Raw genomic sequence first — 115343 nt, 5'->3', positions numbered from 1 at the left:
CTGCTTTTATCTATGGCTGTATCGGGCTGGTAGTGGCTGCCTTGATGGTTAATTATATTATGATTGAAGACTGGCCACAAGATATTGGAGGTAAGCCAAGTTTCAGTTTTCTGGAGAATTTACCTTCGTTTGTTCCAGTGATGTTCGAATTAACGGTATTTTTTGCAGCTCACTTGATGGTTATTACCTTTTATTTACGCAGTAAGCTATGGCCTTTTAAAGTGGCTGAAAATCCCGATGTGCGTACCACCGACGACCATTTTTTGATGGAAATTCCAGTAATTGGTAATAATATTGTTGAAATAACAACGCTTTTGAAAGAAACAGGAGCTGTTGAAATAAAAATCGCAGAAAAATAGAAGATATGAAAAGTATAGTTAAAATAGCTTTATTTAGCGGTGTATCTTTGGTTTTGGCATCTTGTTTTAACAAACGTGAACCTAACTATCAGTTTATGCCCAATATGTATGAGAGTGTAGGTTATGAAACCTATCAGGAGTCTCCTGCTTTTAAGGGTGATATGCAAGCGCAGTTACCTGCCGAAGGGAGTGTACGCAGAGGGTGGTTGCCTTACGAATATCCTGATACTACTGAGGGATATGAAAAGGCAAAAAGCCAGTTGAACAATCCGTTGGCTTCCGATGTGGCTTCTCTTGAAAAAAATATCCAAGAAGGAAAAGCTTTGTATGATATTTATTGTGCTGTATGTCACGGTGCTAAAGGCAATGGGCAAGGTATTTTGGCAGAACGTGAAAAATTTGCTGGGGTGCCTAATTACAAAGACAGAGAAATTACACAAGGAAGTATCTATCACGTAATGTATTACGGACTAAACAGTATGGGATCGTACGCTTCTCAAATCAATGAAAAGGAACGTTGGCAAGTGGCGTTGTATGTTGAGCAACTCCGTAACGATTTAATGAAATAATTTCCATAAAGAAAGATATTTAAGATTATGTACACATTTTCAAATAAATTAAAATTAACGGCAATTGTTCTTATCATTGTAGGAATATTGGGGGTTGCTTACGGTTTTTTTACCGCTCCTAAAACCGTTGAAGACGTAAAAACGATGCTTGTTGATGCACATCACGCCCATAATCAAGCGGTTGATGTACATCACGATGATGCTCATTACGAGCACGTATTGCATCAGTTACAAAACAAACCTTGGGCGGCATTGTACGTGGCGGCATTGTTTTTTCTGTTTATTTCTTTGGGAGTTTTAGCTTTTTATGCTATCAACAGAGCTTCACAAGCAGGGTGGTCACCCGTATTATTCCGTGTAATGGAAGCCATAACAGCCTACTTGCTACCTGGTGCAGTAGTGGTTTTTGTTATTTTAGTGCTTTCGGGCTTACATTTTAATCATCTTTTTATATGGATGGATGAAACGGTGGTGGCTCACGATGCTCTATTACAAGGCAAACAAGGATACCTAAATGTTCCTTTCTTTTTGATTCGTGCGGCTATCTATATTTTGGGTTGGGTGGCATATCGTCATTTTTCAAGAAAATTCTCAATTGCTCAAGATACAGCCTCTGATAATCGTAATTTTGTAAAAAACTTCAAGATTTCTGCTGCGTTTTTGGTGTTTTTCTTGGTTTCCGAGTCTATGATGTCTTGGGATTGGATTATGAGTGTTGACCCGCACTGGTTTAGTACTCTTTTTGGTTGGTATGTATTTGCCAGTATGTTCGTTTCAGGTATTACCGTGATTGCTCTTATCACCATCTACTTAAAAAGTAGAGGATATTTACAATTTGTAAACAGTAGCCATATGCACGACTTGGCTAAATTTATGTTCGGGATTTCTATTTTCTGGACGTACTTGTGGTTTTCACAATTCCTTTTGATTTGGTACTCTAACATTCCTGAGGAGGTAACGTATTATGTTACGCGTATCAACGATTACAAATTGGTGTTTTTTGGTATGGCTGCGATGAATTTTATATTCCCACTTTTGGTGCTTATGAATGCCGATTTTAAACGTATCAATTGGTTGGTGGTAATGGTAGGAATTGTGATTTTGATTGGTCATTACTTTGATTTTTATGTGATGATTATGCCTGCTACTGTAGGTGATCAGTGGTCTGTGGGGGTTTCTGAAATCTTTAGTTTGCTATTATTCTTAGGATTATTTATATTTGTCGCGTTCACTGCTTTGAGTAAGGCTCCTTTGTTGGCAAAACGAAATCCTTTTATTGAAGAAAGTAAACATCATCACTATTAAAATTTGATAAAGAAATCACTAACTAAAAAACACTTTTAAATGACTGCTTTGTTAACCATAGCCATTCTGGTTGTAGTGGGTATAGCCATTTGGCAAGTAACTAAAATTTTTGAGCTTACTCAACCCCTCTCAAAAGAAGATACTGCCATTGCTAATGATAAAGACAATAAGATAAATGGCTATCTTATGTTTGCCTTTTTGGTTTTCCTCTATGGATTGATGTTATTCTCCATTTGGAACTATGGGCATTTCGTACTCCGTACCCCTGCTTCTGAACACGGAACGGATTATGATAACCTAATGTGGATTTCACTGGTTATTATTTTTATCGTTCAGTTTGTAACTCAGGCATTGCTTCATTACTTTGCCTTTAAGTATCGTGGGCAGCAAGGCAGAAAGGCCTTATTCTTCGCGGATAATGATAAGCTTGAGATGATATGGACGATTATTCCAGTAATCACTCTGGCGGGACTCATTCTTTATGGGCTGTACACTTGGAACACCATTATGAATGTTGATGAAGAAGAGGAGGCTTTGGTCGTAGAAATATACGCACAACAGTTCAGCTGGACAGCCCGATATGCTGGTACTGATAATGTTTTAGGTGATGCCAACGTACGTCTTATTGACATTGACCGAGCTAATGTTTTAGGAGTAGATGAGGCTGACCCTAACGCACAAGATGATATCATTACAAAAGAGCTTCATTTACCTGTGAATAAAAGGGTGATTTTTAAAATACGTTCTCAAGATGTGCTTCACTCGGCTTATATGCCTCATTTCAGAGCACAAATGAACTGTGTGCCAGGTATGGTTACTCAATTTTCGTTTATTCCTACAGTAACTACTTCCGAAATGCGTAACAAACCTCAAATCGTGCAACAGGTTAAAGACGTGAACCTAATTCGTGATGAAAAACGAGCTAAAGGCATTGATGCTGACCCTTGGGAGTTTGATTATGTGTTACTTTGCAATAAAATTTGCGGAAAATCACACTACAATATGCAAATGAAAATTGTAGTAGAAACCCAAGAAGAATTCGAGGCTTGGCTTAAAGAGCAAAAGACTTTTGCTCAGTCGCTTACAGCAAATTAAAAGAGTCTTTTTCACTAACTAAAACCTAATATATTTAAGTATGTCGGCAAACGCTCACACACACCATAAGGAAACGTTTTTTTCTAAATACGTTTTCAGCTACGATCATAAAATGATTTCAAAACAATATCTCATTACAGGTATTGTTATGGGGATTATTGGAATTGTTATGTCATTACTTTTCCGTATGCAGATTGCTTGGCCTGGCGAGTCTTTCAAGATTTTTGATATTCTTTTAGGGAGGTTTTCTCACGAGGGTGTTATGGATGCTGATGCTTATTTGGCATTGGTAACCATTCACGGAACGATAATGGTATTTTTCGTGCTAACAGCAGGATTGAGTGGTACTTTTAGTAACCTTTTGATTCCCCTGCAAATAGGAGCGAGAGATATGGCTTCTGGATTTATGAATATGCTGTCATATTGGTTGTTTTTCCTCTCGTCAGTGATTATGATATTATCGCTTTTTGTTGAGGCAGGACCAGCTGCAGCTGGGTGGACGATTTATCCGCCATTGAGTGCCTTGCCCGCCGCTCAACCTGGTTCTGGTTTAGGAATGACTCTTTGGCTTATTTCAATGGCTATTTTTATTGCTTCATCGCTTTTAGGTTCTTTGAATTATATCGTAACGGTAATCAATATGCGAACCAAAGGGTTGAGTATGATGCGGTTGCCTTTGACCGTTTGGGCATTATTTACCACTGCGGTTATCGGTGTGGTTTCTTTCCCTGTTTTGCTTTCGGCAGCTTTGCTTTTGATTATGGATAGAAGTTTCGGTACTTCGTTTTTCCTTTCTGATATTTTCATACAAGGGGAGGTGTTGCATTACCAAGGTGGTTCACCTGTACTTTACGAGCATTTGTTTTGGTTTTTGGGGCATCCTGAGGTGTATATCGTTCTGTTACCTTCTTTAGGAATTACTTCCGAAATCATTGCAACCAATGCACGTAAGCCTATCTTTGGGTACAGGGCTATGGTTACTTCCATTTTGGCAATTGCTTTCTTATCTACCATTGTTTGGGGGCATCATATGTTCGTTTCGGGTATGGATCCGTTTTTGGGCTCGGTCTTTACCTTTACCACACTTTTGATTGCCATTCCATCAGCGGTTAAAGCCTTTAACTATATTACCACACTTTGGAAAGGAAACCTACAGATGAATCCTGCGATGCTCTTTTCTATTGGATTGGTTTCAACCTTTATCACTGGTGGACTTACAGGGATTATCTTAGGAGATAGTACCCTTGATATTAACGTACACGATACCTATTTTGTGGTAGCTCACTTTCACTTGGTGATGGGTATTTCTGCAATTTATGGGTTACTTGCTGGTGTTTATCATTGGTTTCCGAAAATGTACGGACGTATGATGAACAAAAATTTAGGATACATTCATTTCTGGCTTACGGCTATTGCCTCTTACGGAGTTTTCTTCCCGATGCACTTTATAGGTATGGCAGGGTTGCCACGGAGATATTATGAAAATACGGCTTTTCCGATGTTTGACCAATTGCAAGATACTAACGTTTTGATTACAATGTTTGCTTTTTTGGCGGCTTTTGCTCAACTTATTTTCTTGTTTAATTTCTTCTATAGTATGTTTTATGGTAAGAAAGCTACGCAAAACCCCTGGAAATCCACTACTTTGGAATGGACTACCCCTGTGGAACATATTCACGGAAATTGGCCAGGAGAAGTTCCGCAGGTGCATCGTTGGGCTTATGATTATAGCAAAACTCGTGAAGATGGGCAGTATGTAATACCAGAACAAGATTTTGTACCACAAACTGTTCCGCTTCAAAAAGGAGAAGAACCTTCCATACATTAAGTAAATGATATGAAAAATAATATCTAGCTGTATAATGGATATGTAAAAAAGTCAGCAAAAACATCGTTTTTGCTGACTTTTTTGTCTTTGAGGGACACGTGAGTATCAAGAGCAAGATGACGTATTATACCTTTTAAAAAATAGTCATCGGAATCTAATTTTTAGTTTCTTGAACCTAAAAATTAATTATCGAAACCTAAATTTTAGTTTTTTGAATCTAAAAAATAGTCATTGGAACCTAAATTTTAGGTTTTTGAACCTCAAAAATAGTCATCGGAATCTAAATTTTAGGTTTTTGAACCTAAAAAAAGTAATCATTTTAAAAGACTAAAAATGTATGGGAATATCATCAGCTTGTATAAGTGCACCCAAATATTCCGAAACAAAACCATACGTTTTTCCGTGTTCTTTCCGAGTTATCTACTTAAAGCGATTTACCAAAAAGCTATTTTTTTGATTCATTTGTTAATTAGGTAAAACGTATTAAATTTTATAATTTTGTGTTTTAGCAAAACTAAAAACAATGCATCAAGTAACAACCATTTGGAAAGGCGATATGCTCTTTTCATCAAATAATCCTTCGGGAAAAGAAATACAAATCGATGCCGGAAAAGAAAACGGAGGAAAAGGAGAAGGATTACGCCCCAAAGCCCTAATGCTTTCTGCATTGGCAGGATGCTCGGGATTGGATATAGCTTCACTTATCCGTAAAATGAAATTGGAAGTAGAAGAATTCAAAATTGAAACTTTTGGAGAACTTACAGAAGAACACCCACAAGTATATCACACCGTACGAGTAGAATATCATTTCTCAGGAAAAAATCTCAACGAAGAAAAACTACAAAGAGCCGTAGATTTATCTGCCGAGAAATATTGTGGCGTTATGAAAATGTTCCAGCAGTTTGCCAAAGTAGAAACCAAAGCCTTTTTCCATAAAAAATAAACAAAAAGACTATCAAATCCTTAGCAATATGATGCATCATTGGACATTTAAGCCCAAACCTAATCCTCAAATCGTAGAAAAGCTCCAAAAAGAGTTGAACCTCAGCGAAATTCCCGCTACTTTGTTGGCTCAGCGAGGTATTTTCGATTTTGAACAGGCAAAAAGCTTCTTTCGTCCGTCACTTTCCGACTTGCATAATCCATTTTTGATGAAAGATATGGAAAAAGCAGTCCAAAGAGTACTAAAAGCCATTGAAAAGGAAGAAAAAATACTCATTTATGGCGATTATGATGTAGATGGAACGACCTCTGTGTCGCTAATGTATTTGTACTTGAAGCGATTTACTCGCCAACTTGCCACCTATATCCCCGACCGATATACCGAAGGCTATGGAGTTTCTTTCCAAGGGGTTGATTACGCCGCTACCAACGGATTTTCACTCATCATCGCTTTGGATTGTGGCATCAAAGACGTAGAAAAAGTACAATACGCCAATGAAAAAGGCATTGATTTTATCATTTGCGACCATCATCGTCCTTCACAAGTAATTCCCAAAGCGGTAGCCGTCTTAAATCCAAAGCAAACCGACTGCAATTATCCATATAAGGAACTTTGTGGCTGTGGCGTAGGCTTCAAGCTAATACAAGCTCTTAACAAGCAGATGAAAAATCCGTTTGAGCAAATACAACCGCTGTTGGATTTAGTAGCTGTTGCCATTGGGGCTGACATTGTACCCATTACAGGGGAAAATCGGGTGATGATGTACTATGGATTGCAGATTCTGAACGAAAATCCGTCTGTAGGGCTTACTGCATTATTAGGACTGGAAAACAAACCCGTACAGATGGTGGATATTGTATTTCGGTTGGCTCCACGAATCAATTCAGCAGGAAGAATCGAACACGGAATGTTCGCCGTCAAACTTCTTACGGAAAGTTCTTACAGCCAAGCCTTTGCCAAAGCCAAGCAAATTGAAACTTTTAATAATGAACGTAAAGACCTTGATGGAAGTATTGTACAAGAGGCTTTACATCAGATACAAGTCAATCAGGAAGAAGAAAAATCAGCCACCGTTGTTTATGCTCCGCACTGGCATAAGGGTGTAATTGGCATTGTAGCCTCACGATTGATTGAAACTTACTATCGCCCGACAGTAGTTTTCACAAAAAGTGGCGAAAAATACGCAGCTTCGGTGCGTTCTGTGCAAGGTTTTGATGTATATGAAGCTCTGGAGCAATGTGCTGAACATATCGAACAATTTGGAGGACATAAATACGCCGCTGGACTAACAATTCTTCCCGAAAAATATCTTCTTTTTAAAGATAAATTCGAAAAAGTAGTTGCAAAAACACTTCCGAAAGAATTAAAATCACCTCAAATAACTATTGATACTGAACTTCCGTTAGAAAAAATCAATCCGAAGATGTTTCAGATTTTAAAACAATTTGAACCTTTTGGTCCGCAGAATATGGCTCCTATATTTTACGCTAAAAACGTGATTGATACAGGCTTTGCCAAGCAAATTGGTAAGGAAAATAATCATCTTCGGCTCACAATAAAAGATTTTAAAGGAGAAAAATTCTTTACCGCAATAGGATTTAATTTAGGCAATAAACTGGAATTGATAAAATCGGGCAAACCTTTTGAAATTGTGTATTCCATCGAAGAAAATCACTGGAACGGAAACACTTCTTTACAGCTAAAAGTGAGAGATATAAGATAAAAAAGATGCTTAAAAAATGAAATAGTCAAAAATTCCAAATAAATTTGCGACTTTTATTGCAGTAAATTATTTTTCAGCTTATGAAATGGATTTTATTGATTATAGGTTTTTTGCTTTTTCGTTTTCCGAAGATTATTATTCGAGTTTTACGGATGATTTTCGAAAATATGAATCAGCCCACATCTTTTCAAGGACAAAATAGTAGGGTTTCTCCTGCTGATTTTGAGCTCAATTTACTTTCGCTTTGTACATTAGTGATAAAGGCTAATGGGCAGATCAACCAGCAAGAGCTGGATTTTGTTCGTATGCGTTTCGTTGAAATGTATGGTAAAGAACGTGCCAATGCTATTTTTCGAACGTTTAATGAATTGCTAAAAGGGCGTGAGATTTCTACCCAAAGAGTAAGTCTTTACTTGTATTCGCGTACTTCTTATGAGGTGCGTTTACAAATCTTACATTTTCTGTTTGCTATAGCCCAAGCCGATGGTATAATTAAAGAAAGTCAATACTATAAGATACACGAAATTAGTCGTTTTTTTAGAATATCGGAGAGGGATTTTGCGAGTATTAAAGCGATGTTCGGGCAGCGAGACTCTCAGATTTTAGATGCCTATACCGTTTTAGAGATTGACAAGTCGGCAACCGATGCCGAGGTGAAAAAAGCGTATCGTGAGATGGCAAAAAAATACCACCCCGATAAGGTGATTTCACAAGATGAAGCTATCCGAAAAGGAGCGGAGGAAAAATTTAAGCAGGTACAACGTGCTTATGAACAAATTATGAAGGAACGCGGTAATTAGTTGGAAAGATTCAAAGAGAAAATACTTAAAATTTGGTCTGTGTCATAAAAAGTATGACGATTCTTAGCACCAAGCTAAACAAAGTCGGAGCTTAATTCATAAGATTTTGTCTTTTCAACGACTTTTATGAGTAAAATCTAAAATATGAGTAAAATAGTTAATTTAGCACTATTCTTAATTATAGGGATAAATGTCGCTTTGGCACAAAAAACAGATGTTGAACGAATGAAGCTTAAAGGCAAACCGAAAATTGTAAAACAAATTGATACTAACAGAACTCATTACGAATATCATTTTGATAAAAAAGGCATCGTAACACAGATTATTTATACCAAAGAAGGTGTAACCAATTCGAAAACGTTCAATAAGTACAAATATGATACAAAAGGTAATCCAATAAAAGAATATGTTTACTACAAACAGGAATTGAGAAGTTATTTTGTAAATGTATTTGATGAAAAAGGCAACAAAATTAGTACGGAAGAATATACCTCTGACGGAAAATTGCTCAGTACTACCAGCTATAAATACGATAAAGAAAATAATGTTGTAGAAATAGAAACAACATTTGTTAAAGATTTACCTACAACCAAACATAGGTTGGAATACAATGCTCAAAATCACTTGTCGGCAATTTATACCGAGCAAAAAGTAGAACCTATTTCAACTTTTGTGTATCAATATGATGAATCAGGAAATTGGTATCAGAAGAAAGAATTCAGTTATGATGGAGAACTAAGAAATACAACAGCACAGATAATAGAATATTATGATTGAAAAACAATTACTTAAGTTGTAAAATCCTATAAATAGACATTTTTAATTACTTTTGTATCTTAATCAGATTATTAACCATTTAATAAAAATTCCCTTTCTTTTGGAGAGGGTTGCGGAGAGAAATGAACTACAACCATGAAAAAATCGAAGCCAAATGGCAAGAAAAATGGTCAGAAAACCAAACTTTTAAAACAGAAAAACATTCAGAAAAACCGAAATTTTATGTGTTAGATATGTTTCCGTATCCATCGGGAGCGGGGTTGCACGTGGGGCATCCGCTTGGGTATATTGCTTCGGATATTTTCGCACGATACAAACGCCACAAAGGTTTTAATGTGTTGCATCCGCAAGGGTACGATTCGTTCGGATTACCTGCTGAGCAATATGCCATACAAACAGGTCAACACCCCGAAAAAACCACTCGTGAAAACATTGCTCGTTATCGCGAACAGCTCGACAAAATTGGCTTTTCGTTCGATTGGAGTAGAGAAGTAAGGACTTCAAATGCTGATTATTACAAATGGACACAATGGATTTTTATTCAATTGTTTCATTCGTGGTATAACAACACTGCCAATAAAGCGGAAGATATTCAAACACTTGTTCAGCATTTCGAGAAATTCGGAACCGAAGACCTAAATGCGGCTCAGACCGAAGAGCTTCATTTTACCGCCGAACAATGGAAAAATTACAGCGAAGAAGAAAAACAAAACATTCTACTGAATTATCGTTTGGCGTTTCGTGCCGAAACTACCGTTAATTGGTGTCCGGCTTTGGGAACGGTTTTGGCGAACGACGAGGTAGTAAATGGCGTTTCGGAACGAGGCGGATATCCTGTTTTTCAAAAGAAAATGATGCAATGGAGTATGCGTATTACCGCTTATTCCGAGCGATTGTTGCAAGGCTTAGAAACGGTGGATTGGAGTGAATCTGTAAAAGAAAGCCAACGCAATTGGATAGGAAAATCAAAAGGGGCGTCAATCAAGTTTAAAGTTCTAAGTTCAAAGTCCCAAGACCTTGAACCTGAAACTTCAAACGTTGAACATATTACCGTTTTTACAACAAGACCCGACACCATTTTCGGCGTAACTTATCTTACTTTAGCTCCTGAACACGAATTGGTTTTACAAATTACAACTGAAGCACAAAAACAAGCCGTTTTGGATTATATTGAAGCAACTTCTAAGCGTTCGGAGAGAGATAGAATGGCGGATACCAAAACTATTTCAGGCGTATTTACGGGAGCTTATGCTGTCTGCCCAGCAACAGGTTATTACTTGCCAATTTGGATAGGCGACTATGTGTTAGCAGGTTACGGAACGGGAGCTGTAATGGCGGTTCCTGCGGGAGATGAGCGTGATTATGCCTTTGCAAAACATTTTGCGGGTGCGGAAGGAATGCCTGAAATCATTAATATTTTTGACAAGGATATTTCAGAAAACGCATTTACTGAAAAAGGCGGTTTCAAATTGCAAAATTCGGATTTTCTCAACGGAATGGATTACGAAGAAGCTACCGAAAAAATCCTTGAAGAATTGGAAAAAACGGGAGTAGGGAAGGCTAAAATCAACTACCGACAAAGAGATGCTATTTTCTCTCGCCAAAGATATTGGGGCGAACCTGTGCCTGTTTATTATAAAAACGGAATGCCTTACACGTTGCCGCTTTCAGCCTTGCCGTTGGAACTTCCTGAAGTAGAAAAATACCTCCCAACCGAAGATGGCGACCCACCATTAGGGAACGCAAAAGAATACGCTTGGAATGAAGCCGAAGAGAAAATCGTAAGTACCGATTTGATTGACAATCAAACGGTTTTCCCTTTGGAACTTTCTACGATGCCGGGTTGGGCGGGGTCGTCTTGGTATTGGCTTCGCTATATGGACGCACACAACAAAAAGGAATTTGCCTCACAAGATAGCCTAAATTATTGGCAGAATGTAGATTTGTACATCGGTGGAAGCGAACACGCCACAGGGCATTTGTTGTATTCCCGTTTTTGGAATAAATTCCTTAAAGACAGAGGATTTATACAAGCCGAAGAGCCTTTCCAAAAAATGATAAATCAAGGAATGATTTTAGGAACGAGTGCGTTTGTGTACCGATTGGAAGGAACAAATACTTTCGTTTCCAAAGGGCAAATTGGCGACAAAAAAGTACAAGCCATTCACGCCGATGTTTCACTTGTAAATGCTTCATCAGAACTTGATATTGAAGGATTTAAACAATGGCGACCTGATTTTGCCGATGCGGAATTTATTTTGGACGAAAACGGAAAATACATCGTTGGTCACGAGGTCGAAAAAATGTCAAAATCCAAATACAATGTGGTAAATCCTGATGATATTTGTGAGCAATACGGAGCAGATACATTGCGTTTGTATGAAATGTTTTTAGGTCCGTTGGAACAGGCAAAACCTTGGAATACTGCAGGAATTACGGGCGTTTCGGGCTTTTTGAAAAAATTCTACAATCTTTATTTTGATGGCGATGCGGTTTCTATTTCTGACGAAGAACCGACCAAAGAAGAATACAAAATCTTGCATACGCTCATCAAAAAAGTGGAGTACGACATTGAGAATTTCTCGTTCAATACTTCGGTGTCGGCATTTATGATTGCGGTAAACGAATTGCAAAAAATCAAATGCAACAAACGAGCGATTTTAGAACCAATGGCAGTGCTGATTTCGCCGTATGCACCGCACATTGCCGAAGAACTTTGGGAAGTTTTAGGTCATAATGAAAGCATTAGCCGAGTGCCGTTCCCTACTTTTGAAGAGCAATATTTGGTAGAAAGCACGAAAGAATATCCGGTGTCGTTCAACGGAAAAGTGCGTTTCAAAATCGAATTGCCTTTGGATATGCCCAACGAAGAAGTGGAAAAAATCATCTTGGCAGACGAACGCACTCAAGCCCAACTTGGTGGCAACCCTCCGAAGAAAATCATCGTGGTAAAAGGGAAAATCGTGAATGTGGTGGTGTAAAATTTTAGAAATATGAAGATACAACTCAAAGAAATTACAATAAGGGAACTTACAGAAGGCTATCAAGATAATGAAGAGGCTGGAGTTATAGGTTATGGAGGAAAATTAGATATTCGCCCATCTTATCAAAGAGAATTTATCTATAAAGATAAACAGCGTGATGCTGTTATTACAACTATTACCAAAGATTTTCCGCTTAATGTAATGTATTGGGCAGTACGCGAAGACGGAAACTATGAAGTAATAGATGGGCAACAACGAACCATTTCTATATGTCAGTTTGTTAACGGAGATTTTGCTTATTTCTTTCGGTATTTTCACAATCTGAAAGAAGATGAAAAAGAGCAAATACTCAATTATAAACTAATGGTTTATCTCTGTGAGGGAACAGATAGCGAAAAGTTAGAATGGTTCAAAACTATCAATATCGCTGGGGAGAAATTGACTGAACAAGAGCTCCGTAATGCTGTATATGCAGGAAGTTGGGTGAGTGATGCTAAAAGGTATTTCAGTAAAAATAATTGCCCCGCCTATGGTTTAGGGAAAGACTATTTATCAGGTTCGCCTATTCGTCAAGATTATTTAGAAACTGTAATAAAGTGGATTGCTCATAATGATAGTATTGAGGGATATATGGCAAAACATCAGCAGGACCCCAATGCTAATGAATTGTGGTTATACTATCAATCGGTTATTAATTGGGTAAAGGCTACATTTCCCAAATATCGTAAAGAGATGAAAGGTATCTCTTGGGGTGAGCTTTATAATAAGTTTGGCAAAAATCCGTATGACCATCAAAAATTAGAAAAAGAAATCATTCGTCTAATGCAAGATGACGATGTAACTAATAAAAAAGGTATCTATTGGTATTTACTTACAGGAGAAGAAAAGCACTTAAATATCCGTGCCTTTACCGACAACCAAAAAAGAGAAGCCTACGAAAGACAAAAAGGAATTTGTGTGAAGTGTCAGCAACATTTTGAATTTCACGAAATGGAAGCCGACCATGTTACACCTTGGCACGAAGGCGGAAAAACTTCTGCCGATAATTGCCAAATGCTTTGTAAGTTTGATAACAGAAGTAAATCAGGAAAATAACCAATGGCAAAATCATTAAATAATAATTTGCATAAAGCAAAAAAAGGTAAAAATGACGAGTTTTATACTCAGCTTTCCGATATTGAAAACGAATTAAAGCACTATATGCACCACTTTAAAGATAAGGTGGTGTATTGTAATTGTGATGACCCTCGCATTAGTAATTTCTTTCATTATTTCTCTTATAATTTTGAAAAGTTAGGACTGAAAAAACTCATCGCTACTTGTTATAAAAATCAAGAAAGAGATTTGTTTAGTCAAAATGATAGTGAACAAGCCATTTATTTGGAATACAACGGCGACAAAAACGGCGATAACATACCCAACCCCGAAGAAATAGGCATACACCCACTCAAAGGCGATGGCGATTTCCGAAGTAAAGAAAGCATAGAACTGCTCAAACAAGCTGATATTGTAGTTACTAATCCGCCGTTTTCTCTGTTCCGTGAATATGTAGCCCAGCTTATTGAATATGATAAAAAGTTTTTGATTATTGGAAGCCAAAATGCTATTACTTATAAAGAAATATTTCCTTTAATTGCTCGAAATAAAATGTGGTTGGGGTATAGAAGTGGTGATATGAAATTTAAAGTGCCTGAATATTATGAAGAAAGAGCTACGCGTTTTTGGATTGATGAAGAGGGGCAAAAATGGAGAAGTTTAGGTAATACTTGTTGGTTTACTAACCTTGACCATAACAAACGCCACGAAGAGTTAATCCTTTATAAAACCTATACAGGGAATGAAGAAGATTATCCTAAATATGATAATTACGATGCTATCAATGTAAATAAAGTAGCTGATATTCCAATGGACTATGATGGCGTAATGGGCGTACCTATTACTTTTTTAGATAAATACAATCCAGATCAGTTTGAGATTGTAGCCATTCGAGAAGATGAAAGAGGAGAACAATATATTTATTCATTTAGAACTGGTTTGATAGAATCAATAGCTGAGGGAGCCTTAATAGACAGAGAAGAGAAGAGAAGAGAAGAGAAGAGAAGAGAAGAGAAGAGAAGAGAAGAGAAGAGAGCCGCGACGATGTCATCAGACCGATTATCAATGGCAAGAATATCTACAGAAGAGTACTCATCAGGCTACTTCTATAGAAGGGGTGATGAACAATGCGAAGGAGACCTTAGTCAGTGGCAAAAATGTTTACAAAAGGATACTTATTCGCAAGGTGCGTACTATTGTTTGAGCCAAGAAAAATTAGAACAGAAAACTGTCTCTACAACAGCGATAGAGGGTATGATAAAGAATGCCGAAGGTAAAATTAATGGAAAAATTACCTATGCAAGAATTACTATTCGAAGAAAAAAGTAAAAACTTAAAAAGTTTTACTCCAGAAAACTTTTACTATAATGAAAAGTAAGAAGGGAAGTCTGCAGAGGTATTTCACCGTAGTGAAAATCTTCACCGAAGAACAAAACGAACTTTTCATCAAAGTGAAAAGAAAGAAATTGATAGAAAATAAGCAATTCATCGTAGTAAAAGGAAAGAATGTGAATGTAGTGGTGTAGGAAATAACTTCCCTAATCTCCGAAAGATGGGAGTGAATGAAGAAATTGGAAAATAATAAATAGTAATAGATAGCCAATTAACTTTGAGTGATTTTATTGAAAAGGTTCAGGCAACAGAAAAAAACTATTCGAAAATATCTGAATCATTTTATTTAATAAAACCTATGTTTCTATGCGGTTCAAGCAAATTTTAAGAGGAACGGATATTACAAGTTTATAAAAAAATAAATGAATGAAAATCTACCATAAAATCAAAAATAGTTTATCCGATTTAAAGGAAATTCCCTTTAAGTTGGAACGCGATATACAGCGATTATTGGAGCAGAATTTGGAGCAAGTTACAGGTTTGGAGCTGGTGAAATCCGAGTTTAAAGTTCAGGAGCAACGCATAGATACTTTGGCTTTTGATGCCGAAAGTAAATCGTTTGTCATTATAGAATACAAGCGTTCCCACAATTACAGCGTGTTTGACCAAGGCGTGGGCTATCTGCGTACGCTCTTGCAATATAAAGCCGATTTCGTACTGGAATACAACGAAAATTTAGGAAAATTACTCAAAAAAGACGAAGTAGATTGGTCTCAAAGTAAAGTTGTTTTTGTTTCACCAGCCTTTAATTCACATCAGAAAAAAGCGGTCGATTTCAAAGATTTGAATATCGAACTTTGGGAAATTAAGCAGTTTGAGGGCGATATTATCACTATCAATGGACTCAAAAAATCTGCCTCTGCCCCGAGCGTAAAATTGTCGGCTCAAAAAGAAAATGCTCAGCTTCAAGAAATCACCAAAGAGCTAAAAACTTACACCGAAGAAGATTTACTTAAAGGAAAATCTGATGAAACGCTGGAACTTTACGAAGAAGTGAAACAAGCCATTCTCAATCTTTCTCCTGAAATTGAAGTGATTCCGCAAAAACACTATGTGGCGTTTAGGATTGGAAAAAGAAATATTTCAGATATAGAAATCCAAAAAAGCGGACTGAAACTTTATATTAACAAAAAAATGGGAGAACTTGATGACCCAAAAAAGCTAATGACTGATGTTTCTAAAAAAGGACATTTGGGCAATGGCGATTATCAAGTCAAAATCACCGACCTCAAAAATATAGAATATTTGATGAGTTTGGTAAAACAGGTCTTGTAGGAACGGAACTATCCGTTCTTTTTTTAGACTTCTATGGTAATAGGTCTTTCTGAAGTTATCTAAAAAAAATGTAAAAACCATAAACCAGTTTGCTGGTGCTTTAATAACTTAAGTGTTGTTGTTATAGTTTTTTCTTATACATTTGCTTTTTTAAACAGATGCTTCAAGTTAATAATATATCATATACTTATGGCGATACCGATTCTGGTTTTCGCAATATTTCTTTTCAGTTACAGCAAGGGGAACATTTGTCTATAATGGGAGAGAGTGGTAGTGGTAAAAGTACCCTCCTTAAAGCCATTTACGGACTTTTAGATGTGCAACAAGGTACAATTTCTTTCAATGAAAGGAATGTTTTAGGTCCTTCTCAGCAACTTGTTCCAGGTGATTCTCAAATGAAATATTTAGCACAAGATTTCGGACTTATGCCTTATCATACGGTGGCAGAAAATGTGGGTAGATTTTTGTCTAATATCGATTTAGAGTATAAAAAACAACGTATAGATGCGCTATTGTCTTTGGTAGATATGTCCGATTTCGCTCAGAAAAAAGCATTGCTTTTGAGTGGAGGAGAGAAGCAACGTATCGGCTTGGTGGTTGCTTTGGCTAAAGAGCCTCGCTTACTGTTACTTGATGAGCCTTTTAGTCAAGTAGATCAATTCAAGAAGAATCATTTACAGCGTAACTTGTTTGCCTATTTGAAAAAACGTCAAATTAGCTGTATTGTAGCAACTCACGATAGCCGTGAAGCTTTAGCTTTTTCCGATAAAGTGTTGATTCTTAAAGGAGGAAAAATGGTTAATGAAGGGCTTACTTCGCAAATTTTTAATCAACAAACCGACTTTTACACGGCTTCCTTATTCGGAGAGGTGAGTCGCTTTCCGTTACCCAATGGTGAATTTCGGCTTTTGAAGCCCCATCAAATACAAATGGTGGCTTTTTCGCATTGTTTGGCAGAAATCGAAAATTCCTATTTTCAAGGTGACCGATACCTGATAGAAACACGAGCCTTGTCAGGTAGAATCTATTTTTTTTCGGAGAAATGGTTAGAAAACGGACAAAAAATTTATTTGTCTGAAAGAAAATAAATACATTTGCACCATTACTTGATATAAAAACAATTTTCTATGAAATCATTTTTTGAAGCTATTGAATTTCTTTTTGATAAAATTTTATTTATTCCGCTCGATTTTTTAAGAAGTTTGGAGTTGGAAAATTGGTGGACAGCTAACTTACTGAATTGGATTTTTATCATCATTGGTTTTGTGTTCTTCATTTATTGGTTGGGGCAACTCAATAAATTCAATAAAAACAAAGAAGATAGAACCGATGTGGTTTCACACTCGTTTTTTAAATAAGATTACATTCTTCATTACGATATTTTAGAATGAATAAAAGTATGATATAGAGAAATAAATAGTTTCTATCAATTTGATACAAATTGATTATCATACTTTTATAACGAAACCCATATTTCTTGCAGTATAACTGTAAAGTCTTATAAAATAAACATTCGGTCAAGAGCAAATTATAAAATCAGCCACTGACCGAATGTTTTTTATTTGATAGTTTTTAGGTTTTGTAGCCCCGCCAAGAATCGAACTTGGATCAAAAGTTTAGGAAACTTCTATTCTATCCGTTGAACTACGAGGCCTAAACACAACGCGAAGATACAATATTTTCGCTGTAAAAGTTGATGTTTTTTGGTTTAATTTTCAACTAATCTCAGAGAAAGTCGCTTGTTTATCGCGTCGAATACTTTTTGGTTTTCTGACAAAATCACCAAATTGTCATTAGCTTGAATAATGGTTGAACCATTGGGAGTAACGTATTTGTCATCTCGCTTAATCATTGCGATAATAGCATCTTTGGGGAAGTCCAATTCAAAAATCTTTTTGTTAATGAGGTGACTGCCTTCTGCGATTAAAAATTCGTTCATTACCGCTTTCGGATGCTCTGAAATGAGGGCGTCGGCAGGGTTATCAATGTTTTCACAGGTTTCTTCAGTGGCTACCCCCAACCATTTTGCCACTACAGAAAGCGTAGTGCCTTGTATGAGCACCGAACTTACGGAAATAAAAAACACAATATTGAATATCACACTTGCCTGTTCAATACCTGCCAAAAGAGGATAGGTAGCAAAAACGATAGGTACAGCACCACGAAGTCCTACCCACGAAATGTAGCTACGTCGGGCAAAAGTCATCTTAAAGGGCATCGTGCTTATAAAAACGCTAATAGGTCGAGCAAACATCATCAAAAATAGTGAAATCAACAATCCGATTCCTGCCAGAGGAATAATTGCAGAAGGTTCTACCAAAAGCCCAAGTGTTAAGAACAGTACAATTTGCATCAGCCAAGCCAAGCCATCAAACATCTTTAAAACGCTCCCTTTGTGAATGAAATTCTGATTTCCTAAATAAACGGCACAGACGTAAATGGCTAAAAATCCGTTACCTCCAAGTGCTTCCGTAGCCGAAAATGTCCCGAACATCAGCGCTATTGCCAAAACTGGGTAAAGCCCCTCAAAGCTCAGGTTTATTTTATTGAAAATACGATGACTTATTTTACCAAATACGAAACCAAGTAATCCTCCTAAAATAATCTGTTTGAAGAACATAAATACCAATTCCCATATATTTTGGTCAGGAAGTAAAACCAAAGTTAAAAAGGTAATTGTAAGTACGTTAGCCATTGGGTCGTTACTTCCGCTTTCAAACTCTAAGGTAGGGCGAAGATTGTCCTTGAGCCCCAAACTCTTTGAACGCAAAATCGAAAAAACCGCAGCGGCATCCGTAGAGGAAACAATTGCTCCAAGTAAAAGGCTTTCCAGCAATGTGAAATTCAAATCGAACCAATGATTGGTTACATACCATACAAAAAAACCTAGAGTTACTGCCGTAAAAAGTACCCCTAAGGTAGAAAGCACCACTCCTTGCCGTATGATAGGTTTTACCGAAGCCCATCGGGTTTCCATTCCTCCTGAAAACAAAATGAAATTCAGCGATATGATACCTATGAATTGAGCTAATTTCGGATTGTTAAACTGAATTTGTAAAATTCCGTCTGAACCAGCAAGCATTCCAACTCCTAAAAACAAAATAAGGGTAGGTACCCCGAAACGATATGAGGTTTTACCAGCAATAATGCTCAAAAACAATAATAAAGACCCTACTAAAAGTATGTTTTCAGAAGTTAAATTCATCGACTTAATGTTTGATTTTGTACCAATTGCGCGAAAATATAAAAAAAAAGCAAATCAAACAAACCTCGTATCTGCTTAATTATTATTATTTTTGCCATTATGGAAAGTAACAGACAGAAAAAAATAGCGGGTATTTTGCAAGAAGAACTTGCCAAAGTACTACAGAAATCAATACGCGATGCCGGAGAGCACAACCTAATTGTATCGGTTACCAAAGTAGCCATAACGGTAGATTTATCGGTAGCCAAGGTGTATTTAAGTATCTTCCCCGACCATCGGGCTTCCGAAATTCTAAAAGGGATTACCTCAAATGCACCACTCATTAAGCACGAACTCTCACAAATCACCAAAAAACAATTTCGGCGAATGCCCGAATTGCTCTTCTATGTTGACGATTCGCTACAATACATTGAGGGCATTGAAAAATCGTTAAAAGGCGAAGAAAACCCAATAACTGACCGTAGTTTGCTCTACCGACGAAAAAAATCATAATACTCACCCTTCAGCTCCACAGAAATTGAAAGCTACTTTTCATATTGCCAAACGATATTTGATTGCCAAAAGCTCTCAAAACGTAATCAATATTATTAACCGAATTACAGCTTTGGTAGTGGTTATTGTCGGTACGGCTTTGTTTGTAGTACTTGCTGGCTATGAAGGGCTTAAAAGTTTTACACTTTCGTTTTCCACTTACTTTGACCCTGATTTAAAGATTTTACCCAGAAGTGGGAAATTTATTACTTTTTCCGATGCACAGCTCAATGAACTTGCTAAAAATGAGGGTATTGCTTATTTTAGTAAAGTTTTGGAAGAGCAAGTGTTTCTTTCCCACAAGCAAAAAAATTATATTGCACGAATAAAAGGAGTTGATACGAATTATCCGCTTGTAAATCCAGCCGATAGCCTTGTTGTTTTAGGAATGTGGGATTTGCAATCTCCGAAAATGGTCGCAGGAATTACCATTTTTAATGCTTTGGGATTGAATTTTATGGATACTTCTTCACCATTACAACTGGTGGTGCCTCGCTCGGGGAAAGGGAGTATCACGCAGACCTCACGTCCTTATAGGGAAACCTATGGGATCATTTCAGGGGTGTACCAGATTACCGAAGATTTGGATAAAAAATATGTTTTTACCTCTCTTGAACAAGCCCAAGAACTTTTAGGGCTCGACTCGCTACATATCTCTGCTATTGAAATCAAAAAACATCCGCAAGCTGATGAAAATAAGCTTATTGAACAAATTCAAAATTTGTTTCAAGGAGAAGTAATAATAAAAAATCGTGTACAAATTAACGATGCGCTATATCGTATGCTTAATACTGAAAATATTGCTATATACTTGATTTTTATTTTAGTACTAATCATTGCTCTTTTTAATTTGGTAGGGGCTATCATTATGATGATTTTGGATAAAAAGGAAGATTTAAAAACGCTATACGCATTAGGGCTAAATATCAAACAATTGTGTAGAATATTCTTTTTGCAAGGGACTATGGTTTCAGTAATGGGGGCATTTCTGGGGGTCTGTCTGGGAGCTATTATCGTTTTACTGCAGCAATATTTTAATTTTGTTATGATTAGTAGCACATTGGCTTACCCTGTTGAAATAAAGGGGTTTAACGTTTTTGCCGTATTTGCCATTATTACCATTTTGGGCTTTTTGGCTTCGTGGTTGGCATCTTCTCGCATAACAAAAAAAATGATTGATAAACAGCTATGAATTGGATTGATTTTGTGGGCTATACAGCCTCTTTTTTTGTGGTGCTAAGTTTCTTAATTAAGCAAAATGTAAGTCGTATTCGGCTTGTTAATTTGGTGGGTTGCGTGTTATTTGTTATCTACGGAATTTACATCAATAGCATTCCGATTATTGTTCCTAATGCTTTTTTGGTATTTGTGCAATTGTACTACCTTTTACTTCATCCTAAAAAGGATAATTCGGCTACCAATAGGGAAAATGATATATAGTTTTGATATAATGTAATTCGATATAAGATGAAAAAAATACAAATGGTTGACTTAAATGGTCAGTATCAGCAAATAAAAGAGCAAGTAAAAAAATCTTTCGATGAGGTACTTGAAACCACCGCCTTTATAAATGGTCCTCAGGTACAAGCCTTTGAACGAGAACTTGAAGATTATTTAGGGGTGAAACACGTTATTGGGTGTGCTAACGGAACGGATGCTCTACAAATTGCTATGATGGGACTAGGGCTACAGCCTGGTGATGAGGTTATTACTGCTGATTTTACCTTTGCAGCAACGGTTGAAGTTATTGCTCTTTTACGCCTAACTCCTGTATTGGTAGATGTTGAAAAAGACACTTTTAACATTGATGTAGAAGCTATAAAAAGAGCGATTACCCCAAAAACCAAGGCTATTGTTCCGATACATCTTTACGGACGACCCGCCAATATGGAGGCAATTATGGAAATTGCCAAAGCGCACAATTTGTACGTAATTGAAGACAATGCACAAGCCATCGGTTCCGATTATACTTGGGCTGATGGACGCAAACAAAAAACAGGAACTATCGGACACGTAGGGGCAACTTCATTCTTTCCATCTAAAAATTTAGGCTGTTATGGTGATGGCGGAGCTATTTTTACCAATGATGATGCCTTAGCACATACCCTAAGAGGTATTGTTAATCACGGAATGTATAAACGTTATTACCACGATGTAGTGGGGGTAAATTCGCGTTTGGATTCTCTACAGGCTTGTGTGCTTCGTGCAAAATTACCTCATTTGAACACGTATAACCAAAAACGTCGGGAAGCAGCCCAAAAATACAATATCGCTTTTAAAAATAATCCTAATATTGTAACTCCTGAAATCCCAACGGGAAATACAGCACACGTTTTTCATCAATATACTCTGCGTATAACCAATGGTAAACGCGATAAGTTAGCTGAAAAACTCACTGAAAATGGTATTCCTTTCGGAATTTATTACCCCATACCGCTACACGCACAAAAAGCATACAGTAGTCCACGTTATAACGAAGCAGATTTTTCTGTTACCAATCAATTAGTGAAGGAAGTCATCTCTCTGCCGATGCATACCGAACTGGATGAGGAGCAAATCGCTTTTATTACCAAAACGATAAACGATTTTGTGTAACAAAATATTTCAAAAAGACAGGTGCAATCTCGAACATTGTGCCTGTCTTTTTTATTATAAGAATAGAAATTTTATTCCACTTCAATAAAGTACACACCAAAACTACCTTGTGTGCCGAATAGCGCATCTCCTTCTTGTTGATTTAAAAAATGTGACTTTTTCACAGCTTTAAAGGCAATTTTTGACAAGTCTTGCAAAGAGTATTCTTTTTTGTTTTTAACGATAACAACCATCGGATAGGTCTGGGTAGCATAAATTTTATTAGGGAAAGTTGGTAAAGTTCTGAATGCACTATCATTTCTTTCTTGTATCTGTGAGCGTATTTTGTCGGTTTTTGTCTTATACTCAATATCAGTTTTCTTAAAATGAGTAAGATACTGCTCATAAGTTTTACCCACGTTTTTTACCAAAACGCTATCTATCATTTTTTCTGTCTTGGTTTGAGAAAAGCTCAAAGCGCTAAATAACATCAAATTTAAAACAATAATTGTTCTCATTAGTATTTGGTTTTATCATTTATAACAAAGATTATCTGTTTTATTCTAAAAAAAATTACTTTAGAATACTTTTACAATCCCACAATGAACTTTAGTAGGGCTATTTTCATCTCGAAGTATCATTTCGAATTTAATAGTGTCATTCTCCGCTTTTCTGAGGGCAATACTAAAAATGGTTAAAATGCTATCTTGTATATTAAGGTTGTACTGTTTGTTATACGGAAATTCAAAGTATTTTCCTTGTCCAATATTCATCTTTTGTGTTATGATTTGATAAGGATATTTTGTTTGATTTTCAGATAATACTCTTGTTTCTTTCGACGTTTTTTTACCCCATTTATAACCTCTTTCTACATAAAAAATGGTATCCTTTTTATTAAAGTAGCTCATTAACGAATCGGGCTCTGTAATAAAATTCATTTTTTTTACAAAAACATTCCTATTAACAGACTCTGTTGGAGGATATCCTAATTCATAATACAATCCTTGCTCTCCCCGTGCAAAGAAATAACCATTGCGAGTGTTTTGTCTTTGTTCTGAAGTTACATTTTTATACCAACTCCAATGACCCCAATAAAGATACAAAAGGCATAACAATTTGATAATAATTACTATACCTAACGACAACAAAAATATTTTCTTTACTTTTTTCATAAAGATTTTTTAAATCTCTTTGTCTGCCAACAAAATTACAAAAATATTTTAATACGAAGATTGAGAATTTTTTAATAGCTTTGTTACGCTAAACCAATCTTTTAATCTAATGAAAAGAATATTTATTTTGTTGCTGTTTTTAGGATGTTTTTTTAACTGTTGGGGACAAGAAAATGGAATTTCTTTGGGGGATAAAGTAGAAAAGCCTCTTTTTAATTCTGGTTTTTCTGGTATTTTAGTAAATTCATCTCAATTCTTACCCAAAAGAGTAAAAACAATCGGGGATATTTTCTATACCTTTGCTACCGACAAAGAAAATAAAGTAGTATTTGTTTCAGTATCAGACGAAAAATTCAAAATAGAGGGAGAAAAGTGGATAGGGAAAAAAGTAAGTGAACTTAGCAAAGAGTACCTTATAAAAAAGATGTCTGGTTGGGGATTTTACGTTAAAATTAATGACACTTGGAGGGGATTATTAAGCACGAAGGCATCAAATGCAAATGACACATATACTGACCAAGATACGATTATCTCCGTTTTTCAATCTGTTTGGGCGAATTAGCATTATAAAGAAAAACGAAAAACCACCTTTTAAAGGTGGTTTTTCGTTTTATATCATCTACTTGTTAATTAAAAAGTATATAAAATACCTACACCTAAAATCTGCTTAAATTGGGTTCTGGCTCCGTAGGATTGTGATTTTCCTTGAGCATCTTTGTAGGATTTGAATTTCACATCGTCATCGTAACGTATGTGAGTGCCTAATCGGGCTTGTACGTAGTTATTTACTTTCAGATGAATATTCATTTCCCAGTCAATATCAATATTGCCAAATTTCTCCAAATAATCGCCATAAAAATTGAAAACATTATTCATATTGATGTTTTGTGCAATTCTCTTTTCCCAACTTCCTTTGAGCATAAAACCCAATTCGGAATTGGAGTTTTTTCCTGGTTTTATGATTTTTCCAGAGGCGTCGTACACGGCTTTATCCACCCCGAAAGCACCTTTGTCTGCCAAAGTTTGGTCTAGCACCAAAGTTGTTTTTAAGGTAAGAGGTGATAAAAATAGGTTGAATTTTTTGCCTTTTGGGGCATATTCTGCCCCTGAACCCAAATAGATATAGCCAGGCGCTAAAAATTTTGAGATGGGAACCTCTCGATTCGGATAGGAATATCCGTTGGTGAGTTGTGTAGTAAGTTGCAATTGACTTGAAAAATACCAATACGATTTTGACTTTCCGCGATATCCAAAGGAGGAGGTGAGTGTCATTTTATCGTCGGTTTTTCTTAATTTTTCTTTTTCTTGAATGTTTACGCCGTAGTTGATTTCTAGTTCATTATCCCAAAAGAAAATTTCTTCAGAATAACGTCTTCTGAATTTGGCATTCATCAATCCAGATAGGGAACTATTTCCTCCAGCGCTCCAATTTGATAAAGCTACCTCACTCAAATTCAAGTTCAATTGATTGAAACGAAACCATTTTTCTTGCTCCATTTTGAATCTTTTAATAATAAATTGAGGTGTTTTGTGGTCTTCAATCACTTGTAAGGGAGTTACTTTAAGCGGTATGATTTCAGGATTAACCCGACGAATTTGAGCAAAAGCCGTAAGGGTAAATCCTATTAAAATGAGTAGCAATACATTTTTTTTCATAAGAGATATTTATTTTAAAAGCATTTTTAATTTTTTAGCAATTCCTTGAGAGTCCAAACCGACTTCTTGCCTTAAATCTTCCACACTTCCGTGAGCAATAAAGACATCGGGGATTCCAATTACTGTTATCTTGTTTTTGTATGATTTTTTTTGAGCGAATTCGATAATTGCACTACCTAATCCACCAATCTCGCTTCCTTCTTCCACAGTTATAATTGATTCATAGTTAAGGAAAATATCATTTAGAATTTCTTCATCTAAAGGCTTTAGAAAACGCATATCGAAATGAGCAAATTCCGATGCGTTATCAAGCGAATTGATTGCTTTTTGAGTGTTTTCAGCAATACTTCCGATACTCAAAACAGCAAATCGAGACCCCGATTTAAGCTGCATCGCTTTTCCTATCGGAATAAATTCCAAAGAGTCATTCCAATCTGTAATGTCACAAACTCCTCTTGGGTAGCGAATTGCCATCGGTTGAGTAAGTCCTTTTTGAGCGGTATATAGCATATTACGTAGTTGTGAGGCATTTCTGGGCGAGGCGATAATCAAATTGGGTATCGGGCGTAGGAAAGCCATATCAAACACACCGTGATGTGTGGCGCCGTCTTCTCCTACAAGTCCAGCACGGTCAATGCAAAAAATCACGGGAATGTTTTGTAACGCTACATCGTGAATAATCTGATCGTAAGCACGTTGCAAAAAAGTAGAGTAAATCACACAAAACGGAATACAGCCTTCAAGAGCCAGTCCTGCTGAGAACGTAACGGCGTGTTGTTCGGCAATACCCACATCAAAGGTTCGCTCAGGAAATTTTTCCATCATAAAATGAAGAGAACTTCCACTGGGCATCGCCGGAGTGATTGCCACAATTTTCTCATTTTTTTCAGAAAGTTGTAAAAGTGTCTTTCCGAAAACATCTTGATATTTAATATGTTGTTCGTTGAAATTAAGGTGTCGTTCTCCTGTGATTTTATCGAATTTTCCTGGAGCGTGGTACGTAACTTGGTCATCTTCTGCTTTTTTAAGTCCTTTTCCTTTGGTAGTTTTTAGATGTAATAGCTTAATTCCCTTAATGTTTTTGGTGTGTTTAAGAGCGGTTATTATCTGCGGGATATTATGTCCGTCTATACTACCTTGATATTTGATATTGAAGGTTTTAAAAAAGTCATCATTTTTATTTTGCCATAATTGGTTGAAGTAATCTTTTAGGGCTCCTACGGAAGGGTCTATTCCCATTGTGTTGTCGTTGAGGATGATAAGTAGATTTGCTTGGGTGGTTCCTGCGTGGTTCATTGCCTCAAAAGCCATTCCACTAACGATGGAAGCATCGCCAATAACAGCAATATGTTGCCTATCTATGCCAGCAAGTTTGGAAGCTATTGCCATTCCTAAAATCGCAGAAATGGAGGTGGAGGAGTGCCCCGTCCCGAAGGCATCATAGGGACTTTCATCAATCTTTGGAAAACCACTGATGCCATTGAGTTGGCGGTTAGTTTGAAAAGCTTTTTGCCTTGAGGTAAGTATTTTATGTCCGTATGCCTGATGCCCTACGTCCCAAATTAGCTTGTCTTTTGGGGTATTAAATACATAATGCAAGGCAATGGTTAGTTCAACCACTCCTAAACTTGCTCCTAAATGTCCTTCCTTAACTGAAACCACATCAACGATAAACTCGCGCAACTCCTGAGCTAAAATAGGTAATTGCTCTACGGATAATTTCCGCAGGTCATCAGGAGTTTTTATGTGTGGCAATAGAGTAAACATTGGGCAAAATTACGTAAATATGCTGATTTTTGGGTTATCCGAAATTTTTTAAATCAAAAAAGCTAGTGTTAAAAACGGCTTCAAATAAAAAAAGGCAATCCTAAAAAATGAATTGCCTCTCCTTATGTTTTAAATCAATAAAAGATTTATGCTTCAGTAGTTTGTTCTGTATTGTCCACCAAAACTTGACCACGATAGTAAAGTTTTCCTTCGTGCCAATGTGCTCTGTGATACAAGTGATTTTCACCCGTAGTAGGGTCTTTTGCAATTTGAGGAACTACAGCTTTGTAGTGTGTTCTTCTCTTATCTCTTCTTGTTTTCGATTGTCTTCTCTTAGGATGTGCCATTTTTATTTATCTTTGTCCGTTAATAATTTTTTTAATTCGTTCCACCTAGGGTCAATATTTTCATACGTTTGCTGTTCATTTTCTGAAATTTCCTTAGGGCTTAACTCCTCTAATTTTTCTAAAATATCAGTATGTAAAGTACCGTTCTCTACCTGCGGATGCACTCGCTTTGCTGGAGCCGAAAGTACAATATATTCGAAAATATACTGTGCTACATTAAGGGAGTGTTCTCCATAAGGCAATACCAAGAGTTCTTCATTTTCATCGTTATATTCTTCTCCGAACTTCACTACCAGAAACCACTCTCCGCTAACAGGCATATCAAAGGGTTCGTTGGTAAGGTCGCAATTTACGTTAATAGTCCCTTGGTTTTTAAAATGAAGTTCTAACAAGTTACTATGTTTATCTAATATAATTTCTACCGTTTGTTGAACATCATTAAAATCCTCATAATCAAACAAATCTAAGAACTTCTTGTCAATGTGATATGAAAACGTATGTTTCCCTTGTTTTAAACCTGCAAAGGAGATGTCATATTCTTTTAACTTCCTCATAATGTACAAGTTTAGCTTTGATTTCCGCTTTTAACGGAGTGCAAATATACTACTTTATTCTGAATATCAAATATTTTTAGAAAAAATTATAGGTCAAACACACGGAAAAATTCAATGAGTATTGAAAATAATTTTGTGTATTTGACCTAAGTATAAATCTATAAATCAGTTTATTATTTGACTTTTTTTAAGAATGAATTTCGATTAAGGTTTAGAATTTAGCCGAAAAAATCTTAGGATTGATATTTAGGCTACACCAAAACCAATCTTGATAACCTCTAGCATTAGGCGTTTTTTTAAGTGTTTTCAAAGCATCGGTTGTAAAATAGGTAGAATATCCCATTTGTAGCCCGATATAAGGTTGTACTTTAAGTGTATAGACCAAATCAATTTCGTTACCCAAACCGCGTTTTTTATTACCTTTACTATCATAAACGGTTCCTGCAGATGAAAAATTGTGCCAAGTTGCAGAAAGGTTACTTTTTTCGCCTGTACGGAAATTAGCGGTTAAGTACGGATTGATAAGTCCAGAAGGATTTACCGCTGGAACGTAATAATAGTCCATAAATCCGTAAAATTTATGATTTGTTCCTGAGAAAGGATTGAAAGCCTTATCCTTGCCCGAAGTATCATCAGCATTTCTTCCACTTAAATAGTCAATTCCTCCCGATAGGCTAAATACATCTGAAAATTTATATCCCGCATTCAGAGCAAACATATAAGCACTTTTGGTGGCTCCTGCCGCATTTTTACCCGTTTGGAAGTATGAAGTTAGTCCGTATTTCCAATCGTTTATAGCTCCTATGTAATGAAATCCAAAAGTTTGCATATTGTGAACTTTATCGGAAGTGTTGTCGTCTTTGAAACCTAAGTTGCTCAATAAGAAAGAAATACGATTGCTTTGTGAGATGTTGTACAATCCGTAGAAAGTTTCCATATGCTGATAAGGTTGTGCATTAGTCGGGCTAAAATGCTGAACAGCAGGACTATTGATGTTCATTGTTTTATCGGCATAATTTTGATTGAAAGCAAAGAAAGTGCGAAGCAAGAATTTGTCAGAAGCTTTCCAATTTAAGTTCACAGCATCGTGGCTACGTCCTGCAGGATGCCAGTCCAGCGAACCAAAAATTCGGTCATCGTCCAGAACAATCATTTGTCGCCCGATTTTAGCATTCGATTTCGGAGTGATTGGGAAAGAAGCATATGCCTCAAAAATAGAAGCTCCTCCTGTTTTGTCATTTACTTGAATTTGAGGTGCTTGTCCCCAAATGTTTACATTCTGTAAAGAAACGTACAAATGTAGCTTATCTTCATTTTTGTAATCAAAGTTCAATCGTGTACGATTGTTTACTAAAATTGCAGGGGCTTCACCCTCTTGTAAAGGACGATAAGCTCCGTTTCGGTATTCAAAACGCGGACGTACTTGAGCCGAAAGTGAAAATTCATTGTTTGTCTCTTGGGCATTTGTCAAAGACGTGCAAAGAGTTGCAAAAACTCCACACGCGAGTACTGAAAATAAATGTGTTCTCATATCTTAGTTAATTTTAAGTTCCAACGATGTTTAAATCTGAATTTAATACATTGATATTCCATATTAAATGCTGTTTATTTAGAATGATAATAAAATATTATTTTGTCTTTAAAAGTATAACATCTCATATTGCAAATGTAATAAAAAGTATCTAAATTTGCGACAATAAGATGAAAATATCTTTTTATAAGCAATGGCAACGACAAACAAAACAAAACAAGTGAAAAAGAATAAGTATTTCAGATACTTAATTCCTTCTTTGGTAGGGATACTACTTGGGCTTAGTGGATATATTTTTTATATATCCAAAGCGTATTCCTATCTGTCTGATGATCCTAAAGCTTGTGTGAATTGCCATATTATGGCACCAGAGTATTCCACGTGGTTTCACTCTTCGCACGGGCGAAACACCGTGTGTAACGATTGTCACGTTCCGCACGATAATTTCTTTAGGAAGTACTATTTTAAGGCAAGTGATGGTTTAAGACACGCAACGATGTTTACCTTTCGTATGGAACCACAGGTAATCACGATGCACAAACCAGGGCAAATGGTGGTACAAGAGAATTGTATCCGTTGTCACGACCAGCTAAATAGTGTGGTGGGAACGGGAAATGTTACAGCTCAAATGGCACACGCTGACCAAGGAAAACTCTGTTGGGAATGCCATACCGATGTGCCTCACGGAAATGTTCGTGGGCTGAATTCAGCTCCGAATGCCAGAGTGCCTCTCGCTTCAGAACCTGTGCCTGAGTGGCTTCAGAATATGGTTAAAAACCAGCAGAAAGGCAAATAATTATAAAGAAACGAAATATAAAATATTGACTGACAATTAATACACTTAGCGATGAAAAAGAAAAATTGGTTAATCGTAGGAATTTTGGCTGTTGTAACGTTCCTTTTAGGAATGCTTGCTAATTCCATTATGGGAAGAAAAGCCGAAGCACAAATCATTTCAAGAGCAAATACTGATATTAAGGATTTTGAAGCTCGAAATGAAATCTGGGGAGAGTATTATCAACGTGAGTACCAGTCTTGGCTACAAACTGCCGATACTACTTTCAGAGCCAAATATATGAGTAGTGATAATGATGACTTGTTGGCTGAACGTCCTGAAATGGTGATTTTGTGGGCGGGGTATGCGTTTTCAAAAGATTACACGGCTCCTCGTGGGCATATGCACGCCGTTGCCGATGTTACTCATACACTTCGTACGGGTTCTCCAACCGATTCAACACATTCACCACAGCCTAGCACTTGTTGGACTTGTAAAAGTCCTGATGTCCCTCGAATGATGAACAAAATTGGTATTGAAAATTATTATAAAGGACATTGGGACGATTTAGGAAGTGAAATCGTAAATCCTATTGGTTGTGCTAACTGTCACGACCCGAAAACAATGAATTTGACTATCACACAACCAGCTCTTGTTGAGGCTTTTAATCGTCAAGGAAAAGACATTACCAAAGCTACTCATCAGGAAATGCGTTCACTGGTATGTGCTCAGTGTCACGTGGAGTATTACTTCAAAAAAGAAAGTAATTATTTGACATTCCCTTGGGATCACGGAAAAAAAGTTGAGGATGTTGAGAAATTCTATGATAATGTAGGTTGGACAGACTTTGTTCATAAAGTGAGCCGTACGCCAATTCTTAAGGCACAACACCCTGACTATGAAATCTTCCAATTAGGAATTCACGCTCAACGTGGTGTTTCTTGTTCGGATTGTCATATGCCTTACAAAACAGAAGGAGGTGTGAAATACACCGACCACCATATTAGCAGTCCGCTTAGAAACGTAAATGCAAGTTGCCAAGTTTGTCACAGACAACCTGAGGAAGAATTGATCAAAAACGTTTACGAGCGTCAGGACTATGTGTTCACACTCCGAAATCGTTTGGAAAAACAATTAGCAAAAGTACACTTCCAAGCTAAATTCTTGTGGGACAATGGAGCCACTGAGGAGCAAATGAAACCAATTTTAGACCTTATCCGTAAATCACAATGGCGTTGGGATTTCATCACAGCATCGCACGGAGCAGCGTTCCACGCACCGATTGAGTCTCAAAAAGTATTGGGTGATGGTATGTTCTACGCTATGCAAGCCGAATCGGATATGAACGGGCTAACAGACAAACTTAAAATTACTGCTAAATTTGAAATGCCAGACATCAGTACGAAAGCCAAAGCACAGGCAATCATTGGTTTGGATATGGAAAAAGAAGAAGCAAACAAAAAACAATTTATGAAAACCATCGTTCCGAAATGGATAAAAGAAGCCAAAGAAAAAGGAAACTTGGTTACTCAAAAATAATATTTTCGTAAAGAAGAATAACAACCGTTGCAGGGTTTTTAGTTTACAAAAAATAATTCTGCAGCGGTTTTTTTTATAGATGTAAACGAAGAAAATATATGAACTTAGATAAAGAATTTCACAAAAGCAATCAGTATCGTTACTCGGTAGTAATTGCCTTGTTATCACTGTTGTTGGGATTTATTTTGCAGTATTTTTTAGGAAGTATCCCGAAGAGTTGGTTTAGTTTTCCACAAAATATCATAGGCGGATTAGTATTTGTTTTTCTAAATACAGCTATCTTCTTTATTTTCAAGAAGAAAAACTTTATTAATCTGCATTCAAGTACTCCTTTTGCTATTGTTACAGTGATAACACTTGGTGTGCTAACCATTGGGCTTGGAAGCATTAGTGTTGGGCAGGAGCATCACGCAAATTCTTTTTGGCTAAATTTGGGCTTGGACGATATTACCAAAACGTGGTATTTTGCTCTTATTTATTTGATGGCTCTGACGAATTTATGGTTAGCAATCCTCAAACGTTCAATGGTTTATCAGAAGAAAAACATTACTTTTTTGTTGAATCATTTTGGACTTTGGCTCATAATGTTTGCGGGGGTTTTAGGGCAAGGCGATTTGGTTCGTCTTAAAATGGATTTGTACAAAGATAAAGTGGAATGGCGTGCTACTGATGACAACGGAAATGTTATTGAACTGCCTATTGCGATGGAGTTAAAATCCTTTGACATAGATATTTATCGTAATAAATTGTTTGTGATTGATTCCGCAGGAAATGCACTTCCGAAGAGTAAACCAATGGGGTTTATGCTTGAAAAAGATGGCTCACAAGGAGAAATTCTCAATTGGAAAATCACACAACACCAGTATTTTGAAAAGGCTGTTCCTGAGACAGATAGCACTTACGTTAATCACGGAATGTGGGGAGCAACAAATGCAGCTTTTGTTACGGTTGAAAATCTGAAAACTGGAGAAAAAAAGCAGGAATGGATTTCGGCAGGAAATTTTCAGCTGCCACCACGAACCATTCAACTTGATGCCGAACATACGTTAGTGATGGCTCCTGCCGAAGCTCGTAAGTTTCAGTCGGAAGTGTCTATTTATCAAAAAGATACTGAAGAAGTTCGCAATGAAAAAATTGAAGTTAATCATCCTATAAAAGTTGATGGTTGGAAGGTGTATCAGGTGAGTTATGATGAGCGTATGGGGCGTTGGTCGGAACTTAGTGTTGTTGAACTTATTTTAGATCCTTGGTTACCTGTAGTTTACACCGGGATTTTTATTTTGATGGCAGGAGGAATAGCGTTTTTATTTGTAAATAGAAGATAATTATGTGGCAGTATTTTAATTATATAACATTAGCGATTTTGGTTTTATGGATAGCTTCAGGAATTCTTATCTATTCTAAAAATCAGATGTACAGAAAGTTAAGTTTATCACTTCATCTTTTGTCAACTCTAATTATTGGAGTATTTATAACAAAGTTATGGATAGAACTTGATCGTCCGCCGTTGAGGACTTTGGCTGAAACACGCATTTGGTATGCCTTTTTTATGGGGTTGATTGGTTTTTCGATATATTTGTTGTATCGCCAAAAATGGATGTTGAATTACTCGGCTTTGATGGGTATTGTGTTTATGCTGGTAACGTTTTTCCGTCCGGATACAATGAACAAAACCTTGATGCCGGCATTGCAAAGTGTTTGGTTTATTCCGCACGTAATTGTGTATATTTTTGCTTATGCGATGCTCGGAATGGCTTCGCTTACTGCGGTTTATGGAATTTATCTTTGTAAAAAACAAAAAGATACCCAAAATGCTATTGCAGTAACTGACCAATTGATAAAAATTGGTTATGTTTTTCTGACCTTCGGTTTGCTTTTTGGGGCTTTGTGGGCAAAAGAAGCTTGGGGGCATTATTGGACGTGGGATCCAAAAGAAACGTGGGCTTTCATTACTTGGCTTGCTTATTTGGTGTATATTCACTACAAATACAAACATAAAGAAAAACAGCCTTTTAACAGTTTTCTGATTGTAATAATTGCATTTTTGTTATTGTTAGTCTGTTGGTTTGGAGTCAATTACTTGCCTACCGCCCAAATGAGTGTGCATACGTACTCGGGGTAGTTTTTAGTGAAATCAACCTCTGCAAAAAATAAGTTGCTCATTTTTTCATTTCTTTATCAAATTGAAGGTATTGATTTCTCAGAAAATGAGCAATTTTTTCTTTATCTAAGAATGGGAAATCAAAAAATTAGAATCTTGAATTTGTATTGATTCAATAAAAAATGAATTGTGTATATTTGCCCAAATAAAGTGATTATTTTTGAGATATGAGAAATATGAAATCTGCTATTCTATGGCTGTTTTTTCTAGTAGTTCACGCCAGTTTTTCTCAAAACGCATCTTACTGGCAACAACAGGCTGATTATGTTATGGAAATTGACGTAAATGTCAAAAAATATCAGTACAAAGGCAAACAAAAACTTACTTACACGAATAATTCGCCAGATATTTTAAAAGTGGTGTTTTACCATTTGTATTATAATGCTTTTCAACCTGGGAGTGAAATGGACGCTCGTCTGCAAACGATAGCTGACCCAGATCGTAGAATGACTAATAATATCGGGAGTAAAGAATCGCCAAAATACGAGAGCCGTATTGCTAAACTTACTCCTTCTGAGGTTGGGTACATTAAAATAAAAACATTACAGCAAGATGGTATCTCGGTAAAACATCAAACGGAAGGAACAATACTAAAAGTTACCTTAAATCAACCTATTTTACCCAAAACCAGCACTGTTTTTGAGATGGAATATGAGGCTCAAATTCCAGTAATGATTCGCCGAACTGGACGAAACAGCCAAGACGCAGTTGCACTTTCTATGGCGCAATGGTATCCTAAAATAGCAGCTTATGATTATCGAGGGTGGCATCCGAATGAGTACATCGGACGTGAATTTTATGGTGTTTGGGGAAATTTTGATGTTAAAATTACCATTGATAAAAATTACATTTTAGGAGCAACAGGCTATTTGCAAAATGCCAACGAAATTGGCTTTGGTTATCAAGATGAAGGTGTTAAAGTAACTGTCCAAAAAGGAAAAACAAAAACGTGGCATTTTTTAGCTCCTAAGGTTCACGACTTTACTTGGGCGGCTGACCCACACTTTAAACACGATAAGATAAAATTGGCTGATGATAAAACGTTCCATTTTCTTTATAAATCTCACGAAAGTAATTGGAAAAAGATGCAACCCGAACTAGTCAAAACCTTCGCATACTTCAATAAAATCGTGGGTGAGTATCCTTGGAAACAATATTCTTTCATTCAAGGAGGCGATGGCGGTATGGAGTATGCAATGTGTACTTTGGTCGCAGGGGGAGAGCATTACAATAGCCTTTTAGGAACTTCTATTCACGAATTGGCACACGCGTGGTTTCAACACCTTTTGGCTACTGATGAGGCTTCCTATGCTTGGATGGATGAAGGATTTACCTCATTCATAGAAGATTTGGCAATGCACACGGTGGTGTATCCTGATTCACAAAAAAATCTTTTTCAAGGGGCTTATCGAAGCTATTTTAGTTTGGTAAATTCAGGGTTGGAAGAACCTGCTACTACACACGCCGATCGTTATCATCGGAATTTTCCGTATTCGGTAATGGCTTATAGTAAAGGCTTGTTGTTTCTTACGCAAATTGGGTATATCATCGGAGAGTCTAATTTGATGAAAACATTACAGCAATTTTATACTGATTTTGCTTTTAAAAATCCTCACCCGATTGATTTTATTCGTACGGCTGAAAAAGTTTCGGGCTTACAACTGGGGTGGTTCTTAAATGAATTTATCGAAACAACGCATACTGCGGATTATGCCATAGATAAAGTAGTTGCAAACGGAAATAAAACACAAATTACGCTTAAACGCATCGGGCGACTCCCTTTACCCATAGATTTGTTTGTTATCGGCAAAGACGCAAGCAAAACCTACTGTTACATTCCGTTACGTATGCAATTCGGTGAAAAAGAAAATCCGTATAAAAACTATCCGCAGAAAACTTTCCCTGCTTGGGGGTGGGCACATCCTACCTACACCTTTGAGGTAGAAATGCCACTGAAAGACATACAAACCATTGTTATTGACCCTAACAATGTTACTGTGGACATCAACAAGAAAAACAACGTATTTGAAAACAACTGATAAAGCATTTGGCTTCCCCAAATCCGAAAAAATCTGTAGCCGTAAACAAATCGAAAGATTATTTACTCAAGGGAAAAAGATACAACTCTTTCCCCTTACGTTGGTGTATTGCTCAATGAATGATTTTGAGCAAGAAGTTCATTTTAAGGTGTTAATGAGTGTACCTAAACGCAACTTCAAAAAAGCGGTTCATCGTAATCGCATCAAAAGGCTTATGCGTGAAAATTATCGTTTGCAGAAACAGATTTTGGAACAAATTCCTGATAAATATGGGTTTGCTTTTATTTTTCAAGGACGAGAAATGCCTGATTTTAAATTTGTTTCAGAAAGAATGAAGGCTTGCTTTGAAAAATTTATACAAGAGGTTAGTTAAAAGTATGTATTTTTGTATCATCATATTAAAAAAATAAAACTATGAAATGGCAAGGACGTAGGCAAAGTGGTAATGTAGAAGACCGCAGAGGTATGGGCACAGGCGGTAAAGTAATTGCAGGAGGAGGACTCATAGGGGTGGTAATTTTGCTTTTGCAACTTTTCGGAGGTGAAACGGGGCAAAATCTAGCACCTGTACTTGAGCAGTTTAACCAACAAGGTAAAGCGCCTACAGAGCGCTCTCGAGAACTCACCGCTGAAGAAATTCAAATTAAGGAATTTGTTTCCACTGTTTTAGCGGACACTGAAGATGTTTGGGAAAAGATTTTTGCCCAAAACAATTTGGGGACTTACAAAAAACCATCGTTAGTATTGTTTAACGATGTGGTAGATTCGGGGTGCGGAAGAGCTACGGCAGCAACAGGTCCGTTTTATTGTCCTGCTGATTATAAGCTTTATATGGATATGAGCTTTTTTGAGGAATTACGTTCGCGTTTCGGAGCTAAGGGTGGCGATTTTGCCATTGCTTACGTAATGGCTCACGAGGTAGGGCATCACGTACAGACGCTTTTAGGTACTTCGCAAAAGGTGCGTCAGGCACAACAAGGCAAAAGTAAGGCTTATGCAAACAAACTTTCAGTTGCTCAAGAGCTACAAGCCGATTTCTATGCAGGGGTTTGGGCGCATCACAATCAAAAGTATCTGGATGAGGGGGACATTGAAGAAGCTATTAGCGCTGCAAGTGCCGTAGGTGATGATGCCATACAAAGGCGTATGCAAGGACACGTACAACCCGACAGCTTCACACACGGAACCTCAAAACAGCGCATCGAATGGTTTATGAGAGGCTTTAAAACGGGAGATATCCGTCAAGGAGACACTTTTAAAGAAATTCTCAACTAAATATAGGTTTTTAAAATGAACAAAAGCATCATTTTTAAAGATTTAGGTAAGAAAGATTATAAAGAAACTTGGGATTTGCAGGAAGAAATCTTCCAATCTATTTTACAGACAAAACATCAAAATCGTAAAGATAATGCACAGAATCCTACCGAAAATCATTTCCTGTTTGTTGAGCATCCTCACGTATATACTTTAGGTAAAAGTGGTGATATTTCAAATCTTTTGGTAGATGAAAAAACCTTAGCAACAAAAGGGGCTTCCTTTTATAAAATCAATCGTGGTGGAGATATCACTTATCACGGGCCGGGGCAGATTGTAGGCTATCCAATTTTAGATTTGGATAATTTTTTTACCGATATACATAAATACCTTCGTCTTTTGGAAGAAACCATCATATTAACTCTTAAAGAATACGGTATTTCCGCCACACGAAGTGAAGGCGAAACAGGGGTTTGGATTGATGTAGGAACGCCCTTTGCTCGAAAAATTTGTGCTATGGGCGTACGTTCCTCACGTTGGGTTACAATGCACGGTTTTGCACTGAATGTCAATGCTGATTTAGGGTACTTTGACAATATCATTCCTTGTGGAATACGTGGAAAAGCTGTGACCTCGCTCAATGTGGAATTGGGTAGGAGCGAAGTGCCTTTACAAGAGGTGAAAGACAAAATCAAAAAATATTTTGCTCAATTATTTGAAGCCGATTTTATTTAAATGAAATCAGCAAGATGAAAGATTTTTTACAGCGTAAAAATATCGAAATCAGTTTAAAACGTTACGGTATAGAAGCGCTCAATGCGATGGCTTTAGGGCTGTTTGCCTCGTTAATTACTGGACTCATATTGCGTAATGTAGGGCAATGGCTGGAGTGGGATTGGCTAAAAGAAATTGGACAACAAGCTCAACAAGCTATGGGAGCAGCCATTGGTGTTTGCGTGGCTTATGCTTTGAAATCGCCACTTTTGGTTCTAGCAGCTTCTGCTGTAGTAGGTATTTCAGCAGCAGCCTTGGGCGGACCTGTAGGTTGTTTCGTTTCGGTGCTTTTGGCTACTGAAATAGGTAAATTAGTACATAAGACCACACCGATAGACATTGTAATTACCCCTGTAGTTACTGTAAGTGTTGGTATAGCTATTGCTCAGTTTACTGGGGTGCACATCGCTTACGCAATGACGGAAGTAGGAAATTTTATAGGTTGGGCTGTGGAATTGCATCCGTTTTTAATGGGAGTGATACTATCGGTAGTTATGGGAATGCTACTTACCTTGCCCATTTCAAGTGCGGCTATTGCAATTTCGCTGTCATTAAGCGGATTGGCAGCTGGAGCGGCCACTGTTGGGTGTTGTACGCAAATGATTGGTTTTGCGGTTATGAGTTATCGTGAAAATAAAATGGCAGGGCTTTTAAGTATGGGTTTAGGAACTAGTATGTTACAAATGCCGAACATTATCAAAAATCCGAAAATATGGCTTCCGCCCATTATGGTTAGTGCTATGCTCGGACCACTTGCAATATTGGTATTCAAAATGCAAAACATACCCTCAGGGGCAGGTATGGGTACTAGCGGTTTAGTGGGGCAGATAGGTACTTTTGAAGCTATGGGGGATAGTGCTAACGTTTTAATAGCTATTTTGTTGTTGCATTTTGCACTCCCGGCAATACTTTGTGGGGGATTGGGTTATTTTTTTCGTAGAAAGGGTTGGATAAAATCAGGCGATTTAAAAATATCTTTCCATTAAAATACTTTTTTGGTTACCTTTGCTCTTTAGCATCTGTAAAAAAATAAAAAATGTTTGAAAAACTCAAGAAGCGTTGGAACGTTACCTCAAATCGGCAGGTAGTGATTATTTTGCTGGTTTTCGCCATTACGGGCTCTGTATCAGCTAAATTGGGCAAACCCATTTGTGACTATTTGAATATATACCCCCATACGTTTCACCCCATGTTATACTGGATTATTCGTTTGATAATTATCCTACCTATTTATCAGGTTATTCTACTGATAGTAGGGGCTGTTTTCGGGCAGTTTCGTTTCTTTTGGGAGTTTGAAAAGCGAATGTTTCGCATTGGTCAGAAAACGAAGAAAACCGTCAAAAGACAACCTTAAAAAATACAATTATGATATACAAAAGAAGTAGTGAGCTTTTTGCTCAAGCTCAAAAAGTATTACCTGGTGGGGTAAACTCTCCGGTTCGAGCATTTAATGCTGTTGGTAGGACGCCCATTTTTGTTAAAGAAGCCCGTGGGGCGTATCTTTTTGATGAAGACGGGCGAAAACTTATTGATTACATTGCCTCTTGGGGACCTATGATATTCGGACACGCCTACAAGCCTGTCATTGATGCCATCGTTCAAAAGGCACAAAAAGGCACCTCTTTTGGTATTCCTACCGAAATTGAAATTCAAATTGCCGAACTTGCTGTTTCAATGGTGCCTAATATTGACAAAATTCGCTTTGTAAATAGTGGTACTGAAGCTTGTATGAGCGCTATTCGCTTGGCTCGTGGATATACTTCTCGTAATAAAATCATTAAGTTTGCGGGGTGTTATCACGGGCATTCCGATTCTTTTTTGATAGAAGCCGGTAGCGGAGCGACTACTTTTGGTAGTCCTAATAGTCCAGGAGTTACCCAAGGCACAGCCAAAGATACGCTTTTGGCAAATTATAATGATTTAGAGTCGGTAACTCGTTTGTTTTTAGCGAATCCTTCCGAAATTGCAGCAGTTATTATCGAACCCGTAGCTGGAAATATGGGGTGTATTCCTCCTAAAAACGGATTTTTAGAGGGTTTAAGAAAACTATGTACTGAGCACGGTGCATTATTGATTTTTGATGAGGTAATGACGGGTTTCCGTTTAGCAAAAGGAGGAGCTCAAGAGGTTTTTGGAGTTGATGCTGATATTGTAACTTTCGGAAAGGTTATCGGAGGAGGGCTTCCTGTTGGGGCTTTTGCTGCACGAAACGAGATTATGCAATTTTTGGCTCCAGAAGGACCTGTTTATCAAGCAGGAACTTTAAGCGGAAATCCACTTGCTATGAGTGCTGGTTTGGCAATGCTTACCGAGTTGAACAATCACTCTGAAATTTTTGAAAGTTTACAACAGAAAACCGAACATTTGCATTTAGGATTTGAAAATGTACTTTCAAAAGCAGGGATTCCACATCAAATCAATCGATTCGGGTCGATGATTTCAGTTCATTTCACTGAAAACCCTGTGACTGATTTTACCTCGTCGGCTCAAGGGAATAATGAACGCTTTAGAAAATACTTCCACGAAATGCTTGCCGAAGGTATTTATTTACCACCAAGCGCCTTTGAAAGTTACTTTTTGAATGATGCCCTTTCTTATGCGGATTTGGACGAAACCATAGCAGCCTTGGAACGTGTAGCCAAAAAGTTGTAGCGATTTTTTTTCTAAATAATTGAAAGAGTGGGCTTTTTGTAAGTTGCTCACTCTTATTTTTTTGGTTGTTTTGCAAAACAGGTCTTAGATTGTACAAGTAAGTGCAATTTTATTTCTTTCATTTGTAACTTATTATAAAAAAACTATATTTGTGGTTCGTAAATCAAATTCCACAAATGGCAAAACGAATCAAACCCATTAAATGTCCGCAATGTGGCAGCACACAAGCGACCGAAACCAAAACCGACTATTACCGCTGTAACAGCTGTCAATCAGAGTTTTTTATTGATAATGATGATATTAACATCCACCATCGGCATACTTATGATACGCCTCAGCTTTCCGCAAAACATCTAAAAGCACTCAAATTTTTAGGGCTTGGGATAGCCGTGTTTTTTCTGATGATGATGGTCATTTCATTACTTCCTTCGAGAACAACATACTCTCCGTCTGCTATTCAGGAAAATAAGCCCTATTGGGACATTGAACAAATTATCCCCACGAGCAATAAAGATGGCGAACCCATTGCCATCGTGGTGGGCGACATTGTTTCAGGGAATTATCCTAACGAAGTTTATAAGCCTACTTTTGGCTTTTTTCACGCCCAAACATTTAAAGAAATTGCCGCCGTACCGATTGATATAGAAAAAGTTGATGATGTTTCTTATAAAAAAATGGACGAAGGCAAAACCTATATCATCATCAATAAAAATCGGCTGTTTTTATTAGATGAAAAAACATTAAGTATCAACGAAGTAACACCACAAAGTATCGGATTGGCTGAATTTGAAAAAGGATTTGCCGGGGTAGAGTTGGCTGTTGCTTATGAAAACACGCTCAAAATAACCAATAATTTAGGACAGGGGTATTATTATTATCCCAAGCTCAATAAGGCAGTGGTTTATGGAAATTATAAAGAAATAGATCAGCTGATTGCCCAAAATCCGATTGCACCACAAGGGGTTACGAAATTTGTTTTTACCAAGAAAGGAGTTGGTTTTTCTGAAAAAATGACCGATAAATTTCCCGAACTTTTCAAAGTAAAAACACAATCGCAAATAGGATACCCTTATAGAGAATTGATGATGCGTTGGAATTACAACCTTTCGGAACAAAGAGTTGAGTTAGAAACTTTCCAAAAAGAATCGCGCATCGTTGAGTACAAAAATTTTACGCCCAATAGAATATATTTTGTACCCGAAGTGTTCCATTATGATGATAATGAGGTGCTTATCCATTTCAAACACGAATTGGCAGAAAGCAGTCCGTACTTTTTCCAAGTGCTTGATGCCCAAACAGGTGAGGTGAAACTTAGCTTACAAAGTCATAAAAATATGCACTATGTGAGAGATGACTTTGTTGCTAAAACAAAAGATGGTTATTTAATAACACTCCGCGATATTTTCTTGCTAAATACAAAGAACGGAAAATTAGAGAAACTTGAACTTAGAGAAAAATTAACACAAAGGTAAAATCAAATTATTATGAGCATACTTAACATTTTCAGCAATCAGCTTTCCGCTGTCATTGAGTGGAAAAATCCTAAAGCCAATGTGATTTGGTGGAAATATCCGTCAAAACGCGATGAAATCATCAACGCTTCTAAACTCATTGTCGCTCCCTCGCAGGGTTGTGCTTTGGTGTATGAAGGTAAATTGGTGGAAATCATCGAAGAGGAAGGCATTTATAATCTTAAAACCGATAACCATCCGTTTATCACTACGCTTGTTAATCTGCGTCAGAATTTTGACAGTGAGCATAAACTTAAAATTTATTTCTTCCGCAAAGCTCAGATTCTGGGTCAGCGTTGGGGAACGCCAAGTCCCATTAAATTCATCGACAGCACTTATAAAATCCCTGTGGAATTGGGGCTAAACGGAAATTTTTCGTACAGAATTGCCAATCCTAAGTATTTTTATACCGAAATTATTGGCGAAACCGATGAATTTGAAGCAGAAGCGATGAGCAAAACGATTGCCGAGCGTATTCCACAGCTTATTGCCCAAAACATTCACGAAAAAAAATATTCCTACATTGAAATAGACGGTAAAATTCACGACATCGCTCAAGAAATCAAGCGTGAAATCAATAGTGAATACCAAGATTTGGGGCTCGAACTTACCGATTTTCGTATCGTAGGAACGCAATTTGACGAGGCTACTCAAGAGCGTATCGGTCGTGTTGCCGATATCAGTGCCGATGTACAAGCTGCCAAAGAAGCAGGGCTTGATTATGTGGAATTGGAAAAACTTCGTGCTTTACGTGATGCAGCTCGTAATGAGGGCGGACTTGCCGGGGCAGGGCTTCAATTTGGCGTGGGTATGGAAATCGGTAAAAAATTCAACGAACAAACCGATTCGATGCTTGCCAAAGGAAGTGCCGATGCCGCCGAACAGCTTCGCAAACTCAAAATCTTACTTGATGAAAACATCATCACGGCGGAAGATTTTGAACTTAAAAAACAAGAAATTTTAAGAAAAATGTAGTTTGTGAAATTTTACGTCACTTTTTAAATTTAAAAAAATGAAATACGTTATAGGAATTATCATTGTACTGATTATCTTGTCAGTTGGGGCTTATTTTTTAGCCGATTTGTGGGAATATGACACCTTAATCACGCCCGAAGAGCTTAAAAAAGGAGCTATTACCGTGATGATTGTAGGAGGGGTATCGGTTTTACTATTGATTTTGGTGCCGTTTTTCTTCAAAGATCACGCGAAAGGTTACAACAAAAACCACAATGGAATCGCACAACCGAAAAATAAAAAGTAAATATAAAAACTAAGAGATTTATTTTTATACTCATAAGATGTGGTTTAGTGGAAGGTAAGTTTATTTTTGCTGAAAAAGGGTTTTTAGAGGGATTATTTCTCTGTATATGCGTCAAATTTGTAAAGCAATAAGTTATTGATTATAAATAGAAAAATGTGGGATATATTGGGAGTATAATTTTTTTGACAATCATCGGGAGTATAATTATTTGGCTGGTGAGCAAACGAAAAAAGTATGTGATTATTTTTTGGCTCTTGATGTTGTTTCTTTTGCTTTTGCCTTGGTTTTTTCTGTTTTTGGCTTTTTTATTAGATGCAGAATTTCCTGATTAATCTAATTTTAAAGAATATGCAATAATTTTGATAAGATGAAATATTAAAAATCAATATTTTACAGTGAAGTTATGATATTAAAAAAAATAAAAGGCAAAATTCCTACCTTTGGAGAGGATTGTTACTTTGCTGAAAATTCTGTTATTACGGGCGATGTGGTTTTGGGTAGCCAGTGTACCCTTTGGTATAATGCGGTAATCCGTGGCGATGTAAATTCCATTCGTATAGGCAACAAAGTGAACATACAAGATGGTGCTGTAATTCACGCTACTTACCAAAAATATGCTACCACCATAGGCGATAATGTCTCAATAGGGCATAACGCCATTGTACACGGTTGTACCATAGGTGATAATGTTTTGATAGGAATGGGAAGCATCGTGATGGATGGTTGTATTGTGGAAAGCAACAGCATCATAGCCGCAGGAGCTGTACTCACGCAACATACGCACGTTCAGGCAGGAAGCATATATGCAGGAGTGCCTGCTAAAAAAGTAAAAGAAATGTCGGAAGAGCAAATAAAAATAATATCTCAAACCGCTGATAATTACGTGAAGTACGCTTCTTGGATTGAAGAATTATAGAAAGATAAAGCCCTGAATATTCAGGGCTTTGTTTTTTATTTCAAGGCTTCTTTGATTCTATGTATGGCTTCACGAAGTTCTTTCTCTGAGGCGGCATACGAAATCCGTATGCAGTTATCGTCTCCAAAGGCTTCACCTGTTACGGTAGCTACGTGTGCATTTTCCAATAGAAATAGAGAAAAATCAGAAGCCGTTTCTATTTTCTGCCCCTTTAGAGTTTTCCCAAAGAAGTAAGAAATATCAGGAAATACATAGAAAGCACCTTCAGGTATATTGAGCTTAAATCCTTCGATTTCGGAAAGCAATTCCAAAACCAAATCTCGCCGTTTTTTGAACTCATCAATCATATATTGAATCTTACTTACTGGAGCTTTTACTGCGGCAATGGTAGCCCGTTGCGCGATGGCGTTAGCACCGCTGGTGATTTGTCCTTGCATTTTGGTACAGGCTTTGGTAATCCATTCAGGTGCACCAATATAGCCAATGCGCCATCCCGTCATCGCGAAAGCTTTTGATACTCCATTAACGGTTATGGTCCGCTCGAACATTCCGTCAATTTCAGCAATGCTCACGTGTCTTTCGGTAAAGTTAATATGTTCGTAAATTTCGTCAGAAACGATAAAAATGTTCGGATGTTTACGCAGTACCACAGCTAACCCTTCCAATTCTTCACGACTATACACCGAGCCCGTGGGGTTACAAGGTGAGCTGAACCAAATCATTTTTGTTTTTGGTGTAATGGCTGCCTCTAATTGCTGGGGAGTAATTTTAAAATCATTTTCGATGGTAGTACGTACCTCTACTGGAATACCTTCGGCAATTTTTACAATGTCGCTGTAGCTTACCCAATAAGGCGCAGGTAGAATTACTTCATCTCCTTTGTTTAGCATCACTAAAGCTACGTTTGCCAAACACTGCTTGGCACCAGTAGCAACGCTGATTTGTGAAGGGGTGTAAATAAGATGATTATCTCTTTTGAATTTCTCACAAATGGCTTCTTTTAAATCTAAATATCCATCAACGGGTGAATATTTGCTATAATTTTGGTGTATGGCTTCAATGGCAGCTTCTTTAATGAAATCGGGGATATTAAAATCGGGCTCTCCTAAACTGAGCCCAATGATATCTTTACCTTGAGCTTTAAGTTCTCGGGTTTTGGCAGCCATAGCTAAGGTTGCTGAAGTAGCCATTTTGTTAATGCGTTCGGATAAAAACTTTTGCATAATTATTTTCAAATTTTCAGGTTAACATTTTAGCTACAAAAATAAAGAATATATCAAATAAAAATTGGTGCTAATCTGTCAAATAATTCTATTTTTGCAAACAATTTTGTTATAATTTTTTTTCAGTAATGGAAGCCATAAAAACCTATTTCCCTGATTTGACCCCACAGCAACTAACTCATTTTGAAATGTTAAAGCCTTTGTATGAGCAGTGGAATGCTAAAATAAATGTGATTTCGCGTAAAGATACTGATTTTTTTTACCAGCGACACGTGTTACATTCTTTGGCTATTGCTAAAGTACAGTCGTTTTTGCCTGAAAGTCAGGTGCTTGATGTGGGTACGGGGGGCGGTTTTCCTGGTGTGCCTTTGGCTATTTTGTTTCCGAAAACGCAGTTTATGTTGGTGGATTCTATTGGAAAGAAAATAAAAGTGGTAGAGGAGGTGGTACAAGCCCTCGGACTGACTAATGTAACCGCCGTGCAAACGCGAGTGGAGCAAGTAAATCAGGAATTTGATTTTATTGTAAGTCGAGCTGTAACTCAAATGCCCGAATTTGTAAAATGGGTGAAACGAAAAATAAAGAAAGAGTCAAAACATTCTCTTAAAAATGGAATTCTGTATTTGAAAGGCGGGGATTTGACTAAAGAGTTAGCTGCTTACGAAAAAGTACAGCTTTTCCCGATTTCCGATTTTTTCTCCGAAGAGTTTTTTGAAACTAAAAAAGTGGTATATCTACCTCTAAAATATCAAGGTAAATAAAGAGTAATAAAAAAACGCTTTCCTGAAAAGGAAAGCGTTTTTCTGTTATGGCTAAAATGCTATTATTTTTTGAATTTAGCATATTTGTTTTTGAACTTGTCGATACGTCCTGCAGTATCAATAAGTTTAGATTTTCCTGTATAATAAGGATGTGAAGTTCTTGAAATCTCCAACTTTACTAACGGATACTCTGTTCCGTCCACTTCAATAGTTTCTTTGGTAGCTACTGTTGATTTTGTGATGAAAACATCATCATTTGACATATCTTTAAAAGCTACTAACCTGTACGACTCCGGATGTATTCCCTTTTTCATCTTTTTGAAATATTTTTTTATCTTCTTACTTTTCAGACCGCAAATATAAGTATATAAATTTAATCAGCAATACTTTTTTTGTTTTTTTGTGAACAAACCCTCATTTAGTTCTTTTTTAACGTTATATTTCGCAAACGCAAGGCATTAGCAATCACGCTAACCGAGCTGAAACTCATCGCCAAAGCCCCTAGCATAGGCGAAAGTAAAATGCCAAAAAACGGATATAGTATTCCTGCTGCAATCGGAATACCTATGGTGTTGTAAATCAGTGCAAAGAATAAATTTTCTTTGATGTTCTTCATCACAGATTTGCTTAGCGTTCTTGCCTTTTCAAGTCCTTCTAAATCTCCTTGTAGTAGGGTGATTTCTGCACTTTCTATGGCAATATTGGTACCTGTTCCCATAGCAATACCCACTTGGGCTTGTGCCAAAGCAGGTGCATCGTTAATACCATCACCTGCCATAGCAACAATTTTTCCTTGTTGTTGCAATGAAATTACCTCTTTTTGTTTGTCTTGCGGAAGCATTCCTGCCTTGAAGTTTGTTAACCCAATTTCTTCAGCAATTGCCTTTGCTGTAAAAGGATTGTCCCCCGTAAGCATATGTATTTCAATACCTTGTTTCTGTAGATTTTTTAAAGTGGCTTTTGCTGAAGGTTTTATCCTGTCAGAAATGATAACTACAGCAATAATGGATTTATTTACAGCTAAATAAGAGATGGTTTTACCTTTTTGTTGTTCTGATTTTATTTGTTTTAGGATAGAAAACGGAATCAAAATCCCGATTTCAGCCATAAGCTTATCGTTGCCAAATGCTACTTCTGATTGCGCAACGATTGCTCGAACTCCTTTTCCTGAAACGCTTTCAAAATCAATAGTATGGAGTAGTTCCGCATTTGCTGATTTGGCGAATTCGTTGGTGGCTTTTGCCAATGGATGTTCACTTTGAGCATTCACCGAATACAATAATGAAAGTGCTTTTTGTAAATCGAAATCATTAAAATAAACCACTTTTTCAACTTGCGGTTTTCCTTCGGTAATAGTACCAGTTTTGTCAATAACTAAAGTATCTACTTTACTAAGTAATTCCAAGGCTTTAGCATCTTTTACCAAAATTCCGTTTTTTGCACCTTTACCAATACCTACCATAACCGACATTGGAGTGGCAAGCCCCAAAGCGCAAGGACAAGCAATAATCAGTACAGCAATGGCATTTACAAATCCGTAAATCAGTCCGTTATCTTCTGCCAATACCATCCAAGCCAGAAAAGTAAGTATTGCAACACTAACTACAATCGGTACAAAGTAAGCCGCAATTTTATCGGCGATTTTTTGTACAGGCGCTTGGCTTCGACTTGCTTTTTTTACCATTTCCACAATCTGTGATAAAAGGGTTTCAGAGCCAATTCTTTCGGCTTTCATTATAAAACTTTGTAAACCATTGAGCGTTCCAGCAGAAACGGTGTCGCCTATATTTTTATCCACTGCGATAGGCTCTCCCGTTATCATACTTTCATCAATGTGGGCGCATCCTTCCCAAATGATACCATCAACAGGAATTTTCCCACCAGGCTTGATTCTTAAGAAATCTCCTTTTTTAATTTCTTGAATGCTAACTTCTTGTTCTTGTCCGTTAATAATTTTGAAAGCGGTTTGAGGAGTTAAATTAAGTAGTTCTTTAACAGCATCTTGTGTTTTATGATGAGCCATTGCCTCAAGTAATTGTCCCAACATAACTAAAGTTAAGATGACGGTAGTTGCCTCGAAATAGACGTGTACTTCCCCAAAATGGGTTTTGAATTCCGAAGGGAAAATACTCGGGAAAAGTAGCCCCATTAGGCTAAAAAGCCACGCAACTCCGGCTCCAATCCCGATTAGGGTGAACATATTGAAATGAAGTGTTTTTAGGCTTTTCCAAGCCCGTTCAAAGAAAATTCGACAGTAATAAAAAACAACTGGCAATGAGAGTAATAATTGTATCCAATTCCAATATTTTTGAGAAAGTAGTTGATACAACGGATTGTTAGGAATCATTTCACTCATCGCGATGATGAAAATAGGTAGGGTAAAGGCTACGGCTCCCCAAAACTTATGTTTTAATTCCTTGATTTTTAAGGCATCAATGTCCAATCCGTCTTCGTGCAGACTCATTTCAGCTACTAAATCCATTCCGCAAATGGGGCAATCTCCAGCCTTTGAATACGTTTTATCGCCTTCGCATTGCATTGGGCAGTAGAAAACACCGTTGTTGGAAGATGTTTTTTGTGAGATGGTTGTAGCTTCCTCCAAGGTTTTATGGATGGAATAATGTGTGCCTTCAAGAGTTTGACTAAGCTTATGGAAAGAAATTGTACTGGGAGCATTTAGCGTTACAGTTTTGTTTTTTGCATTGATTTGTGAAACAGTCACCCCACTGATTGTTTCCAAGCGTTCACCGACGGTTTGTTCGCAACCCGAACAACTCATTCCTTTAACGAAATAAGTGTACGATTGCGCTTCATTGAGTTGTTTGTGAATGGAATAGTGAGTGTGTTCTAATGCTTTTTGTAAATTTTCAAACGGAATTTCCTCTAGGCTGATAATTGTTGCTTTTTGAGAATCCAAATCAATAGTTACACTTTCAATTTCATTGATTTCAGATAGTTTTTTCTCAACGGAAGAGGCACAGCCCCCACAGGTCATTCCTTTTATATAATAGATTTGTTCCATAGTTTATTGTTTTTATTCTACAAAATTACTGATTTTTTTATTTTGACAGTTAAAAATAAGAAAGTGCCTAAAATAAGCATTTTAGGCACCTTCTCAAACTTAACTTAAAATCTATCTATGAAAAAAATCTTGCAAAAAAACCTTTTGTTGTTGCTTTTACGTCTTTAGCATCGCCTTCTTCAGGAACTTCTTCTGTTTCTACAGAAGCTGTCTCGCCTTCTTCAGCTTGTTTTAATAAGTTAGCAATGAATTGATAATAAGAGGTTTCTTTTTCTTCTAAATATCCTAAAAAGTATTTCTCACTGGCATCCAATCCATTAACTTCCTCAATTTTAAGAAGTCGCTTGTATAGTGGCTCAATATGCTCACGAATTACGCTTTCAGCTACAGATTTGCGGTACCCTACGTAACCAATAATGTTATCAGCTTCATCTTTTTTGATTTCAAAATTGGTAATTACCCAGTAGTATCGCCCCGTTTTAGCCATATTTTTAATGATGGCGTGAAAATTTTTCTTAGCTTTGAGATTGTCCCACAGAATTTTAAAGATTACCCTTGGCATATCTGGGTGGCGGATAATACTATGCGGCTGAGACATCAACTCAAAATCCTCATAAGAAGAAACTTCAATAAAAGCATCATTTGCGTATTCAATATTCCCAAATTTATCAGTTTTACTGATTAGGGTTTTGGTCTTATCCCAAACCACTTCACGATCAACAGGTACGGGTTTCACTACACCACTTTTTTGTTTAGGAGCATTTGAATCTGCAAACGGATTCTTTACATCTGCCTGAAAGTCTTCCTGTTCGTTGTAGTTTGTTTTGTAAATCATAACCTTCTCATTTTAAGTTTAACAAAGTGTTATATGTATAATCAAACCTGGTGATTAGTAAAAGATTTTTATCTTAATGTTTAGTTAATTTTTAAGAGTTCTTTCACGATGCTAAATTAGAAATAAAAGTTAAATAAAATATAAAATTAACACACCTTAACTTTTTGAGTTTTGATTTTTACTTATAAACAATTGATTTTAAATATATTGATGTTGTTCTTGATTAAAATTGTTTTTTTAACCAATTCCGCATATCTACTTCTTTAGAAATAACACTTCTCAGCTCTGATATTGGAATGCGAATTTGCTCCATTGTATCGCGATGACGTAACGTAACCGTCTGGTCTTCTTTGGTTTGATGGTCAACGGTAATACAGAAAGGCGTTCCAGCCGCATCTTGCCTACGATAGCGACGCCCAACAGCATCTTTCTCATCGTAAGAAACACTAAAATCAAATTTCAGTTCATCTATAATTTCACGAGCGATTTCTGGTAGTCCGTCTTTTTTAAGTAACGGAAGTACAGCTACTTTGGTGGGAGCTAATACAAAAGGAAGACGAAGTACAGTACGTGTGTCACCACCTTCCAAGGTTTCTTCTTGTAAAGAATTTGAAAGCACCGCCAAGAACATTCTGTCTAGTCCGATAGAGGTTTCCAACACATACGGAACGTAACTTTTATTTTCCTCTGGGTCAAAGTATTGTAATTTTTTTCCTGAATATTTTTCGTGGTTTCCTAAATCGAAATCAGTACGTGAGTGGATTCCTTCTAACTCCTTGAAACCGAACGGAAAACGGAATTCAATATCACAAGCTGCATCGGCATAATGTGCTAATTTTTCGTGGTCGTGGAAACGATAATTTTCGCTCCCCATTCCTAATGACAAATGCCATTTGAGTCGGGCTTCTTTCCAATGTTCGTACCATTCTTTTTGAGTTCCTGGTTTGATGAAAAACTGCATTTCCATTTGTTCAAACTCACGCATACGGAAAATAAACTGACGTGCAACTATCTCATTACGAAAAGCTTTTCCAGTTTGAGCAATTCCAAACGGAATTTTCATACGTCCTGTTTTTTGTACGTTCAAGAAATTAACAAAAATCCCTTGTGCTGTTTCAGGGCGAAGGTACAAATCCATTGCAGTGTCGGCAGTTGCCCCGAGTTTTGTTCCGAACATCAAGTTGAATTGCTTTACATCTGTCCAATTTTTTGAACCCGATTCAGGACAAGCAATTTCCAGTTCTTCAATTAAGGCTTTTACATCTGCTAAATCTTCATTTTCAAGCGATTTTGCCAAACGCTTCAAAATAGCATCAGCTTGGTTTTTATATTCAAGTACACGAGCATTGGTTGTGATAAACTGTTCTTTATCAAATGCTTCTCCGAAGCGTTTTTCGGCTTTTGCTACCTCTTTTTCAATTTTGGCTTCAATTTTGGCAACATAATCTTCTACCAAAACATCCGCTCGGTATCTTTTTTTAGAATCTTTATTATCGATTAAAGGGTCATTGAATGCATCTACGTGTCCTGACGCTTTCCACGTGGTGGGGTGCATAAAGATGGCAGCATCAATTCCTACAATGTTTTCGTTCATTTGTACCATTGCTTTCCACCAATACTCACGGATATTTTTTTTCAGCTCAACACCATTTTGCCCATAATCATAAACGGCACTTAGCCCATCATAAATTTCACTTGATTGGAATATATATCCGTATTCTTTTGCGTGAGAAATCACTTTTTTAAAAAAATCCTCTTGATTTATCATAGTTTTTTAAGTTAATGCTCTTATTACTCAGTTTTTACGTTAGTTATAGCATTCATTTGGTGAAAAATGCGTTAAAGCGACAAATTTACTTAATATATTTGACAAAAAGGACTATATTGCGCGAAATATTTGCCAAAGGATGTTTTTGCGAGAGCTAATATCGGTTGTTTTTCCGAGTTATTGTTCTGGGTGTGGTTGTGTTTTAATGAGAAAAGAGGCTTTTTTATGTGTTTTTTGCAGAAACCAATTACCTGAAACACGATTTCATTCCTTTTTGAACAATCCGTTGATGAAAAAATTCTACGGGAGATGTGATTTGTATGGAGCGACCTCTCTACTTTATTTTCACAAGGAAGGGGTGGTACAAAAACTAATTCATCAACTTAAGTACAAGGGCAATGAGCAAATAGGCGCTTGGCTGGGAAGTTGGTTAGGAGAAAAATTAAGTGATGAGGCTGTTTTTAGGCAAACACAAGTGGTGGTGCCCGTTCCTTTGCATCCTGAAAAAGAACGTTTGCGTGGGTATAATCAGGTCGCTCTTTTTGGTAAGCAGTTGGCACAAAAGTTACAAGCGGAATATGTTGATGATGTGCTTGTTAAAATTCGAGCAAATACCTCACAAACTCGTAAAAATCTCTTTCAGCGTGTTGCAAATAGCCAAAATATTTTTTCGGTGAAGAATCCTGAAAAGATAATGCATAAAAGGGTGCTTTTAGTAGATGATTTGATAACCACCGGAGCTACTGTAGAGAGTTGCTATCGTGAGCTAACCCAAGAGGAAGGCGTTAAAATGGGCGTAGTTTCTATGGCGTATGCCAATAAGGAAGATTAAACCTTTTATGTAAAGAAAAGTCTAACCCAAGCAATGAGTTTAATTTTTAATTATATATGTGATGAAAAAAATGTTTAATTTTATCGTGATTGCTTTAGCTTTGTTTGTATGGAATGCTAATGCACAAGAATGTAGTAAAACCAAAGTAGAAAAATTGGCTAAAGAGTTATCGCTCACTGCCGACCAAAAACAAAAGGTGGAGGCACTTTATCAAAAATGTACTCTTAATGACAAAGATTCGAAAGCTAATTTCCAAGCGGAATTCAAAACGATTTTATCAGCCGAGCAATACGCTGAATATGAGAAAATCTACGGAAAGCAAGTAGGTAAAAAATCGTGCTGCTCTAAAAAAAGTAAAGAAGAGTCAAAATCTTGTGACAAGGATAAAAAATCGTGTTGTTCTAAAAAAGAAGGAAAGTCTTGTGACAAGGATAAAAAAGCCTGTAGTACTTCACAAGCAAAAGGCAAAAAATCTTGCTGTAAAAAATCCTAATAGCTATTTTAGTTAAAAATCAAGCCTTTACAAATGAATTTTATTTTTTTGTGGAGGCTTTTTGGGTTATATCTGATTTTATTTATGTTTATCTTTGTAAGCGATTAACATTAAGGCGAAATACACAAAACGATTAACGGTTAATTCTTTTGTTACATTTCGTAAAATAAGCTTTAGGTTATAAAAAAAAACATAGAAAAAACGGTGTTTTTATGTGGTTTAAACTATCATAATAACTCTTAAAAATATGATTCAGGTGTTTTAGACCTAAAATTTAAAAATGTTTTTCTTTCAGAATACAAAAATATACGTATATTTGCCCCTTGATAATTAAATAATTAATAACCGAGGTCGAGAACCTCAAAAATTTAATCGTATGCCTGTAAAAATCAGATTACAAAGACACGGTAAAAAAGGAAAACCTTTCTACTGGGTAGTAGCTGCCGATTCTCGTGCAAAAAGAGACGGTAAATTTCTTGAAAAATTAGGAACTTACAATCCTAATACCAATCCTGCTCAAATCGACTTAAATGTTGATGCATCAGTAAAATGGTTGCAAAACGGAGCACAGCCTTCCGAAACAGCACGTCGTATTCTTTCTTACAAAGGGGTGTTGCTTAAACATCACTTGCTTGGTGGAGTTGCCAAAGGTGCTTTAACTTTGGAGCAAGTTGAAGCTAAATTCAATGCTTGGTTGGAAGAAAAAACAGGAAAAATTTCTTCTAAACAAGAGGAATTGGCAAAAGTAAAAACTGAAGCCAAAGCCAAAGCATTAGCTGCTGAGAAAGAAGCTAACGAAAAACGTAAAAATGCTGCTGCTCAAGCCCAAGCTGCTGCAAGTGAAGAGGCTGCTGCTGAAGAAGCAACAGAAGAAAAAAACGAAACTGAGGCTTAATTGATTATGAATTTGAAAGATTGCTTCTTTATAGGGACAATTGTATCAAAATTTAGCTTCAAAGGGGAAGTTTTGGTTAAGTTAGACTCGGACGACCCTGAAATTTACGAAAATATGGAATCGGTTTTTATCGCTTTGGGCGGAAAACCGGTTCCTTTTTTTATTGAAAAATGTTCGCTACATAAATCGGACTTGCTCCGTATGAAATTTGAAGATGTTTCATCAGAGGCTGATGCAGAAGCGCTTATGAAACATAAGTTGTACTTACCTCTTTCGTTTTTACCTAAACTTTCTGGAAATCAGTTTTATTTCCACGAAGTTATTGGCTTTACCGTAAAAGATGTTCATTACGGAGAGGTTGGTACTATTGTAGGTGTTAATGACACTACCTCACAAGCCCTTTTTGAGATAGAAAGAGACGGAAAGCAAATTCTCATCCCGATGAATGACGATTTTTTAGTAGAAGTCAATCGTAAGAATAAAACTATTGTTGTACAAACCCCCGAAGGTTTGATAGATTTGTATCTAGAATAGAGAAATCAAATTTCTACTACCAAATTATCATACGCCAAAAATACATTTTTTGGGAGCGTTTTTGATACTTCTTCGTGAAATCCAAAAGCTTGACTAATATGTGTAAAATACGTTTTTTCAGGTTTTAACTTTTCTATGATGGCTAAGGCTTCTTCCAAATTTAAATGTGTAGGATGGGGTTCTTTACGTAAACAGTTTAATACTAATACTTTAAGGTTTTTCAGTTTATCCATCTCTTCTTGTATAATTGTTTTAGCATCAGTGATATATGCCAAATCGCCTATCCGATACCCCAAAATAGGAAGTTCGCCGTGTTTTATCGCTATAGGGATAATGGTTTTTCCGCAGACTTTAAAGCTATCAGTTTCTACTTTATGCACACACACCGAAGGCGCTCCAGGATACCTATTTTCAGTTTGAAAAATATACTCGAAACGCTTTTTTAATTCGCCGATTACTCGAGGTAAACCATAAATAGGCATATCTCCTTGCTTAAAAACAAAGGGACGAATATCATCAATGCCCGCCGTATGGTCAGCGTGTTCGTGAGTAAAAAGAATTCCTTCTAAATGAGTTATTTGATTGGTGAGCATCTGTTGCCTAAAGTCAGGACCACAATCAATAACTACATTAACGTTATCCCAAGAGATTAAGGCTGAAGTCCTCAATCTTTTGTCTTTAAAATCGTTACTTAAACTTACTGGATGATCGCTACCTATAACGGGAATTCCTTGCGAAGTTCCTGTGCCTAAAAAAGTGATTTTCAAAATGTAAAATTTATGGTCAAATATAGGATTTTTCTTTTGGAAAACATTATTTTTGTAGAAAACAATCTGAAATCAATTTTACTTTCAATTGATTTGTGCCTTTAAAAAATCATTAAAACAACCAGAAAATGAGCGTAATTATCCAAGGCGATCGAGATATTGAAGATATTCCTTCAGTTAAAGCTAAGGCGTTAAGAATCAATCTTAACGAGAACATCTATGGAACATTTGCCGAGATAGGAGCAGGGCAAGAAACGGTGAGGCATTTCTTCCGTGCTGGTGCTGCTTCAGGAACTATAGCTAAGGCAATGAGTGCTTATGACAAAGAGTTTAGCGATGCTGTTTACGGAGTGGAAACCGATGGGCGTTACGTGACTGAAAATCGATTAAAAAAGATGCTTGATTATGAAATTAAGCTCATCGAATCTCGACTGACACGTGAAAAACATCCTAACAAATTGTTTTTTTCATACGCTAATACCGTAGCGACTATTGATTTTTCAAAACGCTACAAAGGACACGGTTGGGTTGGTTTACGCTTTCAAACTGAACCTCAGGGGAATTATAACGAAATCATCTTACATATACGTTTCCACCAAACTGAAGCACGAGCACAACAAGAAACCCTTGGTATTCTTGGAGTTAATCTTATTTATGGAGCTTTTTACAAAACGAACGAACCTAAAAAATTGCTCAAATACTTGTATGACCATATCGATAAAGATTTAATAGAAATCGATATGATTAACTTCTCAGGACCGAGTTTTAAAAATGTAGATAATCGCTTGATGAGTCTGCAACTGGTTAAAAATCAAATGACAGAAGCGGTTATGTTTGGTCCTGATGGGAATAATATTTTGCCTGCTGAGCAACTCTACAAAAGAAATATTTTAACGCTTCGAGGAAGTTTTCGCCCAGTAACTAAGGTGAATATGGATATGTATAAAAAATCCTTGGAGATGTTTTTGAAAGAACAAAAGGTAAACCCGAATCGTACCGAAGTTATTTTTGAAATCACCCTTTCTAATTTGTGTTCGGAAGGAGAGTTGGATGAACACGATTTTATGGATAGAGCAGAGCTTTTATGTTCGTTAGGACAAAAAGTGCTTATTTCCAACTTTAAAGAATACTATCGGGTAGTAGAATATTTTTCCAATTACACACGTGCACGTATGGGGTTGGCAATGGGGGTTAATAGCTTAGTTGCCATTTTCGACGAAAAATATTACCGACATCTTAGCGGTGGAATTTTGGAGGCTTTTGGTAAGTTATTTTACAGAGATATCAAAATTTATCTTTTTCCAATGAAAGACCCTGAAACGGGTCAAATCATCACTAGTGAAAATCTAAAAGTACATCCGCGAATGAAAGAACTTTATAAGTTCTTTAAATTCAATGGTAAAGTAGAAGATATAAAAGATTATGATGATGCGCATCTTAATATATTTTCCAAAGAAATTCTCAAAATGATTGAGGAAGGAAAATCAGGTTGGGAAGATTTATTACCTGAAGGGGTTGCCCAAATCATCACTGAAAAAGGATTGTTCGGTTATAAAAAAGGATTGTCTTAAAAGAAAAAAGCTCCTAATTATAGGAGCTTTTTTTCTTGTTTTTATGTCTTTCTTTAATAGGCTTTTGCGAAAAGTACTCGTTGGGTTGAAGGTTTTCCAGAGTAGACACATACTCCATCTTCTACCTTGCTATCTAAAGGGATACAACGAATGGTTGCTTTAGTTTCTTCTTGAATAGCAGCCTCGGTTTCTGGAGTTCCGTCCCAATGGGCTAATACAAATCCACCTTTATTTTCTAAGACCTCTTTAAATTCAGCGTAACTATTTACTTTCGTGATGTGAGTATCTCGATAATCAAGTGCTTTTTTGAATATATTGTCTTGTATTTCAACAAGTAGCTGTTCGATGTGAGTCACGACCTCATCGGCGGCAATGGTTTCTTTGGTAAGGGTGTCTCTACGAGCCACTTCAAAAGTATTGTTTTCCAAATCGCGTTGCCCCATAGCCAAACGTATAGGCACTCCTTTAAGCTCGTATTCGTTGAATTTGAAGCCTGGTTTTTGAGTATCTCGGTCATCAAATTTCACAGAAATGCCTCGTTTTTTGAGTTCATCCATCAAAGGTAATACACGTTGGCGAACGGCTTCAAGTTGCTCTTCTCCTTTATAAATAGGAATAATAACTACTTGAATTGGAGCTAATTTGGGTGGAAGTACCAAACCATTATCGTCACTATGGGTCATAATAAGCGCTCCCATTAGTCGGGTAGATACCCCCCAAGAGGTTGCCCAAACATAGTCAAGCGTTCCTTCTTTGGAAGCAAATTTTACATCGAAAGCCTTAGCGAAATTTTGCCCTAAAAAGTGTGAAGTTCCCGCTTGAAGTGCTTTCCCATCTTGCATTAGTGCTTCTATACAATAGGTTTCTTCTGCGCCTGCAAAACGTTCTGATTCGGTTTTAAGTCCTTTAATTACAGGGACTGCCATAAAATTCTGAACAAATTCGGCATAAACCTCCAACATTTTTTCGGCTTCTTCAATGGCTTCTACTTTACTGGCGTGAGCCGTATGCCCTTCCTGCCATAAAAATTCGGCGGTGCGCAAAAACAAACGTGTACGCATTTCCCAGCGTACCACATTCGCCCACTGATTGATAAGTATTGGCAAATCACGATACGATTGAATCCAGTTTTTATACGTATTCCAAATGATGGCCTCAGAGGTAGGGCGCACTACCAATTCTTCCTCTAACTTTGCTTCAGGGTCAACCATTAATTTCCCTTTTTCGTCGGGGTTGGTTTTGAGCCTATAATGGGTAACTACGGCACATTCTTTGGCAAAACCTTCGGCATTTTTTTCCTCGGCTTCAAAAAAACTTCGAGGCACAAAAATAGGGAAGTAGGCATTTACGTGTCCTGTTTCTTTAAACATTCTGTCTAGCTCTGCTTGCATTTTTTCCCAAATGGCATATCCGTAAGGTTTAATTACCATACAGCCACGCACTCCAGAGTTTTCAGCAAGTTCGGCTTTTACTACCAATTCATTATACCATTTCGAATAATCTTCGCTACGTTTGGTTAAGTTTTTACTCATATTTGATTTTTTGGCACAAAAATTGTGATTTGTTAGTCAAAAACAATTGTTCTGCAAAGCTAATTAAATTTATTTTTTGTACAACAATAAAAACGATACGGTAATGAAAAAAAATAACAACTTCAGCAAAACAGCAAAAATGATGGCTTGGTTTTCTTTGCCATTGCTGTTGGTTTCGTGTGGTACTTACTACAACGTTTCGTACTACGACGATGGTATTTATGCGGATACCCCCACCGTAAGATATGTAGAACGCGTGGAGCGAAGAAATTATACTCCTAATCATCAGCCACGTACTAATCGATATACTGATTATTTTGGTGAAAAGGCACGTCAGTTCAATCAAGTAGATCAGCAAGGAAATTATACCTATTTTACCGATATTGATAGTTATAGCTCAATGAATTATGATGATGCAATAAGAGGAGCAAATACCTATGCAGGTTGGGGAGACAATGCTACACAGGTAACGGTTAATATATACGATGTAAATCGTTATTGGTCAGATCCTTATTGGGGTTCTTACTATTGGGGATATGGTACTTGGCATCCGTATTACCGAGGATATTATGGCTATCCGTACTACCGAAATCGGATACATTGGGGCTTTTCTTGGTCGTGGGGCAATTACTATGACCCATTCTGGGATTATCCCTATTACCGAAATTACGGATACTATCCTTACTATCGTGATTACTACTATGGAGACCGCTACTATCCACGTTATTACAATCCTCGCAACTATGCGCACATAAACGGAAGAAGAGGCGGAGAACGTACCTACTCCAATGGTGGAAGATACTATGATAGTTCAGGACGTGTCTATAATCGTTCTTCCTACGGAAATAACTCTGGAAACTATTATTATGGTAGCGGTAGAAATTATAGTCGAAGCTCAGGCACTTACACGCCTTCAGGAAGAAACTATTCTAACAATTCGTCTTCGGGAAGAAACTATAATGATAGTAGTACTACACCATCACGGAATTACAACAATTCCAACTATTCAAACCGAAGCTATGACAATTCTTCTAGAAGACACGACAATAATTCAGGAAGAAATTATGATAATACCAATCGTAATCAAAGTTCAACAAGAAGTTATGAGCGTAGCTCAAGTCCTTCACGAAGTTATGACAACTCAAGCTATGACCGAGGTTCGTCTTCTTCCAGAAGCTATGACAATTCCAGAAGTTATGACCGAGGTTCTTCCTCAAGAGGAAACGATAGCTCTGGCAGTTCTCGAGGTTCATCATCAGGCAGCTCGTCAGGAAGAAGTTCAGGTAGAAGAGGATAACTCAAATTAAAGTATGAAATGATGAAAAGAATATTACTATCGGCATTAGGTGTTACTTTAAGTTTTAGCACCTTTGCTCAAAATGAAATAGATGCATTGCGTAATTCTACCGAAAACCTACACGGAACGGCTCGTTATAGGGCTTTGAGTGGAGCTTTTGGAGCCTTAGGGGGCGATTTGTCGGCAATGTCAATCAATCCAGCAGGTTCAGCCGTATTTTCAAGTGGTGCTTTGGGGCTTTCTCTTGGCAACATCAATACCAAAAATAATGCAACTTTTTTTGGTAAAGGAATTTCAGAGGAAAATTCAGATTTTGATGCAGAACAATTAGGAGGTGTTTTCGTATTTGCTGACCCTGATGAATATGTAAATAAATTCAGTTTTGGGGTCAATTACCAAAAAACTTCTGATTTTGAGGATAATATTTTAAGATTTGGGGGAAGAAATAATAAACATTCGGTGGTGGATTATTTCGGAGAACACGCCAAGGGATTCAGAGTCGGCGATTTGAAAACAAAAGCTGGGGAAAGCATATCCGATGCTTATCGTGATTTAGGTACTAATGGGTCTTTTAGTTTGCAACAAGCCTTCTTAGGTTATCAAGCGTATCTTATTGAAGATGAAAAAAATGGTAATGGCGATAATGAAACATCATACTTGTCAAATGCTAAAATTCCAGTAGATCAGTTGTTTTTACAAGAAACGATGGGGCGTAATTACAAATTATCGTTCAACTTCGGTCTGTCCTTAAACAGTAAGTTCTATTTGGGAATGAACCTGAATTCGCACAATATCAAATACCGTAAAGACACTCGCCTTATAGAGCGAAATTTTGAAGTGGGGTCTAACGTAAAAGAAGTGGATTTCAGAAATAGTCTGTTAACCACTGGTGGCGGATTTTCATTCCAACTTGGAGGGATTTATAGAGAAAAAGATTTACGTGTGGGAGTGGCTTACCAGTCGCCTACTTGGTATCGATTGGAAGATGAAACCACGCAATTTTTAGCAAGCTCAGTTGATGATAGTGGAACGATAAAAACGCACGTTATTGCCCCTGATGTGGTTAATCTTTACGAAGAATACAAATTTCGAGCTCCTGGACAATGGACACTTAGTTTGGCATACATCATCGGTAAACGTGCCCTTTTAAGTGCTGATTATCAGTATAAAGATTACACCGCTATGCGTTACTCGGCTTCGTATTTACAAACCGAAAATGAGCGTATTAAAAACTTGTTTACAGGGGCTTCCTCTTTCCGATTTGGCACAGAATTCAAAGCTACTCCAGCCCTTAGCTTCCGCGCAGGAACCAGTTACGAACAAAGTCCTTACAAAGACAAGAAGATGACAGGAAACTTAATGGGATATTCCCTTGGTATGGGATATGATTTTGGAGGAATCAGTTTGGATTTTGCTTACAACACAGCCAAACGCAGTTCTGAATATCAAATGTACGAAATCGGTTTGGTAGATAGGGCTCAGGTGGATACCCGTTGGAATAGTTATATGTTTACCGTACTTTTCAAGTTATAGATATTTAATTTTGTTAGTTTTAAAAAAGTCAGCTCACAGCATTGCTGTGGGCTGATTTTCTTTTATTCCAATATTTTTACTTGAATCATTTTAACATCGGTAATAGGCCAATTTCGCTCATCGGTTTTTACTTTATTGATTTTGTCCACGACCTCCATTCCAGCCGTTACGCGCCCGAAGGCGGTATATTTTCCGTCCAGATGATACGCTCCAGGGGCTTGTGCCACGATGAAAAATTCGTAAGGTGAAGCAAATTGGTGTGGATTATCAATTTCGCTGCTGGGCATTGAAACAATACCCCGATGGTGTTTGAAGCCCTTTTTGGTGTCGGGGGGTAATAAGTAATTGCCAATTTTTCGGCGTTTACGCTGTACGTCCCATCCGTCGGAATTACCTCCTTGAACTACAAAATCGGGCACTACTCTATGAAATACCGTTCCGTCAAAATACTTTTGCTTGGTTAGAAAAATAAAGTTTGCTCGATGATAAGGAGTTTGCTCAAATAGTTCAATATCAATATCTCCATAGGAGGTAGTAATGCGTACCTTTCGTTCTTTATTTTTCTTTTCATATTCAAAAAGGAAAGAAATTGCCGATTGGGTGGTTAATACCTCTGGTATTTCTTCTTGCTTGGTAGTAGTGTTTTTTTCTGAAATAATTTCTTTTTGTTGAGTATTGATATTCTGCTTTTTATCCTTGCAACTTCCCAATAATAAAAACGACAACCCCAGAAGTAAAGTTAAAAATCTATATTTCATTTAGAAAAGTTTTTAAAATAGATAGAGTTTGGTGAGGGCTTTCCAGATATGACATATGTCCGCCTTCAACTATTTGATAATTAGCTTTTACAAGCTCGGCTTGTTGGCTTATTTCATCGGTAGGAATAAGGGTATCTTCAGCACCACAGATATAAAGTTTAGGCACATCAAGTCTTGTTAGCAAATTGATGCGGTCTTTTCGTATTTTCATAGCACGAGAGGCAGCTACAATGCCACAAAGCGGTGTTAAAAGCGCTTTTTCTACGATTTGATTTATGGATTCGGTTTGTATTTGCCTATTTCTGGCACTGAATAGATTGGGTATAGCAACTTTGATAAAATCGGCTTTATTTGCCGTGGCAACTCGTATGGCTTTTTCTCGGTTTTTTTGTTTTTCTATTGAATCGGCTGCTGCTGTTGAATTCATCAAAACAATACCCTTAACTTGGTCAGGATATTTTTCAGCAAAAGCCAGAGAAACGTATCCGCCCATAGAATGCCCTACCAAAATACAATCTTTTATTTTTTCGGCTTGGAGTATTTCAAAAATACCTTCTGCCATCATTTCCATAGGATGTGTTTCAGAAAAGCAAGGGGTTTTGCCGTGTCCTGCCAAGTCAGGGGTGATTACCCTGTGGGTTGCGCTTAATTCTTCGGCAAATTTTTCCCAGATGGTATGGTTTTCTAAAAATCCGTGAAGTAAAATTACTGCCTTTCCTTTACCTTTTTGGGTGTAAAAAAAAGAGGTATGTCTGTCCGATTTCATAAAATATCCGCTATTTTTGTGGCTTGTAAAATAATTTTGTACAAAGCTAAAAAAATAAAATGAATCAAACGCGTATTGTTTTTTCTGTTGCTTTTGCTGCTTTTTCAATGATTTTTGGGGCAGGAAATTTGATTTTACCTCCTTTTCTGGGGTTACAAGCAGGAGAAGATTGGTTTTTGATGGCTTGTGGTTTTTCACTCTCCTCAGTACTTTTAGCGGTTTTAGGAATGCTTGTACACGCTCATTTGCAAGGTACAGTGATGGATTTCTGGGGGAAAACACCTACCAAAATGGGACTTATTTACTGTTTTATAGTTTATGCCTTGTGCGTGATTTTACCTGCCCCAAGAACGGCTTCGGTAACTTATGAAATGGCTATTGCTCCTTTTGCTAATATTCCTTCGGTGGTTTTTAGCTTCATTTATTTCGCTCTTACACTTTTGGTGGTTTTTAATCGTACCAAAATCATTGAAATTATTGGCGAATATCTAACTCCTATCATCATTGGTATTATTTTTTTGGTTTTCGCTATTGCTTTTTTGGGGCAGCACGATGCGCTTTTACCAACCGCTGTGGAAGCTCCGTGGATTGTTGGGCTTTTAGAAGGATACCAAACCTTTGATGCTATCGCAGGTATTGTTGTAGGAGGCGTTTTGGTAGTTTCTTTGGATTTGAAAGGAAATTTCAACTACGCTACCAAACGCAAAATTATTATTTATGCGGCCATCATTAGCGGATTTTTTCTGTTTCTAATCTATGCAGGGCTTACCTATATGGGGGCTCTGTTCGGAAATGATTTTCCGCAGAATACATCGCGAACCGATTTAGTTTCGGGCATTGGTCAGCTTACTTTAGGCAAGTTCGGAAATGCTTTTTTAGTAACTTTGGTAGGTATTGCTTGTTTTACCACGGCTGTCGGAATTATTGCTGGGGCTGCTGATTTTATAAAGAAAATATGTAATCATTCGGTTTTGGCATATCGCATCACGGCTATTGTTGGGTGTAGCTTTGGAGTAATTGTAGGGCAGTTGGACTTAAATACCATACTCAATATTACGCTACCTTTTCTGTTGTTTATTTACCCCGTAACTATTTTGCTTATCCTCCTGAATGTGGTGCCTCAAAATTGGGTTACACGTCCCATTTTTATGGGAGTTTTGATTATCGGATTTATTTTTGGTATTTTCGATGCCCTGCTTTGGAGCGGTTTGTTTCCTTCGGAAAGCATACTCAATTCTATCCCTTTACAGCAGTATCATTTAGGATGGCTTTTGCCTTCAATTGCCCTTTGGGTGATTTTTATTGTGTATCATAAAATTGCAAATCAATCGTTATGCAAAAACCGTTAAAATATTCATTTATCATTCCTGTATTTAATCGTCCTGATGAAATTGAAGAGCTGTTAGAAAGTATTACAAAGCAAACGTATGATTCTGACTTTGAAGTTGTAGTGGTCGAAGATGGTTCTCAAATTTCTGCTGAGCAAGTTTGCCTAAAGTATGCCGATAAGTTACACATTACTTATCTTGCCAAGCCAAACACGGGTCCGGGAGATTCTAGGAATTATGGTATGCAAAAGGCAAGATATGATTATTTCATCATTTTAGATTCCGATTGTTTACTCCCAGAACATTACTTGGAAGCGGTGGACAGCTATTTGCAAAAACATTTTGTGGATTGTTTTGGCGGTGCCGATGCCGCTCACCCCGATTTTTCCGATATTCAAAAGGCAATCAATTTTGTAATGACTTCTTTTCTAACCACTGGTGGTATTCGTGGTAGTAAAAAAGGCGTACAACGCTTTGAACCTCGTAGTTTTAATATGGGCTTGTCTCGAAAAGGCTATGAGGCAACAAATGGTTTTGGAAAAATACATCCAGGCGAAGACCCCGATTTAGTCATTCGGCTTTGGAAGAAAGGCTTTCAAACCGCTTTCATTGAAGACGCCTTTGTGTATCATAAACGACGTATCTCTTGGGAAAAATTCCGTAAACAAGTTAGCAAATTTGGGCAAACGCGCCCCATTTTAAACCATTGGCATCCGCATACTCGCAAAATCACATTTTGGTTACCGGCGCTATTTTCGTTAGGATTGATTGCAGCTCTAATAGGTACGTTATGGGGGTGTTTTGCCGGATTATACCTATACGGAGCTTATTTTATACTCATTGCTTGGCATAGTACGCGTGTCAATCGAAGCCTACGCATAGGGCTACTATCTGTTTGGGCATTGCTTATACAATTTTTCGGTTACGGTTTCGGATTTTTATACGCCACTTTTAGGCTTTTGTTTTCCCGTCAAAGTCCTGAAGTGCTTTTTCCACATCTGTTTTTTAAATGATTTATCTTTTAATCTTTTAAAAACGATGTTTTAAACAGACGAAGTTCGTCCCACGAATATTTTTCTTGTAATACAGCGTGTAAATTCCCTAAAGATATATCCTCTTCTTTTTCAAAGGTTTGGGTGAGTTCGTCAATTGCTTCTTTGGGGAGTAGCTCCGTAATCACGATTTGCTCTTCTTGCAATAATTTTATCAAATGCCGATAAATTGTACTTTCTGAAAGCATTCGTTTTTGGGCGGTGAGTGCTACGGATTGCGTTGCTTTCCAAATAGCTAAGGTTATCAAATGCGTCGGAGTTTTGGTGCTTTTCTCTTTGCTAGTTTTTACTGTACTTTCTTGTTCTACAAAGAGTTGATTTTCTTTTAAATGTTCCAATACTTTTAGATAAAGGCTTTGACGAAGGTCTTTCAGTTGATGGATATCAATAGTTTTGCTATCCCAAGGCGCATCGGTTTGACTTATTTTAATAATTTGTTTGGTTTTGATAAGCTTGCGAAATACCCCTAAAAGAGCCATTTCTAAGTCGTAAAGTTCGCCTTGAAACTGCTTTACTTTTTTCAAACTTTGCGTTTCGCCTTGTACGCGTAGTATTTCATACCAAAGTTGTTTTAATTGTGGGAAGAAATAGTCATAAGCCTTTTCAAAACGCTCGTATAGGGTTTGTGTTGAGGTTTGTGTAGCAAATAGTTGCCGAAGTTGTTCAGTGAATTTTAAAGCAATGCTTCCCAAGTGGTTTACCTGTGCTACTTGATTTACAGCCCATTGCTGATATTTGTTTTTATGCCCAGTTTCACCTTTGTACGAAGCACTATGCAATTGCCATTGCCCTATCAAATTATCCCAAAGGAAACTATCAAGCAATTGTTGTTTTATAAAATCGGTTTTACCCATTTCCCAAACCTGATGTAGTTGCTCTTTTGAGATTTTATTTTTCTGATAATCATATACTTCTAAACTGTTCTCAATGCCCATTTGCGGTATGGGGTGCAAAAGTACCAGTCCGTTGAGCGAACGCAGACGCGATAGCGCAACGTAGGCTTGTCCTCCTGCAAAAACACGATCTAAGTCGAGGACAGCTTTTTCAAAGGTAAGTCCTTGACTTTTATGTACAGTAATTGCCCAAGCCAAGCGTAAAGGGTATTGCGTGTATGTACCCAAGCGTTCCTCTTCAATATCTTTAGTTGTTGGATTTACACGATAACGAATATTTTCCCACTCGTAACGCTCAACAATTATCGTTTTTCCGCCATCAAGGGTGACCTGAATTTCATCTTCACTTAAAGCCGTAACTTCCCCCATTTTTCCATTATAAAATAATTTCTCTGCTGACAAATCGTTTTTGATGAACATTACACGGGCACCTACTTTCAGGTGAATATACCGCTCAATAGGAAACATATGCTCTGGGAAATCTCCTATAATTTCGGCCTCGTACATCCATTCTGGCGTGGTTAGAGTTGCCATTTCTCGATGGTTGATAGCATCAGCAGAGGCATTGTGTGTGGTCAGAGTAATGAAACCGCTCTGTGGTTCGGGTTTGAATTGGGGTTGTACATAGCTTTGCAACAATTGTATATCAGTAGTTGTTAAGCGATTGTCTCGCAAATGATTTAGTAGCGAAATGAACTGAGGGTCAGATTGTCTGTGTATTTTATCCAGTTCCACATACAGTAAAGGATAATCGGTAATTACTTTTGATTGGAAGAAGAACAGTCCTGTGTAATAATCGCGTAGTATTTCCCATTCTTCATTTTTCACCACTGGAGGTAATTGTAATAAATCACCAATGAATAATACTTGCACCCCGCCGAAAGGTTTTTTGTTCCCTCGAATGGTTTGCAACATAAAATCCATAGCATCAACCACATCTGCACGAAGCATACTTACCTCATCTACGATTAAAAGTTCTAAGTTTTCAAATATTTCACGTTTGTTTTTATGCATTCGGAAGTGTTTGGTCAAAGAACTTCGATTTTCAAACCGATTTTTTTCGCTTATCACAGAGGGGGTAGAAAAAGTAGGTAAAAATGAAGCAAAAGGCAATTGAAATAAAGAATGGATAGTAACTCCACCTGCATTGAGAGCAGCAATACCTGTGGGGGCAACCACTACAGCGTTTTTGTAGGTTTGTGATATGACCCGTTGTAAAAGTGTGGTTTTGCCTGTACCTGCCTTCCCCGTCAGAAAGATATTACGATGGGTTTGGTTAATCAATGCTATGATTTGTTCTGATAGTGGCAACGCATTTTGCTTCATATCGATATTTAGTTTTTACTGATAAAAAAACAAAAAAATAGGTTTTGTATTATTTAAAGCGTTAAAATCTTTTAATTTATTTGCTTTTTTTATATTTAATTACTACCTTAGCAGTGGTTATGTGGGTTATCTTATATTATTGGGGTAACCAAGATGCACAAAAGTAGTAATTAATAATTTTTTAAAAACAAGCAAATGAAGAAAATTTTTAAAATTGCCTTAGTGGCATTGTTTGGGGTAGTAGGTTATACTGCTAATGCACAAGAAACGGGTCTCTCGTTAAAGGCGGGGGTGAATTTTAACGGAGTCTCTGGTGATGATGTTAAAGGGGCTAAAGGAGTTGTAGGATTTCACGCTGGATTGGGCTATGAGGTAGGTTTTACCGATATTTTTGCCTTTGAAACGGGGGTGTATTTTGATACCCGAGGTTATAAATATGAAGTAGAAGAAACGATACTTACTAAGAAGATTGAGGCCAAAACAAACATTTATTCGATAACGGTTCCAGTACTCGCTAAAGCTCGTTTTGAAGTACTTCCTGATGTTCGCGCTTTTGTAAATGCAGGTCCTTTTGCCAATATTGGTATTATGGGTAAAGCGAAGTTAGGGGATAAGAGTGAAGATGTAAAATTCGGAAACAAAGAAGACGAAATTGAGCGTTTCGGTTATGGTGTAAACTTTGGTGCTGGTGTGGAGTTTAACAAATTTGTTGTCGGTGTTGGCTACGATTTGGGGCTTAGCAAATTACACAAAGATATTAAAGCGTATAACAATGCCTTTAAAGTGAGTGTAGGTTTTAAATTTTAAAAATTAAAATTAAACATTATAATAAAAGTTTAGACAAACTTACAACAACATTCACTAATGAGCTCGATAATTCATCGAGCTCATTTTGTTTGTGTTGTAGGTTTTTTGTTTTGTTCTCAAAACAAATGTTCTTGAAGTTTAGGGAAAATGGTAAGTTATTTTATTTACTTTTCGTAAATTAGCTGACACAAGAGGTTTAAGAGGCACGATTTATAAAATCAGAAAATTTTGTCTGTCATTTACTTATGAATAAGATTATTGAAAAAGAATGATATTATGCTGAATAAAGTTACAAAAGCGAGTATATGAGCGAAGTTCGGTAATCATAAGGGTTGGATTTTAATTAGTTTGACAAAAATGTTTTCTTTTTTGGCTATCATACTTTTTAAATCAACACAACAAATTAAATTTACTTAAATATGAAATATTTGTTTTTCAATATATTATATTTTTTACTGGGAGGATTTTCTGCTTTTGCACAGCTTGATACTCTCAGCAAAGAAGACTTACAACGTTATGAAGGAGAGGTTATTCAGCTTTCGGAAGTACTTATCTTCGGTAAAGAACGCACCTTTGATAGTCAGGAGGCACAACGCAAATATTTGATTTTGCAAAGTAGGGTAAAGAAGGTGTATCCGTATGCACGATTGGCAGCCGAGCGACTTGAAATTATGGAAAAAGCAATGGATACGATGCCACGCCGTATGCAGAAGACTTACACCAAACGTATGCAACGTTATATAGAACAGCGTTTTACAGACGAACTTAAAAAATTATCTCGCTCACAGGGTCGCATTTTGGTGAAACTTATTCATAGACAAACTGGACGAACTTCTTTTGAATTGGTTAAAGAGTTGCGTAATAGTTGGAGTGCCTTTTGGTATAATAATACTGCTTGGTTGTATGATATTTCCTTAAAAAAGCCTTATAATCCGTGGCAAGATGAAGAAGATTTCTGGATTGAGGACATTCTTCAAAGGGCTTTTTATAAAGGAGAATTACAACCTCAAGACCCTGCTTACCCCATAGATTATACAGAATTGACCAAGCAATGGGAAACAAAACTCCGATAATTTTACCGAACTTCAATTAAGATGGCACGTTCATCGCCTTGAGGGTTAATAATGCGTAGTATGTGCTTCCCCTTAGATGCGTTAATATTCATCTCGTGAAAATGAAAGGTACTGCCCAAAAAGGTATCGTTCAAATACCAAAAAACTTCCCCTTCGGTATTGGCTGCCTTGGCAATAAAGGGTTGTAGCTCTCCTCCGAAATTTTTGGTGGTATAAATCACGCTCTGATGTTTGGGATAGATGAAGTCTAAGCCACTAAATCCGTTTTGTGATTGGCAATCTGAGCGAAAAGGAGGTAGTGTTTTGTATCCAATATGGTGGTTTTTGTAAAACCATTCCATAACTGGAGGTAAAACAAACCAAGAAGTAGTTACGATATGGCTTAAAGGTTCGCAAGAGGCATTTACTTGAAAATTTTTGTCTTTGCTTAGGTGTACCCATCGGTGATAAGGACAAGGTGTCCCTTCTTTGACCGTAATTGGGGCTAAAATCTGTTTTTTAGGGCAATTTTCTTTAGCTAAATGTCCAGAAGTTTCACAAACACTAACCAAAGTCAAGTCGTCTAAGGGTTTGGCAAACCAACTGGTTGGTGGTAAGGTGTTAAACACGCTGAACATTACTGGGGAAGCGTACGAAGCGCCTGTAAGTGATGGGCGCCCTTCTCCAGTGGCATTGCCTATCCAAACCCCTACCACGTATTCTGGGGTTACTCCTATCGCCCACGCATCTTTATTACCAAAACTAGTTCCGGTTTTCCACGCAATTTTTCTTGACGATTCGTAATACCGCCAAGCGGCATCGGTAGTGGGGCGATTCACTTCCTTCATCGCATTGAACATTGCCCAAATACTACCTGCACCTAAAAGCGGTTTTTCAGAGACCGATTTGCCGAAATCTATCTTTGGGGAGGCTTCATAAGTAAAGTCTTGAAACTCTTGAGTTCGGTATAATTGTTTTTGGTTAAAGAAATTAAGTTCAGAGGCTAAATTCGTATAGGATCGAGTCATTTCCCAAAGGCTACTTTCAGCACCCCCTAAAATAATGGATAATCCGTAATGATCGGGGTGTTTTTTGATGCCTAAAAGCTGTAATTGTTTCAGAATATCATAAAAACGATACGTGCTGTACTGCTTGAGTAGCAAAACAAAAGGAATGTTTAATGATTTTGCTAAAGCCATATCGGCAGGTACAGCCCCCTCGTAGGTATTGTTGAAATTTTGAGGTGTGTAGCCTGAAATTTGAGTAGGAATATCGGCTACGAGTTGTTGGGGGAGCAAATCGCCCTCATTGAGCATTGCGGCATACAAAAAGGGCTTCAAAACACTGCCTGTACTTCGTTGAGCTACAATGATATCTACATCTTTCTGATGAGATGGGTCGGTGGGTGAATTGCCAACATAAGCCAAGATTTGTCTTGTTTTAACATCTGCCACTAAAACAGCCATATTGTACACCTCTGACTGTGAGTAATGTGCGTAAATTCCTTTGACAATTTGATTAACTTTCTCTTGGACGCCTATTTTTACGGAGGACTTTATTCGTTTTCCTTGATTTTTTTTGCTGATAAGTTCCAGTAGGTGTGGAGCTATTTGTGGTAGTTCGTGAGGCTTTTGCGGAAGTGGTTCTGATAGCGAAAGTTGGTATGCTTCCGAGTCGATGATTCCTTTTTCATAAAGCTTTGATAGTAAGGAATTACGTTTTTTAAGCAATTTTTCTTGGTTTTTACCTGGGAAGATGAGACTAGGGGCGTTGGGTAAAACAGCCAAAGTGGCTGCTTCGCCCCACGAGAGTTGGTCGGGAGTAACTCCAAAATACCGCCAAGAAGCCATATCAAGTCCTACTACATTTCCACCAAAGGGAGCGTGTGAGGCATATAGCGCTAATATTTTTTCTTTAGAAAATCGAAATTCCAACCGAGTAGCTAAAATCAGTTCGATGAGTTTTTCAAAATAGGTTCTTTGCTGTTGCTCACGTGATAGACGAATGATTTGCTGAGTGAGGGTGCTACCTCCACGCACTACACGTCCTTGTTTGATGTTTTGCCAAAAAGCCTTGCTTATTGAAATGGGGTTTATCCCCCAATGATAATCGAAGTACTCATCTTCAAAATGTTTTATGCAAGTGGCGAATCGGTAAGGTACCGAATCAGCCTCTGGAAAACGCCATTGTTGGTCGGGGGCTATTTTGGCACCTAAGAGGTAGCCTTCCGAGCTTTCAAGTACCGTTGCATAGGCATCAGGGAAGAGTTTTTGAGGTAAGCAAAAGTAATATCCGACAAGTAAAACAAAAGCAAGCAACAACTTTAACGGATGCTTTTTGACTTTGGAAAATAATTTATTGGCAAATGTAAATTTCACGATGCTTTGGTTTAAAATACAGATGAGATTAAATGTCAATTCAAATACAAAATACTCAAAAATGATTTCAACTCATTACGACGCCAAAATTAACAATCATTTTTTAAACCTTATTTTCTTCAGTTAAAATATTTTTTCGTTCTCTTTTTTAAGAGTTTTTTTTGAGATATTTAAAATAGATGGGTGCTTTGGTTTGATTTATTTTGTTAAAATTGAAATAGGAGGGATTTTTTTTGTTGTGTTATTCATTTTTTGTTTATATGTTTGTTAAATAGCTTTAAATGTGAATTTATGAAAACATTATTCAAATTTTTAGGAATTATGGCTTTTCTTTTAGTGGCTGGTTGTCAAAAAACAGATGATGATTTTTTGCAAGAGGGTATTTCCTTGCAAGAAGCTAAAACTTTCTTTGAAAAACAAGAAGCCGAAAAAGAAAAAAAAGGTATTGATTTTGAAATTACGCCTAAGTGGGAAACTTTTATGCAGGGTGGGGAAAATAGAGAAGGTGATTTTAGCGCTTCTGTTCAGGTTATTGTAAATCAAGGTGATTTTAAAAAAAGGAGTGCTTTTTATTGTACAAAAAGGAAAAACAATAAGAGCCCAAATACTAATAAAGGAAAGAATTTTAGAAAATGTTGAAAATCAAATGTTGGTTTTTGATTTACAAGGAGTGCTGAAAAAAGTGTTCTACGTAGAAAAGGGGGAGCTAAAAAGGAGGAACGTTAAACACACTCCAAGAAGTTCCACAAGCAGAACAACTACTAAAGAATATATATATACGAATTGGAGCCTGTTTATGTATATGGTCAGGGAAGTGATACCCCTGACAGGTATCATATAATGGAGTTAATACGGTACTATGATAGTTTTATGGATTATCCCGAACAAGGTAGTGGTGAAAGTGATGATAGCAATTATCGCGAGGAGAATGACCGAGATTATAGCATTAAACCCCGTGGTGGAAACAGAAACACCCCTCCCAAGCCTGAGCAAATTATTGACCAAATAACCGATGAAAAAATTAAATGCCTACACGACAAGCTACGCAAAGGCAACAACGATTATGTAAAAGAAATTTTTAGTAAATTTGAAGGAAATGGTACTGAATTTGATATTGTAATTTCGTCTAAGGATAAAGTTATAGGTAGGCAAGGAACGAAAGTAAATGGAATTACTAAATATACTCGAGGTGATAAAACAATTTACATAGAAATAAGTGAACCAAAAGCAGTTGGGAGAAGTGCCTTAGAAATGGCAAGAACCATTTTTCACGAATATATTCACGCAGATATTTTTAGAAAAGTTCAGACAGGCGATGTCTCAAATCCAAGTGATTTTAAATCGGTGTATGAAAAATATAAATCAGAGAGAGAAGAACAATATCAACACGAAATGATGGGTAAGTTATATGTAGAGACTATGCGTGATGCTCTTAAAAAGTTCCATAAAGAAGTTATGCCCCGAGAATGTGCTTATTTTAAAGAATCGTATTTTGATGTATCTGTAAACGAGGATGTTTTCTATGAAGTATTAGCGTGGCAAGATCTCAAAGAACACAACATTGATGCCTATCTAGAAAAAGTAAAAAAAGATTCTAATTTTCCTGATATTGTAAAGCATGTGGAACAAGTTTAAAAATCATTAACTCAAAGATCTCCTTGTGAATGAAATTAGTTATAACATTTCTATGCCTATGTAAGTTTTGTACAAACATAGAAAAATTAAAATCCAAAAACAATGAAAAATACATTACTCATTACATTACTTTTATTGACTTTTAAATTATATGCACAAATATCTGATAGAGCATTGTTTGTCATCTTTGATGATACAGATGGTGTTTTACGTACACAAAAAGAGGAAATAAACTCTGGTGAAACTTATTGGTTAGATATTACGAAACATTACAAGCATCATAAGGTATTTGAAAGATTTGACAAAAACAATAAGCTTTTTTACAAATCAATAGAATACGATTATAAAAATGATAAAGAAGATTGGGTTTTAAATATTTCTCACATTATTAAAGTACAAAATAGTGATAAATACTCCGTTATTAAAAGAGATCATATTTTACTAATCCCAAATGAACATCTGGATTACCTAAAAGATATGAGACAGGTAAAAACAATCACACAATTAGAAAAAATATGGAATACACTCTCGCAAGAAACTTATGATTTCTTTTTTGATGGTTATGCATATATTTACAAAATACCTCCGTTTGTAAAGCATCATATATTTGTCATTTTTTCATCTGATTTACAAAAAGATTATATACCTTGTTATCAAGTCCGTGTACATCCGTCAAATATACAATATGAATAAAAGTCCCAAGAGGACATCATTTTAAAAAATAATTAAAATGAAAATCTTAATCACACTTATTTTCTGTGCTTGTGTAAGTTTTGTACAAGCACAGAAAAACTAAAACTACAAATAATGAGAAACAAGTTAATTATAGCACTATATGGGGGTTAAAATGTAATGTACAAAAAGATATAATATAAAAATGCCTGAAAAAGCCCTAAAAATAAGTAAGTTGCAACAAAAAAAGCCCGAAAATGCAACCAAAACCAAATGTGCAATAATTACTATTAACTACCATTTAATTACCATTTAAAAAGCCCGAAATTACCATATAATTTACTCTAACTACTACTGTAAGGTACAAAGGTAGTTAAAACTACCATAACCCCAATAAAACCGCCCCTTTTGGGGCTTTTTTTATGCCCAAACACTACTGCTTTGGGACCCGCCGAGCGACCATTTGCGTGAGCCCACGAAAATGATGCCGCCCACCCCGAAAAAATACAAAAAAAACGCATTAGGACTACACTTAGGACTACAAAAAACGCCCAAAAAACAGGTAGTAAAGGCATATATATACGGATTTGCATACAACCAAACCCCACTTTTTGCATAGTAGAAGGGGGTGTATTGTAGGCTTTTTTGCAACTTGTTTTTGTGTTAAATTACTGATTTTTAGTTTATTGAATATAAAAACACTAAAAAAACATATATATTACGCTGTACATTTATACCTCATTACGCCCTAATGGTAAGGTAACAAACCCACACGCGGGGCAATAATTAACGGGCGGATTGAGTAAGTGGTTGAGTAATTGGTTTGTTTTGACTTGGTTGGTTGAATTGATTGACCGTTGTACCTTGAACCGACTTTAACGTTTGTATTTCAGCTTCTAATTTAGCTATCTTCTCTTCCTGCAAAGCGTTTATTTTCTCTTTATCTTTGAGTTGATCCTCAAGCATTGCCACGTATTTATCATTTACTGATCCCACCGGTGGTTGGGGTTGCTCACTTTTAAGCATTGACCCCTTGCCGGTAAGTAACCATTCAGCATTAACATCAACAAATGATGATAAAACAGATCTTAAAACGTCATAGCTTGGCTTACTTCTTCTACCCGACACAATATTAGATATAACTTGCGGGGCAAATCCAATCATTTCTGCAAATTTTTTTTGATTTCCAAAACATTTTTTTTCAATCATTTGCGAAAATCTTTCATTTATTTCATAAGAAATATCGTCATTTGTTTGTTTCATGTCATCATTTGTTTATATATTTGCACCAACAAACGGAACAAATTAAAGCAATGGACAAAAGTAAGCAAAAAAGAGAAAAGTATCACCCATTGGCAGTACTCCAGTGCCGTACCCTTGAGCGAACCGGTTAGGGTTTGAAACCCTTTGTAAGAAGATGCCATATCCAAATTCAACGTCTTTATCGTATCATCTAAAAACTGAATGTTTTTTGCCCCGTTTTGTCCTGAAGCAAATTCAATTGCATTTTTATATCCTTCGAATTGTGCGGTTACTCGCGTTACTTCATTACCAAAGGCAATAACCGACCCTACGGCGAAGGCTCCGGCAAGGGCAATACCCGCCTTTTTAGCAAAACTGCCAAGTGCTCCGAAACTTTGTTGTCCGGTTACCCGTATTTTGCCAATGTTTTTGTTGGTAGAATTTACCGCTTGATCAAGTTCGGTGGTGGCGGCTCTTGCCCTGCGAATGCTTACTCCAAAACTTCGGTCAATTAAGTCAAGTGCGTATTGTAAACCTCTCATAAGTAAATATTTTAGTCAATTTATTTGTTTGTTTAAAAAAGTTTGTATCTTTGTCTCAAAAGAGGCTTGAAGTAATTTCAAGTAAGGGGCCTGTTACGCTTCGGGCGGCTGGCACCGCAGATTCACGCCTAATGTGGTTTATCCCATATTAGGCGTGTCTTATTTTTAGAAATTACGATGTACTTCATTTTTGTCCTTAAAATAATACATTGCCTTGATATTCTGTTCTTTTAGTTTTAAAATTTCCCAGTATATCTTGTTTGTTTCTTTGGTAAATTCAAAAAGTACCATTTTCGCCCCTTGTTTGTTAATGGCGCTTTTAGCTTCCTTAACAATATTGTTATGACTGCTTAAACTTTTCAAATCTATCGGAATACCATTTAAAGCTCCATCGGGACTGCTAATACCAGGTATTTCGTTCCACAATTCCATTTGATAGCCGTTTTGTGCATAAACCAATGCCACACGCTTTTCTTTTTTGAACTTAGCCGTCTCGTTTTTGTTTATTTTAGAGTGAGTGATTCGGTCTTTGTTGATTACCAAAAAGCCACCCAATAACCCTATCGTTGATAATGTTTATTTAGTAAGCGCTTCAAATAAACATTTTTTAAAAGAATTGGATTTATCTACTGTTAAAAAATTAACCCATCTTAGTGTTTTTAGTAACCCTGTTTTGGAAAAAATTTACGTACACCAAGACGTTATGAACAAACTTCTGAACAACACTATCAAGTTGAGATATGATATAGGTTATTATGTTAATTCTTTTTATGTACCTAACCATATTACATTAGCTAACATTTTCGTTAAACCTTAAAACTAAAAAATATGCAACTAACAACCCATTTTACAAAGAAAGAATTTGACTGCCGAGATGGTTCCACAATGCCATCGCAGGCATTTGAAAACGTCAAGCAATTGGCTGAACAACTACAAGTTTTGCGGGATTATTTAGGTAAAAAGATAACCATTAACAGCGGTTATCGTTCCAAAGCCTACAACGCTACTTTAAAAGGAGCATCGCCTAAAAGTCAGCACCTTTTAGGCAAAGCCGCCGATATTGTTATCGAGGGAATGACACCTAAAAAAGTCGCCGAGACCATCGAAAAACTAATTGCTCAAGGCAAAATGAAACAAGGTGGCATCGGAATTTACAAAACTTTTACGCACTATGACATTCGTGGTGTGAAAGCAAGGTGGGATTTTTCTAAAAAATAAATTGTTGATTATGAAACGAATACTTTTAATTATTACGGCTATTGCCTTTTGTTTTTTGCCGAGATACAACACGTAATAATATCTTTATTGTTTTCTCCTCCGATTTAGAAAGAGATTACATTCCTTGCTACGAAGTTGACGTTTTAATAAGTACAATTGTAGAAGAATGAAAATTTTGATAAAGTTTTGTAACTATTGGTAGTTATCAGTTTTATATTGAATCTTTACACACAAATCTAAAAGAAAGAAACGCCTAAAAAGTAAATTTCTAGGCGTTTTAAGCAATGAAAGTGATTATGAAAAAATTATTTCGATTGTTTCAAATGGGTAATAATATCTTCTGACATTTTGTCTAAGTCATAAGTGGGTTTCCAGCCCCAATCTGTTCTTGCACGAGAGTCGTCAATGCTATCAGGCCAACTATCAGCGATTTGTTGACGGAAATCAGGAGCGTATTCGATTTTGAAATCAGGAATGAATTTCAAAATACTTTCATAGACTTCTTTGGGTGAGAAAGATAGTGCCGATACGTTATACGAGGTACGTACCTTAACCTGATCTTTTGGAGCATCCATCAAATCCAAAGTAGCTTTAATGGCATCGGGCATATACATCATAGGCAAATAAGTGTCTTCCGACAAAAAGCAAGAGAAGGTTTCCCCTGCAATAGCTTTATGATAAATGTCCACAGCATAGTCAGTTGTACCTCCTCCAGGTAAAGATTTGTAGCCAATTAGTCCAGGATAGCGCAAACTACGTACATCTACACCGTATTTTTCAAAATAATATTGACACCAAAGTTCTCCTGAAATTTTAGTGATTCCGTAAACAGTTCCTGGTGCGGTAGGAGCATCTTGTGGTGTATTTTTCTTAGGAGTATTAACTCCAAAGGCAGCGATAGATGAAGGCCAAAACACACGGTCAATGTTCTTTTTACGAGCGATTTCCAAAACTCCTAAAAGTCCGTTCATATTTAAATCCCAAGTGAATAACGGGTTTCGTTCTCCCACGGCTGAAAGTAATGCCGCTAAATGATAAATTTGGGTAATTTGGTAGTTTTCTACTAACTGCTCTAGACGAGCAATATCTTTTATGTCTAAAACTTCAAAGGTGCAGTATGAAAATTTTTCAGCTACTTTTTCGTTTATGTCTGTGGCTACGATGTTTTCTTTGCCAAATTTGTTCGCCAAGGCTTCCACCAATTCACTGCCTAGCTGTCCGCCTGCACCGGTTATCAATACTTTAGTAGTCATTTTAATGATGAATGGTTTTAAAATTAACGCTTACAAAAGTACAATTTGTTTTTGTTTTTGACTTATGAAACGATGTTATTTTTTTCACATTTTTAGTCTCACTACCAAGCCTTCGTTGCTACGAATATTAAAGATGGTATTGTCTTCAAAAAGAAGATATTGTCCTTTTATTCCAGTAAGGATTCCCTCGTAGTAAGGGGTTTTGAGTAAGTTTAAGGAAATGGGTTTCTCAGGATATTTTATCACAGGAAAATCAATGTGATATTCCTGATGATAAGCCGAATAGAAGGCTTTGACTTCATCGGGTAGATGTGGTGCTAAGGTTTCTTTAATTTGTTGTAGATTGATGTCGTTTATGGTGTTGGTTACCATTTTTCGCCAATTGGTTTTGTCTGAAACATAGTTTTTCAGAGCTACTTCCGTAATTCCTGCTAAGTAACGATTGGGCAATTCGGCAACAATTAGAGCTTGATGAGCCCCTTGGTCAATCCATCGGGTGGGAATTTGCGACTTTCGAGTAACCCCTACTTTAACATCACTTGAATTGGCTAAGTACACCACGTGAGGTTGTAGCTGCATTTGTTTTTCGTATGTCAAATCGCGATCTTCGATGTCTAAGTGAGCTTTACTAAGTTCGGGGTGCATAATCCAATCGGCTGCTTGCGGAATTTCAAAAAAGCAACCTTTACAGAATCCTTGCCGAAATAAAGGTTCATTTCTTGAGCAGTTTAAACATTGAAAATGAGAAAATTCTATAGATATTTTTTTACCGATGAGTTCATTCATCATTAAAAAATCCGTATTCAATTGCAAGTAATAACGTACAGGACGATCGGCTTCTGTAATCATTTTTTTTAGTACTCCTTCAAACATAAATAAAGTTTTATTATATTTACCAACGAATTAAAAATTTCTGTAAAAGTAATAATAAAATGCCATTAGCGCTATTCAATTCTATAACATCTTGGTTTTTAAAACGACGTATTGGTCAGATAGAGGAATTTGTAAACTACCCCCATCGGGTTCAAGAACGGGTTTTAAGTCAGCTTATTGAAGCGGCAAAAAACACTGAAATTGGGCAGAAATATGGTTTTTCTTCTATTAAAGATTATGAGCAGTTTGCTTTGCGTGTGCCTTTAGTTTTTTATGAAGATTTTGAACCTTTCATTGAACGAGCAAGGAAGGGAGAAAGTAATATTATTTGGAATACCCCCATAAAGTGGTTTGCTAAAAGCAGTGGTACTACCAATGCCAAAAGTAAATTCATTCCCGTTAGTGATCAGGCTTTGCAAAATTGTCATTACAAAGCAGGGAAGGATATGCTCTGTTTGTATTTGAACAATAATGAAAATTCTAAATTATTTACTGGTAAGAGCTTACGACTTGGTGGTAGTAAAGAGTTATATGAGCAGAATGGTACTTTTTTTGGAGATTTGTCCGCAATTTTGATTGAAAATTTGCCTTTTTGGGCAGAGTTTAGCTGTACTCCTGGGAACAAAGTTTCGCAAATGACTGAATGGGAGAGTAAACTCAAAGCAATTGTAAATGAGGTTAAAGATGAGAATGTAACCAGTATGGCAGGGGTGCCTTCGTGGATGCTCGTATTGCTTAATCGGGTGCTTGAAGCCACTCAAAAATCGCATTTACTGGAAGTTTGGCAACATCTGGAGGTGTATTTTCACGGAGGTATCAGTTTTGTGCCTTATCGGGAACAATACCGACAAGTATTGCCTTCTGATAATTTTCGTTATTATGAAATTTATAACGCTTCGGAAGGATTTTTCGGCATTCAAGACCGAAATGGCTCTGATGAAATGCTGTTGATGCTTGATTATGGTATTTTTTATGAATTCATTCCGATGGATACTTTCGGAACTCCACAACAAAAAGCCATACCACTGCATCAAGTACAAATGGGCAAAAACTACGCAATGGTAATTACCACCAATGGCGGATTGTGGCGTTACATCATTGGTGATACGGTTCGGTTTACTTCTGTGGCTCCGTATCGTATTAAAATTACGGGGCGTACCAAACATTTTATCAATGTTTTTGGCGAAGAACTCATCATCGAAAATACCGAAAAAGCCCTCGAAAAAGCTTGTGAACTTACTCAAAGCCATTTGACAGATTACACCGTCGCTCCCATATTTATGGAAGGCAAACAACAGGGCGGACACGAATGGATTATTGAATTTGAAACTCCTCCTGAAAATATGGCTCAATTTTCCGAGATATTAGATAACGAACTCAAAAAACTCAATTCTGATTATGAGGCAAAACGCTATAATAATATGACGCTCAATCCCCCAAAAATAAATGTAGGACGAAAAAACTTATTTCACGATTGGCTCAAAATAAACGGAAAACTCGGAGGACAAAATAAAGTACCACGATTATCAAATAATAGAGAATATTTAGAACAGCTTCTCAAATTGTAGTCTTTTAATCAAAATATTCTCTTTTGGAACATTTTTTAGTAAATTTTATGTAATGAAAATGGGGGCACAGATCAAACAAAGCATAATCTTTTTATTTTTGATTTTATGTGTGATTTCTTGTACCGATAAGCAAAAAAATGCCGAATCGGAGCATTTTTGGTTGCCCCAGAAAACGCAAATAGCGTATAAAATTAACCAAAAAGATGTTTTTTTAAGTGCAATTCAAAATAATGCTTTTTGGCGGGAAATAAACCTACAAAGTATTTCTAGTGATGTAGTTACAATTTTGTCTGAACTTCCTTCACAAGATGAAATTGGGTTGGCGTTTACTCCAGAGAATACTTATTTGATAACAGCATTAGAAGAAAAGTCATTTGTTGAGCAACTACTTACTCAAAAGAAATTAACCTCAAAATGGTTTTATACTTTTGTGGGTAAACAGTTGATTATTAGTTCTGATGAGTTTTTAGATAAGCAGAAAGAAAATCCTCTTCTTGAAAATAAGGAAATAAACACATTGCTTTCTTCTTCTGATCCTCAAAGTATTGCTAATATATTGATTACCAAAGAACGAGTACAAGACTTTCTGGGAGTGTTTTTTAATGGAAATTTCACTCAATATTTTGCAAGTTGGCTTTCTTTTGACCTACATTTGAGTGAAAATGACATCCGTTTGAGTGGCACGGTAATATCGGCATCTGCTGATGCTAAAAGCACTTTTTACCCCTCTGACCACGCCAAAGAAGCGGTAAAGATGATGCCTTCAAATACCTTACAATACATTAGTTATAGCAATAAGCATCTGGCACAAGAAGCAACTTCCTTTGAAAAATCAGTTCGTGGGATAACTTTCTGTAAAAATGATGCTCTTGCGTTTTGTTTTGTAGCTTCAGATGATACCCGTTATAGTTTGGCACAACTTCCTATTTTACAGGAAGATTTGCAGGTGGATTTTCCTTTGTTTGAACTTGCTCAAGAGGCTGAATTTTCCGCTTTTTTTGATCGATTTGAAACAGATTTTTCACCTAAATTTGTTTGCCTTTATGACGATTTTCTTATTTTTTCGCAAGAAAAACAGTCTCTTATTGCTATTGTTGACCAAGTCAGAGCCCAAAAAACGCTTCCTTTTAATGCCTCGTATGCACAATTGGAACAAGAAATGGCTTCCTCGGTAGGAATGACCCAAGTGGTAAATTTGCAATCTGACCCTGATTTTGTAGGAAAATATCCTAAAATAGCCAAAAATTATCGTTGGGTCAGTTTTCAAATGACGGCTCAAGATGATTATTATATTTTTAATTTCATCAGTAAAAAGCAACAAATTGAAAAGTCAGAAACTTCACTTAATGAGCGTTTTGAGTTTGTTTTAGAAGCAAAAATGCTCATTTGTCCTCAAATTGTGACAAACCATCGAACCAAACGTCGTGAAATTGTTGTTCAAGATGCTCACTATAATCTCTATCTGATTGGTAATACGGGGAATTTGCTTTGGAAGAAAAAACTTGACGGAAAAATACAATCTAAAATCTATCAGGTAGATTTGTTTAAAAACGGATATTTGCAAATGGCGTTTTCTACGGAAAAATCACTTTGGGTAATTGACCGAAACGGAAACACCGTTAGTCCTTTCCCTAAAAAGTATGATGAAAAGATTAGTCCTTTATCCGTGTACGATTATGAGGGAAATTTAGACTATCGTTTTGTATTGGCTCAAGGTAATAAAATTCATCTGCTGGATAAAAAAGGACAGCCCATTTCGGGGTTTTTACCTCCTGCCGAAGCCAGTGATTTGTTGCATACGCCCGTTCACTTTCGTACTCAAAGTATGGATTTTTTGGTCTATGGTACTGAGCGAGGAGATTTTCGTATTTTGCATCGTAATGGTGGAGTACGTATCGCTGTGGATGAAAAATTTTCGTTTTCGTCAGATTTACCCCTGCTTTTGGAAGATAAATTTATGATGAAAACTCAAACGGGGGAGGTTGTTGGCGTTGATTTGAAAGGAAAAGTAACCATTCATAAAGGTACTGTAGCTTCAAATCAGCATTGGATAGCAAATCGGCATATTGCTGCTCAAATCATTGCAGATACGCTACGTATAGGGCAACAAAACATCTCTTTGCCTACATCTGATTTTCAGAACTTGAAAACATTCCGAATACGAGGGGTTAATTATATTTCGGCTACCGATAGCTCTACCCATAAGGTGTACTTGTGGAATGATAATGCACGAGAAATTCAGGGCTTTCCATTGCAGGGAAAGGCTATTGATATAGATGTTGATTTAGACAAAAACGTTTGGATAGCTATAGCAAAAGATGATAACACTTTAGCTGTTTATCAAATCGGTACTTTAATTCCTCAATAATAATGACACGCATATTAGCTTTAGATTATGGAACAAAGCGAACAGGTATTGCCGTAACAGACCCCTTGCAAATTATCGCTTCAGGGCTGACTACGGTTGCCACTCCACAGCTTCTTGATTTTTTAAAAACTTATTTAAGTAAAGAATCCGTTTCAGAAATTGTAATTGGTAAACCCAAACGGCTTAATAATGAGGTGTCGGAGAGTGAGGCTTATATTACTACATTTGTTAAACAACTTGAAAAAACATTTCCAGAGGTACGCTTCGTTCGTGTCGATGAGCGTTTTACTTCAAAAATGGCTTTCCAGTCGCTTATTGATAGTGGCGTCAAAAAAAAACAACGACAAAATAAAGCATTGGTAGATGAAGTGAGTGCTACCCTGATATTACAATCATATCTAGAGCAGAAAAATAGATATTAAGTGTAAATTAAAGAAAATCTGTTGTTTGTATTTCTAATAATCAATAGGAGGAGATACATTTTGTAAAAATCGATGTTTCAAACTATTTTTGTAGTCCTCTAATAAGGGCTGGTGTTACTCTTAGTTGAAAACAATAAAAATTATCACATTCAAATGAAAAGTATCCGTTGGAATGAATATGCCGTGTTTGCATATCGTATTTTTTTAGTGTACTTGTTTTATTTTTTTGCCAGAATATTGTTTCTGATATTCAATGTCGAAGCCGTAGGAAAAGTGACTGCTAGGCAAATAGGTTCGTTTTTCTATTATGGAATTGCTTTTGATACCACGGCGATATTGTACGTCAATCTGCTTTTTATATTGCTGAGCGTCCTTCCTCTTTTGATAAATACCAAGCCTTATTTCCAGAAAATAATTTTTTGGGTTTATTTTCTGACCAATGCTTTAGCTTATGCTACCAATTTTATTGATATGGTGTATTATCCATTTAGTAAGTCAAGGCTTACGACGGCTTCGTTTGCCGTGGTTGAGAATGAGCAAAATAAGGGGACTTTCTTGCTTACTTTTCTAACAATGTATTGGTATGTTTTACTGATTTTCATCGTATTGTTAGCATTGTGGGTTTTTCTGTATCAGAGAGTAAAAATAAGGCAAGATAATAGAAAAAAAACTTGGCGATATTGGGTGGCTTCATTTGTAGCTTTTGTTTTTATAGGAGTGGGTGTAGTGGCAGGTATTCGTGGGGGTGATTTGGCAACAGCAACACGTCCCATTAACATTCTCGATGCTAGTCGGCACGTACAAATAGCAGCCCACGCAGATGCTATTCTAAACACGCCTTTTACGCTGATTCGGACTTTTGGAAAAAATAAAGGATTTAAAGAATATCATTTTGTAGATGAGAAATATATAAAAGAAAACGTACAACCGATAAAAATGTACTCTCGAGAGATGAAAGAACGCCCTAATGTGGTTATTTTCATTTTGGAAAGTTTTTCGAGAGAATATTGGGGAAGTATGAATACCTCTCGTAATATTCCTAATTTTGAGTCGTTTACTCCTTTTTTGGATTCTTTGGCACAACACGCTTATGTTTTTGATAATGCGTATAGTAACGGCAGACAGTCCATTCACGGAATGTCTTCTATTTTAGCAGGAATTCCTACTTTTCAGGTTGCTTATACTTCATCACCTTTTGTAAAGCAATCTACAGAATCTATTGTGTCGGTATGTAATGCTATGGGGTATGATACTTCGTTTTTTCACTCGGCACCCAATGGTTCAATGGGTTTTCTAGGATTTTCAAATATTTTAGGATACAAACATTATTACGGAAAAACACAATATAACAATGATGCTGATTATGACGGGATTTGGGGGATTTGGGACGAGCCTTTTATGCAGTATATGAATACTGTTTTAAGCGATAAAAATCAGCCTTTTATGGCTACTATTTTTACGGTTTCGTCACATCATCCGTATAAAATTCCTGAGCAGTACGAAGGTAAATTTAAACAAGGGTACGTAAATATACATCCTTGTATTGGTTATACGGATTATGCTCTGAAGCGTTTCTTTGAAAGCGCTCAAAAAGAGCCTTGGTTTGAAAATACCATTTTTGCTTTCACTGCCGACCACCCCAATACAGTGTATTATGATTTATATCGTCAACCGATAACCTCAACTGGAATCCCGATTATGTTTTATAGCCCTAATCCGAATTGGGTTGGCGTAGGTAAGTCTAGCGATATCGCACAACAAATTGACATTTATCCTACTTTGACAGATTTGATAGGCTATAACCAGCCTATACGAAGTTGGGGGCGTAGTCTTTTTTCGGATAAAGAATCGCCTAGAGCTTATATTTCAAATGCTCAATTTTATCAGTTAATGCAAGGAAATTATATTTATGTAATGAATCCGGAAGGAAAACTCAATGGTGTGTATAAAGTTGAAGATGAGGCTCTAAAAGAGAATTTGTTAGGCAAAGAAAATAATACTGAAATTGAAAAAGGCACCCAAGATTTACGTGCTTTTATGCAAGATTATATGCATCGAATCATACAGCAAAAATTAGGTAGCCCCAACTAGCTAAAAGCGAAATTTTATTTTCACGCCTAAATTCATTACATTTGACCAAAATTCAGTAAGAAATTAGTTATTAAATCGTTAAAAATCAATTATTATGATAATAAAACCAAGAACACGCGGATTTATATGCCTTACTTCTCATCCTGAAGGAACGGCTCAAAACATTAAAAATCAGATAGCATACGTTCGCAATCAAGGAAAGATAACAAATGCTCCCAAGAAAGTATTAGTTATAGGCGCTTCTACGGGGTTTGGAATGTCGTCAAGAATTGTTTCTGCTTTTGGCGGTGGCGCTGCTACGGTGGGAGTGTTTTTTGAAAAACCAGCCACCGAAGGCAAGCCTGGTACATCGGGTTGGTACAATTCGGCAGCTTTTGAAAAGGAAGCTCACGCAGCGGGGTTTTATGCCAAATCCATCAATGGCGATGCCTTTTCCGATGAGGTAAAAAAACAAACTATTGATTTGATAAAAAAAGATTTAGGTCAGGTGGATTTGGTGGTGTATAGTCTGGCATCACCACGTAGGACTCACCCTAAAACTGGAGTTGCTTACGCTTCGGTACTCAAGCCTATTGGTAAGCCTTACGTAAATAAAACGGTAGATTTTCATACAGGAGTGGTTTCCGAAGTTACTATAAATCCAGTAGAGACACAAGAAGAAATAGAAAACACTGTAGCTGTAATGGGGGGCGAGGATTGGAAATTTTGGTTGGAAGAACTGCAAAAAGCTGGAGTTTTAGCTCAGGGAGTGAAAACAGTAGCTTATTCTTATATAGGACCAGAGCTTACTTTTCCCATCTATAGAAATGGAACTATCGGTAAGGCGAAAGATGATTTGGAAGCTACTGCCTTTACTATTACTGATCTTTTGAAAGAGGTTTCAGGGAAGGCGTATGTCTCTGTGAATAAAGCTTTAGTGACGCAGTCCAGCTCGGCTATTCCTGTGGTGCCTTTGTATATTTCGCTATTGTACAAGGTGATGAAAGAAAAGGGAATTCACGAGGGAACAATCGAACAAATATATCGTCTGTTTAACGAAAGGCTATATACTGAAGAGGGTAATGTGCCTTTAGATGAAAAAGGACGTATTCGTATTGATGATTGGGAGATGCGTGATGATGTTCAAGCGGAAGTAGCTCGTTTGTGGGAGATGGCAACTACTGAAAATTTAAGTGGAATTTCAGATATTGAAGGCTATCGAAATGATTTCTTTAATCTGTTTGGGTTTAACTATGATGTTATTGACTATGATGCAGATACCAATGAAATGGTAGAAGTGCCTAGTATAAAATAGGTAATGGAATAGTAATACAAAAAAATCCTGAGAGGAAATTTCTTTTCAGGATTTTTTGTTTATTTGATTATTATTTTTGATTTTCTTCTAAAATAGGGGCTGGAATCACACAATCGGGGTTGGCTTTAATCATTAAATTCATATTCGAAGGCGATACATAAGGAATGCCTATTCCTGCGCCACGCAAAATAAATAGAATTCCCATAATTATAATGAAAACAGGTACCGATTTTTGAACGTACCTTTTGGTTTTGTTGCTTAAAAAGTTCCCCAAATAAATAGCGACGGTAAGTAGCGGAACGGTACCTAACCCAAATACAAACATATAAAATAAGGTCTGTGGAAGTGTGTCTTGTGCTAAAGCTCCGAATAGCGCCATATAGACCAATCCGCAGGGTAAAAATCCGTTAAAAAAACCAATGGTAAAGGTTGAGAAAGCGTTTTTGTTACGTAGTTCTTTCCCTAAAGAGTGTTTTATTTTTCCTACCCAGAGGTAAATAGGCTTGTCAAAAAATGAGAGTTTAATTTTGAACAAAGGTAAGATAACGATGAGAATCATTAAAATTCCTACCAAAATAGAAAATGTTTGCTGATAGTCACGTATGAATAACCCTTTGCCTAAAAGCCCAAAAACAAGTCCTAAAGTCGTGTAGGTAAGTGCTTTTCCTAGATGGTAGGCGACTATTTGTAGGGCTTTTATCAGCGGATGCTTATGATGTAGAGGTAACAACAAAGTTAGCGGGCCGCACATACCCACGCAGTGAAAACTTCCCAAGAAACCTAATATGAAAGCGGTGTAAATCAAGGGTTTATTTGATGTTTATTTTATGTGTACTCATATATTCTTCGCCCTGCCAAACGTAGTTAATTTGAATATTCCAACGTCCTTGAGCTAACTGCTCCATTGGTATGAACATTTGCCCAGCGTGTACTTGTATTGGTAATTGAAAGTCTTTGGATTTGTCCGAAGGGCGATAGAAGTTAACAAAACCTTGAATGTCTTTTTGATTAGGAAAATTCAAGGAAAGTCCCCTTTCACCAATTTCAATTTTTACAGTCATATGGTCTTTTTGGGTTTTGTTTTCTTTTTGTAAAGATTCCTGAAAAGCCAATTCTTTTTTGTAATATTCCTCGGTAACCAACTCGTGATCATATTTTTTATTTGTACTCATCTGAATTACAAAGTACAAGATAAATGCAATAAAAAAAACAAAAGCTAGAACGATGCCTGTTCCCCAATTTATTTTCATAGTGATTTTATTTTTAGAGGTTTAAATAAAAATTACTCTCGTTTGTTGAGTTTTAAGAAAAACTTGTGCAAAGGTACAAAATAATAACTGATTTCTCATTAGATTCACCCGATTGTATTATTTGTTCATCGGTAAACAAGTTGATTTGATGAGAATTAGAGCCGATTTAACGAAGTTTCGTTTTTTATAAGTTTTTTGATTGTACAAAAATGTTATCTTTGCAAATTGCAGTGCTGTGGTATTGTTTTTGTGGAACTTCACCGAGCAATTTTTTCTGCCTAATTCAAATATATAAAAAATGATTTTACCCATTATAGCTTACGGTGACCCCGTGTTACGTAAGGTTTGTGCTGACATTACGCCCGATTATCCGAACCTAAAAACATTGATTGATAATATGTTTCAAACCATGGAAGCCAGTCACGGTGTAGGTTTGGCAGCCCCTCAAATAGGGCTTCCCATACGTTTGTTTGTCATTGATGCTGAGCCTTTCAGTGATGATGAAGATTTAAGTGAAGAAGAACGTACTCTACTTAAAAATTTTCGTAAGGTTTTTATTAATGCCAAAATTGTTGAAGAAACGGGCGAAAAATGGTCCTTTAACGAGGGATGTTTGAGTATCCCAGGGGTTCGGGAAGATGTGTCTCGCCACGAAACACTTACCATCGAATTTTTGGATGAACATTTTCAACCACAAAGGTTGACAGTAGGTGGCTTAGCAGCTCGAGTTATTCAGCACGAGTATGATCATATTCAGGGCATTTTGTTTACCGACAAGCTGTCTGCTTTCAAAAAACAACTTCTTAAGGGAAAACTTGCCAACATTAGTAAGGGAAAGGTAAATGTAGATTATCGTATGCGCTTTCCTGAAGCTAAAAGAACAAGATAACAAAAATTAATCATTTAAAAAATAAATTCACTATGAAATTGAATAAAGTATTAGCCATTTCAGGCAAACCTGGATTGTATTATTTAGAATCACAAACCCGTAGTGGCTTTTTGGCTACCTCTTTGTTAGACGGGAAGCGTATGAGCGTGGGGATTCGTAATAATGTAAGTTTATTGTCAGAAATTGCGGTATATACTTTGGAAAAAGAAGTGCCTCTTTCAAAGGTGTTTCAAGCCATTAAAGAGAAAGAAAACGGAGGTCAAACCCAAATATCGCATAAGGCAGATAAAACCGAATTAGAGGCTTATTTTTTTAGTGTACTTCCTGATTATGATGAAGATAAGGTGTATGCCAGTGATATGCGAAAAATTATTCAATGGTATAATCTTCTTATTGATAAAGGATTTTTAGATGCAGAGGATGTTGTTGAGGAGATTGAGCAAGAAGAAAATCAAGCCTAAATCTGATAAAAATAACTTAGCAGATGAAAATACACGCACTTGAAAATCATCAACAAGCACAAGGTGAAGCTGTAATTTATGTGGTTGACACTATCGGCAAACTGCCTGAAGGAGTACAAGCGCACGTTAAAAAATATCTGGAAAAAAAGCAAAATACGGTAATTTCAATACCTTTTTTTGAAAAACCCGTGGTGGTGGCGTTGCTAATTGAAAAAACAAACAAACATACCGATAATTGGGAAAAGGCGCGTTTTGCAGGGCATCAAATATGTTGTCTTTTAAAGAAAGAATCCTACGCATCGGCGTATTTTGTTTCGGAGTTTGATACAGCCACAACCGTATCACTTTTGGAGGGTATGTTTTTGAGTGACTATCAGTTTACTAAATATAAAACAGAGAAAAAAGAAGAATGTAATTTAATCTTGTATGCCCATTTTTCCAAGTCGATAGCTCAAGAACTTACTCATATTATTCAGGGCGTGAATATTGCTCGTGATTTGGTGAATGAACCTGTTTCTACCTTAAATACGACTCGATTTTCTGAGGAAATGTTAGCTTTGGGTAATCAGTTTGGTTTTGAGGTTAATGTGTTGAATAAGACGCAAATTAGCACCCTAAAAATGGGAGGTTTATTAGGGGTTAATGCGGGTAGTGAAATTCCGCCTACGTTCAATGTGCTTACTTGGAGTCCACCCAATGCAGTTAATAAAAATCCGTATGTTTTCGTTGGAAAAGGAGTAGTTTACGATACCGGAGGCTATAATATCAAGCCAGGAAGCTATATGGATACAATGAAATCGGATATGGCGGGAGCCGCTGCTGTGGTAGGGCTGTTTTGTGCTGTGGCAAAAAATAACCTTCCTGTGCATATCATTGGGTTAATTCCAGCTACTGATAATCGTGTGAATTCCAATGCTTTTGTTTCTGATGATATTTTAACAATGATGAACGGAACTACCGTTGAGGTTAAAAATACAGATGCTGAAGGACGACTTATACTTGCCGACGCCTTGGTATATGCCCAACGTTATCAACCCAAATTAGTTATTGATTTGGCAACTCTTACTGGTGCTGCTGCCCGAATTACAGGGCATTACGGAAGTGCCTTTATGGGGAATGCTTCCGAAGTGATTAAAAAACAACTCAAAACATCAGGAGAAAATGTACACGAGCGTTTGGTAGAGCTTCCGTTTTGGGATGAGTTTGCTGATGATTTAAAATCGAATATTGCGGATATCAAGAATTTAGGAAATCCAGAGGGAGGTGCCTCTTCAGCAGGAAAGTTTTTAGAGCATTTTACCGATTATCCTTGGCTACATATTGATATTGCGGGTTCGGCTTTTTTAAATTCGGAATACCGGTATTATAAGGCAGGAGCTACGGGAGTAGGAGTACGATTGCTTTACGATTTTTTAAAAGAAGAAGTAGTTTAAAGTATTGATTTAAAACAAAATACAATCTGAAAAACAAAATATTTTTCAGATTGTATTTTTATTTATTGCGTTTGTCTTCACCCCAAAGCAATTTATTTCTCAGGGTGTTTAAGAAACTTCGGTCTTGAAATTCAATCATTTTTACAGCAAAATGAGCTTTGCGCAGAATTACTGAAACTTTATTAGAAACCGATTCTAAGCGAGAATCCATAGAAACGTAATAACTTTTTTCACGTCCGTAAATTGTTAAATGAATTTCGGTGTCATCAGGAATGACAAGGGGTCTTGCGTTGAGGTTATGAGGAGCAATGGGGGTAAGGACAAAGTTTTGTGCCTGAGGAGTAATTACAGGTCCACCGCAACTTAGTGAATATCCAGTAGAGCCCGTTGGCGTGGCAACAATCAGTCCGTCAGCCCAATATGAGGTCAAAAATTCGCCATTGAGCCAAGTATCAATAGTGATCATTGAAGTGGTATTTTTTCGAGTAACGGTAACTTCGTTTAAGGCAAAATTAATATCGCTCAAAGGCATACCGTTTTCTTTAGTAAAAACTTCAATGACACTGCGTGATTTAATCAAATAGGTTTTGTTTCGTAAAGCCTCAAACATTGCTTTAAGTTCATCTTTCTGTATAGTAGCCAAAAAGCCTAACCGACCAGCATTGATTCCTAATATGGGGATGCCTGTGTCTCTAACATAAGTAATGGCGCGTAAAATAGTACCATCGCCCCCTATGGTAAGCATTACATCAAAAGAGGCATCTAAGTCTGAAAAATGGGCGAAAGACTTCAGATGGTTCAAATTCGAAAATTTGCTTTTTAGCGCTGCAAGTAGCTTCTGCTCTACATAAACTTCTTCAGAGACTAGAAATTCCGAGAATAAATCCGAAAAAACTTTCTTGTAACTTTCAGAATATTGTTGGGCGTAAATGGCTATTTTCATAGTTATAGCGTTAAATATTTTTCAAAGTAATCTGAGTTTTCATTCAGTTGGTTAAGGTATAAATCATCTTCTTTTTGTAAAACGATGGTGTAACCATAACGCCGAAACGTTTGCAAAATTTCCGAAAGTCCACCCCCAAAAATTTTAAGGGTAATTTGTACCTTTCCGTTTGTCATATCCGAAACGAAAGCACCTAATATCTTAGCTTGATTGCTTTCCACGATTTGTGAAATTTCGCTGAGTGAGTAATCAATATCATTTCGTTCCAAAACGATGAAACTTCCTAATTCCTTAAGAAAAGGTGTTTCTGAAAACAAATGAATAAAATCAATGAGTGAAAAATAGCCTAAATATTGGTTTTTTTCATCGGTAACAGGAAGGATGTTGGTGTCAAATTTGCCAAAAGTTTCCAAAGCTTCTTGCCAATGTACATTGGGCAGTACGTGATATCTTTCCAAATCATAACTCAATGATGCTACCGTATCTTGAGGGGTGCTTTCAAGAATGCTTTCTTTAGGAAGCATACCCACAAGTAGCTCATTGTGTAAAATGGGTAAGTGTGTAAGGTTTTGTTTTTCAAACAGATGAATTAAATCCTTTGCCAATGTTTCATACGTAATCAAAGGCAAGTCTGTTCGTAATGAATTAAATACAGCCATAAGAGAGATGTTTTCGGCAAGATAATAAAAATTAGTGAAAAAAAACCTATTTTTAATAGGTTGATTTTTAGGTTTTTGATTGTATTTACACTTGCAAAATTCCCAAATTAAATGATTTTTCGATAGGGCCGTGATTAGCAGCCTCAATACCGATTGAAATCCATTTGCGGGTTTCGAGCGGGTCGATAATAGCATCTGTCCATAGTCGGGCGGCAGCATAGTATGGTGAAATCTGCTCATCATATTTTGATTTTATCTTATCGTACAACGCTTGTTCTTGCTCCTTACTAATTTCCTGACCTTTGCTTTTGAGTGAAGCAGTTTCGATTTGCAACAAAACCTTAGCAGCTTGATTTCCCCCCATTACAGCAATATTTCCACTATGCCACGAAACGATTAAACGCGGGTCGTACGCCTTTCCACACATCGCATAATTTCCTGCACCATAGGAATTCCCAACAACAATAGTGAATTTAGGCACCACTGAATTTGCCACCGCATTTACCATTTTCGCTCCGTCTTTAATGATACCGCCGTGTTCAGATTTTGACCCCACCATAAAGCCTGTAACATCTTGCAGAAACACCAAGGGAATTTTCTTTTGATTACAATTAGCTATAAATCGGGTGGCCTTATCCGCACTATCGGAATAAATTACACCACCAAATTGCATTTCACCTTTTTTGGTTTTCACCACTTTACGTTGATTGGCAACAATTCCTACTGCCCAACCATCAATTCGAGCATATCCTGTGATGAGTGTTTGTCCGTAACCTGCTTTGTATTCATCAAATTCAGAATTATCCACCAGACGAAGGATAATTTCCATCATATCAAACTGTTCTGCTCGTGATTTAGGCAAAATACCATAAATTTCCTGCGGATTTTTCAGTGGTTTTTGAGCTTCAACACGATTGAATCCTGCTTTTTCATAAGCACCGATTTTTGCCATCGTTCGCTTGATTCTGTCCAATGCATCTTTGTCATCTCTGGCTTTAAAATCGGTCACTCCACTGATTTCACAATGCGTAGTAGCTCCACCAAGCGTTTCATTATCAATATCTTCCCCAATAGCTGCCTTTACCAAATAACTTCCTGCCAGAAAGATGCTTCCTGTTTTATCCACAATCAGAGCTTCATCGCTCATAATGGGCAAGTAGGCTCCACCTGCAACACAACTTCCCATAACAGCTGCGATTTGCGTGATACCCATACTACTCATTATCGCATTATTACGGAAAATTCGTCCGAAATGTTCTTTGTCGGGGAAAATTTCGTCCTGCATTGGCAAATACACCCCAGCACTATCCACCAAATAGATGATTGGTAAACGATTTTCGATGGCAATTTCTTGAGCACGAAGATTTTTCTTGCCCGTGATAGGAAACCAAGCTCCTGCCTTTACAGTAGCATCATTTGCTACCACAACACATTGTTTTCCTGACACATAGCCAATTACAACCACCACCCCAGCCGATGGGCAACCACCGTGTTCGGGATACATTCCTTCTCCTGCAAAAGCGCCTATCTCGATATGTTCTTTATCCTTATCTAACAGATATTCAATGCGTTCACGAGCGGATAGCTTCCCTTGTTGGTGCAATTTTTCAAGGCGTTTTTTACCACCTCCTTCTTTTACTTTAGCTAATCTCCTGCGTAATTCGCTTATTTCAAGCTTATTAAAATCTTCATTGATGTTAAATTGGATATCCATTACTCGTTAAAGGTTTTTCGGGCTAAATTACAAAAACAGATTTTATAAAAACGTCTTTTGTCAAAAAATTCCGATATTTGCAGTTACTATTAACAAATTTACAAATCAACTAACTCAATAAATCTAGTAACAATGGGAATGAATAAAAATACAGTTTTAGGATATGCTACACTGATTATGATTATTGTAGGTTTGGGACTCATAGCCTTAGGAATATTTCGATATAATGATAGTGCTGGCATAGGATTTGCATCTGTAGGTATCGGCTTTTTTGCCATTGCTTGGGTTTTTAATGCTTTAAAGGGACGCGTTTAAATGTGTTTTTTTGAGCATTATCTTACTTTTTTGTTTAAAATAAAACACTTAAAATAATCTATGAAAACATTCAAATCAATCCCCGAAACGTTTAAAATTACGCCTTTTAATCAGAATACATACCTGATAAATGGAGAATTACGTACTTGGGAAGGAAAAATGACCGAAATATATTCAACTATTTCTGCTACAGAAAATTACCAGCCTACTCTTTTAGGAAGCGTACCAGATATGGGGGAAAAAGAAGCTTTGGAAGCCTTACAATCTTCCTGTGAGGCTTATAACAAAGGTAAGGGGTTATGGCCCACTATGAAGGTAAAAGACCGCATCGTTTGTATGGAAAAATTCCTTAAAATAATGAAAACCAAACGAGAAGAGGTGGTTAAACTTATGATGTGGGAAATCGGTAAAAGTTTGGAGGATTCTCGCAAGGAATTCGACAGAACCGTTGAATACATTTACGACACCATCGAGGAATACAAACAACTAGACCGTGATTCTTCACGGTTTGTAAAGCGTGATGGCGTTTATGCGCACATACGCCGAGGTCCTTTAGGTGTGGTACTTTGTTTAGGACCTTATAACTATCCGCTTAATGAGACTTTTGCTTTGCTTATTCCTGCTGTGATTATGGGCAATACGGTTATTTTCAAGCCAGCCAAACACGGAGTATTGTTGCTTTCACCGCTTTTGGAAGCCTTTGCTCATAGTTTTCCTAATGGGGTGGTTAATATTCTTTACGGAAGAGGACGTACTGTGGCTCCACCCGTGATGAATAGTGGTAGAATAGATGTGTTGGCGCTTATCGGCAATAGCAAATCGGCAATAGCACTACAAGATCAACATCCTAACAAAAACCGATTGCGTTTGGTTTTGGGCTTGGAGGCTAAAAATCCGGCAATTGTACTGCCCGATGCCGATTTGGATGTAGCTATTGAAGAGTGTGTACAAGGAGCTTTGTCCTTCAATGGGCAGCGATGTACAGCGCTAAAAATTATTTATGTACACAAAAGTATTGAAAAGGAATTCATCAGAAGATTTTCAAAACGTGTGGATGAATTAAAATTCGGAAATCCGTGGGAAGATGGCGTAAAACTAACGCCTCTTCCTGAAAAGGAAAAACCAGCTTATATTCAAGAGTTAATTCAAGATGCCATAGCAAAAGGTGCTGAAATTAAGAACGAAAAGGGCGGAATTCGTACTGAAAATTTTATATTTCCAGCTGTTCTTTCCCCAATAACCACCGATATGCGGGTATATCACGAAGAGCAATTCGGACCAGTAGTCCCTATAAAAACCTTTACACAAACCGACGAGGTGATTGATGAAATTTCAAATTCAAAGTATGGGCAACAGGTCAGTTTATTTGGTAAAGACGTTTACGAACTTTCACCACTTATTGATAATTTAGTAAATTTGGTTTGCCGTGTGAACCTCAATAGTTTATGCCAGCGAGGTCCTGATGTTTTTCCATTTACAGGGAGAAAAGATTCGGCGGTAAGTACTTTGAGTGTTCACGATGCGTTACGCTCTTTTTCAATTCGAACTTTTGTAGCTTCAAAAGATAATTCATATAACAACGAAATAATTGAAAATCTGTTACGTACAGGAGTTTCTAATTTTGTGAATACCGATTATATACTATAAATTAAAAAACGGCGAGTTATGAAAAGATTTATTTTGTTTGGTCTTTTGCTCGGAAATGTTGCTTTTGCACAAGAAACCATTTCATTATCTGTTCGACAGAGAGAGGAATTGAGGGAAAACTCTTGGGTTCGTGAAATTCCTTTTGAAAAAGTGCAAATTGCTTCTTTGGGTAATTGTATCGAAGATTTTTATGTGAATCCGTATCAGGCTTCTGAAATGATGATATTACCCAAGCAAGGAGGGATTTGGCTTACTACCGATGCTGGAGTTTCTTTTGCATCGCTTTTTGACCATCAGCCTACACAACAAATTCTGGCGGCGGCAGTTGATTGGAAAAATCAACTGATTTGGGCAGCGACACCCTACGGGCTTTTCCGTTCGGAGGATAAAGGGAAAACGTGGTCATTTAGTGGATTGTCATCAATGCAAAATATTTCTTGTATTACCATAAATCCGTCAAATCCTCAAGAGGTTTTGGTAGGAGTACAAGGTAATGGCTTTGCCGCAGACGAAAAAACAGGGATTTTTCAAACTACCGATGGTGGTAAAACTTGGCAACAAAAACTTTTTGTAGGTACTCGTACTGGTATTCATCAGATTGTACGTACTGAAGATGCTAATGTGCTATATGCTACGGCTTGGCAAATGAATAATTCGCAATGGCAGTCAGAACCTTTTGGTAAACAAAGTAGTGTCTATAAAAGTGAAGATGGCGGACGTTCTTGGAAGAAAATAACCATCAATAACGGATTTGCCAGTCAAGAACATATTGGTAAGATAGGACTTGCCGTATTCGATAAAAATAGGGTTTATGCCGTGGTGGACAATCGGGCTTCAAGAACCAGAAAAACCAGTCAGAGTGTAGAAAAGGTGCAAAACATTCATCTGTCGAATATTGATTTTGAAAAAATGAATGAAACCGAGTTCTTGCAAATAGATAATCAAAAGTTAGATGCTTATTTGCATCGTATGGGATGGCACCAAATGTATTCGGCAAATAATTTAAAACAGATGATTGCCTCTGGGGTAACTTCACCTGCACGACTCCTGAATTATTTAGCACTTAAACCTCAAGAAGTGATTGGCGCAGAGGTATATGTAACTAAAGATGGAGGCAAAACGTGGCAAAAAACACATCAATTACCATTAGATGATTTATTCTATCAAAGTGGCGAAGATTTTGCTAATATTGCCGTAAATCCTAAAAATGCGGAAGAAATATTTGTGGGAGGATTTGCCCTACTCAAATCCGAGGACGGAGGGAGTACTTGGGCTAATACTAGTGCCGTTACTTTACAAGATAAATACCTGAAAATAAAGTATCATCCAGTGCATCACCATATTGTTTATGTAGCGACCAATAAGGGGCTTTCGGTTTCTTTTGATTCAGGCAAAAGTTGGATTTTGAAACATATGACTCAGTCCGTTTCTGCCCATAAAATAGCGTATGATGAGACTAATAATACGTTGTATTTGGCAACAAATCAAGGAGTTATGGGGGCTAATGATGAGGTATGGCATAAAATACATCCTTCAGGAAATCAGATAGTTGCTGCCGAAGCTCAAGTCTATGTTGGAGAAAAATACGGTAGCTTTGTTGGGCTTAACACCTCAAAAAATACAACTGCTCGTTTTGATGTGCCATACGCTTTTGAAGACAAAGCTCCTCTACGCTTTAATAAAACTGCTCCAATGCTTATATCTTCTCAAAATAAAGATATTATCTATTTAGGAAGTAATAAGTTACATATTTCTATGGATGCAGGTAAAAATTGGCGTACCATTTCAGAGGATTTGACCAATGGTGACAAAAAAGGCAACAAAGCCTACGGAACCCTTACTGCTATTGCCGAATCTCCTTTTCTTTTTGGGCTTATCTATACTGGAAGTGATGATGGTATGGTACGTATTAGTAAAAATGGAGGAGTTTCTTGGCAATTGATATACAATGCCTTCCCCAAACCTTTGCGAGTTTCAAGTATTGTGGCTTCCAAACACCGTCGTGAGAAAGCAATAGTAGCATTTTATGATGAAAATAATGGAAATCAGCCCTTTCTTTTTTTAACGCACGATTATGGAAAAACGTGGACGGATATTCGTACCGATTTACCCAACGAACGTGTTTTGGTGGTTAAAGAAGACCCTAAAAACGAACAGATTATATACGTGGGTACCGAAAACGGATTATATGTTTCTTTCAATAATGGCGAAAATTGGCATCCATTTGTAAAACAGCTCCCTAATACAGCCATTAAGGATATTTATATTCATCCGAAAGATGGTACGATGTATGTTGTTGCTTCTGGAAGTGGAGTATATAGAACCAATATTAGTCTGATACAATCATTACGCGCTGCTATTGTAGCTCAAGATTTTTATCCGCTTGAGGAAAAAGTAACGGTTCAGTATACTAATAGTTGGGGCAATACTTGGAGCCAATGGGCTGAACCCGTTACACCCACTGTAGTTTTTCACGCTTTTGCCAATGGTAGCAAATCCGTAAAGGTGAAAATTAAGAAAGATGATGTAGTTTTGCAATCTTTTACGCATCAAGCCAACGAAGGGTTTAATTACATTACTTACGATTTAACCATTTCAGATGTTGGAAAAGTAATGTATGAAAGGAAGTTACAAAAACTCATTTTTACCACAGCGGTAAATGGTAAAGTATATCTTCCTAAAGGAAAATACACCATAGTTTTTTCTACTGAAAATACAGAGGAGGAACGTACCTTAGAGATATTATAAGAAAAACGGACGGCTTAAAAACCGTCCGTTTTTTTAAAGTTCCATAAGCACCACTCCCAAACCAATGGTAGTTTGCTTGTGATTGTATTCTATTAGCGAGTCTCCGAATCCGTGTGAGGCTTGAAACATTGCTTTTAAATCGCCTTTTATGGGGAAGATATACGAAAACTCAGCATATCCTCTGTTTTTAGTAAAACTTAGATTATTGCGTATCGATAAATTGAAAAGGTGTTTTTTGTAAGAATAAATGGTGTTAAACTCCGCTCTTCCTACGTATTTAGTGATTTCAGGATTGTCGTCTTCTTTGTTATCTTCTGTAAATCGCCACCAATAATGTGTAATGAAAATAAAGTTTCGCCATTCGTGTGCTGTGGTTAAAATTATCCGATTCCAACTGCGGGAAAGTGTCTGTTCTTTTCCGTTAGATTGATGATTTAAAGAAAGATTTATCATTCGCCATTTAAAGTCGCCAATACTAAAATTCAACGGAGCGACAAACATTATTTCGGGCTCATAATTTAGCTCACGAAATGGTCGGGAAAGCTCCTCGTTGTACACTTGCCAATATGACTTTTGCGTAAAACCAACCCAAATATCGCAATCCCAAAAAGCATCTTGAATGATTTTTGATTTTAAGCTGATTTGAAATTTGGTTTCCATCCTTTGATAATCTTTATAAGGAGGAATTCCTCTAGAAGGATTAAAGTTAGTAGGTTGTTTATTTACTTTATCCGTAAGACGAAAAGGCAAGATGTAATTCGGGCGATAAATTTGTAATTTTAGGGTGCCTCGCTCGGTATAGTTATCTAACTCCCATATTTGGGAAAGGGAACTACCCAATTGCACAGCAGGTTTTTTGTCTATAGGAAGCAAACTGTCTTTTTTGTTGATTTCTTGAGAATTGACTTGTTGATATGCACAAAACATACCCAATAAAAACAACAGATATTTATGTTTCATAATATGTTTTTGTTTTTAAAAGTTTTACAAGAATTTTATTACTTCAACGTTTCTGCTGATTTTAGTACAGCTTGTTTTAATTCTTCTTTATAAGCTATGATTTTTTCTAAAACGTTAGGTTGTTGTGCAGCAATGATTTGTGCAGCTAAGATACCTGCATTTTTTCCTCCATTTAAGGCAACTGTAGCTACAGGAACACCTCCTGGCATTTGTAAAATGGAAAGTACTGAATCCCAGCCATCTATTGAGTTGCTACTTTTAACAGGAACGCCAATTACAGGCAAGGGCGACATCGAAGCCACCATTCCAGGTAAATGAGCTGCTCCACCAGCTCCAGCAATAATCACAGAAATCCCTCTTTTATGTGCGTTGGTACTGAAATCCATTAGTTTTTCGGGAGTACGATGTGCAGAAACGATGTCTACAAATACTTCAATATCAAATGATTCTAAAATGGTAATGGCTTCTTGCATTACAGGTAGGTCGCTTTTGCTTCCCATCACAACGGCTACTTTCATTGGTCTTTTTCGTTTTATTGTATTGATTTTTAATTTGTTATTCTTCTGTTACTTCAAATTGTTTTAGTTGAATGTCATACGTTTGTTTGGAATCGTTGATGAAACGTACAAATTTCACATTTTCAATAGTTTGAGAACTTTCCCAACGTGATTTTTTGAATGTTCCATTTACGGATTTCCATTGATTTCCATCTGTTGAAATTTGAATTTTACCTTTACTAATTCTTGTTTCTTCTCCAAAATCAATGATAACAGATTTTAAGGTAACTATTTTTTCAAATTCAATACCTAAAAAGTCATTGGTTTTCAATGAGATATATTCCAAAGCGGGAGATATTCGTAAAACGTTTCCTTTTTGCCCAAGTGGTTGATTTTCCAATTGTTTTATGTTGGTAATCAATGTATTCGGATTGAAATTAAGAGAAAGTTTCAAATTTTCTCCTGTTTCTGCATTGAATTTACTGATATTATATTTAAGTAATTGATTTAAAAGAGGTTCTATTACTAAAGTTGCTGTTTTTACACCAGGCTGATACGGATTTTGGTTGTAATTTTGATCAGTTTCAAACATTTGTTTTTGTAAATTTTGAACGTTTGTATAAGCTGATTTAAATTCCTGATAATCTCTGCTTTTCAATGAATTATACATTTTCATCACAGAAACTCCCGTTTTTCCAACTAATTGAAATTGTAACAACCAAGGATGTAACTCTTCAGTAAGATACTTATTTTCAGAAGTTTTTAAAAGCTGCTCGGAAGCCCAAACCATTTTCTCAAACTCTTCGGTAACAGATTGGTTTTCAGGATTGTGTAATGCTTCCAAATTCTTTAAGAAATTTTCTGCAATAGGCTTAAAATCAACGGATTCCTCTCTTCTATAACGATGTCCATTCGCTCCCAAATCCGAATTGTGTTTTGCGAAGGTGAGTAACGCTTCCTTGTTTTCAGGCATCATCTCGGCAATGGCGTTTTTCCAAGCTGTGTCTGAATTGTATTTTTCCAGATTCCAAGTATAGTCAGCAACTCCATAAATGGCTATTTTTGAGGCTTCTGGGTGTTCCATAGGATTGGAAACGAAGCCTGACATATCGTTTTTAATATCAGAAGTATTTCCGTAAGCAGGTCCTAAAAGCATATGATTTCGAACGTAGTCCGATACAGGGAAATTCCACCAAATGTAAGCTTTTCTTTTGATTTTGGCGTTAATCCATTGCATTGTGGGCTTGTCAATATCTGCGACTACGGTATTTCCTGTCCACATAATTTCGATGGAAGGGTGGAGGGTTTCGCCTAATGTTTCCAAATAGCGTTTTTCAGGATTTGACCAAGCTTTGTTATACTCTGTTGGACACATAATCAGTGGATTAACATCTTTTTTTTGAGCGACGAACTCATTGTGAAGAAAGTTGAGTAATTCGGCTTGTTTTTGCGGATTGGTGCCTTCGCCCGAAATATCATCAAAGAAAACGGCAAATGCTCGAACGCCTAAAGCGTACATTTTTTCAAATTTTTTGAGTAAATTTTGTCGGTCTTCTTCATTCCAGCTAATGTCTTTTCCTGGGTGAATTGCCCAAACAAAATCCACATAATTTTCATTGGATTTTTGTACTAACTCTTTGATTTGTAAAGCTTCTTTTTCAGGATAAGGCAATCGCCAGTTTGGAGAGCTATGATAAGGGTCATCTTTAGGACCATAGATATAGGTGTTGAGTTTGTGTTTTCCGTAAAATTCAATCTGTCGAATGCGTTTTTCGTGACTCCAAGGCGTGCCGTAAAAGCCTTCCACTACGCCTCGATTGGGTAAATCGGGGTAGTCAATGATTTCTCCCAGAGGAAGTTCAGGTTTTGAAAGAAGTTGTTCCAATGTCCGAAGTCCGTAGTATGTTCCTCTGGAGTCGTTGCCTATTACGTAAATGTTGTTTTTTTCGATTCGTAGATAATATCCTTCTTTTTTATTGGGGATTTTTGAGGCGAATTTCTTTGCAGATTTTGAATTTTTATCAGTAATGTAAACATTCATTACGTGTTTTTTGCCCGGACGTGCTTTGAAAGTATTGCTTATCAGAGATAAAGGTACGTTTTTTAACTTATTTTCCTTTATTTTAAATTGGGTAGGCAGTATGCTATTTTCCAAAAAATGAAGGGCTTGTGGGGTAGGGGTTATGGCAGTATTTTTTTGTGCAAACAACGGAAAGCACAACAATGACAAAAGAATGTGAATTATTTTTTGCATACGGGATGAAAATTTGGTTAACGCACAAATATAAACAAAAAACATAATGTTTTGGATTATTTTTAAAGGTATTACAATTGAAATCATTAGAAATATAGGATTTGTTTTGTATTCTTAGTAATATAGGAAATAAATGCCCTTATTGTTAGTTGCTTTATTTTTTCAGATTTTTTATATTTGTGGTCTTAAAAACTTTATTATGAAAACATTATCTTTATTTTTAGCGTTTTTTTTGGTGGGTTGTAGCGGGGTGTCTCGTAAATTAACGGACTCACAGCAAGAGTACTACTTAAAGTTGGGTGATAGTATCACTACTAAAGCTCAAAGCGTATTACTTACCCAAGTTTCGCAACAAATTCAAAAAGGTGGTTTTACTAAGGCGGTCGACTTCTGTAGTGAGAAAGCTTTACCTATTACGGATTCTCTTTCGCTGAGTAATAAGGTGTCTTTGTGGCGGATTACCGATAAAAATAGAAATCCAGAGAATGCCATACGTACCACAGAAGATAAGAATGCTTGGGAAGCACTTCTTGCAAAAATGAAAGAGGATTCTCAACAAAAACATTTACTTTCCTTACAAGAAGATGGATTGTATTATTACAAAGCTATTCCACTGGGTATGCCCACTTGCCTTGCTTGTCACGGCAGTACACAAAATCAGATTGATGCTGAAACTCAGCAGGTGATTCAAGCTAAATATCCGCAAGATAAAGCCATAGGTTATCAACTTGGACAGCTACGAGGTATGTGGAAAGTGAAACTTCCTCAATAAATAACGTTTAGCTTGAAATTCTTTAAAGAAATTGCTCCGTTTTTCTTCTGAAAAAGAAGAAAAAGAACTATCTTTGGAAGATGTAAAAATAATTTGAAACAGTATGAAATATTTAAAGTTTATCATTCCGTTAATGGCATTGCTTTTCGGATGTAAAAACGAACAAAAGAATGTTGCAGACAACAAAGTCGCCATTGAAAATGAAAAAGCCTTCATTTTTTCCACTTGGATTACCTACGACGCTAAGCGAACTGATGAAAGTTATCATCAAGAGTTTGAAAAATATCGTTCGCACGGAATTACTGAGGTGTTGGTGAATACGTCGGCAGATCCTGAGGGACTTAAGAGGCTTGTTGCTATAGCCAAAGCCAAAGACATCAAGTTACACGCTTGGATAATGACCGTTAATCGCCCTGATGATCAGGAGGCTTTAAAGCATCCGCAGTGGTATATGGTTAGTCGAGAAGGAAAATCGTGTTATGACAATCGCCCCTATGTGGATTATTATCAGTGGCTTTGCCCTACGCAAAAAGAATCACGAGAGCATATACTCAAGCTTGTGGAGCGTTTGGCAGCAGTTGAAGGCATAGTTAGTGTTCATTTGGATTATATTCGTTTTCCTGATATCTATTTGCCCATAGGATTGCTTCCTAATTACAATTTGGTACAAGAAGAAGAATTGCCTCAGTTTGATTTTTGCTATTGTGATGCTTGTGTTTCTGAGTTTGAATCAGTACATCATAAAAATCCGCGTGAGTTTAAAAACCCAGCAATAGATATGGAGTGGAAGCAATTTCGCTACAACAAGATTAAACAATTGGTTGACGATGCCACAGCAATCGTACATAAAAAAGGAAAAATGATTACTGCGGCCGTGTTTCCGTACCCAGAAATGGCTGGGCAAATGGTACGTCAGCGTTGGGACAAATGGAATGTAGATCGCGTTTACCCAATGATTTATCATAATTTTTATAATGAAGAGACGGATTGGGTAGGTTTTGCTACTTGTCAGGGTATTGAGGACTTAAAAGGAAAACATACTCAGCTTCATACGGGTATTTATGTGCCACCAATCAATGCTACAGACCTAGAAAAGGCCATTAAGTTTGCGAAAGAAAATGGTGCTTCTGGGGTTTCATTTTATGACGGACCTGATATTACCCCTGAACAGTTGGAAGTTATTAAAAAATTAAGCTCAAATCCAAAATAAATTTAGTTTTAGGTTGGCTGTAAAAAGTATGATGAATGTTTTTCAGTGTTAGTCTTATTGAAGTAGAACCCTTTTCTTAGCAAGGTATAAACTAAAAATAAAACACGCTCCAAAATTTTTTGGAGCGTGTTTTGTTAAACCTGTCCTTTGCTTATAATTTTAATTAAGGCGTAAACAAAAATGATACTTCCTGTAATGGTTAAAAACACAAGAAACCATCTTTGGGTGAGTTTGCGTCCCAAATTTGGAAATAAACGCGCCAAAGCATATAATAACGGATTGAAAAAAAGGAGCTTTCTTTCGTTTTGTATATTTCTCTCCATAGCTCTTGCTTGTTGTAGTCAGTCACCCAAAGTTAAATTAAAAACTCAAATAAACCAATAAATTAACATTTTTAACAGAAAAAATAGCTGTCTTTAATAAAAACGCCCGTTTTGACTTCTCTTTATCTCTTGTTCCTTGATTCTTGTACCTTTACACTTTATCCTTTATCCTTTCCCTTTTAACTTACTGGGCTTCCGTTTTCAATTTCAGAAATATCAGGATTGATAAAAATGTGTTTTCCTTCGGGGGAAGTGGTCATCAGTATCATTCCCTCACTTTGCACGCCACGTAAGGTTCGAGGAGCAAGGTTAGCCAATATGGTAACTCTTTTTCCGATGATTTCTTCAGGAGAATAACTCTCGGCAATCCCTGAAACAATCGTGCGAATGTCAATTCCAGTATCTACTTTTAAAATAAGCAATTTGTTGGCTTTGGGCATCTTTTGAGCTTCCAAAATAGTTCCGATACGAATATCCATTTTAGCGAAATCATCAAAAGTAATGGTTTCTTTTTGAGGAGATAGCGTTTTAGAGGCTTGTTCATTGGCTTTTTTTGTACTTTCCAATTTATTTAATTGTTTTTCAATGGCTTCATCTTCTATTTTTACAAAAAGCAATTCGACTTGTCCGATAGTATGCCCTGTAGGAAGCAACTCTTTAGAGGTATCTCCCCAAACAATATTGTTTTTAAGCGCTGAGAAACAGAGTATTTTCTTTAATTTTTCCGAGGTAAAGGGCAAAAAAGGCTCGCTTAACAAGGCTAATTCAGCGGCGATTTGTAAGGCTACATACATTATAGTTTTTACCCTATCTTCATCGGTTTTGATAAGTTTCCACGGTTCTTCATCTGCCAGATATTTGTTGCCTAATCGGGCTAAATTCATCAGCTCTTGCAATGCCTCTCGGAATCGATAACGCTCCAAGGAGGTTTCTATTTTTTCTGCAAATTCTTTCATTTGCGAAAGCGTTTGTTGGTCTGTCTCAGTCAGTATTGTAGGCTGGGGAACAATTCCTTGATAATATTTATGAGTCAGTACCACTACTCGATTGATAAAATTACCAAAAATGGCTACCAATTCGTTGTTATTACGTGCTTGAAAATCTTTCCAAGTAAAGTCATTGTCTTTAGTTTCGGGGGCATTGGCTGTTAAAGCATAACGCAAAACATCTTGTTGATTAGGAAAATCTTGTAAATATTCGTGAAGCCAAACCGCCCAATTTTTGGAAGTAGATAATTTATTTCCTTCTAGGTTGAGGAATTCATTGGCGGGGACATTATCAGGTAAAATGTATGAGCCTTCGGCTTTGAGCATAGCGGGGAAAATTACGCAGTGAAAAACGATATTGTCTTTCCCGATAAAATGTACCAATTTGGTGTTTTGGTCTTTCCAATAAGGTTCCCAGTCTTTACCCTCACGTGCAGCCCACTCTTTGGTCGAAGAAATGTACCCAATGGGGGCATCGAACCATACGTATAACACTTTACCTTCAGCACCTTGAACGGGAACGGGAATTCCCCAATCCAAATCACGAGTAACGGCACGAGGTTTTAGTCCGTCGTCAAGCCACGATTTTACCTGACCATAAACGTTGGGTTTCCAATCGTTTTTGTGTCCTTCCAAAATCCAATTCCTTAAAAACGCATCATATCTGTCTAAAGGTAAAAACCAATGTTTGGTTTGCTTCAAAACAGGCTTAGCACCTGTTAGGGTTGATTTTGGGTTGATTAAATCGGTGGCATTGAGTGAGGTGCCGCATTTTTCGCATTGGTCACCATAAGCCTCCTCATTGCTACATTTGGGGCAAGTACCTATGACGAATCGGTCGGCAAGAAACTGATTGGCTTTTTCATCGAAAAGTTGTGAGGTGGTTTCTTCAATAAAATCACCATTATCATATAATTTTTTGAAGAAATCGGAAGCTGTTTGGTGATGAATAGGCAAAGAGGTACGCGAATAATTATCGAAGGAAATACCAAAATCTTTAAAAGAGTTACGGATAATGGCATCGTATTTGTCGATTACCTCTTGTGGGGTAATGCCTTCCTTTTTTGCTTTCATTGAAATGGCAACACCGTGTTCGTCACTTCCACAGATGAAAGCCACATCATTTCCTTTTAGTCTTTGAAAACGCGCATAAATATCGGCAGGAACATACACTCCTGCTAAATGTCCAATATGAATAGGACCATTGGTGTACGGCAAGGCTGCCGTTATTGTATATCTTTTTGACATTTTTATTTATTTTTAACCCTTTGCAAAAGTAACCATAAATTCGGTGTTAAGCTTAGCTTTCGTAAGTAAATTTCTACGATTGAAGACTAAAACAAATGCAGATATTCCATCGCCATAAGGGTCAATGCCCCGAAGATGAATCCTGCAAAAGCCAGCCATAAAATGTTTTTGGCATACCAGAAGAAATTGATTTTTTCCATTCCCATTGCAGCTACTCCTGCTGCCGAACCGATGATAAGCAGACTTCCTCCGGTACCTGCCGTATAGGCAATGAAGTGCCACATTGCATCATCTAAAGGATTTTGAAACATTCCTATACTGGCTGCTACTAAAGGGACATTGTCAATTACCGAAGAGCCTATCCCTAGTAAAATAACTACGATATTCTGATTAGGAATGGCTTCATTAAGCCAACCTGCAAAATTAAATAGTACCCCTATTGATTCTAAAGCTGCAACTCCAAGTAAAATTCCTAAGAAGAACAATATACTTGACATTTCTATTTTGGAAAGTGCCCGATGAGGTGAAAACGTGTGTAACTTGTCTTCTTCAAGTTCTTTGATAGGTTTTAGCAGTTCCGAAAAAAACCACATACTTGCCAAGGCAAATAACATCCCGATATAAGGTGGAAGATGTGTAATTGATTTAAAAACAGGGACAAAAACAATGGCTAAAAAACCAAGTATCAGTACTGTCGTGCTGTATTTAAAGGCGCTGGTTTTATCGGTTGCTGGAATATCCAAACGCCCCTGAAAAACAGGTAAAAATGAAGCGATGAAAAAAGGCACTAAAAAACAAATTACCGAAGGAATGAAAACATATTCGGTTAATTTAAAAGCGGTTACTTTATTTGCCATCCAAAGCATTGTGGTGGTAACATCGCCCACAGGCGACCACGCCCCACCAGCGTTGGCTGCAATAACAATCAAAGAGGCATACCACATTCTTTCTTTTTGAAAAGGCACAAGTTTGCGTAAGATACTGATAAGCACTATAGTTGCTGTCAGATTATCAATCACTGCGGAAAGAAAAAAAGCGACGATGCCAAAAATCCAAAGTAATTTTTTCTTTTTACGGGTTTTGATAATTTTTTTTAGGATTTCAAAACCGCGGTGCATATCCACAATTTCAACAATGGTCATTGCCCCAATTAGAAAGAATAAAATTTCGGCAATTTTTCCCAAATGATGTAGGAGTAATTCATCAATAGCTTGTGCTTTTGCCTCACTTATGGGCAAACCAAATTTTTCTGAAATTTCGATATAAAGCGGATGTAAACCGTCAGAAATTTCATACACCGTAAGATTGAATAATTTGAGCAGTGCCCAACAAACCGAAGCCATTCCTAAGGCTGAAATAGTTTTGTCAATACGTACGGAGTGCTCAATTGTAATGAAAAAATAACCGATAAAAAACACGGCAATAATCAACATTTCCATAATAATGATACGAAGGTAAGGTTAAATTGGCGGCAAATGTATGAAAATTGATTGATAAAGAGCAATTATTTAGAAAGGATAATTTATCCCAAAATTATATACAAAATTGCCCATACTCAGTTTGGAAATCCATCGCTCCCCAATGGGTAAAGCCGGATTGTATGTTTTATTTCCTACATCCAAACGCAAAACGAAAAAGCCTAAATCGTAGCGTATTCCTAGCCCAGTGCTAAAACCTACATCTTTAAGAGAGCCAAAACTATCGAATTTAGCGCCTTCTATTTGGGTGTTGTCAAAAACGTTCCAAATGTTACCTACATCAGTAAAAATCGCGCCTTTAAGTGCCCCAACAATAGGAAAGCGATATTCTAAATTGAGAGTCGCTTTCATATTTGCTTCATTAAAATCTAGAACAGAACCGCTACTACCAGGCCCTAAATCATAAGCTCTCCAGCCTCTGTTATCGTTAGAGCCTCCAGCGAAATAGCTTTGCGAGAAAGGAACATTGTCTGAATTTCCGTAAGGAATGGCAATACCGAAGAAGCTACGAAAAGCCAAGCTACTTTGACTACCAATAGGCCAATGTTTTATAAAATCGAGCTCCGTTTTTATAAATTGAGCATACTCAACCCCTAAGAATGATTTTTTTTCGTTGGGTTGGGTTTGCTTTTTTAACGTGTTGGAAAATAAGTTGAGTAATCCTCCTGCCGACTCCAATTTGATGCGGAATTGTGAGAAATCTTTCTCAAAAAATTGAGATTTCTGGTTAAAAATGTAAGTAAAACTGCTTGATAGGATAAAATCATTACGTATTAGACGATATCGCCTTTCGGCAATGCTCAACACATTATTAAAGTCGGGTTCACTTACCGAAAGTGTATTGTTAAGCACATCGTCCATAAAGGCAACAGTTCCTTGCTCTGGAGTAAGGTTTCCTTTAGTGTCTAAATAAGCTGAATTGATGGTGTATTTTTTAGCAATATCATTGAGCCTATTGTATGTACTTTTATATACATTGAAGAAATTGTTTGCATTTAGGTTGCGAACATATTGCACATTAGCTACTTCAAAGATACTTCGGTTTTTACTTGGGTTCCATACATAACGAAAAGCTCCGTTAAAGTTACGTTTATCAAGCCCAATGTTATTTTGGTGATTTACCCCGAAAACTAAGGTAGTTTGTGGGGTCATTGAATACGGAATGATTTTTTCAACATTGGTAAAAAACCATATTCGTGGAATGTTCAAACGAATATCTCCGCCTACTTCTGAAATGTTAAAAAATTTGTGATTATCGGCAGCATCTTGCTGTGAACCGAATGCTCCTTGTAGGTTTAGCTCAAAGGATTCTCCTCCTCGGAATACATTTCTACTGATGAAAGATGTTCCAAATCTGATTCCAAAATCTTGAATATCAGAACGATTGATGTCTGCATTTATCTTAAATGAAAATTTATCTAAGGGTACTAAATAAATGTTAGCATCTAAGGTTTTCTGTAAGGTATCATTAGCGGCATATTTGTATTCAATATTGGGATATTTAAAGATTCGTAAGTTATTGATTTGTTTGTAAGTTAAGCTTCTTTTTTCATCCGAATAAATATCGCCCTTACGCAGAGCTGATGCCATAACGAGCATTGAAGGACGATACCGAAGTTTGTCTTTGTAATAGATAATAGTATTTTTGTAGTGAAGCGTATCCAAAGTAGCAATATCCACTGAAAAATCGTGGTCGGGGAAAATACGTATTTTGTTAAGATTATGCACAACATAAGGCTTCTCGGTGACAATATCACCGTCTCTCTCAATGAGATTGCTGATGGTGGTGGTCACATTTATCTTTTGGTCGTTATTTGCAATTAAAGTATCTCTTTTAATATCAAAATTGATAGAGCTTTGTTGAAAGGTGTAAAATCCGTTATTTCGGAAAAGTTCATTTAGTCGCGACCTTTCTTTGCTAAAATCAGAAAGTTGGTAAGGAGCGCCTATTTGAAGGGTACTTTCTTTTTTATGTAATTGATACAGAGAGTCAATTTGAGTTGAAGCTATTGAAGTGCTTAAACTATCAATGGTATAACGAGGTCCCGTTTCGATATGATAAGAAACGTGAGCTGTTTTCTTCTTATTTCGAGGATTTAAAATGGTGGTGTCGGTGGTTTTTGCATTAAAATACCCGATACTTTTGTAGTAAGCCTTTAAATATTTTACAGATGTTTTGGTCTGGCTACTATCCAAAATCACTGGAGCATCACCAATACTTTTGAGTTGATTATGAATGCCCGAAACTAAAAAAGATTCTTTTAAACGACCAACTTGCTTTTCAGAAAGAAGTCCATTTAGAAAACGATGCCATTTAGGATGGCGTTCTAACCATTTTTCGAATTTTTTTTCTGGATTTTCTTTTCCTAAATTATAAATGTACAATCCGAAAGGAACGCCTAAAATGTTACCATTAGGTTGTTGTTGTATAAAATTGGTTACCTTTGCGTCTTCGGTTTTCGTGTCGTTTTCGAAAACCGTGACTTTAGTAAGCAAATGCGTGTTTTCTGGTACTCGTTTGGTTGCATTACAAGCCACTAACGAAGTAACAATAACTAAAAAGCAATATATTTTAAAACGAGATTTCACAAATAAGACAAATTAGGCTTCAAAAATACATTTTTTTTATGGTAAGCAAAAATCAAGCAAAGTTAATTCAAAAATTACAGCAAAAAAAATACCGTTTGGCATTGGGTATGTTTATTGTAGAAGGGAAAAAAAGTATTTTGGAGTTTATTAAATCAGGTTGGCAGAGCGAAATGATTTTTGTAACTCATTTGTTTTCCGAATTATTGCCCAAAGCCAAAACCATTGTAGTTCAACAGGAAACGCTTCAGAAATATAGTTTACTTAAAAATCCCGATGAGGGTCTTGCCGTATTCAGAATTCAGCAGGTTACACCTTTGCAGGAAGAGGGACTTATTCTTGCCTTGGATGATGTGCGAGACCCAGGTAATTTGGGTACTATCATTCGGCTATGTGATTGGTTTGGAGTTAAACAATTGGTTTGCAGTACTGAAACGGTAGATTGTTTTAATCCTAAGGTTGTACAAGCCACAATGGGGTCTTTAACACGAGTTCAAGTGCATTATCTTCCGCTGGGTGATTTTCTAAAAAACACCCAGCTCCCTGTATACGCAGCAGTTATGGAAGGTGAAAATGTGTACCAAACCCAATTAAAAACCGATGCCGTATTGTTGATGGGCAATGAAGCCAATGGGATTTCCCAAGAGAATTTATCTTTTGTTACTTCAAAAGTAACTATTCCTAGATTTGGCGTGTTACAACAAGCCGAAAGTTTGAATGTAGCGACTGCTACCGCTATTTTATTGAGCGAATTTAAACGACGTTAGGAATGATTTATTTTTTCTTTTCTAAAATAAATGATTTTCCAATAAAATACACTATCGGAACAAATATTATCATTAGTGTTAGTGGTGGAAAATATTGTGTTATATGATGCTTTTGAATGACCTTGTATTGCAAAGTTTGAAATATCACTAAGCCAAATACAATAACAATTACTAGCTTTAAAGCTCTTAGCATTCGAGTAGCGTTAACATATTGGCGGTATGCGTTTTCTGGGGTTATTTCTACTAAATAGTTAAATTTATGCGGAAATTTATTAAGTAAGGTTAGGGTTGCAAAAAGTACGGTTGCTAATAGTGGTAAAATCAGGAGATTTACTTTCTCACCAAAGCCATCGGCTACGTCCGAAGCATTGTAGTGTGTAGGAATAATATCAGGTAGATTTTTATAACTAATCAACACCCAAATCCAAATTGTAAGGAGCAGAATCCAACCGAAAAACTCAATAATTCTATCGGTTCGTGTAAGGTTTAATTTTAATTTCGGATTGTTATTCATTTGTTAAATAGTAGGTTAAATCAATTTATTGCTATTCAAGTTGAGTTTTTTTGTGAAAAATATGTAATCAAAAACCCCGAAATTTAGCTTCTGCTGAATTTCGGGGTTTGGTTTATCGTAAGGGTAATTAGTTTTTTAGATATTACTAAAATACTAAAGATTATTTTTCTACCTCAGCAACGATTTCAAATGGAAGGTCAACTGTAACTTCGCGGTGCAAACGAACTGAAGCGTTATATTTTCCAGCTCTTTTTAGTGTATTACCAGCAATAACAATGTATTTTTTATCAATTTCGTGACCTGCTTTAGCTAATTCTTGCGCTAAATCGGCATTGTTTATAGAACCGAATAATTTGTCTCCAGATCCTACTTTTGCAGCTATTTTAATTTCTAAAGTAGCCAACGCTTGTGCTACTTTTTTAGCTTCATTGATAACGTGTTGCTCTTTGTGAGCTCTTTGTTTTAGATTTTCAGCCAATACCTTTTTTGCAGAAGGAGTAGCTAAAATTGCAAATCCTTGAGGAATTAAATAGTTGCGTCCGTAACCATTTCTAACGTTTACGATATCATCTTTAAAACCTAAGTTTTGAACGTCTTGTTTTAATATAATTTCCATACTTCTACTCCTTTATTTTATTTTAATAAATCTGCTACGTAAGGCATCAAAGCCAAGTGACGCGCTCTTTTAACCGCTGTTGCTACTTTTCTTTGGTATTTCAATGAAGTACCAGTTAAACGGCGAGGTAACAATTTACCTTGTTCGTTTACGAATTTTAATAAAAAGTCAGCATCTTTATAATCAATATATTTGATACCTGATTTTTTGAAACGGCAATATTTTTTTTGTTTTGAAGTATCAATATTAAGCGGAGTTAAGTATCTGATTTCTCCGTCTTTTTTTCCTTTTGCTTGTTGTTCTATTGACATTTTCCTTAGGCTTTTTTACTGTTTAACTTTGCTCTTCTTTTCTCTGCCCACGCAATGGCGTGTTTGTCTAATTTTACAGTCAAATAACGCATAATGCGCTCGTCACGACGGAATTCCAACTCAAAAGAGTCAATTACCTCACCAGCAACTTTGAATTCAAATAGGTGATAAAATCCGCTTTTTTTGTTTTGAATGGGGTAAGCCAATTTTTTCAAGCCCCAATTTTCTTTTGATACAAATTCTGCACCCTTAGCCGTTAGGAAATTCTCAAATTTCTCTACTGCTTCCTTTATCTGTGCTTCAGATAAAACGGGATTCAAAATGAAAACAGTTTCGTAATGATTCATACTAAATTATAGTTTATATTAAAAATTGAGGGCAAAAGTAATCTTTTTTCTGCAAAACACAAAACGTTTTGATAAAATATTTATGGGTAAAAGGTTAGCTTGGTCTAAAACCCAAAGTTTTGAAGCATAGTCTTTGAGTGTTAGAGTGATTTTTATATCATTTTTTTGAAATCTTAAGAATTTCTATATTTGCACCCTATGAAAAAAAATATGTAATGAAATTGCCTAAAATTATCTTTTCGGACATTGATGGAACGCTACTTAATTCTGACAGAGACCTCTCGGAAAAAACTATTGAGCAAGTAAAACGTGTGGGACAAAAAATTCCTTTTTTGTTAGTTTCGGCACGTATGCCCAAGCAAATGACTCATTTACAAAAAAAATTGAGCATTGAAAACTCTCCCAAGATTTGCTATAACGGAGCTTTAGTACTTTCGGGCAATAATGAGGTAATCCGCTCGGTTGAAATTCCGAATCATTTTACCCGAAAACTCGTCGAATTTAATCAATCTTTAAGTCAAAAAATTCATATCAGTTTATTTCATAATGACCAGTGGTTTGTTGAAAATTACGACCAATGGGCAGCTCGAGAAGAAAACAATACCCAAACACAGCCTCAAATACGCTCAAACGAGCAAACTCTCGCGCAATGGGAAAGTGAAAGCATTGGGGCACACAAAATTATGTGTATGGGTGAGGCAAATCTTATTGATGTTGTTTTCAACTATATGCAAGAACATTTTGGAAAAGATTTACATCTTTACCGCTCAAAAGATACTTATATTGAAATTTCAAATATGGCAGTTTCAAAACTAACGGGCATACAACAACTTATGGCTTGTGAATTTCCTAAACTTAGGCTTGAAGATGTGATGACTTTTGGAGATAATTATAACGATGTGGAAATGACAAAAGCTGTCGGCTTTGGTGTAGCTGTTGCTAATGCTCGTCCTGAGGTAATTGCCGTTGCTAATGCCATTACTGACCATCACAAAGAAAATGGAGTGGCTAACTTTTTAGAAAAAATGACAATTTGACACAGCTCTTTCAAATGGCAATACTTTTGATAAGCTTATGTAAAAATTATTTATAATTGAAAAGAAAATGAAACAAGAAGATATAAATTCGCAAGAAGCTACAAACGAAGCACAGACCACTACACAGGCGGAAACCACCACAGAAAAAACAGATAATGAAAGTGAAAACCTTTCTAAAGAAGATACTTTAAACGAGGAGTTGGCTAAAGAAAAAGACCGTTTTTTAAGACTTTTTGCTGAATTTGAAAACTATAAAAAACGAACCACCAAAGAGCGTTTGGAACTTTTTAAAACCGCAGGACAAGACATTTTGTCGGCAATGCTACCTATTATTGACGACTTTGACAGAGCACTAACTCAAATCTCAAAATCAGAAGACAAAGAAATGCTTAAAGGGGTAGAGCTTATCCATA

The 115343-nt window shown here is 36.8% G+C and carries 109 protein-coding genes and 1 tRNA gene (2 of these 110 only partly in view); 68 read left to right on the top strand and 42 right to left on the bottom strand.

The features are described 5' to 3' along the window. The 16 genes from CGC47_RS05145 to CGC47_RS05075 form a co-directional block, all read left to right on the top strand. On the top strand, positions 1-359 hold the 3' portion of the coding sequence (locus tag CGC47_RS05145; protein ID WP_041987434.1) for a DUF3341 domain-containing protein. Its footprint begins 166 nt before the window's first position; the window shows 359 of its 525 coding nt (coding positions 167-525); the start codon falls outside the window, past its left edge; it ends in the stop codon at positions 357-359. Between the two features lie 5 nt (positions 360-364). Further along, the gene (locus CGC47_RS05140; RefSeq protein WP_013997991.1) at positions 365-928 is read left to right on the top strand and encodes a c-type cytochrome; all 564 of its coding nucleotides are present in this window, start codon (positions 365-367) and stop codon (positions 926-928) included. Positions 929-955: 27 nt separating this feature from the next. Next, positions 956-2233 carry a quinol:cytochrome C oxidoreductase gene (locus tag CGC47_RS05135; RefSeq protein WP_095900081.1) on the top strand — a complete coding sequence of 426 codons (1278 nt, stop codon included), beginning with the start codon at positions 956-958 and terminating at the stop codon, positions 2231-2233. Positions 2234-2272: 39 nt separating this feature from the next. Continuing rightward, positions 2273-3328: a cytochrome c oxidase subunit II gene (locus CGC47_RS05130; protein WP_041987441.1), complete on the top strand. Its 1056-nt coding sequence runs from the start codon at positions 2273-2275 to the stop codon at positions 3326-3328. 40 nt (positions 3329-3368) lie between these two features. After that, entirely contained in the window at positions 3369-5156 is a 1788-nt protein-coding gene (locus CGC47_RS05125) for a cytochrome c oxidase subunit I (RefSeq protein WP_041913652.1), read from the top strand. A gap of 523 nt (positions 5157-5679) precedes the next feature. Beyond that, positions 5680-6099 carry an OsmC family protein gene (locus CGC47_RS05120; RefSeq protein ID WP_041991311.1) on the top strand — a complete coding sequence of 140 codons (420 nt, stop codon included), beginning with the start codon at positions 5680-5682 and terminating at the stop codon, positions 6097-6099. Positions 6100-6127: 28 nt separating this feature from the next. Beyond that, entirely contained in the window at positions 6128-7822 is a 1695-nt protein-coding gene (recJ, locus tag CGC47_RS05115) for a single-stranded-DNA-specific exonuclease RecJ (protein ID WP_041999053.1), read from the top strand. A gap of 80 nt (positions 7823-7902) precedes the next feature. Continuing rightward, entirely contained in the window at positions 7903-8622 is a 720-nt protein-coding gene (locus CGC47_RS05110; RefSeq protein WP_041999050.1) for a TerB family tellurite resistance protein, read from the top strand. A gap of 144 nt (positions 8623-8766) precedes the next feature. Beyond that, a complete protein-coding gene (locus tag CGC47_RS05105) occupies positions 8767-9399 on the top strand; it encodes a hypothetical protein (protein WP_041999047.1) in 633 nt (210 codons plus the stop codon). A 122-nt stretch (positions 9400-9521) separates the two neighbouring features. Further along, positions 9522-12380: a leucine--tRNA ligase gene (gene leuS, locus CGC47_RS05100; protein WP_041999045.1), complete on the top strand. Its 2859-nt coding sequence runs from the start codon at positions 9522-9524 to the stop codon at positions 12378-12380. A 12-nt stretch (positions 12381-12392) separates the two neighbouring features. Further along, positions 12393-13478, top strand: coding sequence for a GmrSD restriction endonuclease domain-containing protein (locus tag CGC47_RS05095; protein ID WP_095900080.1), 1086 nt, complete (start codon positions 12393-12395; stop codon positions 13476-13478). 3 nt (positions 13479-13481) lie between these two features. Beyond that, a complete protein-coding gene (locus CGC47_RS05090) occupies positions 13482-14807 on the top strand; it encodes an adenine-specific methyltransferase EcoRI family protein (protein ID WP_198537289.1) in 1326 nt (441 codons plus the stop codon). 38 nt (positions 14808-14845) lie between these two features. Then, positions 14846-15004 carry a hypothetical protein gene (locus CGC47_RS10780; protein ID WP_156124802.1) on the top strand — a complete coding sequence of 53 codons (159 nt, stop codon included), beginning with the start codon at positions 14846-14848 and terminating at the stop codon, positions 15002-15004. A 232-nt stretch (positions 15005-15236) separates the two neighbouring features. Continuing rightward, entirely contained in the window at positions 15237-16145 is a 909-nt protein-coding gene (locus CGC47_RS05085) for a DUF5655 domain-containing protein (protein ID WP_041999039.1), read from the top strand. A 158-nt stretch (positions 16146-16303) separates the two neighbouring features. Then, positions 16304-17233: an ABC transporter ATP-binding protein gene (locus tag CGC47_RS05080; RefSeq protein ID WP_041999036.1), complete on the top strand. Its 930-nt coding sequence runs from the start codon at positions 16304-16306 to the stop codon at positions 17231-17233. A 39-nt stretch (positions 17234-17272) separates the two neighbouring features. Next, positions 17273-17503 (top strand): DUF6341 family protein, encoded by a 231-nt coding sequence (locus CGC47_RS05075; RefSeq protein WP_013997975.1) that lies wholly within the window; start codon positions 17273-17275, stop codon positions 17501-17503. Between the two features lie 224 nt (positions 17504-17727). On the opposite strand, the gene CGC47_RS05070 is transcribed toward CGC47_RS05075, so the two are convergent. Both CGC47_RS05070 and CGC47_RS05065 read right to left on the bottom strand, forming a co-directional pair. Further along, positions 17728-17799 (bottom strand) — tRNA-Arg (locus CGC47_RS05070). Between the two features lie 54 nt (positions 17800-17853). Next, a complete protein-coding gene (locus CGC47_RS05065) occupies positions 17854-19350 on the bottom strand; it encodes a potassium/proton antiporter (protein ID WP_041999033.1) in 1497 nt (498 codons plus the stop codon). Positions 19351-19449: 99 nt separating this feature from the next. Between CGC47_RS05065 and rbfA the strand changes: the two genes are divergently transcribed. Genes rbfA through CGC47_RS05045 form a run of 4 tightly spaced genes read left to right on the top strand, consistent with a single transcriptional unit; the run spans position 19450 to position 22476 of the window. Next, positions 19450-19842, top strand: coding sequence for a 30S ribosome-binding factor RbfA (rbfA, locus tag CGC47_RS05060; RefSeq protein WP_013997973.1), 393 nt, complete (start codon positions 19450-19452; stop codon positions 19840-19842). Between the two features lie 25 nt (positions 19843-19867). Next, positions 19868-21073 (top strand): ABC transporter permease, encoded by a 1206-nt coding sequence (locus tag CGC47_RS05055; RefSeq protein ID WP_231552223.1) that lies wholly within the window; start codon positions 19868-19870, stop codon positions 21071-21073. Beyond that, on the top strand, positions 21070-21321 hold the full coding sequence (locus CGC47_RS05050) for a SemiSWEET family transporter (RefSeq protein WP_013997971.1): 252 nt from the start codon (positions 21070-21072) through the stop codon (positions 21319-21321). The genes CGC47_RS05055 and CGC47_RS05050 overlap by 4 nt, the downstream gene beginning before the upstream one ends. A 27-nt stretch (positions 21322-21348) precedes the next feature. Further along, positions 21349-22476 (top strand): DegT/DnrJ/EryC1/StrS family aminotransferase, encoded by a 1128-nt coding sequence (locus CGC47_RS05045; protein WP_095900079.1) that lies wholly within the window; start codon positions 21349-21351, stop codon positions 22474-22476. 71 nt (positions 22477-22547) lie between these two features. Here CGC47_RS05045 and CGC47_RS05040 read toward each other — a convergent pair whose 3' ends face one another. Both CGC47_RS05040 and CGC47_RS05035 read right to left on the bottom strand, forming a co-directional pair. After that, positions 22548-22973, bottom strand: a complete 426-nt coding sequence (locus CGC47_RS05040; protein WP_095900078.1) for a hypothetical protein — start codon at positions 22971-22973, stop codon at positions 22548-22550. Between the two features lie 60 nt (positions 22974-23033). Further along, positions 23034-23627, bottom strand: coding sequence for a hypothetical protein (locus tag CGC47_RS05035; protein ID WP_041999021.1), 594 nt, complete (start codon positions 23625-23627; stop codon positions 23034-23036). Between the two features lie 109 nt (positions 23628-23736). On the opposite strand from CGC47_RS05035, the gene CGC47_RS05030 reads away from it, so the two are divergent. Next, positions 23737-24189 (top strand): hypothetical protein, encoded by a 453-nt coding sequence (locus CGC47_RS05030; RefSeq protein WP_042001959.1) that lies wholly within the window; start codon positions 23737-23739, stop codon positions 24187-24189. Between the two features lie 68 nt (positions 24190-24257). On the opposite strand, the gene CGC47_RS05025 is transcribed toward CGC47_RS05030, so the two are convergent. From CGC47_RS05025 to CGC47_RS05005, 5 genes are all read right to left on the bottom strand, one after another. Further along, the gene (locus tag CGC47_RS05025) at positions 24258-25283 is read right to left on the bottom strand and encodes a DUF3078 domain-containing protein (RefSeq protein ID WP_042001961.1); all 1026 of its coding nucleotides are present in this window, start codon (positions 25281-25283) and stop codon (positions 24258-24260) included. Positions 25284-25292: 9 nt separating this feature from the next. Continuing rightward, positions 25293-27050: a 1-deoxy-D-xylulose-5-phosphate synthase gene (locus tag CGC47_RS05020; RefSeq protein WP_042001964.1), complete on the bottom strand. Its 1758-nt coding sequence runs from the start codon at positions 27048-27050 to the stop codon at positions 25293-25295. A 146-nt stretch (positions 27051-27196) separates the two neighbouring features. Beyond that, on the bottom strand, positions 27197-27397 hold the full coding sequence (gene rpmF / locus CGC47_RS05015) for a 50S ribosomal protein L32 (protein WP_013997964.1): 201 nt from the start codon (positions 27395-27397) through the stop codon (positions 27197-27199). 2 nt (positions 27398-27399) lie between these two features. Beyond that, positions 27400-27951 (bottom strand): YceD family protein, encoded by a 552-nt coding sequence (locus tag CGC47_RS05010; RefSeq protein ID WP_042002122.1) that lies wholly within the window; start codon positions 27949-27951, stop codon positions 27400-27402. 211 nt (positions 27952-28162) lie between these two features. Then, positions 28163-29482 carry an alginate export family protein gene (locus CGC47_RS05005; protein WP_042001967.1) on the bottom strand — a complete coding sequence of 440 codons (1320 nt, stop codon included), beginning with the start codon at positions 29480-29482 and terminating at the stop codon, positions 28163-28165. A gap of 193 nt (positions 29483-29675) precedes the next feature. Here CGC47_RS05005 and nrfH point away from each other — a divergent pair, with 193 nt between their 5' ends. The 15 genes from nrfH (at position 29676) to CGC47_RS04930 (ending at position 44364) form a co-directional block, all read left to right on the top strand. After that, a complete protein-coding gene (gene nrfH / locus CGC47_RS05000) occupies positions 29676-30278 on the top strand; it encodes a cytochrome c nitrite reductase small subunit (protein WP_013997961.1) in 603 nt (200 codons plus the stop codon). A 51-nt stretch (positions 30279-30329) separates the two neighbouring features. Further along, the gene (nrfA, locus tag CGC47_RS04995) at positions 30330-31796 is read left to right on the top strand and encodes an ammonia-forming cytochrome c nitrite reductase (RefSeq protein WP_041992615.1); all 1467 of its coding nucleotides are present in this window, start codon (positions 30330-30332) and stop codon (positions 31794-31796) included. Positions 31797-31894: 98 nt separating this feature from the next. Continuing rightward, positions 31895-33121 (top strand): cytochrome c biogenesis protein ResB, encoded by a 1227-nt coding sequence (locus CGC47_RS04990; protein WP_042001970.1) that lies wholly within the window; start codon positions 31895-31897, stop codon positions 33119-33121. 2 nt (positions 33122-33123) lie between these two features. Then, positions 33124-33918, top strand: a complete 795-nt coding sequence (ccsA, locus tag CGC47_RS04985) for a cytochrome c biogenesis protein CcsA (protein WP_042001972.1) — start codon at positions 33124-33126, stop codon at positions 33916-33918. A 206-nt stretch (positions 33919-34124) separates the two neighbouring features. Then, complete coding sequence (locus CGC47_RS04980; protein WP_095900077.1) at positions 34125-35996, top strand: M1 family metallopeptidase; 1872 nt, start codon at positions 34125-34127, stop codon at positions 35994-35996. Continuing rightward, complete coding sequence (gene rnpA, locus CGC47_RS04975; protein WP_013997956.1) at positions 35983-36369, top strand: ribonuclease P protein component; 387 nt, start codon at positions 35983-35985, stop codon at positions 36367-36369. The genes CGC47_RS04980 and rnpA overlap by 14 nt, the downstream gene beginning before the upstream one ends. Positions 36370-36410: 41 nt before the next feature. Further along, positions 36411-37271: a KPN_02809 family neutral zinc metallopeptidase gene (gene ypfJ / locus CGC47_RS04970; RefSeq protein WP_042001977.1), complete on the top strand. Its 861-nt coding sequence runs from the start codon at positions 36411-36413 to the stop codon at positions 37269-37271. Between the two features lie 15 nt (positions 37272-37286). Further along, complete coding sequence (gene lipB / locus CGC47_RS04965) at positions 37287-37985, top strand: lipoyl(octanoyl) transferase LipB (protein WP_013997954.1); 699 nt, start codon at positions 37287-37289, stop codon at positions 37983-37985. A 14-nt stretch (positions 37986-37999) separates the two neighbouring features. After that, a complete protein-coding gene (locus CGC47_RS04960) occupies positions 38000-39010 on the top strand; it encodes a PTS transporter subunit IIC (protein WP_013997953.1) in 1011 nt (336 codons plus the stop codon). Between the two features lie 50 nt (positions 39011-39060). Continuing rightward, a complete protein-coding gene (locus CGC47_RS04955; RefSeq protein ID WP_042001982.1) occupies positions 39061-39378 on the top strand; it encodes a DUF6787 family protein in 318 nt (105 codons plus the stop codon). An 11-nt stretch (positions 39379-39389) separates the two neighbouring features. After that, positions 39390-40676, top strand: a complete 1287-nt coding sequence (hemL, locus tag CGC47_RS04950; protein WP_095900076.1) for a glutamate-1-semialdehyde 2,1-aminomutase — start codon at positions 39390-39392, stop codon at positions 40674-40676. Positions 40677-40852: 176 nt separating this feature from the next. Then, the gene (locus tag CGC47_RS04945; protein ID WP_082025350.1) at positions 40853-42148 is read left to right on the top strand and encodes a hypothetical protein; all 1296 of its coding nucleotides are present in this window, start codon (positions 40853-40855) and stop codon (positions 42146-42148) included. Between the two features lie 12 nt (positions 42149-42160). Then, a complete protein-coding gene (locus CGC47_RS04940) occupies positions 42161-43162 on the top strand; it encodes an SPFH domain-containing protein (RefSeq protein ID WP_042001989.1) in 1002 nt (333 codons plus the stop codon). Positions 43163-43199: 37 nt separating this feature from the next. Then, positions 43200-43448, top strand: a complete 249-nt coding sequence (locus tag CGC47_RS04935) for a hypothetical protein (protein WP_042001993.1) — start codon at positions 43200-43202, stop codon at positions 43446-43448. Between the two features lie 403 nt (positions 43449-43851). Next, positions 43852-44364, top strand: coding sequence for a gamma carbonic anhydrase family protein (locus tag CGC47_RS04930; protein WP_042001996.1), 513 nt, complete (start codon positions 43852-43854; stop codon positions 44362-44364). Between the two features lie 35 nt (positions 44365-44399). Here the strand turns inward: CGC47_RS04930 and CGC47_RS04925 are convergent, their stop codons facing one another. Beyond that, positions 44400-45587, bottom strand: coding sequence for a pyridoxal phosphate-dependent aminotransferase (locus CGC47_RS04925; protein WP_041985251.1), 1188 nt, complete (start codon positions 45585-45587; stop codon positions 44400-44402). A gap of 128 nt (positions 45588-45715) precedes the next feature. On the opposite strand from CGC47_RS04925, the gene rsmG reads away from it, so the two are divergent. Beyond that, on the top strand, positions 45716-46348 hold the full coding sequence (rsmG, locus tag CGC47_RS04920; protein WP_042002001.1) for a 16S rRNA (guanine(527)-N(7))-methyltransferase RsmG: 633 nt from the start codon (positions 45716-45718) through the stop codon (positions 46346-46348). Between the two features lie 62 nt (positions 46349-46410). Here the strand turns inward: rsmG and CGC47_RS04915 are convergent, their stop codons facing one another. The 4 genes from CGC47_RS04915 to CGC47_RS04900 form a co-directional block, all read right to left on the bottom strand. Continuing rightward, the gene (locus CGC47_RS04915) at positions 46411-46662 is read right to left on the bottom strand and encodes a type B 50S ribosomal protein L31 (RefSeq protein ID WP_041913647.1); all 252 of its coding nucleotides are present in this window, start codon (positions 46660-46662) and stop codon (positions 46411-46413) included. Between the two features lie 104 nt (positions 46663-46766). After that, entirely contained in the window at positions 46767-49370 is a 2604-nt protein-coding gene (locus tag CGC47_RS04910; RefSeq protein WP_095900075.1) for a heavy metal translocating P-type ATPase, read from the bottom strand. Between the two features lie 115 nt (positions 49371-49485). Continuing rightward, positions 49486-50205 (bottom strand): PAS domain-containing protein, encoded by a 720-nt coding sequence (locus CGC47_RS04905; protein ID WP_095900074.1) that lies wholly within the window; start codon positions 50203-50205, stop codon positions 49486-49488. Positions 50206-50428: 223 nt separating this feature from the next. After that, positions 50429-51973: a glycine--tRNA ligase gene (locus CGC47_RS04900; protein WP_095900073.1), complete on the bottom strand. Its 1545-nt coding sequence runs from the start codon at positions 51971-51973 to the stop codon at positions 50429-50431. 289 nt (positions 51974-52262) lie between these two features. Here CGC47_RS04900 and CGC47_RS04895 point away from each other — a divergent pair, with 289 nt between their 5' ends. The 4 genes from CGC47_RS04895 (at position 52263) to rimM (ending at position 54727) form a co-directional block, all read left to right on the top strand. Beyond that, positions 52263-52805, top strand: a complete 543-nt coding sequence (locus tag CGC47_RS04895) for a ComF family protein (protein ID WP_231552409.1) — start codon at positions 52263-52265, stop codon at positions 52803-52805. Between the two features lie 70 nt (positions 52806-52875). After that, positions 52876-53298: a hypothetical protein gene (locus CGC47_RS04890; protein WP_095900072.1), complete on the top strand. Its 423-nt coding sequence runs from the start codon at positions 52876-52878 to the stop codon at positions 53296-53298. 376 nt (positions 53299-53674) lie between these two features. Then, on the top strand, positions 53675-54193 hold the full coding sequence (locus CGC47_RS04885) for a 30S ribosomal protein S16 (protein WP_013997936.1): 519 nt from the start codon (positions 53675-53677) through the stop codon (positions 54191-54193). A gap of 6 nt (positions 54194-54199) precedes the next feature. Next, on the top strand, positions 54200-54727 hold the full coding sequence (rimM, locus tag CGC47_RS04880) for a ribosome maturation factor RimM (RefSeq protein ID WP_042002009.1): 528 nt from the start codon (positions 54200-54202) through the stop codon (positions 54725-54727). 5 nt (positions 54728-54732) lie between these two features. Here rimM and CGC47_RS04875 read toward each other — a convergent pair whose 3' ends face one another. Further along, positions 54733-55494, bottom strand: a complete 762-nt coding sequence (locus CGC47_RS04875; protein ID WP_042002011.1) for an MBL fold metallo-hydrolase — start codon at positions 55492-55494, stop codon at positions 54733-54735. A 128-nt stretch (positions 55495-55622) separates the two neighbouring features. On the opposite strand from CGC47_RS04875, the gene CGC47_RS04870 reads away from it, so the two are divergent. Then, positions 55623-57065, top strand: coding sequence for a nicotinate-nucleotide adenylyltransferase (locus tag CGC47_RS04870; RefSeq protein ID WP_042002013.1), 1443 nt, complete (start codon positions 55623-55625; stop codon positions 57063-57065). Between the two features lie 53 nt (positions 57066-57118). Here CGC47_RS04870 and proS read toward each other — a convergent pair whose 3' ends face one another. After that, positions 57119-58597 carry a proline--tRNA ligase gene (gene proS, locus CGC47_RS04865; protein ID WP_095900071.1) on the bottom strand — a complete coding sequence of 493 codons (1479 nt, stop codon included), beginning with the start codon at positions 58595-58597 and terminating at the stop codon, positions 57119-57121. A 103-nt stretch (positions 58598-58700) separates the two neighbouring features. Between proS and CGC47_RS04860 the strand changes: the two genes are divergently transcribed. Next, positions 58701-59894 (top strand): hypothetical protein, encoded by a 1194-nt coding sequence (locus CGC47_RS04860; protein ID WP_052456189.1) that lies wholly within the window; start codon positions 58701-58703, stop codon positions 59892-59894. 21 nt (positions 59895-59915) lie between these two features. After that, positions 59916-61427, top strand: coding sequence for an OmpP1/FadL family transporter (locus CGC47_RS04855; protein WP_157799869.1), 1512 nt, complete (start codon positions 59916-59918; stop codon positions 61425-61427). Between the two features lie 62 nt (positions 61428-61489). Here CGC47_RS04855 and CGC47_RS04850 read toward each other — a convergent pair whose 3' ends face one another. Further along, entirely contained in the window at positions 61490-62185 is a 696-nt protein-coding gene (locus CGC47_RS04850) for a peptidylprolyl isomerase (RefSeq protein ID WP_042002015.1), read from the bottom strand. Continuing rightward, a complete protein-coding gene (locus CGC47_RS04845) occupies positions 62175-62951 on the bottom strand; it encodes an alpha/beta fold hydrolase (RefSeq protein WP_095900375.1) in 777 nt (258 codons plus the stop codon). Before CGC47_RS04845 ends, CGC47_RS04850 begins: the two co-directional genes overlap by 11 nt. A 59-nt stretch (positions 62952-63010) precedes the next feature. Between CGC47_RS04845 and CGC47_RS04840 the strand changes: the two genes are divergently transcribed. Beyond that, complete coding sequence (locus tag CGC47_RS04840) at positions 63011-64300, top strand: branched-chain amino acid transport system II carrier protein (protein ID WP_042002018.1); 1290 nt, start codon at positions 63011-63013, stop codon at positions 64298-64300. Next, the gene (locus CGC47_RS04835) at positions 64285-65292 is read left to right on the top strand and encodes a glycosyltransferase (protein ID WP_095900069.1); all 1008 of its coding nucleotides are present in this window, start codon (positions 64285-64287) and stop codon (positions 65290-65292) included. The genes CGC47_RS04840 and CGC47_RS04835 overlap by 16 nt, the downstream gene beginning before the upstream one ends. Before the next feature lie 8 nt (positions 65293-65300). On the opposite strand, the gene CGC47_RS04830 is transcribed toward CGC47_RS04835, so the two are convergent. After that, entirely contained in the window at positions 65301-67550 is a 2250-nt protein-coding gene (locus CGC47_RS04830; RefSeq protein WP_042002020.1) for a helix-turn-helix domain-containing protein, read from the bottom strand. Between the two features lie 195 nt (positions 67551-67745). Between CGC47_RS04830 and CGC47_RS04825 the strand changes: the two genes are divergently transcribed. Beyond that, entirely contained in the window at positions 67746-68357 is a 612-nt protein-coding gene (locus CGC47_RS04825; protein ID WP_042002023.1) for a porin family protein, read from the top strand. 419 nt (positions 68358-68776) lie between these two features. Further along, on the top strand, positions 68777-69430 hold the full coding sequence (locus CGC47_RS04820) for a DUF4294 domain-containing protein (RefSeq protein ID WP_013997898.1): 654 nt from the start codon (positions 68777-68779) through the stop codon (positions 69428-69430). Positions 69431-69432: 2 nt separating this feature from the next. Here CGC47_RS04820 and pbpC read toward each other — a convergent pair whose 3' ends face one another. Further along, positions 69433-71787: a penicillin-binding protein 1C gene (gene pbpC, locus CGC47_RS04815; protein ID WP_082025351.1), complete on the bottom strand. Its 2355-nt coding sequence runs from the start codon at positions 71785-71787 to the stop codon at positions 69433-69435. 291 nt (positions 71788-72078) lie between these two features. On the opposite strand from pbpC, the gene CGC47_RS04810 reads away from it, so the two are divergent. The 3 genes from CGC47_RS04810 to CGC47_RS04795 all read left to right on the top strand — a co-directional run bounded on the left by CGC47_RS04810 (position 72079) and on the right by CGC47_RS04795 (position 74115). After that, complete coding sequence (locus tag CGC47_RS04810; protein ID WP_042002026.1) at positions 72079-72426, top strand: hypothetical protein; 348 nt, start codon at positions 72079-72081, stop codon at positions 72424-72426. Positions 72427-72627: 201 nt separating this feature from the next. Continuing rightward, positions 72628-73422, top strand: coding sequence for a hypothetical protein (locus CGC47_RS04800; RefSeq protein WP_147269753.1), 795 nt, complete (start codon positions 72628-72630; stop codon positions 73420-73422). Positions 73423-73524: 102 nt separating this feature from the next. Beyond that, the gene (locus tag CGC47_RS04795) at positions 73525-74115 is read left to right on the top strand and encodes a hypothetical protein (RefSeq protein ID WP_042002032.1); all 591 of its coding nucleotides are present in this window, start codon (positions 73525-73527) and stop codon (positions 74113-74115) included. 323 nt (positions 74116-74438) lie between these two features. Here CGC47_RS04795 and CGC47_RS04790 read toward each other — a convergent pair whose 3' ends face one another. The 4 genes from CGC47_RS04790 to CGC47_RS04775 all read right to left on the bottom strand — a co-directional run bounded on the left by CGC47_RS04790 (position 74439) and on the right by CGC47_RS04775 (position 76433). Next, on the bottom strand, positions 74439-74687 hold the full coding sequence (locus tag CGC47_RS04790) for a hypothetical protein (protein WP_147269752.1): 249 nt from the start codon (positions 74685-74687) through the stop codon (positions 74439-74441). Positions 74688-74880: 193 nt separating this feature from the next. Next, complete coding sequence (locus tag CGC47_RS04785) at positions 74881-75357, bottom strand: helix-turn-helix domain-containing protein (protein ID WP_095900066.1); 477 nt, start codon at positions 75355-75357, stop codon at positions 74881-74883. Further along, positions 75354-75878 carry a hypothetical protein gene (locus CGC47_RS04780; protein WP_042002037.1) on the bottom strand — a complete coding sequence of 175 codons (525 nt, stop codon included), beginning with the start codon at positions 75876-75878 and terminating at the stop codon, positions 75354-75356. The genes CGC47_RS04785 and CGC47_RS04780 overlap by 4 nt, the downstream gene beginning before the upstream one ends. 165 nt (positions 75879-76043) lie before the next feature. Then, positions 76044-76433, bottom strand: a complete 390-nt coding sequence (locus CGC47_RS04775) for a hypothetical protein (RefSeq protein WP_042002040.1) — start codon at positions 76431-76433, stop codon at positions 76044-76046. A 273-nt stretch (positions 76434-76706) separates the two neighbouring features. Between CGC47_RS04775 and CGC47_RS04770 the strand changes: the two genes are divergently transcribed. Further along, a complete protein-coding gene (locus CGC47_RS04770) occupies positions 76707-77096 on the top strand; it encodes a YcbK family protein (RefSeq protein WP_042002043.1) in 390 nt (129 codons plus the stop codon). A 305-nt stretch (positions 77097-77401) separates the two neighbouring features. Here CGC47_RS04770 and CGC47_RS04765 read toward each other — a convergent pair whose 3' ends face one another. Continuing rightward, entirely contained in the window at positions 77402-78349 is a 948-nt protein-coding gene (locus CGC47_RS04765) for an NAD-dependent epimerase/dehydratase family protein (RefSeq protein WP_013997909.1), read from the bottom strand. A gap of 84 nt (positions 78350-78433) precedes the next feature. Next, positions 78434-79222 carry a DUF2797 domain-containing protein gene (locus CGC47_RS04760; protein WP_042002046.1) on the bottom strand — a complete coding sequence of 263 codons (789 nt, stop codon included), beginning with the start codon at positions 79220-79222 and terminating at the stop codon, positions 78434-78436. A gap of 59 nt (positions 79223-79281) precedes the next feature. Between CGC47_RS04760 and CGC47_RS04755 the strand changes: the two genes are divergently transcribed. The 5 genes from CGC47_RS04755 (at position 79282) to fabV (ending at position 86965) form a co-directional block, all read left to right on the top strand. Beyond that, positions 79282-80790, top strand: coding sequence for a GH3 auxin-responsive promoter family protein (locus CGC47_RS04755; protein ID WP_095900065.1), 1509 nt, complete (start codon positions 79282-79284; stop codon positions 80788-80790). A gap of 58 nt (positions 80791-80848) precedes the next feature. Beyond that, positions 80849-83158, top strand: a complete 2310-nt coding sequence (locus CGC47_RS04750) for a hypothetical protein (protein ID WP_147269751.1) — start codon at positions 80849-80851, stop codon at positions 83156-83158. Positions 83159-83160: 2 nt separating this feature from the next. Next, positions 83161-83580, top strand: a complete 420-nt coding sequence (gene ruvX / locus CGC47_RS04745) for a Holliday junction resolvase RuvX (RefSeq protein WP_013997913.1) — start codon at positions 83161-83163, stop codon at positions 83578-83580. A 153-nt stretch (positions 83581-83733) separates the two neighbouring features. After that, the gene (locus tag CGC47_RS04740) at positions 83734-85671 is read left to right on the top strand and encodes an LTA synthase family protein (RefSeq protein ID WP_042002133.1); all 1938 of its coding nucleotides are present in this window, start codon (positions 83734-83736) and stop codon (positions 85669-85671) included. A 94-nt stretch (positions 85672-85765) separates the two neighbouring features. Then, complete coding sequence (gene fabV / locus CGC47_RS04735; RefSeq protein ID WP_042002052.1) at positions 85766-86965, top strand: enoyl-ACP reductase FabV; 1200 nt, start codon at positions 85766-85768, stop codon at positions 86963-86965. Positions 86966-87035: 70 nt separating this feature from the next. On the opposite strand, the gene CGC47_RS04730 is transcribed toward fabV, so the two are convergent. Both CGC47_RS04730 and CGC47_RS04725 read right to left on the bottom strand, forming a co-directional pair. Further along, positions 87036-87770 carry a sulfite exporter TauE/SafE family protein gene (locus tag CGC47_RS04730; protein WP_042002055.1) on the bottom strand — a complete coding sequence of 245 codons (735 nt, stop codon included), beginning with the start codon at positions 87768-87770 and terminating at the stop codon, positions 87036-87038. A 4-nt stretch (positions 87771-87774) separates the two neighbouring features. After that, positions 87775-88215 carry a FixH family protein gene (locus CGC47_RS04725; protein ID WP_042002058.1) on the bottom strand — a complete coding sequence of 147 codons (441 nt, stop codon included), beginning with the start codon at positions 88213-88215 and terminating at the stop codon, positions 87775-87777. Positions 88216-88513: 298 nt separating this feature from the next. Between CGC47_RS04725 and def the strand changes: the two genes are divergently transcribed. Genes def through CGC47_RS04705 form a run of 3 tightly spaced genes read left to right on the top strand, consistent with a single transcriptional unit; the run spans position 88514 to position 90998 of the window. Further along, positions 88514-89104 (top strand): peptide deformylase, encoded by a 591-nt coding sequence (gene def, locus CGC47_RS04715; protein WP_013997919.1) that lies wholly within the window; start codon positions 88514-88516, stop codon positions 89102-89104. Positions 89105-89136: 32 nt separating this feature from the next. Next, positions 89137-89565, top strand: a complete 429-nt coding sequence (locus CGC47_RS04710; RefSeq protein ID WP_095900062.1) for a DUF5606 family protein — start codon at positions 89137-89139, stop codon at positions 89563-89565. Positions 89566-89588: 23 nt separating this feature from the next. Beyond that, positions 89589-90998: a leucyl aminopeptidase family protein gene (locus tag CGC47_RS04705; protein ID WP_095900061.1), complete on the top strand. Its 1410-nt coding sequence runs from the start codon at positions 89589-89591 to the stop codon at positions 90996-90998. A gap of 58 nt (positions 90999-91056) precedes the next feature. Here the strand turns inward: CGC47_RS04705 and CGC47_RS04700 are convergent, their stop codons facing one another. The 3 genes from CGC47_RS04700 to CGC47_RS04690 form a co-directional block, all read right to left on the bottom strand. Continuing rightward, positions 91057-91941 carry an NAD kinase gene (locus tag CGC47_RS04700; RefSeq protein ID WP_042002061.1) on the bottom strand — a complete coding sequence of 295 codons (885 nt, stop codon included), beginning with the start codon at positions 91939-91941 and terminating at the stop codon, positions 91057-91059. A 2-nt stretch (positions 91942-91943) separates the two neighbouring features. Further along, the gene (locus CGC47_RS04695) at positions 91944-92600 is read right to left on the bottom strand and encodes a CBS domain-containing protein (protein WP_042002064.1); all 657 of its coding nucleotides are present in this window, start codon (positions 92598-92600) and stop codon (positions 91944-91946) included. A gap of 85 nt (positions 92601-92685) precedes the next feature. Then, a complete protein-coding gene (locus CGC47_RS04690; RefSeq protein WP_042002067.1) occupies positions 92686-94314 on the bottom strand; it encodes an acyl-CoA carboxylase subunit beta in 1629 nt (542 codons plus the stop codon). A 138-nt stretch (positions 94315-94452) separates the two neighbouring features. Between CGC47_RS04690 and CGC47_RS04685 the strand changes: the two genes are divergently transcribed. From CGC47_RS04685 to CGC47_RS04675, 3 genes are read left to right on the top strand one after another with little or no spacing between them, the layout of a single operon-like run. Further along, complete coding sequence (locus tag CGC47_RS04685) at positions 94453-94629, top strand: CAL67264 family membrane protein (protein WP_172915144.1); 177 nt, start codon at positions 94453-94455, stop codon at positions 94627-94629. 60 nt (positions 94630-94689) lie between these two features. Beyond that, entirely contained in the window at positions 94690-96276 is a 1587-nt protein-coding gene (locus CGC47_RS04680) for an NADP-dependent glyceraldehyde-3-phosphate dehydrogenase (RefSeq protein WP_042002070.1), read from the top strand. 18 nt (positions 96277-96294) lie between these two features. Beyond that, entirely contained in the window at positions 96295-99024 is a 2730-nt protein-coding gene (locus tag CGC47_RS04675) for a WD40/YVTN/BNR-like repeat-containing protein (protein ID WP_042002073.1), read from the top strand. A gap of 33 nt (positions 99025-99057) precedes the next feature. Here CGC47_RS04675 and CGC47_RS04670 read toward each other — a convergent pair whose 3' ends face one another. The 3 genes from CGC47_RS04670 to CGC47_RS04660 are packed head-to-tail and all read right to left on the bottom strand — an operon-like array spanning position 99058 to position 102735. After that, positions 99058-99984 (bottom strand): phospholipase A, encoded by a 927-nt coding sequence (locus CGC47_RS04670; protein ID WP_042002076.1) that lies wholly within the window; start codon positions 99982-99984, stop codon positions 99058-99060. Between the two features lie 38 nt (positions 99985-100022). Continuing rightward, a complete protein-coding gene (purE, locus tag CGC47_RS04665; protein ID WP_041992628.1) occupies positions 100023-100502 on the bottom strand; it encodes a 5-(carboxyamino)imidazole ribonucleotide mutase in 480 nt (159 codons plus the stop codon). A 37-nt stretch (positions 100503-100539) separates the two neighbouring features. Continuing rightward, positions 100540-102735, bottom strand: a complete 2196-nt coding sequence (locus CGC47_RS04660) for a beta-N-acetylglucosaminidase (protein WP_095900374.1) — start codon at positions 102733-102735, stop codon at positions 100540-100542. Positions 102736-102934: 199 nt separating this feature from the next. Here CGC47_RS04660 and CGC47_RS04655 point away from each other — a divergent pair, with 199 nt between their 5' ends. Together CGC47_RS04655 and CGC47_RS04650 are read left to right on the top strand one after the other, a co-directional pair. Continuing rightward, positions 102935-103507, top strand: a complete 573-nt coding sequence (locus CGC47_RS04655) for a Tll0287-like domain-containing protein (protein WP_232779694.1) — start codon at positions 102935-102937, stop codon at positions 103505-103507. A 103-nt stretch (positions 103508-103610) separates the two neighbouring features. Continuing rightward, the gene (locus tag CGC47_RS04650; protein ID WP_042002082.1) at positions 103611-104717 is read left to right on the top strand and encodes a putative glycoside hydrolase; all 1107 of its coding nucleotides are present in this window, start codon (positions 103611-103613) and stop codon (positions 104715-104717) included. 134 nt (positions 104718-104851) lie between these two features. Here the strand turns inward: CGC47_RS04650 and CGC47_RS04645 are convergent, their stop codons facing one another. From CGC47_RS04645 to tamL, 4 genes are all read right to left on the bottom strand, one after another. Then, on the bottom strand, positions 104852-105040 hold the full coding sequence (locus CGC47_RS04645; protein WP_095900059.1) for a hypothetical protein: 189 nt from the start codon (positions 105038-105040) through the stop codon (positions 104852-104854). A gap of 179 nt (positions 105041-105219) precedes the next feature. After that, positions 105220-107274 (bottom strand): methionine--tRNA ligase, encoded by a 2055-nt coding sequence (gene metG, locus CGC47_RS04640; protein ID WP_095900058.1) that lies wholly within the window; start codon positions 107272-107274, stop codon positions 105220-105222. Between the two features lie 86 nt (positions 107275-107360). Continuing rightward, positions 107361-108713 carry a sodium:proton antiporter NhaD gene (nhaD, locus tag CGC47_RS04635; protein WP_095900057.1) on the bottom strand — a complete coding sequence of 451 codons (1353 nt, stop codon included), beginning with the start codon at positions 108711-108713 and terminating at the stop codon, positions 107361-107363. A gap of 69 nt (positions 108714-108782) precedes the next feature. Continuing rightward, complete coding sequence (tamL, locus tag CGC47_RS04630) at positions 108783-111341, bottom strand: translocation and assembly module lipoprotein TamL (protein WP_042002088.1); 2559 nt, start codon at positions 111339-111341, stop codon at positions 108783-108785. A gap of 38 nt (positions 111342-111379) precedes the next feature. On the opposite strand from tamL, the gene CGC47_RS04625 reads away from it, so the two are divergent. After that, complete coding sequence (locus tag CGC47_RS04625; RefSeq protein WP_095900056.1) at positions 111380-112105, top strand: RNA methyltransferase; 726 nt, start codon at positions 111380-111382, stop codon at positions 112103-112105. Positions 112106-112112: 7 nt separating this feature from the next. On the opposite strand, the gene CGC47_RS04620 is transcribed toward CGC47_RS04625, so the two are convergent. From CGC47_RS04620 to rpsF, 4 genes are all read right to left on the bottom strand, one after another. Continuing rightward, a complete protein-coding gene (locus CGC47_RS04620) occupies positions 112113-112619 on the bottom strand; it encodes a DUF1648 domain-containing protein (RefSeq protein WP_042002090.1) in 507 nt (168 codons plus the stop codon). Between the two features lie 160 nt (positions 112620-112779). Next, positions 112780-113235, bottom strand: a complete 456-nt coding sequence (rplI, locus tag CGC47_RS04615) for a 50S ribosomal protein L9 (protein WP_044729843.1) — start codon at positions 113233-113235, stop codon at positions 112780-112782. 17 nt (positions 113236-113252) lie between these two features. After that, positions 113253-113546, bottom strand: a complete 294-nt coding sequence (gene rpsR, locus CGC47_RS04610) for a 30S ribosomal protein S18 (RefSeq protein WP_013997878.1) — start codon at positions 113544-113546, stop codon at positions 113253-113255. Between the two features lie 5 nt (positions 113547-113551). After that, positions 113552-113893, bottom strand: coding sequence for a 30S ribosomal protein S6 (rpsF, locus tag CGC47_RS04605; protein ID WP_013997877.1), 342 nt, complete (start codon positions 113891-113893; stop codon positions 113552-113554). A gap of 215 nt (positions 113894-114108) precedes the next feature. Here rpsF and CGC47_RS04600 point away from each other — a divergent pair, with 215 nt between their 5' ends. Together CGC47_RS04600 and CGC47_RS04595 are read left to right on the top strand one after the other, a co-directional pair. Further along, positions 114109-114930, top strand: coding sequence for a Cof-type HAD-IIB family hydrolase (locus CGC47_RS04600; protein WP_095900055.1), 822 nt, complete (start codon positions 114109-114111; stop codon positions 114928-114930). Between the two features lie 67 nt (positions 114931-114997). Continuing rightward, positions 114998-115343 carry the 5' portion of a nucleotide exchange factor GrpE gene (locus CGC47_RS04595; RefSeq protein WP_042002098.1) on the top strand. It continues 209 nt past the right edge of the window, so only the first 346 of its 555 coding nucleotides appear in the window; it begins with the start codon at positions 114998-115000; the stop codon falls past the right edge of the window.

Origin of the sequence: Capnocytophaga canimorsus (assembly GCF_002302565.1) — a bacterium.
Taxonomy (GTDB): Bacteria; Bacteroidota; Bacteroidia; order Flavobacteriales; family Flavobacteriaceae; genus Capnocytophaga; species Capnocytophaga canimorsus.
Note: the sequence above shows the minus strand (reverse complement) of the source record. Positions and strands in the feature narration are given on the sequence as shown.

What these genes read in the sequence shown, in the direction of transcription:
- nhaD (WP_095900057.1), bottom strand. Translation starts at nt 108,713, where the DNA reads ATGGAAATGTTGATTATTGCCGTGTTTTTTATCGGTTATTTTTTCATT.
- CGC47_RS04600 (WP_095900055.1), top strand. Translation starts at nt 114,109, where the DNA reads ATGAAATTGCCTAAAATTATCTTTTCGGACATTGATGGAACGCTACTT.
- fabV (WP_042002052.1), top strand. Translation starts at nt 85,766, where the DNA reads ATGATAATAAAACCAAGAACACGCGGATTTATATGCCTTACTTCTCAT.
- CGC47_RS04700 (WP_042002061.1), bottom strand. Translation starts at nt 91,941, where the DNA reads ATGAAAATAGCCATTTACGCCCAACAATATTCTGAAAGTTACAAGAAA.
- CGC47_RS04680 (WP_042002070.1), top strand. Translation starts at nt 94,690, where the DNA reads ATGAAAACATTCAAATCAATCCCCGAAACGTTTAAAATTACGCCTTTT.
- leuS (WP_041999045.1), top strand. Translation starts at nt 9,522, where the DNA reads ATGAACTACAACCATGAAAAAATCGAAGCCAAATGGCAAGAAAAATGG.
- CGC47_RS05005 (WP_042001967.1), bottom strand. Translation starts at nt 29,482, where the DNA reads ATGAGAACACATTTATTTTCAGTACTCGCGTGTGGAGTTTTTGCAACT.
- rpsF (WP_013997877.1), bottom strand. Translation starts at nt 113,893, where the DNA reads ATGAATCATTACGAAACTGTTTTCATTTTGAATCCCGTTTTATCTGAA.
- CGC47_RS04765 (WP_013997909.1), bottom strand. Translation starts at nt 78,349, where the DNA reads ATGACTACTAAAGTATTGATAACCGGTGCAGGCGGACAGCTAGGCAGT.
- CGC47_RS04725 (WP_042002058.1), bottom strand. Translation starts at nt 88,215, where the DNA reads ATGAAAATAAATTGGGGAACAGGCATCGTTCTAGCTTTTGTTTTTTTT.
- nrfA (WP_041992615.1), top strand. Translation starts at nt 30,330, where the DNA reads ATGAAAAAGAAAAATTGGTTAATCGTAGGAATTTTGGCTGTTGTAACG.
- CGC47_RS05030 (WP_042001959.1), top strand. Translation starts at nt 23,737, where the DNA reads ATGAAAAGAATATTTATTTTGTTGCTGTTTTTAGGATGTTTTTTTAAC.
- CGC47_RS04885 (WP_013997936.1), top strand. Translation starts at nt 53,675, where the DNA reads ATGCCTGTAAAAATCAGATTACAAAGACACGGTAAAAAAGGAAAACCT.
- CGC47_RS04760 (WP_042002046.1), bottom strand. Translation starts at nt 79,222, where the DNA reads ATGTTTGAAGGAGTACTAAAAAAAATGATTACAGAAGCCGATCGTCCT.
- CGC47_RS04925 (WP_041985251.1), bottom strand. Translation starts at nt 45,587, where the DNA reads ATGCAAAAGTTTTTATCCGAACGCATTAACAAAATGGCTACTTCAGCA.
- CGC47_RS04990 (WP_042001970.1), top strand. Translation starts at nt 31,895, where the DNA reads ATGAACTTAGATAAAGAATTTCACAAAAGCAATCAGTATCGTTACTCG.
- CGC47_RS04625 (WP_095900056.1), top strand. Translation starts at nt 111,380, where the DNA reads ATGGTAAGCAAAAATCAAGCAAAGTTAATTCAAAAATTACAGCAAAAA.
- recJ (WP_041999053.1), top strand. Translation starts at nt 6,128, where the DNA reads ATGATGCATCATTGGACATTTAAGCCCAAACCTAATCCTCAAATCGTA.
- CGC47_RS04855 (WP_157799869.1), top strand. Translation starts at nt 59,916, where the DNA reads ATGAAAAGAATATTACTATCGGCATTAGGTGTTACTTTAAGTTTTAGC.
- CGC47_RS04960 (WP_013997953.1), top strand. Translation starts at nt 38,000, where the DNA reads ATGAAAGATTTTTTACAGCGTAAAAATATCGAAATCAGTTTAAAACGT.
- CGC47_RS04940 (WP_042001989.1), top strand. Translation starts at nt 42,161, where the DNA reads ATGAGCATACTTAACATTTTCAGCAATCAGCTTTCCGCTGTCATTGAG.
- CGC47_RS04655 (WP_232779694.1), top strand. Translation starts at nt 102,935, where the DNA reads ATGAAAACATTATCTTTATTTTTAGCGTTTTTTTTGGTGGGTTGTAGC.
- CGC47_RS04935 (WP_042001993.1), top strand. Translation starts at nt 43,200, where the DNA reads ATGAAATACGTTATAGGAATTATCATTGTACTGATTATCTTGTCAGTT.
- CGC47_RS04900 (WP_095900073.1), bottom strand. Translation starts at nt 51,973, where the DNA reads ATGATAAATCAAGAGGATTTTTTTAAAAAAGTGATTTCTCACGCAAAA.
- CGC47_RS04670 (WP_042002076.1), bottom strand. Translation starts at nt 99,984, where the DNA reads ATGAAACATAAATATCTGTTGTTTTTATTGGGTATGTTTTGTGCATAT.
- CGC47_RS04840 (WP_042002018.1), top strand. Translation starts at nt 63,011, where the DNA reads ATGAATCAAACGCGTATTGTTTTTTCTGTTGCTTTTGCTGCTTTTTCA.
- rimM (WP_042002009.1), top strand. Translation starts at nt 54,200, where the DNA reads ATGAATTTGAAAGATTGCTTCTTTATAGGGACAATTGTATCAAAATTT.
- nrfH (WP_013997961.1), top strand. Translation starts at nt 29,676, where the DNA reads ATGGCAACGACAAACAAAACAAAACAAGTGAAAAAGAATAAGTATTTC.
- CGC47_RS04820 (WP_013997898.1), top strand. Translation starts at nt 68,777, where the DNA reads ATGAAATATTTGTTTTTCAATATATTATATTTTTTACTGGGAGGATTT.
- CGC47_RS04750 (WP_147269751.1), top strand. Translation starts at nt 80,849, where the DNA reads ATGGGGGCACAGATCAAACAAAGCATAATCTTTTTATTTTTGATTTTA.
- CGC47_RS04755 (WP_095900065.1), top strand. Translation starts at nt 79,282, where the DNA reads ATGCCATTAGCGCTATTCAATTCTATAACATCTTGGTTTTTAAAACGA.
- CGC47_RS05045 (WP_095900079.1), top strand. Translation starts at nt 21,349, where the DNA reads ATGAAAAAAATACAAATGGTTGACTTAAATGGTCAGTATCAGCAAATA.
- CGC47_RS04660 (WP_095900374.1), bottom strand. Translation starts at nt 102,735, where the DNA reads ATGCAAAAAATAATTCACATTCTTTTGTCATTGTTGTGCTTTCCGTTG.
- CGC47_RS04955 (WP_042001982.1), top strand. Translation starts at nt 39,061, where the DNA reads ATGTTTGAAAAACTCAAGAAGCGTTGGAACGTTACCTCAAATCGGCAG.
- CGC47_RS04740 (WP_042002133.1), top strand. Translation starts at nt 83,734, where the DNA reads ATGAAAAGTATCCGTTGGAATGAATATGCCGTGTTTGCATATCGTATT.
- CGC47_RS04620 (WP_042002090.1), bottom strand. Translation starts at nt 112,619, where the DNA reads ATGAATAACAATCCGAAATTAAAATTAAACCTTACACGAACCGATAGA.
- CGC47_RS04835 (WP_095900069.1), top strand. Translation starts at nt 64,285, where the DNA reads ATGCAAAAACCGTTAAAATATTCATTTATCATTCCTGTATTTAATCGT.
- CGC47_RS05075 (WP_013997975.1), top strand. Translation starts at nt 17,273, where the DNA reads ATGAAATCATTTTTTGAAGCTATTGAATTTCTTTTTGATAAAATTTTA.
- CGC47_RS04780 (WP_042002037.1), bottom strand. Translation starts at nt 75,878, where the DNA reads ATGAGAGGTTTACAATACGCACTTGACTTAATTGACCGAAGTTTTGGA.
- CGC47_RS04785 (WP_095900066.1), bottom strand. Translation starts at nt 75,357, where the DNA reads ATGAAACAAACAAATGACGATATTTCTTATGAAATAAATGAAAGATTT.
- CGC47_RS04685 (WP_172915144.1), top strand. Translation starts at nt 94,453, where the DNA reads ATGAATAAAAATACAGTTTTAGGATATGCTACACTGATTATGATTATT.
- rbfA (WP_013997973.1), top strand. Translation starts at nt 19,450, where the DNA reads ATGGAAAGTAACAGACAGAAAAAAATAGCGGGTATTTTGCAAGAAGAA.
- rpmF (WP_013997964.1), bottom strand. Translation starts at nt 27,397, where the DNA reads ATGGCACATCCTAAGAGAAGACAATCGAAAACAAGAAGAGATAAGAGA.
- CGC47_RS04795 (WP_042002032.1), top strand. Translation starts at nt 73,525, where the DNA reads ATGAAAAATACATTACTCATTACATTACTTTTATTGACTTTTAAATTA.
- ccsA (WP_042001972.1), top strand. Translation starts at nt 33,124, where the DNA reads ATGTGGCAGTATTTTAATTATATAACATTAGCGATTTTGGTTTTATGG.
- CGC47_RS05085 (WP_041999039.1), top strand. Translation starts at nt 15,237, where the DNA reads ATGAAAATCTACCATAAAATCAAAAATAGTTTATCCGATTTAAAGGAA.
- def (WP_013997919.1), top strand. Translation starts at nt 88,514, where the DNA reads ATGATTTTACCCATTATAGCTTACGGTGACCCCGTGTTACGTAAGGTT.
- CGC47_RS05010 (WP_042002122.1), bottom strand. Translation starts at nt 27,951, where the DNA reads ATGAGGAAGTTAAAAGAATATGACATCTCCTTTGCAGGTTTAAAACAA.
- CGC47_RS04945 (WP_082025350.1), top strand. Translation starts at nt 40,853, where the DNA reads ATGGCAAAACGAATCAAACCCATTAAATGTCCGCAATGTGGCAGCACA.
- CGC47_RS04870 (WP_042002013.1), top strand. Translation starts at nt 55,623, where the DNA reads ATGAGCGTAATTATCCAAGGCGATCGAGATATTGAAGATATTCCTTCA.
- CGC47_RS04980 (WP_095900077.1), top strand. Translation starts at nt 34,125, where the DNA reads ATGAGAAATATGAAATCTGCTATTCTATGGCTGTTTTTTCTAGTAGTT.
- CGC47_RS05110 (WP_041999050.1), top strand. Translation starts at nt 7,903, where the DNA reads ATGAAATGGATTTTATTGATTATAGGTTTTTTGCTTTTTCGTTTTCCG.
- CGC47_RS05105 (WP_041999047.1), top strand. Translation starts at nt 8,767, where the DNA reads ATGAGTAAAATAGTTAATTTAGCACTATTCTTAATTATAGGGATAAAT.
- CGC47_RS04930 (WP_042001996.1), top strand. Translation starts at nt 43,852, where the DNA reads ATGATATTAAAAAAAATAAAAGGCAAAATTCCTACCTTTGGAGAGGAT.
- CGC47_RS04770 (WP_042002043.1), top strand. Translation starts at nt 76,707, where the DNA reads ATGCAACTAACAACCCATTTTACAAAGAAAGAATTTGACTGCCGAGAT.
- CGC47_RS05050 (WP_013997971.1), top strand. Translation starts at nt 21,070, where the DNA reads ATGAATTGGATTGATTTTGTGGGCTATACAGCCTCTTTTTTTGTGGTG.
- CGC47_RS05095 (WP_095900080.1), top strand. Translation starts at nt 12,393, where the DNA reads ATGAAGATACAACTCAAAGAAATTACAATAAGGGAACTTACAGAAGGC.
- CGC47_RS10780 (WP_156124802.1), top strand. Translation starts at nt 14,846, where the DNA reads ATGAAAAGTAAGAAGGGAAGTCTGCAGAGGTATTTCACCGTAGTGAAA.
- rsmG (WP_042002001.1), top strand. Translation starts at nt 45,716, where the DNA reads ATGGAAGCCATAAAAACCTATTTCCCTGATTTGACCCCACAGCAACTA.
- CGC47_RS05080 (WP_041999036.1), top strand. Translation starts at nt 16,304, where the DNA reads ATGCTTCAAGTTAATAATATATCATATACTTATGGCGATACCGATTCT.
- ypfJ (WP_042001977.1), top strand. Translation starts at nt 36,411, where the DNA reads ATGAAATGGCAAGGACGTAGGCAAAGTGGTAATGTAGAAGACCGCAGA.
- CGC47_RS05025 (WP_042001961.1), bottom strand. Translation starts at nt 25,283, where the DNA reads ATGAAAAAAAATGTATTGCTACTCATTTTAATAGGATTTACCCTTACG.
- CGC47_RS05065 (WP_041999033.1), bottom strand. Translation starts at nt 19,350, where the DNA reads ATGAATTTAACTTCTGAAAACATACTTTTAGTAGGGTCTTTATTATTG.
- CGC47_RS05125 (WP_041913652.1), top strand. Translation starts at nt 3,369, where the DNA reads ATGTCGGCAAACGCTCACACACACCATAAGGAAACGTTTTTTTCTAAA.
- CGC47_RS04810 (WP_042002026.1), top strand. Translation starts at nt 72,079, where the DNA reads ATGAAAACATTATTCAAATTTTTAGGAATTATGGCTTTTCTTTTAGTG.
- CGC47_RS04690 (WP_042002067.1), bottom strand. Translation starts at nt 94,314, where the DNA reads ATGGATATCCAATTTAACATCAATGAAGATTTTAATAAGCTTGAAATA.
- CGC47_RS05035 (WP_041999021.1), bottom strand. Translation starts at nt 23,627, where the DNA reads ATGAAAAAAGTAAAGAAAATATTTTTGTTGTCGTTAGGTATAGTAATT.
- proS (WP_095900071.1), bottom strand. Translation starts at nt 58,597, where the DNA reads ATGAGTAAAAACTTAACCAAACGTAGCGAAGATTATTCGAAATGGTAT.
- CGC47_RS04800 (WP_147269753.1), top strand. Translation starts at nt 72,628, where the DNA reads ATGGAGTTAATACGGTACTATGATAGTTTTATGGATTATCCCGAACAA.
- CGC47_RS05120 (WP_041991311.1), top strand. Translation starts at nt 5,680, where the DNA reads ATGCATCAAGTAACAACCATTTGGAAAGGCGATATGCTCTTTTCATCA.
- CGC47_RS04710 (WP_095900062.1), top strand. Translation starts at nt 89,137, where the DNA reads ATGAAATTGAATAAAGTATTAGCCATTTCAGGCAAACCTGGATTGTAT.
- CGC47_RS05020 (WP_042001964.1), bottom strand. Translation starts at nt 27,050, where the DNA reads ATGTTTACTCTATTGCCACACATAAAAACTCCTGATGACCTGCGGAAA.
- CGC47_RS04695 (WP_042002064.1), bottom strand. Translation starts at nt 92,600, where the DNA reads ATGGCTGTATTTAATTCATTACGAACAGACTTGCCTTTGATTACGTAT.
- CGC47_RS04910 (WP_095900075.1), bottom strand. Translation starts at nt 49,370, where the DNA reads ATGGAACAAATCTATTATATAAAAGGAATGACCTGTGGGGGCTGTGCC.
- CGC47_RS04830 (WP_042002020.1), bottom strand. Translation starts at nt 67,550, where the DNA reads ATGAAGCAAAATGCGTTGCCACTATCAGAACAAATCATAGCATTGATT.
- rplI (WP_044729843.1), bottom strand. Translation starts at nt 113,235, where the DNA reads ATGGAAATTATATTAAAACAAGACGTTCAAAACTTAGGTTTTAAAGAT.
- rpsR (WP_013997878.1), bottom strand. Translation starts at nt 113,546, where the DNA reads ATGTCAATAGAACAACAAGCAAAAGGAAAAAAAGACGGAGAAATCAGA.
- lipB (WP_013997954.1), top strand. Translation starts at nt 37,287, where the DNA reads ATGAACAAAAGCATCATTTTTAAAGATTTAGGTAAGAAAGATTATAAA.
- CGC47_RS04915 (WP_041913647.1), bottom strand. Translation starts at nt 46,662, where the DNA reads ATGAAAAAGGGAATACATCCGGAGTCGTACAGGTTAGTAGCTTTTAAA.
- CGC47_RS04705 (WP_095900061.1), top strand. Translation starts at nt 89,589, where the DNA reads ATGAAAATACACGCACTTGAAAATCATCAACAAGCACAAGGTGAAGCT.
- CGC47_RS05135 (WP_095900081.1), top strand. Translation starts at nt 956, where the DNA reads ATGTACACATTTTCAAATAAATTAAAATTAACGGCAATTGTTCTTATC.
- hemL (WP_095900076.1), top strand. Translation starts at nt 39,390, where the DNA reads ATGATATACAAAAGAAGTAGTGAGCTTTTTGCTCAAGCTCAAAAAGTA.
- CGC47_RS05040 (WP_095900078.1), bottom strand. Translation starts at nt 22,973, where the DNA reads ATGAGAACAATTATTGTTTTAAATTTGATGTTATTTAGCGCTTTGAGC.
- metG (WP_095900058.1), bottom strand. Translation starts at nt 107,274, where the DNA reads ATGTCAAAAAGATATACAATAACGGCAGCCTTGCCGTACACCAATGGT.
- CGC47_RS04790 (WP_147269752.1), bottom strand. Translation starts at nt 74,687, where the DNA reads ATGCAAATCCGTATATATATGCCTTTACTACCTGTTTTTTGGGCGTTT.
- CGC47_RS05090 (WP_198537289.1), top strand. Translation starts at nt 13,482, where the DNA reads ATGGCAAAATCATTAAATAATAATTTGCATAAAGCAAAAAAAGGTAAA.
- CGC47_RS05130 (WP_041987441.1), top strand. Translation starts at nt 2,273, where the DNA reads ATGACTGCTTTGTTAACCATAGCCATTCTGGTTGTAGTGGGTATAGCC.
- CGC47_RS04675 (WP_042002073.1), top strand. Translation starts at nt 96,295, where the DNA reads ATGAAAAGATTTATTTTGTTTGGTCTTTTGCTCGGAAATGTTGCTTTT.
- CGC47_RS04825 (WP_042002023.1), top strand. Translation starts at nt 67,746, where the DNA reads ATGAAGAAAATTTTTAAAATTGCCTTAGTGGCATTGTTTGGGGTAGTA.
- ruvX (WP_013997913.1), top strand. Translation starts at nt 83,161, where the DNA reads ATGACACGCATATTAGCTTTAGATTATGGAACAAAGCGAACAGGTATT.
- CGC47_RS04845 (WP_095900375.1), bottom strand. Translation starts at nt 62,951, where the DNA reads ATGAAATCGGACAGACATACCTCTTTTTTTTACACCCAAAAAGGTAAA.
- CGC47_RS04905 (WP_095900074.1), bottom strand. Translation starts at nt 50,205, where the DNA reads ATGATTTACAAAACAAACTACAACGAACAGGAAGACTTTCAGGCAGAT.
- CGC47_RS04890 (WP_095900072.1), top strand. Translation starts at nt 52,876, where the DNA reads ATGTTTAATTTTATCGTGATTGCTTTAGCTTTGTTTGTATGGAATGCT.
- CGC47_RS04895 (WP_231552409.1), top strand. Translation starts at nt 52,263, where the DNA reads ATGAAAAAATTCTACGGGAGATGTGATTTGTATGGAGCGACCTCTCTA.
- CGC47_RS04860 (WP_052456189.1), top strand. Translation starts at nt 58,701, where the DNA reads ATGAAAAAAAATAACAACTTCAGCAAAACAGCAAAAATGATGGCTTGG.
- CGC47_RS04650 (WP_042002082.1), top strand. Translation starts at nt 103,611, where the DNA reads ATGAAATATTTAAAGTTTATCATTCCGTTAATGGCATTGCTTTTCGGA.
- CGC47_RS04645 (WP_095900059.1), bottom strand. Translation starts at nt 105,040, where the DNA reads ATGGAGAGAAATATACAAAACGAAAGAAAGCTCCTTTTTTTCAATCCG.
- purE (WP_041992628.1), bottom strand. Translation starts at nt 100,502, where the DNA reads ATGAAAGTAGCCGTTGTGATGGGAAGCAAAAGCGACCTACCTGTAATG.
- CGC47_RS04850 (WP_042002015.1), bottom strand. Translation starts at nt 62,185, where the DNA reads ATGAAATATAGATTTTTAACTTTACTTCTGGGGTTGTCGTTTTTATTA.
- CGC47_RS05140 (WP_013997991.1), top strand. Translation starts at nt 365, where the DNA reads ATGAAAAGTATAGTTAAAATAGCTTTATTTAGCGGTGTATCTTTGGTT.